Origin of the sequence: Glutamicibacter halophytocola (assembly GCF_001302565.1) — a bacterium.
GTDB lineage: Bacteria > Actinomycetota > Actinomycetes > Actinomycetales > Micrococcaceae > Glutamicibacter > Glutamicibacter halophytocola.
The window spans coordinates 1,602,385-1,717,727 of sequence record NZ_CP012750.1 but is presented as its reverse complement, the minus strand read 5'-3'; the positions used below and the strand labels follow the sequence as shown (position 1 = coordinate 1,717,727).

The 115,343-nt window shown below is 57.7% G+C and carries 96 protein-coding genes, 2 tRNA genes and 2 pseudogenes (2 of these 100 only partly in view); 31 read left to right on the top strand and 69 right to left on the bottom strand.

What is annotated here, in order from left to right:
- The 7 genes from AOZ07_RS18540 to rpsP all read right to left on the bottom strand — a co-directional run.
- Window positions 1-541: the 5' end (the start) of an LPXTG cell wall anchor domain-containing protein gene (locus AOZ07_RS18540; RefSeq protein WP_060701498.1), read on the bottom strand. The gene continues 1,745 nt to the left of window position 1, outside the view; only the first 541 of its 2,286 coding nucleotides appear in the window; the start codon lies at window positions 539-541; its stop codon lies off the left edge, out of view.
- A 422-nt stretch (window positions 542-963) separates the two neighbouring features.
- Window positions 964-1,611 (bottom strand): signal peptidase I, encoded by a 648-nt coding sequence (lepB, locus tag AOZ07_RS07850; protein WP_060701497.1) that lies wholly within the window; start codon window positions 1,609-1,611, stop codon window positions 964-966.
- 13 nt (window positions 1,612-1,624) lie between these two features.
- On the bottom strand, window positions 1,625-1,984 hold the full coding sequence (gene rplS, locus AOZ07_RS07845; RefSeq protein ID WP_060701496.1) for a 50S ribosomal protein L19: 360 nt from the start codon (window positions 1,982-1,984) through the stop codon (window positions 1,625-1,627).
- Between the two features lie 276 nt (window positions 1,985-2,260).
- Complete coding sequence (gene trmD, locus AOZ07_RS07840; protein ID WP_060701495.1) at window positions 2,261-3,094, bottom strand: tRNA (guanosine(37)-N1)-methyltransferase TrmD; 834 nt, start codon at window positions 3,092-3,094, stop codon at window positions 2,261-2,263.
- Between the two features lie 3 nt (window positions 3,095-3,097).
- Window positions 3,098-3,631, bottom strand: a complete 534-nt coding sequence (gene rimM, locus AOZ07_RS07835; protein ID WP_060703369.1) for a ribosome maturation factor RimM — start codon at window positions 3,629-3,631, stop codon at window positions 3,098-3,100.
- Between the two features lie 114 nt (window positions 3,632-3,745).
- Window positions 3,746-3,988, bottom strand: a complete 243-nt coding sequence (locus AOZ07_RS07830; protein WP_060701494.1) for an RNA-binding protein — start codon at window positions 3,986-3,988, stop codon at window positions 3,746-3,748.
- Window positions 3,989-3,990: 2 nt separating this feature from the next.
- On the bottom strand, window positions 3,991-4,401 hold the full coding sequence (rpsP, locus tag AOZ07_RS07825; RefSeq protein WP_060701493.1) for a 30S ribosomal protein S16: 411 nt from the start codon (window positions 4,399-4,401) through the stop codon (window positions 3,991-3,993).
- Window positions 4,402-5,059: 658 nt separating this feature from the next.
- On the opposite strand from rpsP, the gene efeU reads away from it, so the two are divergent.
- From efeU to AOZ07_RS07805, 4 genes are all read left to right on the top strand, one after another.
- Window positions 5,060-5,899 carry an iron uptake transporter permease EfeU gene (efeU, locus tag AOZ07_RS07820; RefSeq protein ID WP_060703368.1) on the top strand — a complete coding sequence of 280 codons (840 nt, stop codon included), beginning with the start codon at window positions 5,060-5,062 and terminating at the stop codon, window positions 5,897-5,899.
- A gap of 78 nt (window positions 5,900-5,977) precedes the next feature.
- On the top strand, window positions 5,978-7,129 hold the full coding sequence (gene efeO, locus AOZ07_RS07815; RefSeq protein WP_060701492.1) for an iron uptake system protein EfeO: 1,152 nt from the start codon (window positions 5,978-5,980) through the stop codon (window positions 7,127-7,129).
- 38 nt (window positions 7,130-7,167) lie between these two features.
- Window positions 7,168-8,493: an iron uptake transporter deferrochelatase/peroxidase subunit gene (gene efeB, locus AOZ07_RS07810; RefSeq protein ID WP_075972447.1), complete on the top strand. Its 1,326-nt coding sequence runs from the start codon at window positions 7,168-7,170 to the stop codon at window positions 8,491-8,493.
- Window positions 8,494-8,829: 336 nt separating this feature from the next.
- Window positions 8,830-9,825 carry a TIR domain-containing protein gene (locus tag AOZ07_RS07805; RefSeq protein WP_060701490.1) on the top strand — a complete coding sequence of 332 codons (996 nt, stop codon included), beginning with the start codon at window positions 8,830-8,832 and terminating at the stop codon, window positions 9,823-9,825.
- A gap of 613 nt (window positions 9,826-10,438) precedes the next feature.
- Here AOZ07_RS07805 and AOZ07_RS07800 read toward each other — a convergent pair.
- The 5 genes from AOZ07_RS07800 to AOZ07_RS07780 all read right to left on the bottom strand — a co-directional run bounded on the left by AOZ07_RS07800 (window position 10,439) and on the right by AOZ07_RS07780 (window position 15,315).
- Complete coding sequence (locus tag AOZ07_RS07800; RefSeq protein WP_060701489.1) at window positions 10,439-10,765, bottom strand: hypothetical protein; 327 nt, start codon at window positions 10,763-10,765, stop codon at window positions 10,439-10,441.
- A 69-nt stretch (window positions 10,766-10,834) separates the two neighbouring features.
- Window positions 10,835-11,014 carry a hypothetical protein gene (locus AOZ07_RS07795; RefSeq protein WP_194943837.1) on the bottom strand — a complete coding sequence of 60 codons (180 nt, stop codon included), beginning with the start codon at window positions 11,012-11,014 and terminating at the stop codon, window positions 10,835-10,837.
- 339 nt (window positions 11,015-11,353) lie between these two features.
- Entirely contained in the window at window positions 11,354-13,102 is a 1,749-nt protein-coding gene (locus AOZ07_RS07790; protein WP_060701487.1) for an HNH endonuclease signature motif containing protein, read from the bottom strand.
- Between the two features lie 78 nt (window positions 13,103-13,180).
- Window positions 13,181-14,245, bottom strand: a complete 1,065-nt coding sequence (locus tag AOZ07_RS07785) for a FecCD family ABC transporter permease (RefSeq protein WP_060701486.1) — start codon at window positions 14,243-14,245, stop codon at window positions 13,181-13,183.
- Complete coding sequence (locus tag AOZ07_RS07780; RefSeq protein WP_084793177.1) at window positions 14,242-15,315, bottom strand: FecCD family ABC transporter permease; 1,074 nt, start codon at window positions 15,313-15,315, stop codon at window positions 14,242-14,244. Before AOZ07_RS07780 ends, AOZ07_RS07785 begins: the two co-directional genes overlap by 4 nt.
- A 102-nt stretch (window positions 15,316-15,417) precedes the next feature.
- Here AOZ07_RS07780 and AOZ07_RS07775 point away from each other — a divergent pair, with 102 nt between their 5' ends.
- Window positions 15,418-16,419, top strand: a complete 1,002-nt coding sequence (locus tag AOZ07_RS07775) for an ABC transporter substrate-binding protein (protein ID WP_060701485.1) — start codon at window positions 15,418-15,420, stop codon at window positions 16,417-16,419.
- Window positions 16,420-16,760: 341 nt separating this feature from the next.
- A pseudogene (locus AOZ07_RS19070) lies at window positions 16,761-16,895 on the top strand (CatB-related O-acetyltransferase); the annotation flags it as partial.
- Between the two features lie 193 nt (window positions 16,896-17,088).
- Here the strand turns inward: AOZ07_RS19070 and AOZ07_RS07765 are convergent.
- Entirely contained in the window at window positions 17,089-17,958 is an 870-nt protein-coding gene (locus AOZ07_RS07765; RefSeq protein WP_060701483.1) for a VOC family protein, read from the bottom strand.
- Window positions 17,959-18,085: 127 nt separating this feature from the next.
- A complete protein-coding gene (locus tag AOZ07_RS07760) occupies window positions 18,086-18,946 on the bottom strand; it encodes a carbohydrate kinase family protein (protein WP_060701482.1) in 861 nt (286 codons plus the stop codon).
- Window positions 18,947-19,093: 147 nt separating this feature from the next.
- Here AOZ07_RS07760 and AOZ07_RS07755 point away from each other — a divergent pair, with 147 nt between their 5' ends.
- The 4 genes from AOZ07_RS07755 (at window position 19,094) to AOZ07_RS07740 (ending at window position 24,662) form a co-directional block, all read left to right on the top strand.
- Window positions 19,094-20,800, top strand: coding sequence for an AMP-binding protein (locus AOZ07_RS07755; protein WP_060701481.1), 1,707 nt, complete (start codon window positions 19,094-19,096; stop codon window positions 20,798-20,800).
- A gap of 195 nt (window positions 20,801-20,995) precedes the next feature.
- Window positions 20,996-22,414 (top strand): GntP family permease, encoded by a 1,419-nt coding sequence (locus tag AOZ07_RS07750; protein ID WP_060701480.1) that lies wholly within the window; start codon window positions 20,996-20,998, stop codon window positions 22,412-22,414.
- 29 nt (window positions 22,415-22,443) lie between these two features.
- Window positions 22,444-23,703, top strand: a complete 1,260-nt coding sequence (locus AOZ07_RS07745) for a CaiB/BaiF CoA transferase family protein (protein WP_060701479.1) — start codon at window positions 22,444-22,446, stop codon at window positions 23,701-23,703.
- Window positions 23,700-24,662: a beta/alpha barrel domain-containing protein gene (locus tag AOZ07_RS07740; protein WP_060701478.1), complete on the top strand. Its 963-nt coding sequence runs from the start codon at window positions 23,700-23,702 to the stop codon at window positions 24,660-24,662. The genes AOZ07_RS07745 and AOZ07_RS07740 overlap by 4 nt, the downstream gene beginning before the upstream one ends.
- Window positions 24,663-24,694: 32 nt before the next feature.
- Here the strand turns inward: AOZ07_RS07740 and AOZ07_RS07735 are convergent, their stop codons facing one another.
- The gene (locus tag AOZ07_RS07735; RefSeq protein ID WP_060701477.1) at window positions 24,695-25,495 is read right to left on the bottom strand and encodes an IclR family transcriptional regulator; all 801 of its coding nucleotides are present in this window, start codon (window positions 25,493-25,495) and stop codon (window positions 24,695-24,697) included.
- A 230-nt stretch (window positions 25,496-25,725) separates the two neighbouring features.
- On the opposite strand from AOZ07_RS07735, the gene AOZ07_RS07730 reads away from it, so the two are divergent.
- The gene (locus tag AOZ07_RS07730; RefSeq protein WP_060703366.1) at window positions 25,726-27,423 is read left to right on the top strand and encodes an AMP-binding protein; all 1,698 of its coding nucleotides are present in this window, start codon (window positions 25,726-25,728) and stop codon (window positions 27,421-27,423) included.
- 112 nt (window positions 27,424-27,535) lie between these two features.
- Here the strand turns inward: AOZ07_RS07730 and AOZ07_RS07725 are convergent, their stop codons facing one another.
- The 4 genes from AOZ07_RS07725 to AOZ07_RS19065 form a co-directional block, all read right to left on the bottom strand.
- Window positions 27,536-28,729, bottom strand: a complete 1,194-nt coding sequence (locus AOZ07_RS07725) for a hypothetical protein (RefSeq protein WP_060701476.1) — start codon at window positions 28,727-28,729, stop codon at window positions 27,536-27,538.
- Window positions 28,730-28,821: 92 nt separating this feature from the next.
- Window positions 28,822-30,051, bottom strand: a complete 1,230-nt coding sequence (locus AOZ07_RS07720) for a hypothetical protein (protein ID WP_194943836.1) — start codon at window positions 30,049-30,051, stop codon at window positions 28,822-28,824.
- Window positions 30,038-31,603, bottom strand: a complete 1,566-nt coding sequence (gene ffh / locus AOZ07_RS07715) for a signal recognition particle protein (protein WP_060701474.1) — start codon at window positions 31,601-31,603, stop codon at window positions 30,038-30,040. Before ffh ends, AOZ07_RS07720 begins: the two co-directional genes overlap by 14 nt.
- 170 nt (window positions 31,604-31,773) lie before the next feature.
- Window positions 31,774-32,145, bottom strand: a complete 372-nt coding sequence (locus AOZ07_RS19065; RefSeq protein ID WP_236995297.1) for a hypothetical protein — start codon at window positions 32,143-32,145, stop codon at window positions 31,774-31,776.
- Between the two features lie 16 nt (window positions 32,146-32,161).
- On the opposite strand from AOZ07_RS19065, the gene AOZ07_RS19060 reads away from it, so the two are divergent.
- The gene (locus AOZ07_RS19060; protein ID WP_236995296.1) at window positions 32,162-32,782 is read left to right on the top strand and encodes a hypothetical protein; all 621 of its coding nucleotides are present in this window, start codon (window positions 32,162-32,164) and stop codon (window positions 32,780-32,782) included.
- Between the two features lie 344 nt (window positions 32,783-33,126).
- On the opposite strand, the pseudogene AOZ07_RS19240 reads toward AOZ07_RS19060, so the two are convergent.
- Window positions 33,127-33,405: pseudogene (locus AOZ07_RS19240) on the bottom strand (M23 family metallopeptidase); the annotation flags it as partial.
- On the opposite strand from AOZ07_RS19240, the gene AOZ07_RS19050 reads away from it, so the two are divergent.
- Both AOZ07_RS19050 and AOZ07_RS07690 read left to right on the top strand, forming a co-directional pair.
- Window positions 33,404-33,799 (top strand): hypothetical protein, encoded by a 396-nt coding sequence (locus AOZ07_RS19050; protein WP_060701470.1) that lies wholly within the window; start codon window positions 33,404-33,406, stop codon window positions 33,797-33,799. The pseudogene AOZ07_RS19240 and the gene AOZ07_RS19050 sit on opposite strands and share 2 nt — an antisense overlap.
- A 405-nt stretch (window positions 33,800-34,204) precedes the next feature.
- Entirely contained in the window at window positions 34,205-34,735 is a 531-nt protein-coding gene (locus AOZ07_RS07690; protein ID WP_060701469.1) for a hypothetical protein, read from the top strand.
- Window positions 34,736-34,910: 175 nt separating this feature from the next.
- On the opposite strand, the gene AOZ07_RS18765 is transcribed toward AOZ07_RS07690, so the two are convergent.
- Window positions 34,911-35,075 carry a hypothetical protein gene (locus AOZ07_RS18765; RefSeq protein WP_194943834.1) on the bottom strand — a complete coding sequence of 55 codons (165 nt, stop codon included), beginning with the start codon at window positions 35,073-35,075 and terminating at the stop codon, window positions 34,911-34,913.
- Window positions 35,076-35,271: 196 nt separating this feature from the next.
- On the opposite strand from AOZ07_RS18765, the gene AOZ07_RS07685 reads away from it, so the two are divergent.
- Window positions 35,272-35,463 carry a CsbD family protein gene (locus tag AOZ07_RS07685; RefSeq protein WP_060701468.1) on the top strand — a complete coding sequence of 64 codons (192 nt, stop codon included), beginning with the start codon at window positions 35,272-35,274 and terminating at the stop codon, window positions 35,461-35,463.
- 215 nt (window positions 35,464-35,678) lie between these two features.
- On the opposite strand, the gene AOZ07_RS07680 is transcribed toward AOZ07_RS07685, so the two are convergent.
- On the bottom strand, window positions 35,679-37,871 hold the full coding sequence (locus AOZ07_RS07680) for a catalase (protein ID WP_417935214.1): 2,193 nt from the start codon (window positions 37,869-37,871) through the stop codon (window positions 35,679-35,681).
- A 140-nt stretch (window positions 37,872-38,011) separates the two neighbouring features.
- Window positions 38,012-39,232, bottom strand: a complete 1,221-nt coding sequence (locus AOZ07_RS07675) for an ammonium transporter (protein ID WP_060703365.1) — start codon at window positions 39,230-39,232, stop codon at window positions 38,012-38,014.
- A 277-nt stretch (window positions 39,233-39,509) separates the two neighbouring features.
- Here AOZ07_RS07675 and AOZ07_RS07670 point away from each other — a divergent pair, with 277 nt between their 5' ends.
- Window positions 39,510-40,178, top strand: coding sequence for a DNA-3-methyladenine glycosylase (locus tag AOZ07_RS07670; protein ID WP_236995294.1), 669 nt, complete (start codon window positions 39,510-39,512; stop codon window positions 40,176-40,178).
- Window positions 40,179-40,242: 64 nt separating this feature from the next.
- Here AOZ07_RS07670 and AOZ07_RS07665 read toward each other — a convergent pair whose 3' ends face one another.
- On the bottom strand, window positions 40,243-42,381 hold the full coding sequence (locus AOZ07_RS07665; protein ID WP_060701465.1) for an acyltransferase family protein: 2,139 nt from the start codon (window positions 42,379-42,381) through the stop codon (window positions 40,243-40,245).
- A gap of 361 nt (window positions 42,382-42,742) precedes the next feature.
- Window positions 42,743-43,924, bottom strand: coding sequence for a signal recognition particle-docking protein FtsY (gene ftsY, locus AOZ07_RS07660; protein ID WP_060701464.1), 1,182 nt, complete (start codon window positions 43,922-43,924; stop codon window positions 42,743-42,745).
- A gap of 475 nt (window positions 43,925-44,399) precedes the next feature.
- Between ftsY and AOZ07_RS07655 the strand changes: the two genes are divergently transcribed.
- Window positions 44,400-45,329: a GT-D fold domain-containing glycosyltransferase gene (locus AOZ07_RS07655; RefSeq protein ID WP_060701463.1), complete on the top strand. Its 930-nt coding sequence runs from the start codon at window positions 44,400-44,402 to the stop codon at window positions 45,327-45,329.
- A 92-nt stretch (window positions 45,330-45,421) separates the two neighbouring features.
- Here the strand turns inward: AOZ07_RS07655 and AOZ07_RS07650 are convergent, their stop codons facing one another.
- On the bottom strand, window positions 45,422-46,645 hold the full coding sequence (locus AOZ07_RS07650) for a polysaccharide pyruvyl transferase family protein (protein ID WP_060701462.1): 1,224 nt from the start codon (window positions 46,643-46,645) through the stop codon (window positions 45,422-45,424).
- A gap of 328 nt (window positions 46,646-46,973) precedes the next feature.
- On the opposite strand from AOZ07_RS07650, the gene AOZ07_RS07645 reads away from it, so the two are divergent.
- Window positions 46,974-48,242, top strand: a complete 1,269-nt coding sequence (locus AOZ07_RS07645) for an MFS transporter (RefSeq protein WP_060701461.1) — start codon at window positions 46,974-46,976, stop codon at window positions 48,240-48,242.
- Window positions 48,243-48,343: 101 nt separating this feature from the next.
- Here the strand turns inward: AOZ07_RS07645 and AOZ07_RS07640 are convergent, their stop codons facing one another.
- A complete protein-coding gene (locus AOZ07_RS07640) occupies window positions 48,344-49,804 on the bottom strand; it encodes a glycosyltransferase family 2 protein (RefSeq protein WP_060701460.1) in 1,461 nt (486 codons plus the stop codon).
- Between the two features lie 346 nt (window positions 49,805-50,150).
- Here AOZ07_RS07640 and AOZ07_RS07635 point away from each other — a divergent pair, with 346 nt between their 5' ends.
- Window positions 50,151-51,752, top strand: a complete 1,602-nt coding sequence (locus tag AOZ07_RS07635; RefSeq protein ID WP_060701459.1) for a tetratricopeptide repeat protein — start codon at window positions 50,151-50,153, stop codon at window positions 51,750-51,752.
- Between the two features lie 100 nt (window positions 51,753-51,852).
- On the opposite strand, the gene smc is transcribed toward AOZ07_RS07635, so the two are convergent.
- Window positions 51,853-55,422, bottom strand: a complete 3,570-nt coding sequence (gene smc / locus AOZ07_RS07630) for a chromosome segregation protein SMC (protein ID WP_060701458.1) — start codon at window positions 55,420-55,422, stop codon at window positions 51,853-51,855.
- A gap of 149 nt (window positions 55,423-55,571) precedes the next feature.
- On the opposite strand from smc, the gene AOZ07_RS07625 reads away from it, so the two are divergent.
- Together AOZ07_RS07625 and AOZ07_RS07620 are read left to right on the top strand one after the other, a co-directional pair.
- On the top strand, window positions 55,572-56,387 hold the full coding sequence (locus tag AOZ07_RS07625; protein WP_060701457.1) for a serine hydrolase domain-containing protein: 816 nt from the start codon (window positions 55,572-55,574) through the stop codon (window positions 56,385-56,387).
- 147 nt (window positions 56,388-56,534) lie between these two features.
- Window positions 56,535-57,380, top strand: a complete 846-nt coding sequence (locus AOZ07_RS07620; RefSeq protein WP_060701456.1) for a sulfurtransferase — start codon at window positions 56,535-56,537, stop codon at window positions 57,378-57,380.
- Here the strand turns inward: AOZ07_RS07620 and AOZ07_RS07615 are convergent.
- The 8 genes from AOZ07_RS07615 to AOZ07_RS07580 form a co-directional block, all read right to left on the bottom strand.
- Window positions 57,377-57,679, bottom strand: coding sequence for a hypothetical protein (locus AOZ07_RS07615; RefSeq protein WP_060701455.1), 303 nt, complete (start codon window positions 57,677-57,679; stop codon window positions 57,377-57,379). The genes AOZ07_RS07620 and AOZ07_RS07615 overlap by 4 nt on opposite strands.
- Window positions 57,680-57,742: 63 nt before the next feature.
- Window positions 57,743-57,904: a hypothetical protein gene (locus AOZ07_RS18760; RefSeq protein WP_194943833.1), complete on the bottom strand. Its 162-nt coding sequence runs from the start codon at window positions 57,902-57,904 to the stop codon at window positions 57,743-57,745.
- A gap of 559 nt (window positions 57,905-58,463) precedes the next feature.
- Window positions 58,464-59,330: an alpha/beta fold hydrolase gene (locus AOZ07_RS07610; protein WP_075972445.1), complete on the bottom strand. Its 867-nt coding sequence runs from the start codon at window positions 59,328-59,330 to the stop codon at window positions 58,464-58,466.
- A gap of 379 nt (window positions 59,331-59,709) precedes the next feature.
- The gene (locus AOZ07_RS07605) at window positions 59,710-60,279 is read right to left on the bottom strand and encodes a DUF4190 domain-containing protein (RefSeq protein WP_171920154.1); all 570 of its coding nucleotides are present in this window, start codon (window positions 60,277-60,279) and stop codon (window positions 59,710-59,712) included.
- A 1,269-nt stretch (window positions 60,280-61,548) separates the two neighbouring features.
- Window positions 61,549-62,469 carry a bifunctional DNA-formamidopyrimidine glycosylase/DNA-(apurinic or apyrimidinic site) lyase gene (gene mutM, locus AOZ07_RS07595; RefSeq protein ID WP_060701452.1) on the bottom strand — a complete coding sequence of 307 codons (921 nt, stop codon included), beginning with the start codon at window positions 62,467-62,469 and terminating at the stop codon, window positions 61,549-61,551.
- An 11-nt stretch (window positions 62,470-62,480) separates the two neighbouring features.
- Complete coding sequence (gene rnc / locus AOZ07_RS07590; protein WP_060701451.1) at window positions 62,481-63,158, bottom strand: ribonuclease III; 678 nt, start codon at window positions 63,156-63,158, stop codon at window positions 62,481-62,483.
- Between the two features lie 24 nt (window positions 63,159-63,182).
- Complete coding sequence (gene rpmF / locus AOZ07_RS07585) at window positions 63,183-63,386, bottom strand: 50S ribosomal protein L32 (protein WP_060701450.1); 204 nt, start codon at window positions 63,384-63,386, stop codon at window positions 63,183-63,185.
- Window positions 63,387-63,388: 2 nt separating this feature from the next.
- Window positions 63,389-63,952: a YceD family protein gene (locus tag AOZ07_RS07580; RefSeq protein WP_060703364.1), complete on the bottom strand. Its 564-nt coding sequence runs from the start codon at window positions 63,950-63,952 to the stop codon at window positions 63,389-63,391.
- Window positions 63,953-64,342: 390 nt separating this feature from the next.
- Between AOZ07_RS07580 and AOZ07_RS07575 the strand changes: the two genes are divergently transcribed.
- Together AOZ07_RS07575 and AOZ07_RS07570 are read left to right on the top strand one after the other, a co-directional pair.
- Window positions 64,343-65,578, top strand: coding sequence for a CDP-glycerol glycerophosphotransferase family protein (locus tag AOZ07_RS07575; protein WP_060701449.1), 1,236 nt, complete (start codon window positions 64,343-64,345; stop codon window positions 65,576-65,578).
- A gap of 137 nt (window positions 65,579-65,715) precedes the next feature.
- Window positions 65,716-66,930 carry a CDP-glycerol glycerophosphotransferase family protein gene (locus AOZ07_RS07570; protein ID WP_060701448.1) on the top strand — a complete coding sequence of 405 codons (1,215 nt, stop codon included), beginning with the start codon at window positions 65,716-65,718 and terminating at the stop codon, window positions 66,928-66,930.
- Between the two features lie 76 nt (window positions 66,931-67,006).
- Here AOZ07_RS07570 and AOZ07_RS07565 read toward each other — a convergent pair whose 3' ends face one another.
- The 9 genes from AOZ07_RS07565 to AOZ07_RS07525 form a co-directional block, all read right to left on the bottom strand.
- The gene (locus tag AOZ07_RS07565) at window positions 67,007-70,519 is read right to left on the bottom strand and encodes a CDP-glycerol glycerophosphotransferase family protein (protein WP_194943832.1); all 3,513 of its coding nucleotides are present in this window, start codon (window positions 70,517-70,519) and stop codon (window positions 67,007-67,009) included.
- Between the two features lie 260 nt (window positions 70,520-70,779).
- Window positions 70,780-72,054 (bottom strand): CDP-glycerol glycerophosphotransferase family protein, encoded by a 1,275-nt coding sequence (locus AOZ07_RS07560; protein ID WP_060701446.1) that lies wholly within the window; start codon window positions 72,052-72,054, stop codon window positions 70,780-70,782.
- A gap of 48 nt (window positions 72,055-72,102) precedes the next feature.
- Window positions 72,103-72,564 carry an FAD synthase family protein gene (locus tag AOZ07_RS07555; RefSeq protein WP_060701445.1) on the bottom strand — a complete coding sequence of 154 codons (462 nt, stop codon included), beginning with the start codon at window positions 72,562-72,564 and terminating at the stop codon, window positions 72,103-72,105.
- A gap of 241 nt (window positions 72,565-72,805) precedes the next feature.
- Complete coding sequence (locus AOZ07_RS07550; RefSeq protein ID WP_060701444.1) at window positions 72,806-73,696, bottom strand: glycosyltransferase family 2 protein; 891 nt, start codon at window positions 73,694-73,696, stop codon at window positions 72,806-72,808.
- A gap of 40 nt (window positions 73,697-73,736) precedes the next feature.
- Entirely contained in the window at window positions 73,737-74,558 is an 822-nt protein-coding gene (locus AOZ07_RS07545; RefSeq protein ID WP_060701443.1) for a CDP-alcohol phosphatidyltransferase family protein, read from the bottom strand.
- On the bottom strand, window positions 74,555-75,592 hold the full coding sequence (locus AOZ07_RS07540; protein WP_060701442.1) for a glycosyltransferase family 2 protein: 1,038 nt from the start codon (window positions 75,590-75,592) through the stop codon (window positions 74,555-74,557). The genes AOZ07_RS07545 and AOZ07_RS07540 overlap by 4 nt, the downstream gene beginning before the upstream one ends.
- 7 nt (window positions 75,593-75,599) lie before the next feature.
- Window positions 75,600-76,457 carry an ABC transporter ATP-binding protein gene (locus tag AOZ07_RS07535; protein ID WP_084793388.1) on the bottom strand — a complete coding sequence of 286 codons (858 nt, stop codon included), beginning with the start codon at window positions 76,455-76,457 and terminating at the stop codon, window positions 75,600-75,602.
- A 10-nt stretch (window positions 76,458-76,467) separates the two neighbouring features.
- Entirely contained in the window at window positions 76,468-77,316 is an 849-nt protein-coding gene (locus tag AOZ07_RS07530; protein WP_060701441.1) for an ABC transporter permease, read from the bottom strand.
- 136 nt (window positions 77,317-77,452) lie between these two features.
- On the bottom strand, window positions 77,453-78,523 hold the full coding sequence (locus tag AOZ07_RS07525) for an LCP family protein (RefSeq protein ID WP_060701440.1): 1,071 nt from the start codon (window positions 78,521-78,523) through the stop codon (window positions 77,453-77,455).
- A gap of 615 nt (window positions 78,524-79,138) precedes the next feature.
- Between AOZ07_RS07525 and AOZ07_RS07520 the strand changes: the two genes are divergently transcribed.
- Window positions 79,139-79,858, top strand: a complete 720-nt coding sequence (locus tag AOZ07_RS07520; protein WP_060701439.1) for an SGNH/GDSL hydrolase family protein — start codon at window positions 79,139-79,141, stop codon at window positions 79,856-79,858.
- A gap of 220 nt (window positions 79,859-80,078) precedes the next feature.
- Here AOZ07_RS07520 and galU read toward each other — a convergent pair whose 3' ends face one another.
- Both galU and coaD read right to left on the bottom strand, forming a co-directional pair.
- Window positions 80,079-80,978, bottom strand: coding sequence for a UTP--glucose-1-phosphate uridylyltransferase GalU (galU, locus tag AOZ07_RS07515; protein WP_060701438.1), 900 nt, complete (start codon window positions 80,976-80,978; stop codon window positions 80,079-80,081).
- Window positions 80,979-81,070: 92 nt separating this feature from the next.
- Window positions 81,071-81,538 carry a pantetheine-phosphate adenylyltransferase gene (gene coaD, locus AOZ07_RS07510; RefSeq protein ID WP_060701437.1) on the bottom strand — a complete coding sequence of 156 codons (468 nt, stop codon included), beginning with the start codon at window positions 81,536-81,538 and terminating at the stop codon, window positions 81,071-81,073.
- Between the two features lie 112 nt (window positions 81,539-81,650).
- Between coaD and AOZ07_RS07505 the strand changes: the two genes are divergently transcribed.
- Window positions 81,651-82,862, top strand: coding sequence for an aminotransferase class I/II-fold pyridoxal phosphate-dependent enzyme (locus tag AOZ07_RS07505; RefSeq protein ID WP_060701436.1), 1,212 nt, complete (start codon window positions 81,651-81,653; stop codon window positions 82,860-82,862).
- Window positions 82,859-83,641 carry a spermidine synthase gene (locus tag AOZ07_RS07500; protein ID WP_060701435.1) on the top strand — a complete coding sequence of 261 codons (783 nt, stop codon included), beginning with the start codon at window positions 82,859-82,861 and terminating at the stop codon, window positions 83,639-83,641. Before AOZ07_RS07505 ends, AOZ07_RS07500 begins: the two co-directional genes overlap by 4 nt.
- On the opposite strand, the gene rsmD is transcribed toward AOZ07_RS07500, so the two are convergent.
- From rsmD to AOZ07_RS07480, 4 genes are read right to left on the bottom strand one after another with little or no spacing between them, the layout of a single operon-like run.
- A complete protein-coding gene (gene rsmD / locus AOZ07_RS07495; protein WP_060701434.1) occupies window positions 83,612-84,202 on the bottom strand; it encodes a 16S rRNA (guanine(966)-N(2))-methyltransferase RsmD in 591 nt (196 codons plus the stop codon). The genes AOZ07_RS07500 and rsmD overlap by 30 nt on opposite strands.
- A 14-nt stretch (window positions 84,203-84,216) precedes the next feature.
- Complete coding sequence (locus AOZ07_RS07490; RefSeq protein ID WP_060701433.1) at window positions 84,217-86,403, bottom strand: ATP-dependent DNA helicase RecG; 2,187 nt, start codon at window positions 86,401-86,403, stop codon at window positions 84,217-84,219.
- Entirely contained in the window at window positions 86,396-87,364 is a 969-nt protein-coding gene (locus AOZ07_RS07485; protein ID WP_060701432.1) for a DAK2 domain-containing protein, read from the bottom strand. The genes AOZ07_RS07490 and AOZ07_RS07485 overlap by 8 nt, the downstream gene beginning before the upstream one ends.
- A 23-nt stretch (window positions 87,365-87,387) precedes the next feature.
- On the bottom strand, window positions 87,388-88,359 hold the full coding sequence (locus tag AOZ07_RS07480; protein ID WP_236995293.1) for an LCP family protein: 972 nt from the start codon (window positions 88,357-88,359) through the stop codon (window positions 87,388-87,390).
- A 159-nt stretch (window positions 88,360-88,518) separates the two neighbouring features.
- On the opposite strand from AOZ07_RS07480, the gene AOZ07_RS18140 reads away from it, so the two are divergent.
- Entirely contained in the window at window positions 88,519-89,034 is a 516-nt protein-coding gene (locus tag AOZ07_RS18140) for a DUF3515 family protein (protein ID WP_417935219.1), read from the top strand.
- 83 nt (window positions 89,035-89,117) lie between these two features.
- Here AOZ07_RS18140 and AOZ07_RS07475 read toward each other — a convergent pair whose 3' ends face one another.
- From AOZ07_RS07475 to leuC, 6 genes are all read right to left on the bottom strand, one after another.
- The gene (locus AOZ07_RS07475; RefSeq protein ID WP_060701430.1) at window positions 89,118-90,230 is read right to left on the bottom strand and encodes a D-alanine--D-alanine ligase family protein; all 1,113 of its coding nucleotides are present in this window, start codon (window positions 90,228-90,230) and stop codon (window positions 89,118-89,120) included.
- Entirely contained in the window at window positions 90,230-91,264 is a 1,035-nt protein-coding gene (locus tag AOZ07_RS07470; protein WP_060701429.1) for an NAD(P)H-dependent glycerol-3-phosphate dehydrogenase, read from the bottom strand. The genes AOZ07_RS07475 and AOZ07_RS07470 overlap by 1 nt, the downstream gene beginning before the upstream one ends.
- Window positions 91,265-91,301: 37 nt before the next feature.
- On the bottom strand, window positions 91,302-92,066 hold the full coding sequence (locus AOZ07_RS07465; protein WP_060703362.1) for a lysophospholipid acyltransferase family protein: 765 nt from the start codon (window positions 92,064-92,066) through the stop codon (window positions 91,302-91,304).
- Window positions 92,067-92,083: 17 nt separating this feature from the next.
- Window positions 92,084-93,403, bottom strand: coding sequence for a UDP-N-acetylglucosamine 1-carboxyvinyltransferase (gene murA, locus AOZ07_RS07460; RefSeq protein WP_060701428.1), 1,320 nt, complete (start codon window positions 93,401-93,403; stop codon window positions 92,084-92,086).
- A gap of 258 nt (window positions 93,404-93,661) precedes the next feature.
- On the bottom strand, window positions 93,662-94,267 hold the full coding sequence (leuD, locus tag AOZ07_RS07455; protein WP_060701427.1) for a 3-isopropylmalate dehydratase small subunit: 606 nt from the start codon (window positions 94,265-94,267) through the stop codon (window positions 93,662-93,664).
- A 14-nt stretch (window positions 94,268-94,281) separates the two neighbouring features.
- A complete protein-coding gene (leuC, locus tag AOZ07_RS07450; protein ID WP_060703361.1) occupies window positions 94,282-95,721 on the bottom strand; it encodes a 3-isopropylmalate dehydratase large subunit in 1,440 nt (479 codons plus the stop codon).
- A 123-nt stretch (window positions 95,722-95,844) separates the two neighbouring features.
- On the opposite strand from leuC, the gene AOZ07_RS07445 reads away from it, so the two are divergent.
- On the top strand, window positions 95,845-96,570 hold the full coding sequence (locus AOZ07_RS07445; protein WP_060701426.1) for an IclR family transcriptional regulator: 726 nt from the start codon (window positions 95,845-95,847) through the stop codon (window positions 96,568-96,570).
- A 27-nt stretch (window positions 96,571-96,597) separates the two neighbouring features.
- On the opposite strand, the gene thiL is transcribed toward AOZ07_RS07445, so the two are convergent.
- From thiL to AOZ07_RS07395, 10 genes are all read right to left on the bottom strand, one after another.
- Window positions 96,598-97,608, bottom strand: a complete 1,011-nt coding sequence (thiL, locus tag AOZ07_RS07440) for a thiamine-phosphate kinase (protein WP_236995292.1) — start codon at window positions 97,606-97,608, stop codon at window positions 96,598-96,600.
- A gap of 6 nt (window positions 97,609-97,614) precedes the next feature.
- Entirely contained in the window at window positions 97,615-99,258 is a 1,644-nt protein-coding gene (locus tag AOZ07_RS07435; protein WP_060701425.1) for a GTPase, read from the bottom strand.
- The gene (locus AOZ07_RS07430; RefSeq protein WP_236995291.1) at window positions 99,255-100,991 is read right to left on the bottom strand and encodes a GTPase family protein; all 1,737 of its coding nucleotides are present in this window, start codon (window positions 100,989-100,991) and stop codon (window positions 99,255-99,257) included. Before AOZ07_RS07430 ends, AOZ07_RS07435 begins: the two co-directional genes overlap by 4 nt.
- A gap of 132 nt (window positions 100,992-101,123) precedes the next feature.
- Window positions 101,124-101,199, bottom strand: a tRNA-Glu gene (locus AOZ07_RS07425).
- Window positions 101,200-101,245: 46 nt separating this feature from the next.
- Window positions 101,246-101,317: transfer RNA gene (locus AOZ07_RS07420), tRNA-Gln, on the bottom strand.
- 368 nt (window positions 101,318-101,685) lie between these two features.
- Window positions 101,686-103,191: a glutamate--tRNA ligase gene (gltX, locus tag AOZ07_RS07415; protein ID WP_060701424.1), complete on the bottom strand. Its 1,506-nt coding sequence runs from the start codon at window positions 103,189-103,191 to the stop codon at window positions 101,686-101,688.
- Between the two features lie 158 nt (window positions 103,192-103,349).
- Window positions 103,350-104,114 carry a fumarylacetoacetate hydrolase family protein gene (locus AOZ07_RS07410; RefSeq protein WP_060701423.1) on the bottom strand — a complete coding sequence of 255 codons (765 nt, stop codon included), beginning with the start codon at window positions 104,112-104,114 and terminating at the stop codon, window positions 103,350-103,352.
- 15 nt (window positions 104,115-104,129) lie between these two features.
- Window positions 104,130-105,221 (bottom strand): UDP-glucose 4-epimerase GalE, encoded by a 1,092-nt coding sequence (gene galE, locus AOZ07_RS07405; RefSeq protein WP_075972444.1) that lies wholly within the window; start codon window positions 105,219-105,221, stop codon window positions 104,130-104,132.
- A gap of 74 nt (window positions 105,222-105,295) precedes the next feature.
- Window positions 105,296-106,390: a branched-chain amino acid aminotransferase gene (locus AOZ07_RS07400; RefSeq protein WP_060701422.1), complete on the bottom strand. Its 1,095-nt coding sequence runs from the start codon at window positions 106,388-106,390 to the stop codon at window positions 105,296-105,298.
- Between the two features lie 114 nt (window positions 106,391-106,504).
- Entirely contained in the window at window positions 106,505-107,563 is a 1,059-nt protein-coding gene (locus tag AOZ07_RS07395; protein ID WP_060701421.1) for a 3-isopropylmalate dehydrogenase, read from the bottom strand.
- 181 nt (window positions 107,564-107,744) lie between these two features.
- Between AOZ07_RS07395 and AOZ07_RS07390 the strand changes: the two genes are divergently transcribed.
- Both AOZ07_RS07390 and AOZ07_RS07385 read left to right on the top strand, forming a co-directional pair.
- Window positions 107,745-108,977: a sensor histidine kinase gene (locus tag AOZ07_RS07390; protein WP_060701420.1), complete on the top strand. Its 1,233-nt coding sequence runs from the start codon at window positions 107,745-107,747 to the stop codon at window positions 108,975-108,977.
- Window positions 108,978-108,983: 6 nt separating this feature from the next.
- Window positions 108,984-109,676, top strand: a complete 693-nt coding sequence (locus tag AOZ07_RS07385) for a response regulator (RefSeq protein ID WP_060701419.1) — start codon at window positions 108,984-108,986, stop codon at window positions 109,674-109,676.
- A 100-nt stretch (window positions 109,677-109,776) separates the two neighbouring features.
- Here AOZ07_RS07385 and metG read toward each other — a convergent pair whose 3' ends face one another.
- On the bottom strand, window positions 109,777-111,327 hold the full coding sequence (gene metG, locus AOZ07_RS07380; RefSeq protein ID WP_060701418.1) for a methionine--tRNA ligase: 1,551 nt from the start codon (window positions 111,325-111,327) through the stop codon (window positions 109,777-109,779).
- A gap of 57 nt (window positions 111,328-111,384) precedes the next feature.
- Entirely contained in the window at window positions 111,385-112,392 is a 1,008-nt protein-coding gene (locus tag AOZ07_RS07375; protein WP_060701417.1) for an NYN domain-containing protein, read from the bottom strand.
- 1,006 nt (window positions 112,393-113,398) lie between these two features.
- On the opposite strand from AOZ07_RS07375, the gene AOZ07_RS07370 reads away from it, so the two are divergent.
- Window positions 113,399-115,343 carry the 5' portion of a glycosyltransferase gene (locus AOZ07_RS07370; protein ID WP_075972443.1) on the top strand. 467 nt of this gene lie beyond the right edge of the window, so 1,945 of the gene's 2,412 nt are visible here — the first part of the coding sequence; it begins with the start codon at window positions 113,399-113,401; the stop codon falls past the right edge of the window.

Sequence of the window (115,343 nt, the reverse complement as noted above, 5' to 3'; positions counted from 1 at the left end):
CCTTCTGCCCCTTGACCGTGGTTTCCACGATCGCGGTCAGGCGGCTCAACTCGGTGCTGTCAACATTGTCGACGAGTTCCTTGTAGACGCCCTCAGCGGTAGACAGGTTGTTCTTGTTGATTTCCAGGGAAACAGAAGCCTTGGAGGCTTCGACGATTGCCTTGGCCTTGGCAGCGTCCTTCTTGCTGACCTCGATCTCAACCTTGCCGCCCTCGACAGACGAACGGGCTTCGATACCTTCGTCTTCAAGATTCTTGTCTAATGCGGCAGCGGTCTCGCTGGACTTCGAGTCTTCCAGGTACTCGTCAACCGACTTGTCCAGGTCGCGCTCGATGGCCTCCGGCAGTCCGGTGGTATCCACCGAGTTTTCCGTGGCGGACGAACTTGCGCTGTTGGCCTCGCTTGAGGAGGCCGACGGAGAAGGCGAACCCTTCGTCTCCTGCGCGGCAACGGCCGGCATGAAGCTGCTGCCAACTACCAAAGCGGTAGCGGCTGCAGCAACGAGGCCACGTTGCGCAGTCTTGTTATTTGGATTTGGCATTAATGCTTCTCCCACATTTATGGTGCGAGTGCCCTCGCGGCCCTTACCTCTGGGCGCGCATCTAGGCACAGGTGTTGTTACCAAAATGAAACACTAGCCGCTTGACACTATGGTTTTCAAGTGTCGAATCAAACGAAAATACAAACCTCGCCAGCCAAATCACCTAGTCAATAGGCGTGGTCGAACTTCGACCAGATCACATTCCAACGGAAGGGCCCATTGGTTTAATATTGGAATTATCTTTCTACGCCCTAGTCAGAGTCGCCAATTCTGTGAATACGCGCAAAAGTTGCATACGAAACTCACAGAATCAGCTTGGTGCCAACGACCGACATGAATATTTGCATAATTAAAAAACAACTGTGCCGGATGGGGAGTTCTCCCCATCCGGCACAGTTAATCAAAGGTACATATCCAGCAAATCAATTGATGGCTGCCTTCTGGCTCAGCGGCCAGGCAATGCTCGTTGCCTTGCCGGTGACGCGATCGACGCTGATCATTCCCCCGCCACTGGCCCCGAGCAATGAGCGCGAGTCCTTGGACGTGGAGCGGTGATCGCCCATTACCCACAAGCGTCCTTCGGGGACCTTCACCGAGAATTCCTGGTCGCTCGGTGCGTTGCCGGCAAAGATATAGGGCTCGCTGATGGGCTGGCCATTAACGGTGATCCGGCAGTTGGACCCCTTGCATTCGACGGTGTCTCCCCCAATGCCGATGACGCGTTTGACGTACTTGCTGCCGGCTCCTGCCAGGCTGAAGGCGCCGAGCAGATCGTCGGCGAAACCGGCCCTGGCGTAGGGCAAGAAGGAACCGCGCCCGTCGAAGACGATCACGTCCCCGCGCTGCGGCGGCGCGTCCCGGTAGGCGCGGCGGTCAACGGCGATGCTCTGGCCCGGATTCAGGGTCGGCTGCATGGAGTTGGAGTCGATATGATAGAGGTCGATCACCGTCGCGCGGAAGATGATGGTGCTCAAAAGGCCAAGAATGATGGCGAGTACAGCGAAGCGCCAGACCCATGAAAAGGCCCGGCGCTTCACCATTGCTCGCTCGCTGCGGGCAATCTGGTTCATTGAAGAACGCAGATTACTTCTTTGTGTTGAAGTCACGCTTCTCGCGGATGCGAGCAGCCTTGCCGTGACGATCGCGCATGTAGTACAGCTTTGCACGACGAACGTCGCCCTTGGTCACAACCTCGATCTTTTCGATGATTGGGGAGTGAACCGGGAAGGTACGCTCAACACCGGTGCCGAAGGAAACCTTGCGGACGGTGAAGGTTTCGCCAACGCCCTGGCCCTGGCGGCCCAAAACGTAGCCCTGGAAAACCTGGACGCGCGAGTTCTTGCCTTCGATGATGTTGACGTGCACCTTCAGGGTGTCGCCAGGACCGAAAGCTGGGATGTCTGAACGCAGCGAAGCTGCATCGACGGAGTCAAGAATATGCATGTTGCATCTCCTAGGATCAATGCCGCAGGTCACCGAATCCTCGTAGCGGGGCCCATCGCCGGCCTCAGGCCTGGCGAACTCCCCGGAACGTTTACCACCGACTGGCTCTAGCAGTCGATGCGGCGGTTCTTTTAGATCCGGTCTTCCCCCTGCGGCAGGAGCCAGACAAAAACACGCCAAGAAACAATTATGCCGTATCGCCGGGGTTCGCGCGAGTCCAGCCAAATTCCTGCTGCCGTGATGTTGGCCTCTTGCCCGGCTTTGGCCAGGCATCCTTCAGCTGCCGCCGCTCTCCCCGGTGCCTGCCCCAGTGGCCCAATCCAGTTCGGATTTCGGGGTGATGGCCCCGTCAACCACAGCAAATCCGTTGTGCCACAGGGCATCGCGGTCACGGCGATTCAAGCTTTGGACATCCATCTGGGTGATCAGGTCTGGCCGGCGGGCGGCCGTGCGCTTGATCTGCTCGTCGCGGCGGAACCGGGCCACTCGCTGGTGGTTTCCGCCAAGCAGGACCTCGGGAACTTCGCGGCCGCGCCATGCTGCGGGCTTGGTGTATACCGGGTATTCCAGCAGGAGATCCGAGTGGGATTCCTCCACCAGGGATTCCGGGTTGCCAATGACGCCGGGAATCAGCCGGGCGATGGCCTCGACCATCACCATAACCGCTACTTCTCCCCCATTGAGCACGTAGTCGCCGATGGAAACGGGAATGACGTTGAAGTTCTCGTGCGCGTAGTCGACAACGCGTTCGTCGATGCCTTCGTAGCGTCCGCAGGCGAAGACCAGATGCTCTTCTTCCGCGAGCTCATAGGCCATCTGCTGGTTGAACACCGCACCGGCCGGCGACGGGACGATCAGGGTCGGCTTGGGACCCTGGGCACCGGCAGGGCGCACGGAGTCCAAGGCCCGGCCCCACGGCTCGGGCATCATCACCATGCCGGCGCCGCCGCCGTACGGGGTGTCGTCCACCTTGCGGTGCTTCTCCTCGGTGAAGTCGCGCAGGTTGGTGACCTTCAAATCCAGGATGCCGTCTTCGGCGGCCCGGCCGATCAGCGAGAGCGAGAGCGGCTGCAGATACTCGGGGAAAATCGAGATGACATCTAGGCGCATGGTTTAGTGCTCTTCCTCGGTGGAGTCGTCGCTGTTCAGGGTCAGCAGTCCGGCAGGCGGGGTGATGACCACGATGCCAGCTTCCGGATCGACCTCCGGCACGAATTCGTCGACGAAAGGCAGGTACACCTCGTTGCCATCGGTGTCCTCGAAGACCAGCAGATCCTGTGCGGGGTTGGTGCGCAGTGCAGTGATGACGCCGACCTGCTCGCCCTCGAGCATGACCTTCAGGTCGAGCAGCTCGTGCTCGTACCATTCATCCGAATCGTCTTCGGGCTCGTCGGAAACCTCGATTTCAAGGCGGGCCCCGCGAAGGGTTTCGGCCTGGTTGCGGTCGTTGATCTCCTGGAAGGAAAGCAGCAGGATGGTCTTGTTCCAGCGGGCGTTCTTCACCGTGAGGCTCTTGACCGGACCGTCGATCACGATCAGCTCCTCGCCTGCGCTGAAGCGCTCCTCGGGGGTGTCGGTCTGGACCTGAACGGTAACTTCGCCACGGATACCGTGGGGCTTGCCGATGCGGGCAACCTGCAATCGCATAGTCTGCTGCTCTTTCTGCATTGTGTGGGGGTGAAACACGAAAGGAGTTTCCGTCACCAGTGGGACGGAAACTCCTTTCGAGATGAAGCCAACGAAGTGTTGGGCTGCAGTTGCTTAGCCGCGGCGACGGTCGGTGTCGATAACATCAACACGAACCGATTCCTTGGCCAGCGCTGCCATGACGATACGCAATGCTCGTGCGGTGCGTCCCTGGCGTCCGATCACGCGACCGAGATCCTCAGGGTTGACCCGAACTTCGAGCAGATCGCCGCGGCGGGTGGACTTCAAGGCAACCTTGACGTCTTCCGGCTCCTCGACGATTCCGCGCACCATATGATCCAGCGCATCAACGAGCACTGTTACTCAGCCTCGGTTGCTTCGGCCTCTGCCTCTTCAGCAGCTGGCTTCTCAGCCTTCTTGGTGATGGCCTCAGGGAGGATCACCGAACCCTTTTCAGGAGCAACGAATGCTGGCTTAGGCTCGGCAACCTTGTAGGTGCCTTCCTGGCCATCGATGCCCTTGAACTTCTGCCAGTCACCGGTGATCTTCAGCAGTGCGTGTACCTGCTCGGTTGGCTGAGCGCCAACGGACAGCCAGTACTGTGCACGGTCCGAATCGATCTCGATGATCGAAGGGTTCTCGGTTGGGTGGTACTTACCGATCTCCTCGATGGCACGGCCATCGCGCTTGGCGCGGGAGTCCATGACAACAACGCGGTAGAAAGGTGCGCGCATCTTACCGAAGCGCTTCAGACGAATTTTAACGGCCACTGTAGTGGTCACTCCTGTTTCTCAACATGGTCGAGCACGATTTTTAGCACCTGTGGGGCAGGCCTTACTTCTCGCGCTCTAAAAAGGACAGGATTCGAAGCGGAGAGAGGGGCCACAACAAATCGAGTACCCTGCAATTATGCCAGAGAGCTTAGTTGCTGGCCAACTCTTTTCTGCTGGCGAGTCGACCTGCGCCCATGAGCTTGATCACGTGGCGCGTGATGAGCTGGATCGTGCACGAGTCCGTGGTGAATCAATTCTACTTGCCGCCCCCGAGCGCCGGCTGCCCGGCACAAAGGGCTCCGGCGACTGGGTACCTAATGCCCTTGCCTCCCCACTTGGGTTCGCCGCAACACAGAGGCAGGAAATTTCGCGTAACCGTGTTTCTTCTCCACAAGCTGCTTGTGGGAAAAGATCGCACTTGTCTAGCTGTTTTTTAGTCCTCCGCAGGGAATCTCTGTATGACGAGGCTAACCAAGCCCGAAATACTTAAGCCAATACCGACAGGCCGGTATTGGCACGTGTTGGTTTAGGCTAACCTTATTGAGGTTCGAGTGCGTGCCCGCTGCATCATCAAGGGATGCGCGCGCAGTGCAAGAACTGCCATGAAGGGAATCGCCTCTTCGCGGTCTCCACACTTTCGAGAAAGCACCACACCATGCTCGGAAACTTCCTGATCGGCCTGCGCGAGGGACTTGAAGCCGTCCTCATCGTCGTCCTGCTCATCGCCTACCTGACCAAAACGGATCGGCGCAATCTGCTTCCGCGTATTTGGGCTGGCGTGGCGTTTGCGGTCATCGTGTCATTGGGCTTTGGTGCATTGCTGACGTTCGGGCCTCGCGGACTGACCTTCCAGGCGCAGGAAATCATTGGCGGCGGTTTGTCGATTATCGCCGCCGGCCTGGTGACCTGGATGATCTTCTGGATGGCCGGCGCCTCTAAAACGCTCAATCAGGATCTGAAAAACCAGGTCGACAAGGCGGCGACCGGTTCAGCATGGGGACTGGTCATGGTCGGCGCGCTGTCGGTCGGCCGCGAAGGACTGGAAACAACGCTGTTCATCTGGGCCGCAGCGCGAAGCACCGGAGAAACCTGGCAGCCGCTGCTCGGAGCGGTACTGGGGCTGATTGGCGCCATCGCCATCGGGTTGCTGCTCCACCGCGGCATCGTCAAAATTCAGCTCTCCAAGTTCTTCACCTGGACCGGTGCCTTGCTGGTGGTTGTGGCCGCCGGGGTCTTCTCCTACGGGGTGCATGATCTGCAGGAAGCCGCAGTGCTGCCCGGGATCCACGCACTGGCCTACGATTTCAGCGCCGCAATCCCGCCGTCGGGCTGGTTGGGCACGGTGTTGCAGGGCGTTTTCAACTTCATCCCCGCCACCCCATGGCTGGCGGCCATCGCCTGGTGGGCCTACCTGGTGCCCGTGATGTTCTTCTACCTTCGCAAGACCGCCTCCCCGCCGCGTGCGGCCAAAACCAGAGCAGCTGCGGCCAGCTAAGCCGCGGCAGCGCAATTTTTCACACCCAAGCTCGTGAACTCGACTTCACGCTTCATCACCGACCAAGGAATCACCCACATGAAGAAACTTCTTGCCCCCGCCGCGCTGTTCTCGCTCGGCGCCCTGGTTCTTTCCGGTTGCACCGACAATAACGTCTCAGCCGCCTCCGACGGCTCCATCAACGTGGTGGCCACCGACGATTCGTGCACCGTGTCCACCGACAACGCGCCCGGCGGGACACTGAAGTTCAACGTGAAGAACGACGGAAGCAAGATCAACGAGTTCTACCTGCTGGCCGATGACGGGCTGCGCATCGTGGGAGAGGTCGAAAACGTTGGGCCAGGGGTCAGCCGGGATCTCGTCGTGCTGGCACCGGAAGGCAGCTACTTTGCCGCCTGCAAGCCGGGAATGGTCGGCGACGGCATCCGCTCGGCCTTCACCGTGACTGCGGCGGCCGACGGGCAGCAGGTCTCCGCAGACCGCGCCACATTGCAAAAAACCGCAACAGACCAGTACACCGCCTACGTCAAGGACCAGGCCGAACAGCTGCTGCGCGGCACCAAGGACTTCGCTGAGGCTTTTGCCACTGGCGACGAGAAAACCGCCAAGCAGCTCTACGCGTCAACCCGCATGCATTGGGAACGAATTGAACCAGTGGCAGAGTCTTTCGGCGACCTTGATCCGATCCTGGATGCCCGCGAGGCAGATCTGGCCGAAGGCGACCAGTTCACAGGCTGGCACCGCGCCGAGAAGGATTTGTGGGCACCGGAGAATTACACCAAAATGACCGAAAAGCAGCGCCAGGAAATTGCCGACGGCATGGTGGAAAACACCCAAAAGCTCTACGATCGCACGCTCAAGCTCAGCTTCACCCCAGACCAGCTGGCTAACGGCGCAAAGTCATTGTTGGACGAAGTTGCCACCGGCAAGGTCACCGGCGAGGAGGAGACGTTCTCGCACACCGACCTCTGGGACTTCCAGGCGAATATGGAAGGGGCCAAGATCGCCTACCAGGACTTGAAGCCGCTGCTGGAAGGAACTGACGACAAGCTGGATGCCCAGCTTGAGAAGAACTTCACCTCGTTGCAGGGGCAGCTGGATCAGTACCGCGACGGCGACGGTTTCAAGTACTACGACGAGCTGAGCACCAAGCAGGTGCAGGAACTGGCGGCCGGCGTTGACGCGCTCTCCGAGCCGCTGTCAAAGCTGACCGCCGCTGTCATCAAGTAGCCCCTGCATCAGCACCATCTAGCCCAAGGATCCGCATCGTGCCCAAAAATCCTTCCACGTCCACGTCCGAGCCTTCAGCTGTTGCTCAGACCGGCGCGAAAGAATCGCGCCGCGGGCTGTCCCGGCGCCTGTTGCTCACCAGCGCCGGGGCAGGAACTGCTGGCCTGGCCGTCGGCGCGCTGGCCCATGCCGGGCTGGCCGGACGAAGCCACGCTGCCACGGTGGTGGACACCGTGGAATTTTACGGTGCCCACCAGGCCGGAATCACCACCGCCGCCCAAGACCGGATGCATACCGCGGCATTTGACGTGACCAGCGATGATCGCGAGGCGCTGATCTCCATGCTGCGCTCGTGGACCGATGCCATCGCCGCCATGACGCAGGGCCAGCAGGTGGGTGCCGATGATCCGGCGGCCGGCTCCTACGACGCACCGCCGTCAGATACCGGCGAGGCAGCAGATCTGAGCGCCGCCAACTTGAGCGTGACCATCGGATTCGGGCGCAGCCTGTTTATCGGAAACCACGGCAAGGCCCGCTTCGGCCTGGACGGAAAACTGCCCGACGCGCTGATCGAACTCCCCCACTTTTCCGGGGACCAGATCGAGGAAGGGCGCAGCGACGGGGATATCGTCGTGCAGGCCTGCGCCGATGATCCGCAGGTTGCGGTGCATGCCATCCGCAATCTTTCACGGTTGGGATTTGGCACGGTCCGGGTGCGCTGGAGCCAGACCGGCTTCGGGCGCACCTCGAAAACCACCAGAGCCCAGCAGACTCCGCGCAACCTCTTTGGTTTCAAGGACGGCACTGCCAACCTTTTGGCGGATAACAAGGAGCTGCTCGACCAGCACGTGTGGGTGGGAAAAGATTCCACCGATCAGCCGTGGATGGCGGGCGGAAGCTATATGGTGACCCGGCGGATCCGCATGCATGTGGAGACCTGGGATCGCTCGGCGTTGCGCGAGCAGGAAAACGTGGTCGGACGCGTGAAGTCCACCGGTGCCCCGTTATCCGGCGGCGATGAATTCAGCGAACCCGACTTTGCCATGGCCGGTTCTGCCGGGCCGGTGATTCCGGCGGATTCGCATGTAGCGGTTGTGCATCCATCCCAACACGACGGCGTGCAGATGCTGCGCCGCGGGTTCAACTATGTGGATGGCTCGGACGGTTTGGGGCGCCTGGATGCCGGGCTGTTTTTCATCGCCTTTGTCATCGATGCGCGCACGCATTATGTGCCCTTGCAAGAGGCCATGAGCTCCAAGGATGCCATGAGCGAGTATCTGCGGCATACTTCCTCGGGGCTCTACGCGATCCTGCCCGGCATCAGCCAAGGGCAGTACCTTGGCCAGCAGCTGTTCGATTCCTGACTCCGGGGGTTACATTGGCGCCCGCTTCCGCTGGGCTTTGCCGGCTTAGCGGCGCCTGCCCGCGTTACCGAGCCTCGGCTCGGCGAGTCTCCGGGTCATTGGCGATACTGCCGGTTCAACAACGCCTTGAACTTGTTCTTCACCGTTGGACAAGGGTTGGCGCCACGGTTTCGGCCCGCATTCTGTCGAAGTGCGCTTTTGCCAATCGACCGTGGCAGGACACCAACCACGCCCAGTGGAACAACGCGTTTATCATGGCTATAGAGAAATCATTTCCCTGACATACGCAGTTGGACTTACACCAAGAACACGCAAGACGCACCGTAGGAAGACGGAATGGCCCTAAAAGTTTTCACCCAGTACATGCTCTCGAAAATTGCCCAAGCACTTGGCAGCAACGACTACATTTCACACGATGCCTTGGACAACATTTGGATGGGGTTCGGTGACAACTCAGCTTTATCTGATTCCACCAAAGCTAAAAAAGCTAATGAAATGGTTCAGAAAATATCCAGGAAGCCTCTTGCTGATGCGGAACTAGTGCAGATTCTCAATGAGGCTTTTTATCATGACGCTAAATCAGACTCAAGGAAAGAAAACTCCTCATTCAAACTGCTTAAAAATCAGCTCCTAGAAGTGGGCTTCACAGCTGGCTTGGAGGGTTTTAAACTACCTTCCATTGACCTAGTCACCCAGAATACACATGCCAAGCCTAATTTTTCCGAGCCTAAGCCTTCGGATAAATACGCCTGGGCTGAACCTCAGAAACCCTGGGGCGATATTCTAACGTCCGTGAAACAGCAGACAATGCAGAATAAAGACCCCAGAAAAGTGTTCATCGTGCACGGGCGAGACATGGAAACGAAAAGCACACTAGAACAATTCTTGAGGTATATCGAGGTGTCACCTCTAGATTGGACTGAAGCTCGCGATCTAACTAATCTCTCGGCTCCAACCACCCTGCAAATAGTTCAGTCTGGTTTGAATCATGCACAAGCAGCCATTGTCATCTTTACCCCTGATGATGAGGCACGTCTTAAACCCGAATATAGCGGTCCATACGACGGTCCAGATGAAGTGCAGGTCACGGGTCAGGCAAGGCCAAATGTAATCCTAGAAGCAGGCATGGCCTTGGGCATTGACGCTAACCGGACTGTTTTAGTGCGCAGGGGGAAAACCCGGAACATCTCAGACATTGAAGGTATCAACTGGATCAACCTGAACAACGGTTGGGACGATCGGAAAATGCTGGTTAATTCCCTGAAAGCTGCCGGGGTGACGCTAAATGAAAACCGCAATTTCTTGGATGCCAACGCAGGTTCTTACAGCTAATCTCACTTAGGTGGAGCCGCCGCCCGAAACGTAAACGGGCGGTGACTCAGTTTGCCAGAGTGGAACAATGCCTCTTGGCTTCCACCTAGGGGTATCAGTCCTAGGAATTTTTGCCTTGGGCTTCCATTCCCGAGAGCTTGTAGCTGGTTCAGAAGGAGCTGAGATTCCCGCTCCTCCTCGCAAGACGCTCCCTGCAAGTTTGTGTCCGCGGTTGGCCTGCCAAGCGCGCGTAACCAACCGTGAAGCCTATTTGATGAAGCGTTCAGCGCCTGTCGGCGGTGATACCCTGCGTTCTAGGAACGGTAGCTCCACTTTGCTCCAAGCGTTGCGCCCAATAACCCGGTGCGTCTGTAACGCGTGGTGGATGCTACTTTCCACTTCCACATGCCCTGGCCACCAGGAACCAAGTTTGCTTTGCCGTTCCAGCCCACTCGAAACAGCCTGGTTGCCTTCTTCAACGGCCACACTCTCGCACAGGACTGCTCGATTCTCGGCGAAGGTGTAAAGGTGAAGCAAAGCTGAGTAGGCGTTGTCTCGGGCTGTCTGTAACTCGCTAGCGGACTGTTTCAAGTCACGGCTCCGGCGTGCAGTCTTGGATAAAGTCTTCGGCTACCTACTCGCCTAGTGCTTCATCACCTTGTTCCGGGTAGGGCTTGGTCGCAAGGACAACACCGTCAGGAATCGACTTTGCGCTGCCTTCCACGAAGAACTCTTTAGCTTTGGCCATAATCTTTTCCGGTGCAGTCCGGGGATCGCTGGCTTTGGCTACGGCTGCTGCTTTGCGGTCGTTGTCTAGCTTCGCCTGTCGTGCGTTCTCAGCTTTGGTCACCATGTCGGGTTTCATGTGTGCGAGCTGAGCGATAGCCTGAGCGCGGGTTAGCTTCTTCGCCAGCATGAGCGCCTTCACAGCGTCTTTGAAGTCCTTGGTTGGGTCTGCCATGTCCTGCGCTCCTCCGCTCCGTGCCAGTGCCTGTTGCAGTCGTTCCTTATTCCGGGCTTTGTGTTCTCGCTAGCGTGCTTGGACGGCTTCGGGCGAATGTGGATTGGTTGCTGCTTTCGCTACGATCCACCCCATTTGGCCGTGCGCCGAAACATCTACGCCGGAAGTTTCCAGCACTGTCAGGTTTACTATTTTGCGAGCTTTCGCCAGCTGGTCAAACTTCGCCAGTGTCTTGTCTTTCTCGTCCATGTTCTTAGTGCCCTGCTCGTGGTGGAGGATCAACAAGAGCCGACACTCAGGGGCACTTTTCCACCCTTGCACGGGCACTCATGGAGGGTGGTATTTGGCCTTTTCGACTAGTCAGGAGGGTTCTACCAGGCTGTCATAAGTTATCAAAACAGAACCTTGTGACACCGACTCGCGACGAAAAGCCACCCGGAATCGACCTGCCCGGCTGTCGCGCGACCTATTCAGCAGATCCTTGTCGATCGCCTTCGGCCAGTACGGATCCCTTGAAGGGGTTTTCCAGCGCCGGGTGAATCTGGCGCACCGGTAGACCGGCGCAGCAGCGTGCTTGGAGCCAGCAAGCTAGGCGGCCAGATGGATCCGGTTTCGCTGCGGTCGCTGCAGCGGATCCAAGTGCTTGGGCAGGATGATGTGCGCCAATCCGCCCATCGATACAAGGGTCAGCAACTTGGCGTGAATGGCGTGATGGTGCGCGCGGCACAAACAGCTTCCGTTGCGCGTGCAAGTGCCACCGCCATGCTCCCACCAGGTGTCGTGATGGTACTCGAGCATTTCAGGACCTGCGGTGCACCCCGGAACAATGCAGCCTCGATCGCGGGCAAAAATGGCGCGCTTCATCGCTTCGGTGAAGAAGCGCTCGGATCGGCCCAGATCCAGCGGTTGCCCGTCGGGTCCGAAAATCACCCGGAAGATTTCACCTTGGCAGATCAGCTGGCCGGTGTCCGCCGGCGCCAGCTTGACGCCGTGCTCCGAAATGGAGGTGAGGTTGTCCGGGTTCTTCAGGTCGGCCAGGGAGCCAAGCTTGATATGAATGGCAATTCTGGGGGCCACTGTTTTTCCGGTGCGCGATGATCCACGGTTCTTCAGGGCGGCGATCAACGCGTTCAATCGGCGCTGGGGCACCGGTACCTCCAAATCCGCGAGCGGACCGGCATCGCCAGGCTGCTGCTGCCCGGTATCGGCGGTACCCGGATCAGCGAAGTTTTGCTCTTGCTCCCCGCGCTGCGGCAAGGAGGTTTGCTGGTCTTCCGGGGGTTGCCCCGCAGGTTCCTGGGCCCAGGGCGGCATGGGCTCATCACTGCTGAACAGGTCGTCCCGGGCGGTTGGGTGCTCGCCTGGGCGGTCGTTCGGGCGGTCGGCAGGGCGGTCGGCTGGGTGGTCGCCGGTGTGATCCTCCGGCGCCGCCGACGAGTCCTGGGCGCCGCGAGCCGATTTGCCGGCATCGGTGCGCGGGTTATCGCTTTGCCCTATCACCGACCGTATTTCCTCGCGCTGGGCGCCAGCGACGATAAGCTCGTAGCGGTCGCATTCCCCGATGGTGCCACGCGGATAGAAGCCGGGCTGCGGGGACTTGATGGTTTTGCGGGCCAGGCGTTCAGCGGCGATCAGCTCGGAAACGCGGGACTGGGCGGTGTCCAGGTCCGGCTCCTGGAACAGCTCGACGATGTGCTCCTCCAAGGTGCGGCCGTCGGCGTGGGTGGCGGTGGCATCCAGCGGCAGGCCTTCGAAGGCGGTGTCCGCCGGTTCGAATTTATCCAGGGCGCGGGCGGCGCGGGCCACGGTGCGCGGGTCGAGCACCGGCGAGCCGGTGTAGAGCTGGGCCAGCTTGGCCAGGCGCGGGGCGATCGTGGAGCCGTCGATGGCCCGGCGGGCGATGAGCAGATGCGCGTCGGACACGCGGTGATCGGCTTCGTGGAAGTTCAGCCCCAGCCAGCTGGCAAGGAAATCAGCGGTGCCGCGATAGTGCGCGCGCTGCGAGTGCACTGTGGCCGGACGGCTGAAGTCCGTGGTGCCCTCGCAGGCGGCGGCCAGATCGTCGTCCGCCAGCAGGTGGGCGGCGGTGGATTCCAGGTGGATGGCGCACTGCAGCTGCTCGCGCACGGTGTAGCGGAAGAGGGTTTCGATGAGCCGGGCGTGGGCGGCTGCGGCGCGCGGGTCTTCGCTGGAGCGCAGGGCTTCGGAGAGCTGCCCCAGCAGGGCGCAGCAGGCGGCCATGATTTCCAGGAGCACCGCGCACGCCCCGCGCGGCAGGCCCCCGGTGATCGTGTGGCGCAACGCGGTGAGCGTGCCGGCCAGCTGGTGGATTCCCATGGACCCATGATGGGCGCCGGAGCACAGATCGGGCACAGAAAAATTCCGGCTGTGGGAAAGTGCCGATCCGGCGCCGCGCTAGCTGGCGGTGCGCACCCGGGATTGGCGTAGGACCAGGAAGATCAGATAGGGCGCGCCGATGACCGCGGTGGCCACGCCGGCCGGCAGGACCACCGGGAAGCTGCGGGCGGCGGCCAGATCGGCCAGCAGCACGAAGATCGCGCCGATCAGCGCGCTGTGCAGCACCGTGGGAATGGTGCTGCGCGCGATGAGCCGGGAGGCATGGCCGCTGGCCAGCGCGACGAAGGCCAGCGGCCCGGCGATGACGGTGCCCGCAATCGCCAGCAGCGTCGCCAGTCCCAGCATCAGCACCCTCTCGCGCCCCAGGTTCATGCCCAGCGCCCGGGCGGTGTCGGAATCCAGGGCCAGCACCTGGCGCTGCTGGTGCAGCATCCCGGCCAGTGCCACGCAGAGCACGATGGCCACCGGCGCGAGCAGCAGATCCGACCAGGAGATGGCGTTCACCGTTCCGGCCAGCCAGGTCAGCGCCTGCTGCGCGTTGTAGACCTCGCCCAGGGTCAGCATCCAGGAGGTGGCCGCGGCGCACAATCCGCTGAATCCCAGCCCGACCAGAACCAGCCGGTTGCTCTCCAGGGAACTGTGCCAGACCAGGGCGAACACCAGGGCGGAGACGAGCAGTCCCCCGGCGGTGGCCGCGAGCACCAGCCCGTGGCGCAGGAAGAATTCGGGCAGGCCGGCGACCTGGCTGGTCAGCGCCAGCACGCTGACCGCGCCCAGGGCGGCCCCGTTGGTGACCCCGAGGATGTCGGGGCTGGCCAGCGGATTGCGCGCCACGGTTTGGGTCAGCGCCCCGGCAACCCCGAAGGCCACCCCGGCAAGCACCGCGGCAACCGTGCGCGGCAGGCGGAATTCGAGCACCGCCAGTTCGGTGCGCGGATCGGGGGCCGCGCCCAGCAGGCTGGCGATGACATCGCGGATCGGGATCGGAGTGCCGCCGATGGCCAGGTGCAGGCACAGCGCCCCGAGCGCCACGGCCAGCAGGCCCAGCGCGGTGGACATGGCGCGCCGCGATCGGCGCCGGGCCGCCGGCGCAGCGTGGTGGATGGATGGGCGGATGCTCATACGGACACCGCCTTGCGGCGCCGGGCCACATAGATGAAGAAGGGGGCGCCGATCAGTGCGACCACCACGCCGACCGGCAGTTCGCCGGGGCGGGCCAGCACCCGTCCGATCACATCGGCCAGGCACAGCAGCAGCGCGCCGCAGGCCGCAGAGCCCGGTATCACCCAGCGGTAGTCGGCGCCGAAAATCCGGCGGGCCACGTGCGGGACGAGCAGGCCGAGGAACGCGATCGGCCCGGCCAGGGTGACCGCCAGTCCGGAGAGCGCCACGATGGCGGCCAGGCCAAGGGTGCGGGCGCGCGCGGCGGTGACCCCGAGGCTTCGCGCCGAATCCTCGCCCAGGGTCAGCGCGTTCAGCCCGCGGGCGTTGGCCAGGGCCAGCACGCTGCCCAGAACCAGCAGCGGCCACAGCGCCAGGAAGGAATCGTAGCCCTGGACCACGGAGCCGACCTGCCAGAAGCGCAGGGTTTCCAGCGCCGCCTCGCTGAGCAGCACGATTGCCGAGACCACCGCCGCGCACAGGGCGGTGACCGCGGCCCCAACCAGCACCAGGGTGATCGGCGAGCTGCCCCGCCCGTCCACCCGCCCGATGCCGAAGACGACCAGGGCCGCCAGCAGGGCGCCGCCCAGGGCGAGCACCGCTTGGGTCCACGGGGCCAGCGGGCCGGTGAAGACCGCAACGGCCACGATCGCCAGGGCCGCGCCCTGGTTGATGCCCAGCAGGCCAGGCTCGGCGATCGGGTTCCGGGTGTGCCCCTGGATCAGCGTTCCGGCCATGCCCAGGGCGGCGCCGGCGGCCAGCGCGGTGACGGTGCGCGGCCAGCGGATCTCGCGGATGGCGATGTCGCTGACTGAGCCGTCGGGCGCAAAAAGGGCATGGCCCAGTTCAGCCGGAGTGGACGTGCTGCTTCCGACCCAGAGGCTCACTGAGACGGCGGCGAACAGCCCCAGGGCCAAGGCCAGCAGGCTGGCGGTGCGCAATGTGGTTCGTGGAATGGCTCGGCGCTCTTCGTCATGTGGCAGGGATGCGGGTTTATGTCGTGCGGGGTTGACCGCAGTGGCCTGGGCCATGCTACTGTTCAACCTGCGCATTGAGCTTACCCTTGCCTAACCTTTGGGTGCAAAATTACATAATGCCGCAATCAATAAATCTTCATCACGGAAAGCACTCGCATGCACATTCGACGAATTCTCCCCTTCACCGCCGCCCTGGCCGCCGCTGCCCTGGCCCTGAGTTCTTGCGGCGGCGCCAGCACGAGCGAGGCCTCGGCCACCACCGACGCGGCTGCCGACGGGCAGTTCCCGGCAACCATCAAGCACTTCCGCGGCACGACCGAACTGCCACAACGCCCGCTGCGCGTGGCCGCGCTGGACCCTTCCTATGTTGATGCCACGATGCTGCTGGGCGCCGAATTGGTCGCCTACACCGAATACCGCTCCTCGGGCAGCCCCTTCCCGGAATACCTCGGCGATGTCTCCGAGCTGACCGACGAGGCGGTCAACATCGGAACCACCACCGAGCCGGACCTGGAAAAGCTGCTGGCCGCAGAACCGGATGTCATCATTTCCGCCGATGTCCGCCAGGGCGCGATGTACGACCAGCTGAACAAGATCGCACCGACCATCTTCTCCGAATCCACCGGGCCAACCTGGAAGGAGAACGTGGTCCTGCTCGGCGAGGCCCTGGGCAAGAAGCAGGAAGCTCAGGAGGCCGTGGCCGGCTACGAGGAACGCGCCGCCGCGGTCGGCAAGGAAATCCTCGCCAAGGACGCCGCTGCCACCTACTCCCTGGTGCGATTTGCCGGGGAAGACACCGCCCGCTTGTACTCCAGCGATTCCTTCATCGGCGAGATCATGTCCGATATGGCCATCCCGCGCCCGGAAGGCTCGCCGGATACCACCGAATCCATCTTCGTGCCGCTCTCGCCCGAGGAAATCCTCAAGGCCGACGCGGGTGTCATTTTCCAGTCCACCTGGTCCCCTGAAGGCGCTGAAGGCGATGCCTCGCGCGACCAGGAGAAGAAGTTCACCTCCAACCCGCTGTGGAAGAAGCTGAAGGGCGAAGTGGTTCCGGTCGACGACTCCATCTTCCTGTCCTCGGTATCGATCCAGGGAGCGAATGAAGTGATCACCCAGGTCGCCAAGCACTTCGACGTGGATCCGCAGCTGCCCTAGCCCTCCGGGCGTGCAACCCCTTGGCCCCGGTGCGTCCGCGGACCGTGCCAAGGGGCTTTTGCGGTGGTGCGCGAGCTATGCCGGGGCACCGAAGCCGCTGGCAGCTCGCGGGACAATGCGTGCAAGGTCCCGGCCCGGCACCGCATATTGAGTCCAGCTAAAGGATCGGCCCGTGGCATCGCCCAGCGAACATCTAGACGCCTGGATGGTGACATGGAAGCTCGAACGCGAATTCGGCGGCATGGCCACCGTGTGCACCCAGCGCGCCGGGCTGTTCACCCAGCGCTATGGCCGGGCGTTCGTGGTGACGTTCAACCGCGCGCCGGATCAGCCGCAGGGGTGGCGCGGTGATCGCATCGAACTCGGTGGTGACCAAGGATGTGGCGCCCTATACGGTGGTAGGAGGCGTCCCGGCACGGGTGATCCGCGATCGCTTTGAGCCCGAAACGGTGCAAGCGCTGCAGGCCTCGGGGTGGTGCGAGTAGACTCCCGAGGATCGGACGCGATGCGATGCCAGATCCCCGGACCTGTTTGCGGCGCAGGTGCTGCGCGGCCGCGAGCATGCCCAGTTCCAGCCGCTGGAGACACAGCCGTTGACCGCCGAGGTAATTTCAGCACATCCGGACACCACGGCCGCCGCGGGCTGATTCCCTTCGGCGCAATGCCCGGCTAGGCGACGGCGACGCGCAGCTGGTTGTTCCACGGATCCTTGAAGCGCAGTTCGGCTCCCGTGTGGTGGTGGGCGATTTTGGCGAAGCCCAAGCGCTGTGCCAGCTTGCCGATTTCCTCGGCGGTGGGCACGTTGATCAGCACTTCGCCCAGGCCCAGGGTGTCCTTGCGCGGGCCTGCGCCGCGGGAATTCCAGACGTTCATCGCCATGTGGTGGTGGTAGCCGCCGGCGGAAACGAAGAGTGCCTGGTTGCCCAATGCGGTGGTTTGATCAAAGCCGAGGGTGTTGACGTAGAACTGCCGCGCGGTGCCCACATCGCCAACCTGCAGGTGGACGTGGCCAACTTCGGCGCCAGCCGATTGCAAGGAGGACACGGCCTGCTCGCTCAGGTGCGTTTCGAGGTAGTTGTTCGGATCAAGATAGATGGTGTCCATGCGCACCTCGCCGTTGTTCCAGGTCCACGTGTCGCGGGGCCGGTCGAAGTACAACTCGATGCCGTTGCCCTCGGGGTCGGTGAAGTAGAAGGCCTCGGAGACCAGATGATCCGAGCTTCCGACAAATTTTCCCTGATCGAACTGCGCTGCCGAAAGCACGGTAGCGGCCAGGTCGGCTTGGCTGTTGAAGAGCAATGCCGCATGGAACAGGCCCGCTTCGCTGCGCGCCGGAAGCTTGAGCCCGGGGGCATAGCGCAGGTTGACTAATTCCCGTGTGCCACGACCCAGCCGGGTCCCTTCCGCGGTTTCCTCCAAAACCGCCAACCCCAGGGCCTGCTGGTAGTACGCGCTCATGACCTTCATGTCGCCGACCTTCAACTGCACGGCGTTCATGTGGGTGGTTGCGGCGAGCTTGTCTTCTTTGAGCATGGTCATCTCCAGCGCCTTCTTTCCAATCAGGACTTCCTGTTGGCTATAACCCTACTCCGATTTACTTGATGCTTCAAGTAAATTCCCGTGTTCCGGCGGTCACGCCTTTGAACGCATCGGGTGCACCCCGGCACTAGGCTGGCAACTGGGCGAGCTTCGGGTGCAGATGCCTGCTCGAGAGTGCTACCGCCGCACTGCTGGCAGCCGCCTCCATCGACGCCTGCACTGGCGCGCCGCGCAGGCGGGCAGCCAAGAATCCCGCCATGAAGGCATCTCCGGCGCCATTGGTGTCGACCACCTCGACCTTTGGCGCGGCCACTTCCCAACGCCGGCCCTGGTGATCCATGGCCACCGCACCCTGCTCCCCCAGCGTGCAAATAGCCAGGCTGGGGCCACGGCGCAGGCAACCTGCCAGCAGCTCCCACGGGTTGCTGGTGGCATCATCGTTCATGAAAACCACAGAAGCCGCACCCAGGAAGGGCTGATGGAACGAGGAAAAGCCATCAAAGTCATGCAGGTCGACCCATAGCGGCACGGCCGGCTCCCGTAGTCGCTCAATGACCCGCAGCCCCAACTCGCTCAGGTCAATGACCGCCAGATCGGATTCGCGCACCGCGGCGCAAACGGCATCGACATCCGCATCCGCGGGAGCCGATGGGGCGGCAAGATAGACCGATATCCGCTGGCCGCCAGCCATGAGGTTAATATGCTGCTCGGTGCTCGCGCTGGGCACCACCTGCAGGTTGATGCCAGCGCCCAGGAGCGCACGCCGCAGCACCTGCCCGGATTCATCGCCGGCCACCTGGGTAAAGAGCTCGGTGGCAATATCCAGCGAACTCAAGTGCAGCGCCTTGCCCGCAGACGTGCCGCCCACAGTGTGCCATGCGCCACGCGCGAAGAGTTGCTGGGGGCGGGGTTCGGGCAGGTAGTCAAGCTCAACCAGCTGATTCCAGCTGGATGGACCACAGACAAGCACCTTGGGCTGCTGGCTCATGCACTTATTCAATCCCCCAGCCTCAGGTGATTCAAGACTTCGGCGGGTAACAACGCTTCCAAACCCTTGGACTTCCAAGTATATTGGCAAGTGATCCGCCTCACTCTACCGACGGGGCGCCAATGTCCACTCGAGGGAAGGCTAGTTGTGAGCGTTACCGATGAATTCAGAGCTGCCCGCGATCGACTCCTGGAATTGCGCAACGATTACGAACAGGCGCGGGCCGAGTTCCGCTGGCCCCAGTTCAGCGAGTTCAATTTCGGCTTCGACTGGTTCGACCAGGTGGCCAAGGATCCGCAGCGGGCGGATACCCCGGCGCTGATCATCACCGAACGAGACGGCAGCTCAATCAGGCGCACCTGGGCCGAGCTCTCCGAGCGCTCCACCCAATTGGCCCGCTGGCTCTCCGACCAGGGCGTGAACCGCTCGGATTCCATTGCCGTCATGCTCGGCAACCAGGTTGAGCTCTGGGAGTCGATGCTCGCCGGGATCAAGCTCGGCGCCATCCTGGTCCCGTGCACCACGCAGCTGACGCCCACGGATCTGGCCGACCGGATCGATCGCGGGCACATCCAATGGGTGATCACCAATGAGGCCGAGATCCAGAAGTTCGACACCGTGCCCGGGGACTACACGCTGATCCAGATCGGCGGCAGCGCCCCAGAGGGAATTCTCGACTTCGCCCAGTCCCACCAGGCCGAGGCCAGTTTCCAGCTCGACTCCCCCACGCACGCAGATGAAACGCTCTTGCGCTACTTCACCTCTGGCACCACCTCCAAGGCCAAGCTGGTTGAGCACACCCATACGTCCTACCCGGTGGGCCATTTGAGCACCATGTTCTGGATCGGGCTGGAACCCGGGGATGTGCACCTGAATGTCGCCTCGCCGGGCTGGGCAAAACATGCGTGGTCCAACCTGTTTGCGCCTTGGATCGCCGAGGCGACCGTTTTCCTCTATAACTATGACCGCTTTGACCCGATCGCGCTGATGAACCAGATGGATGCCGAAAAGGTCACCAGCTTCTGCGCGCCGCCCACCGTGTGGCGCCTGCTGATCCAGGCGGATCTGGGCGCCCTGAAGACGGCGCCGCAAAAACTGGTCTCGGCCGGCGAGCCGCTGAATGCGGAAGTCTTCGACCAGGTGCACAAGTCCTGGGGACAGGTCATCCGCGACGGCTTTGGCCAAACCGAAACCACGGTGCAGATCGCCAACCCTCCGGGTGAGCGGATCACCATCGGCGCCATGGGCCGCGCAATGCCCGGCTACAGCATCGTCCTGCGCGACCCGGCCACGGGCGAAGTTGGCGACGTGGGCGAAATCTGCCTGGTGACCGAGCCGCGCCCGCTGGGGCTGATGAAGGGGTACTTCGAAAATCCGGAGAAGACTGCCGAGGTCTTCAGCGACGGCGTCTACCACACCGGGGATATCGCCGAACGCGATGAGCGCGGGGTGCTGACCTATGTCGGGCGCGCGGACGACGTCTTCAAGTCCAGCGACTACAAGATCAGCCCGTTCGAGCTGGAGTCGGTGCTGATCGAGCACCCCGGGGTCGCCGAGGCGGCAGTTGTCCCGGCGCCGGATGAACTGCGCTTGAGCGTGCCGAAGGCCTACATTGTTCCAACCAGCAGCGCGCAGCCCGGTCCAGAGCTTGCCGAGTCGATCCTGGCGCACTGCCGCGAGCACCTGTCGGCCTTCAAGCGGGTGCGGCGCATCGAGTTCGCCCAGCTGCCCAAGACCATCTCGGGCAAGATTCGCCGCGTGGAATTGCGCCAGGCCGAGGAGCGCCGCTTCCAGGGCGGCGATTCGGCCGGCACCGAATACAAGGACACCGATTTCCCTTCGCTGAAGTCCTAGCCCCGGAAATTCCGCGCCCCGGAGGGTCCCGCAGCCATAGGCTGCGGGACCCGTTTTCGTTTAACAAACAGGAGCCAATGGACGTGTGACTCGGGCACGACACGAAGTTTACATTGTGAGTTGTAACCCATACTATGAATCAGAGATTCGTGACCCAGCTCACTTTGTCCCGTATTCAATGAAGATCGGAACCCCATGTCAGATACAGCAATTCTGATAAACACCGCCGTGGCCGTGCTTGCCACGGTGCTGCTGATCGTGAAATTCAAGGTCAATCCCGTCATCGGCCTGATTCTCGGCTCCCTGTATCTGGGGCTGAGCACCCAGCTGGGAATCACCAAAACCATCGAAACCATCACCCAGGGCTTCGGCGACATCATGGTGGAAGTCGGCCTGCTCATCGCCTTCGGCGTGCTCATGGGGTCGATCCTGAACCAGGCCGGAGCGATCCGGCGCCTGGTGGAAAAACTGCTCAGCGTCTTTGGCCCTAAATACCTGCCCTACTCCATGGCATTAGCCATGGGCACCGTGCTGCAGTCGATCTTTGTCGACGTGCTGCTGGTGATTTCCGCCCCGCTGGCACGGCGCATGGCCCCAAAGATCGGCCCCATGGGCACCGCGCGCCTGGCCACCGCCATGGCCATCTCGCTGGAGTGCGGCATCATCTTCATGGTTCCCGGCGTCGGCTCGCTGGCCGTGGCCGGCGTGCTCGGCGTGCCACTGGGCACCATGCTGATCTGCGGCCTGCTGCTGGTCGTGCCCACGGTCCTGCTGGCCACCATGGTGATGTCCTTCGTCTTCCGCCGCGGGTTCTGGAAGCCCGAACGCGACGAACAGCATGTCTTCGAAGAAGACGACTTCCCGCAGGCCAACCCATCTGGCCCCGGGCAGATGTCCCGGACTCCCCTCGCCAGCGAGGACGAACAGGCCAGCGCCGTGAAGCTCGCGGTGGATCAGGAGCGCAAGAGGGAAACCTCGCTGCTGCTGCTTTTTGCGCCACTGCTGCTGTCGCTGCTGCTGATCGCCATCGGCGCGGTGACCGAAATTGCGAAGATCCACAATGGCGTGCTTGAGCTGGTCGGCAACCCGGTGGTCGCGCTGCTCATCGGACTGATCGGCACCACCATTGTGGGACGCGGCGCCATCGGCCAGCAGGGCGTCGAGGAAGCCATCACCACCGGCTTCAAGGAAAGCGGCCAGATCCTGCTGCTCACCGGTGCCGGCGGTTCGCTGGCTGCCACCGTGGCTGCCGCCGGCCTGGGCGATATCCTCGGCGGATTCTTCAGCGCCAGCGCCGTCGCTCCCCTGGTTGTCGTCTGGGTCATCGCCGCGGTCCTGCACATCGCGGTAGGCTCGGTCACCCTCTCGGCCATCACCGCCGCCGGCATGCTCGCCCCGATCGCGCCGGCCCTGGGACTGGATCCGGTGCTCATCGCGCTTGCCGCCGGGGCAGGCTCGCTGTTCATGATCCACGTCACCTCCAACACCTTCTGGCTCCTGCAATCCCTTTTGGGCCAAACCGTCCGGGGCGCCCTGAAGTCCGTGACCGTCGGCGTCTCCGTCGCATCGGTGATCGCACTGGGACTTGTCCTGGTCATGAGCATCTTTATCTAATTCCAGCCAGCTGACCCAAGGAGCTATCCATGAGCCGCTTAGAGGCCAACACCCCGGCTATCGCCCCGCTAGAAGGCATCCGCGTTCTGGAACTGGGCAACTACATTGCCGCACCCACCGCAGGGCGCCTGCTGGCGGACTTCGGTGCCGAAGTCATCAAGGTCGAACGCCCCGAAACCGGCGACGAACTGCGCAACTGGAGGTTGAAAAAGGGCAGCGTGTCGATGCTCTACCGCACCATCAACCGGAACAAGAAATCGGTGGTGCTTGATCTGCGCAGCGATGCCGGACGGGCCGCCGTGCTCGACCTGGTGCGCGAATGCGATGTATTGCTGGAGAATTTCCGGCCCGGCACCCTGGAAAAATGGGGCCTGGGCCCCGAGCAGCTCAGCGCCGCCAACCCCGACCTGGTGATCACCCGGATCTCCGCCTTCGGCCAAACCGGCCCGCTGGCCGAACGCCCCGGCTTTGCCGCGGTGGCCGAAGCCTTCAGCGGATTCCGCAACCTGGTCGGCGACCCGGACCGGGCGCCGGTGCGCGTGGGCGTATCCATCGGAGACTCCATTGCCGGGCTCTATGCCGCCTTCGGGGCAGTCATGGCGCTCTTTGAACGCGACCGCAAGAGCGCCTCTGGCAAGCCCCTGCCGCTCGATCATCGAATCATCGACGTGGCATTGCACGAGGCCATGTTCTCCATGATGGAATCGCTCATCCCAGACCAGGGCGCCTATGGTGAATCGCGCACCCGCACCGGCGGGCGCATGGAAGGCATCGCTCCCTCCAACGCCTATCTCTGTGCCGACGGAGCGAGCATCGTCGTGGCCGGAAATGGCGATGGAATCTACCGCCGGTACATGGAAGCCATCGGGCGCCCCGACCTGGCCGGCGATGAATCCTTGAAATCCAACGCCCAACGGTGGGAACAACGCGAAATGCTCGATGAGGCCATCGGCGCATGGAGCAGCACTGTGGACTCCAAGGCGGCGTTGGAGATCCTCGACGCCGCCGGAGTGCCGGCCGGTCCCATCTACACCGCCGAGGACATCGTGAACGAGCCGCAATACCAGGCCCGCAACATGATCCAGAACTTCAGCGTATCCACCGGCGAGGAAATCCTGCCCGAGGTTGGATTCCCCGGAATAGTGCCGGTGATGGGATCCGCCTCCCTGCCCATCCGCAGCCTCGGCCCGGACCTGGGCGAGCATACCGGAGAAATCCTGGGCACCCTGCTGGGCTACAGCCCAGAAGAAATCATCAAAGCCACCAACAGCGAAACGAGCCAAGCATGAGCTACTCCTTCACCCCGGCAGCGACCCTGCGCGACGTCACCCTGCGCGACGGCCTGCAGCTGACCGGAAAGCTGCTGGACACCGAGCAGAAAATCGCGACCGTCCGGGAACTGCTGCGCCTGGGTGTCCAGGAAATCGAGCTGGGCTCGATGGCCCGCGCCGACCTGGTCCCTCCGATGGCCAATACCCTGGCGGTGGCCGAGGCGCTGACCGCGGAGGAACTGGCCCACTGCTGGATCTGGGTGGCCACGCCCGGACATGTCGCCAAGGCGGCCAAGGCCGGCATCACCAACTTCCAGTACTGCCTCTCGGTGTCCGACGCGCATAACCAGGCCAACATCTCGCGCAGCACCGAAGCGAGCCTGGAGGCCCTGCCCGAGGCCATCGGGTACGCGCACGCGGTCAACGGCAGAATCCAGCTGTGCCTGGCCACCTCATTCACCTGCCCCTTTGACGGCCAGGTTCCCGAGTCTCGGGTGCTGGAGATCGCCAATGACCCCCGGGCCGAAGGAACCTGCGACATCGTCATCTGCGACACCTTGGGCCAGGCGGTCCCCGCCCAGGTGGCCTCGCTGATCAGCAATGTGCGCGCCAATTCGCCGCAGCGGCGCATCGTCTTCCACGGCCACGACACCTGGGGGCTGGGAGTGGCCAATACCTTGGCTGCCATCGCCGCCGGGGCCGACGTGGTGGACGGCGCGTTGGGCGGACTGGGCGGCTGCCCCTTCGCTCCAGGGGCCAGCGGCAATACGTCGAGCGAGGATATCCTCTTCGCTACCCGTCCCCAGTGGCTGACCCCGGAACGCTTTGGCGAACTGGTGCAGCTTTCCGAATCGCTGCTGGCCCAGCTGGGCGAGCCGAACCGGTCGAAGTCGGCCCAGGGAGCCCGGTCCAAGGCCAAGGCCTTCGAATGGGTGATCCCCTCGGGTCCCCGCGCCATGGGCAGCGCCCGGTCCTAGGAACCGCGAACGATCAGCCCATCGCCTCGCCGCTATGCGGGGCGGTGGGTTTCCCCGGGGAAACGCCCGCCTATCAAGCGGGTCATCCGCTCAGCCGTTTCCAGCAAAGGCTCAACCCAGCTCTCGCAGACCGCTTGCGGCATGCGCAGGGTCGGTCCGCTAATGGTCACGGCAGCCACCAATCGGGCCGCCGAGTCGAAAACCGGTGCCGACAAGCCGGAGGCGCCGCTTTCGCGCTCTCCGATGGTGATGGCAAAACCATCAGCGCGGGTCGCCTCCACAGCCGCCTGCAAGTCATCAAGGCCGGTTATCGTCGAGGAGGTCAGGGACTCCAGCGAGCCCTCAACCAGCCGCTGCATCAGCTCCGGCTTCCAGGCCAGCAGCACACGGCCGGCAGAGCCGGCATGCAGCGGCGCCAGCTCTCCCAAGTGCATTTCCCGGCGCAGGACGTGGCGGGTTTCGGCGATGCCAACGCAGACCCGGTACACCGCTTCGGCACGGAAAAGGCAGGCCGTTTCCCCGGTGCCGTCCCGGAGTTCTGCGAGCAGCGGGCTGATCACGTCGAGCACTTCCTTGCCGCGTGTGGCAGGGGCAGCCCAGTAGGCCATCTTCATGCCAATGCGATAGCCATCGCCCTCGCGGTCCAAGAAGCCCTGCTCCACCAGGTTGGCCACCAGCCGCTGGACCGTGGAGGCTGGCATGGAGGTGGCCTCGCGCAAATCAGAGAGGGTCAGAACCGGCTGGCGCAAGGAAAAGGAATCAAGGATGGCGCTGATTTTTCCCAGCACAAGAAGCGGATTCTGTTTCTTGGCGGGACCTTGTTCCTTTGGCATATTTCAGACGCTAGACCATCACAGCCATTACCGTCCAATTCTTTCTCCCACCGCGCCTCCGGGGCCGCACTGCTGGATTGATCAGGGAGGCTTCAAGGGAAAACCGGGCCTCTGGATCCCGCCTCATGCACACGGTCAGGCGGCGCTTTGTCCCGCTGATCGCTACCGTATATTGGGTGGCAATGAACAATGACGGCGCTGGCGATGTCGCCCCGACGCAAAGGACTGCGATGAGCAATACCGAGAAGTTCCGAGCCGCACGCGACCTGCTTTTGGACGCCCGCGATGACTACCACAGGGCCCGGGCCGAGTTCGCCTGGCCGGAATTCACCGACTTCAACTTCGCCTATGACTGGTTCGACGCCATCGCGCAGGATCCGCAGCGCGCCAGCGAACCCGCGCTGATCCTGGCTGAACCAGATGGCAGCACCGCCCGATATAGCTGGTCCGAGCTCTCCGCGCGCTCCACCCAGGTGGCCCGCTGGCTGAGCGATCACGGGCTGCGGCGCGGCGAGGCGATCATTGTGATGCTCGGCAACGAGGTGGCGCTGTGGGAAACGATGCTGGCCGGCATGAAGCTGGGCGCCGTGATCATCCCCACGACCACCCAGGCCACCAGCGAGGATCTGGCTGACCGGTTCGAACGCGGCAACGCTTCATGGGTCATCGCCGGTCACGGCCAGCTGGAAAAGCTCCACGCAGTTCCCGGGTCCCGCACCATCGTGCAGGTGGGCGGAGTCCCCGAGGCTGGAACCTTGCATTTCGAGGATTCGCATCGCGCACCCATCGAGTTCTCGCTGGATGCCCCAACTCGTGCCGACGAGAACTTGCTGCTGTATTTCACCTCCGGAACCACCTCCCAGCCCAAGCTCGTGCAGCACACCCATACCTCGTATCCGGTGGGCCATCTGGCAACCATGTTCTGGATTGGGCTGGAACCCGGCGACGTTCATTTGAACGTCGCCTCCCCCGGCTGGGGCAAGCACGCCTGGTCGAATTTCTTTGGCCCGTGGATCGCCGAGGCCACCGTCTTTGTCTTCAACTATGACCGCTTCGACCCGGTGGCGCTGATGGGCCAGATGGAGAAGGAAAACGTCACGAGCTTCTGCGCGCCGCCGACCGTCTGGCGCTATTTGATCCAGGCGGAACTTGCCATACTGGAAAATCCTCCGCGCAAACTGGTTTCGGCCGGCGAACCGCTGAACTCCGAAGTCATCGACCAGGTGCGCAACGCGTGGGGCCAGGTGATCCGCGACGGCTATGGGCAGACCGAAACCACCGTGCAAATCGCCAATTCACCCGGGGAGCCGCTCAAGGTGGGTGCCATGGGGCGCCCGATGCCTGGATATGATGTCGAACTGCGCAATCCAACCACCGGCCAGCTGGCCGAGGTTGGCGAAATCTGCCTGCGCCTGGATCCACGTCCGGTGGGCCTGATGAAGGGCTATTTTGATGATCAGGAGAAGACCGGCGAAGTCATGCGCGACGGGCTCTACCACACCGGGGATATTGCCGAACGCGATGAAGAAGGGATCCTGACCTACATCGGGCGGGCTGACGATGTCTTCAAATCCAGCGATTACAAGCTCAGCCCATTTGAACTGGAGTCCGTGGTTTTGGAGCATCCCGCCGTGGCCGAAGTTGCTGTCGTCCCTTCACCGGATCCGCTGAAGCTCTCGGTGCCCAAGGCCTTTGTCATCCTGGCTTCCGGCTACGAGCCCAGCGCTGGTACCGCGAAAGATATCCTCGGGTTCTGCCGTGAGCATTTGGCCCCGTACAAGCGGATTCGCCGCTTGGAATTCTCGGATCTGCCCAAGACCATATCCGGGAAGATCCGCCGGGTTGAATTGCGCCTGGCCGAAGAAGAGCAGCATGCGGCCGGCAAAGTCCCGCCCCATGAATTCCGCGATACCGACTTCCAGGACTGAACTATCGCAGCTTAGGATGCTTGGGTGCATTCAACGCAGTAGGGCACCGGCGGGGAGCAGCTCAATCGAGCTGCTCCCCGCCGGTGCCCCATGAAGATCTGCCGGTTATGGCTCAGAAATCTCTTTTGGCCTTGGCGGCATCAGCAATTCCCTTGCCCAGATAGAACGCTCCGTCAGCGTACCAAGCGAGCATCAGCAGCTGGCGGGCTGGCTTGGGAAGCCATGCGAACTTCTCGCTCTTGGCCAATACCGCATGAACGCCCAGCCCAGAGGCCAAGACGAAAGCACCGGAGCCGATCAAGGCCTGCGGGTTCCACCCTGCACGGAAGAGCACCCGCTTGAGGCCGGTGGCTTCGCGTTCCTGCTCGCTCAAGGCGGCGCGCAAGCTCCGGAAAGGCCCGCCGGTGGAAATGACACGGCGGTCCTCCGGAATCGGGCGGCCGGTCAGGTAGTCTACGCTTCGCGGATCGAAGCCCAGCAAGGCGACAAAGCGCTTCATGCCCGCCAAATCAACCGGACGCTGCAACAGACCCATAGCCTCGTCTCGTGCCAATGGGTCGGAGACCAGTTCATCCAGCAGCTGCACGGTCTGCTCATCGATGCCCAAGATCAGCGCATCAAGTTCCTTGAGGCGCTGCTCGGCTGGAGAATCCGCCTCGGGCTCAAGAATGACCTGGCGTTCAAGATCCAGAACCATCGTCAACGAAGGGCCATAGAGCTCGCGCCGCGGGCGCTTGGCCTCAACGGTGGCCATGATGACATTGCCGGTGCGGGACAGGGACAGGAATGGGCGGTTGGAACGAGCGATTCCAGGCGGGAAAATTGACTGGGTCGGCATTGCCATGAGTCCAGAATCAGTGTTCCATACGGTGATCTGGTTATCGTCAAAGCCGGCGGCGAGCACCAGTTCCGAGGCCTTCAGCGTTGCCCCGTGAAGCAGCTCATTGGTGGTCCCGAGATCCCCGAGAATGTCATCATCGGGGGTTGGCCCGTCGATCTCATCTCCGTCAACCAGCACGTAGTCGGCCTCGGTCGAGTTCTTCAATTCGTGCACCAGCTTGGTGACCCGGGAACCTTCGCGCAATTTGCCCTTGGCATCGATGCGGTAGAGCACCGCATCCCGGGCTTCGCTGACAGTTGCAACCTCGGCGAGTACCTCGGTGGAGTTCTCTCGCTCGACGGCTCCCCCAACGAATCCCAGCAATCGGCGGTCGGCCAATGCGGTGCGCACGACTTCGGCAGCGTCTGGCTTGTCGCCCATGAAAATGAACTCTAGGTTGAGGTAGTTGAACTCGGTTGAATCCACGAAGAGTAGCCCCTTTGGTCAATTGAAGATGGCAATATGTCAATCATAGGCGCTAACCGGTACCCACTTGGAAGAGAACGTACGGGCCAACGCTAGCGGTAGCGTCGGCCCCGGGAACGCCACCAGCGCAGCGCGCCGAAGGCCGTGTTCCCGGCAGCATCCGCATAGCCAAGCACCAGTAGCAGCACGATGGCCCAGAGCGGCATCCAAGGCTCTTGCCAATTGGTTCCTGCCAGCATCAGCGAGAACACCAATGCCTCCGCAAGGCCTAGCACCAGCTGCGCCACAGGCTTCCACGACGACGCGTTGTACCACCGCGGCCGGGCATTGATCTTTCGGGATTCGGCAATCATGGCTCGGCCCACGGCCTTTGCCATGCCCACCGGCTCGATCTGCCGCGCGCCCTCGGGAAGAACTGCATCCTCCAGGTAGCGGGCCAGCGCCGGTTCGTGCCCAAAGGCTTCCAGCACCCGCTCCACCGATTCCAGGCTGCCGGTGCCGACCAGTACCTGCTTGAGCCTTTCGATCTCTTGGGCGCCCACCGATAGCCCAGCGAGCTCATCAAGCTCCTGCTCATCGATGCTGTCCTGGTTGGCTATCAACCAGTCCAATTCCCTTCTGGCGGGACTTTGTTCCGCCGGCCAGAAAGCGGGGCTGGCCGCGACTGGCCAGATATGAACCCAGGCTGGAAGCCCGCCGAGCTTAACCGCTTGCTTGCGGAACCAGAAGCTCGCGGTGAATCGCGCTCCGGTGCGGCTGAGCATAATCGCCGGATGCTGGCTCGACGAAATAACCCCGCCCACCAAAAAGCCCTCGTGCACGGCCACGGCTGCGGCCCCGGGCTCCGGCGGCAAAAGCTGCCAGCTGGTTTTGCTCGCGGACGCCCACATCCCCATGTCCGGCTCGTTCAGCGCGCCGATGACCAGGGAACGCCCCGAAGGCATGGCCTCCAGCCGCGGATCGTCGATGGGTTCCCCGCTTTGCACCTCGATGTCGTCCTGGTCGACATATAGCGCACCGGTGCCCAGCTTCAACGCCAGCGCGAAATCCTCGACCTGCTGGCCCAGCCTCAGGCTGCCTCCCGCGTTGGCCAAAAACAACAGGCCTTCGGGATTTACCGCGATGCTGATCTCGATAATGGACAGTCCATTCCAGGGCACCGGGATGGAGACCACAGAGATGACCTCACGAGCGGCCAGCAGTTCGCGGACCTTGGCTTCGGCCTGCCCGGCGTTCGGTTCTTCGAAGATAAGAGTCAGGGCGGCGACCAGCGTTTGCGCCTGGTCGCCGCCCTGCAAGGACTCGTGACTACTTGTTGCCAAGGTACTTTTCGAAGCCGGCTGGCAAGTTCAGGCTCGATGGATCGAAGTCCTGGTTGGCGCCCTGTCCGAAGGAGGCCCCGGCTGGTGCCGAAGACTTCTTGTTCTTGGCCTCCAGCTCGGCCTGCGCGGCCTTGGCCGGGTTGCCGAACTTCTGCTGCTTCTTGCCCTTGCCCTTGGCCTTCGCCTTGCGGGCAGCGCCCTTGCCAGCGCCTGGCATGCCCGGGATGCCGCCGCCAGCGGCCATCTTCTTCATCATCTTCTGCGCTTCGGTGAAGCGCTCAAGCATCTGGTTGACCTCGGAGACCGAGACGCCCGAACCCTTGGCGATACGCGCGCGGCGCGAGCCGTTGATGATCTTCGGCGCGACACGCTCATGCGGGGTCATCGAGCGGACGATGGCTTCCACGCGGTCGATCTGGCGCTCGTCGAACTGCTCCAGCTGCTGTCGGGAAATCTGCGCGCCGGGCATCATGCCCAGCAGCTTCTTCATCGAGCCCATCTTCTTGATCTGGGCCATCTGGGCGAGGAAGTCGTCCAGGGTGAAGTCTTCCTGGTCGGCGAACTTTTTCGCCATCCGCTCGGCTTCGCCCTTGTCCCAGTTCTTCTCGGCCTGCTCGATGAGCGTCATGACGTCGCCCATGTCCAGGATGCGCGAAGCCATGCGGTCCGGGTGGAAGATCTCGAAGTCGTCCAGGTTTTCGCCGGTGGAGGCGAACATGACCGGCTTGCCGGTCACCGAGGCTACCGACAGGGCGGCGCCACCGCGGGCATCGCCATCGAGCTTGGAAAGCACCACGCCGGTGAAGTCGACGCCCTCGTGGAAGGCCTGGGCGGTGTTGACCGCGTCCTGGCCGATCATGGCATCGATGACAAAGAGCACTTCGTCCGGGTTGATGGCGGCGCGGATGTTCGCGGCTTGGGCCATCATCTCGGTGTCCACGCCCAGGCGGCCGGCGGTATCGACGATCACCACATCGTGCAGCTTGGACTTGGCTTCGGCGATGCCGTCGCGGGCAACGGCGACCGGGTCGCCGGTTGGGGTGTCGAACTCCGAGGAGACGCCCGGGTGCGGCGCGTAGACCGGAACGCCAGCACGCTCACCGTTGATCTGCAGCTGCTTGACTGCATTGGGGCGCTGCAGGTCGCAGGCCACCAGCATCGGGGTGTGGCCCTCGGACTTCAGGTGCTTGGCCAGCTTACCGGCCAGGGTGGTCTTGCCGGCACCCTGCAAACCGGCGAGCATGATCACCGTTGGAGGGTTCTTGGCCAGGTTCAGGCGGCGGGTTTCGCCACCGAGGATGCCAACAAGCTCCTCATTGACGATCTTGACGACCTGCTGGCCCGGGTTCAGGGACTCGGAAACCTCGGCACCCAGTGCGCGTTCTTTCACCTGGGCCACGAAGGCGCGGACCACCGAGACGGCAACGTCAGCGTCGAGCAGGGCACGGCGGATTTCGCGGACGGTACCGTCGATGTCTGCTTCAGTCAGGCGGCCCTTGCCGCGCAGGTTCTTGAAGGTTGCTGTCAGGCGATCGGAAAGTGAATTAAACACGTGCCGGGCACTTCTTTCGATAGGTCTTGTGGTGCGCGTCAAAAACGCACAGGACTCGACTTATAAGAATATCAAGAATCACGGCACGATCTAACCAGTTCCATATCACTTCGCGGTGCGCGCCCGTAGCCAAGGGGTGTCCTGGGCTGCGGGCGCGCAGCTGGCAGTTGCTACGGAGCGCTCGCTTCCGGCTTGGCGGCCACGGCTGCGCTGCGCGGTTCTGCGGAAGCTGGCTTCGGCGGGGCCTTGCTGGCGGCCTGCCTGACCGGTGGTACAGCTCCCACAAGCTTCTTGGGCGGGATCGGAGCCGGGGCGGCCTTCTTCGCTACCGGCACCTGGGCCTTGGCAATAGGAGCCTTGGGCTTGGCTACTGTCGCTATGGGCTTGGCAACGGAAGCCTTGGGCTTAGCGACCGGCACCTTGGGCTTAGCAACTGGTGCTTTGGCCTTAGCGATCTGCACCGTGGACTTGGCGACTGAAGCCTTAGCAATGGGCTTCTTTGCCGGCGCGGCGGTGGCCGCTTGAGCAGGCTTCCTCTTCACGGGCTTCGTGGCAGGCTTGGCTTCCTGCACAGCAGGGCGGGCCGGCGCCTCGGATTCCATGGCCTTCCCGGCGCTCACCTTGGTTGCCGGCGGCGTTTTCTTGGCTGGGGCCTTTGATGACGGCTCGGCCTTGGGCACGATTCCTGTTGGAGCCTTCTCCGGAACTTTGAGGTTCACTTCCAAAGCGGTTGTTGGCTCAGGCGATGGCTCCCCTGCTGGTCCTTCGGTTGGCTGGGAATCAGCGATGGGTGCCTGGCTGGCATCGGCGGGCGGCACGCTGGGCGATGTGCTCGGTGTGGGCTTCGGCGATTCAGGCGATGATGATGGCTGCACCGACGGCGATGGCGAAGGCGCGATGCTCGGCTTGGATTCTTGCGTCGGCTTTGGAGCCAGCGAAGGCTTTGCACTTGCCGAAGCGGTTGGCGTGGCAGTCGGGCTGGATGTCGCGTCGAGGCTCGGAGATGCGGTGGGCTTGGCCGTGCTCGGTTTTGGCGTGGGCACCGGTGTAATTGTCTGTGCGCGCTCCGTCGGCGACGGCGAAGCGCTCGGTAATGCAGGCCTTGTTGGCGTTGCTGGCGGCGTGCCTGCCGGGCGTGGCTTCTCGGCCTGCTTGGTTGGCGCCGTGCGCCGCGGCTGAAGAACCTTTGGAGCCGTGGTTTTCGCCGTGTCCGTCCGGTGCTTTGCGGCCGGCGATGCCGCGGGCTTCGAGCTTGATGATCCCTGGGCGCGAACCGGCTTCTTTGCTGCGTTCTTCGCTTCGTGCAGCGGTGCTTTTGCGGGGTGCTGCGCTGCAGCCTGCAAGCTGCGAGCTGGTGGACGCTGGGGACTTTGGCCGGCGAGGAATCGGCTGGCCGTCACCGCTGGAGCATCCGGGAGAAACATCGAAGCGAATTGCCCTGGGCCCATGGCCAGATATTTGCTCGGGTTCTGCCACTGGCCATCGACGATGACCTCGAAGTGGACGTGGCAGCCAGTGGAATTGCCGGTGGTGCCCGCCAAGGCAATGACTTGGCCTTGGCTTACCCTTTGCCCTACACCAACGAGGATCAGGGAATTGTGGCTGTATCCGGTCTGGATCCGATTGCCGTGGTCAATGGTGACGCGATTTCCCGAATGGCCGGCCCATGAGGCGACCACAACAATACCGTCCTCGCTAGCTCTCACCGGCGAGCCGCAAGCTATGGGATAGTCCTGGCCGATGTGGATTTGCCGGCCAGGACCTGTCGGATTTCCGCGCCATCCGAAGGGGCTGGAAATCATGCTCGTAGACACAGGACGCATGAGCTGGAAAGACAGCAGGTTTGGCCTGATCAGCGCGTTGCTTGCGGCTGCCCGATACGCCGGCTGCGCCTGCGCTGCCGCAGCGGGCTGGTTGGCTATAGCTTGCGGGTGGATGGCACCGTGGGCTGATCGGGAGTCGGCCTGCCCAATCGCAGCGCTCTTCGGAACCGAGCTGAGCGTGCCGACCACGCCGAGCAGTGGCTCCTGCGACTCGGGTGCCGTCACCAGCACGAGGCCCGGCGGTGCGATAGCCGATTGTTCAATGGCCATGTCGCTGGAGGCCACGCGAACTGGCGGCGGAACTGGCCACGCCGTCGCGCTGCTCAGTCCCACAACCGCTGCGATCCCCAAAGCGAAATATGCAAATCCATGAGTGGTTGCCGGTGCCTGTGAAGGCACAGAAATATCCAAATCGTGATGACGTCGCTTCATAACTTGCCAGTCCCCCAAAACCGCAAATCAACAACAGGCTCTCAGGATAGTCCCAGAAGCATGCAATGACCATAGTTCGTCTTGACTCATAAAAACCTCCGCGATGCCAACTCTTGGTTTCCAAGCTTTGCGGGCATCCGCTGAGCACGACGGATAGATTCGGCAGCCTGGGCAAGCTGGCCCGTTGAACTGCTTAGATGCGAAGAACAACAGGCCCAGGCAAGGCCACCGTTGCTAGCTGGACGCCACCTGCAGATCCGTTGACGTGGATTGGTTGCGTGGCGGCGGTGCCCTAGGGTTTCGAAGCGAACAAGGAATTCCCCGAACCAATTGGAGAATCGAAGCCATGGCGCCATCGACGATCGACCAGGACACTTTGCATCGCTACCTCGACCGGCATCTGCTGGGCTCCGAATCCGGGCTTGATCATTTCAAGGCTGCACACGGCACTTGGGCCGGAACTGCCTTCGAAGAACGCTTTGAATCCCTGCACCAGCAAGTGAAGGCGGACCAAGAGGATCTGAAGAAGATCATGGCTGCGCTCGGCTGCAGCCCGCGCCCAATCGGAAAGCTCCTGGCTCCTGTGGCCCGGCTTGCCGGGAAGGCCAACCCGTTCAACCCGTTGCGGCAGCACACGCAAGCCGCTGCACAGGTCCAACTGGATGTTCTCACCGGATTGCTCAATGCCAAGCTGCGCATGTGGCAGACGCTGCTGCTCATGCTCCCCCACGAGCAGCGCCTGGATCGGGCACTGCTGCAGGATCTTTCACGCCGGGCCGATTCGCAGATCAAGCAGCTCGTGGCATTGAGCGACGAGACCTGGGCCGATCGCTTTGCGCCGCAAGAACATCATGATGGCGATGGGCACAGCCGCTGAGGGACCGTTGAAATGCGGCCTGCGCAGATCCCGCTGCCTGGCAGGAAGGGAAACCGGCGCGTGGGGGTTCGTCTCAGCCTGTTTGCCCTGTCCTGCGCTGGCTCTGCCACCAGCCTGTTCCCCTGCTGGGATCAGGAACTGGACCAGCATAAGCAGCCGCCATCGGTGGTTGTAATCAAATTTTCTGCCCCTGGTCGCAACCGCGGTTGCTTCCTGGTTGCATTACTGCTAGGCGGCGAAGATTTCGCAGGATTGCCCGCCCGGAGCTGGGCCAGGCCACGGTGGCCCGCTCCGAGGCAAGGCAGAGTGCATTGGCCAGATCCAGCGGCGTGCGCGCCATCCGGGATCCTCGCGGCGACACAGATGCTCCGCCGGCAGTTTCCACTGCGTTGAAGGGGCACCCCGCCAAATCCGGGACGAGATTCATATGCTGCGCCATGCAACCACTCAGCAATCGTTCAGCCAAAATAACCCGTGGCGAGATCCGTTCTATAGTTCAAATTGTCAGTATCAGATCAATTCAGAAAGCAGGAACCATGGGTATTGGAGACAAGATCAAGAACAAGGCCCAGGAAGCATCTGGAAAGGCCAAGGAAGCCTTGGGAGATGCCACCGACAACGAGCGTCTGCAGGCCGAAGGCGCCAAGGACCAAGCCGCAGCCAAGGCCAAGCAGGCTGGGGAACATGTCAAGGATGCTGCCAAGGACATCAAGGATGATCTCTCCTAAGATTCGCTGACCCAGTTGCGTCCCATGGAATGATTTCCATGGGACGCAACTTTGTGTTCAGCGAGTTTTCACGGGCGCTATCCCCTCGTTCCCCTCCTGCAAGACAGCACGACCGATGCGCGGTTATTCAGCGGTTGAATAGCCTAGCCGGAACATCCAGGATTCCTCGATGGGGGCAGGCAAGCTGCAGCAACCCGGTTCCCGGCAATCGGAGCCTAGCGCGCAGCCGGGAACCGTTCCCACGCACGATGCGTGGATAGCAGCCGCGCGGCGCTGTCGGCCACCGCGGAGACCTCGACCACGCTGACTCCCGGAGCCTCATCTGGCAGGCCCACGGCACGGAGCAGGCCGGAGGACTCTCCCGGCAGGCAGATGATGGCCTTGCAATGGCGGTAGGCCTCGTTGATCAGCAAACCCGCCCGCGGATCGACAAGATCCCCAGCGCTGCCAGCATCCCCGGCCTTGGCATCCAGCGGAGCCTCGGCATCCGGGGCCGGAGGCAGCGGCCCGACCAGCACCAGCGCGTCGAATTCAATGGACCGCGCCGTCAGGTAGGTCCGGTCGATTGCCACTCCCCCAGCGATTTCTCCGCCCCTGGCCGAAACCAGCAGTGGGGCCATGCCGCGCTCGCTCAGCGCCGAACGGATGGCCAGCGCATCATCGTGGTTGTTCCGGTCGAACACGACCCCGATCTTGCGCCCATCCACCGGCCAGCTCTTGCCGATCTGGGATAGCGCGGGGCTTCGCTCAGGTTCGCCAAGCTCCTGTGCCGCCGGTGCCGGCAGGCCCAGAGCCCTGGCCACGCCGGCAGCCAGCCCGGTGTCGATGTTGGCCAGGCAATCCACCTGCCGCTGGCGCACCTGGACATCGGTGCATTTGCCCAGCTCAAAGGTGTAGGACTGTTGCACGTGCGCCCGCTCAACGCCCGAAAGGCTGAGGTAGAACAAACGGGCCTGGCTGTAGTGATCCGAGAAGCTGGCCGGTTCGGAGCGTTCTTTCCTGCCGGCATCGATTGGCTGCGGGAACTCCAGTGGCGGCAGCTGCCCGGATCCGAGCTGAGCCATGTAGGGACAGCCGCCATCCAGCGAGTTCGGCTTATAGGGAGCTATTCCCTCGGGCACCCGGTGCTGGTGCAACCCATCGCGGAACATGTCGTTGACCGGTGCCTGCGGCTGGTTGACAGGGATCTGCGCGAAGTTCGGGCCGCCCAGGCGCGTGAGCTGGGTGTCCTGGTAGGAGAAGAGCCGCGCCTGCAGCAACGGATCATCGGTAATGTCGATGCCCGGCACCAGGTGCCCGGGATGGAAGGCGACCTGCTCGGTCTGCGCGAAGTAGTTCTCCGGATTGCGGTCGAGCACCATCTTGCCCAGCGGCTGGACTGGAGCCAGTTCCTCGGGGACGAACTTCGTGGGATCCAGCAGGTCGATCCCCTCGAAGCTCGAGGTGCCGTCATCCTCGAAGATCTGCACGCCCAGTTCCCATTCGGGCAAAGCGCCGGCATCAATCGCTTCGGCCAGATCGCGGCGGTGGAAATCCGGATCTGCACCGCCGGCCAACTGCGATTCCTCCCAAACCAGCGAATGGACGCCGAGCTTCGGCTTCCAATGGAACTTCACCAGGGAAGACTTGCCCAGCGCGTTGACCATGCGGAAGGTGTGCACGCCAAAGCCTTCCATCATCCGGTAGGAGCGCGGGATCGCCCGGTCGCTCATTTGCCACATCACATGCGCCTGGGCCGGGGTGTGCAGCGAGACGAAATCCCAGAAGGTATCGTGGGCCGATTGCGCCTGCGGGATTTCCCGATCGGGATGCGGCTTCGCAGCGTGCACCAGGTCGGGGAATTTGATTCCGTCCTGGATGAAGAACACCGGCATGTTGTTCCCCACCAGGTCGAAGATCCCCTCGTCCGTGTAGAACTTCGTGGCGAAGCCGCGGGTATCGCGGGCGGTATCCATGGAACCGCGGGAGCCGACCACGGTGGAGAACCGCACGAAAACGCGGGTGGTGCGTCCGGGTTTCAGGAAGTTGGCACGGGTCAGCTCCTCGGCGTTGCCATAGCTGGTGAAGAAGCCATGGGCTCCGGCACCGCGGGCATGGACCACGCGTTCTGGAATGCGTTCATGGTCGAAGTGCATGATCTTTTCGCGCAGGTGGTGGTCTTGCAGCAAGGTCGGACCGCGTTCGCCGGTCTTCAGGGAATGGTCGGTATCGCTGACCGGCGCACCTTGCGATGTGGTCAGGATGTCGCTGTCCTGGCCCGGCGCCGATTCCGGCTGCTGCCCTTGATCAGTTGGATGCATCGGCTCATTGGCCATGGCGTTCTCCTGGCTTCTCGGGAATACTGGCTGGATGCTCTCCACGCTAGAGGCCATCGGCTCGCGGTCTCCAGCCGTTCCAGCGATTCCCATGGTTTACACATCTGCCCCTGGATACGCCGGTTAAAAGCGGAAACCGCCGGTGGCTGCATGGCCCACCGGCGGTTTCCTGGACACCGAAATCGTGTCCTACCCCTTGATGATGTATTTGTTATTTTTCAGCTCCCACCCCTTTACTTGGATGCCAGCTGGTATCCGGCCTCGTTGTGCTCAGCTTCGTCAATACCGGCGATTTCGATATCGGCCGATACACGCCATGGGCTGAACTTGCCGATGACCGTGGCGATAATCCACGTCATGCCAGCGGAGAAGACGATGACCACGAGAAGCGTCATGAACTGTGCGAAGAGCTGTGCGAGACCGCCGCCGTAGAACAGGCCGCCTGCGCTTTCCTCGTTTGGCAGTGCAAAGAATCCAAGGAAGAGGGTGCCAATGATGCCGGCGACCAGGTGGACGCCCACTACGTCAAGCGAGTCGTCGTAGCCGAGCTTCCACTTCAGGTTCACTGCCCAGGCTGCACCGGCACCGGCCAGGACACCCAGCAGCAGTGCTGCCCATGGTGCTACGTCTGCACAAGAAGGGGTGATGGCTACCAGGCCGGCGACGAGACCGGATGCTACGCCTACCGAGCTTGCACGCTCGCCGCGCAGCTTCTCAACAAGGATCCAGCCAAGCACTGCGGCGCCTGGCGCGGCCAGAGTGTTGACCCAGATCAAGCCGGCCTGTTCCACGGTGGTCGCTGCGCCGGCGTTGAAGCCGAACCAGCCGAACCACAGGAGTCCTGCACCAAGCATGACCAGCGGGGTGTTGTGCGGCTGCGGGCGGTCGTGGAAGTTATGGCGCTGGCCGAGCTTGAGCGCAAGCACCAGGGCCGCGATACCGGCGTTGGTGTGGACCACAGCGCCACCGGCGAAGTCGATGGCTTCGCCGAAGAGCTTGCCGAGGAAGCCGTCTGCGGACAGCAGGCCTCCGCCCCATACCCAGAAGGCAACCGGCGCATAGACCAGGGTGACCCACAGCGGGATGAAGAACAGCCATGGGGCGAAGCGTGCGCGGTCGGCGATGGCGCCGGAGATGATGGCCACCGAAATCATGGCGAAGGTGCCAGCGAACCCTGCCGAAAGCAGGTCAGCCTGTTCGGTGTTGTGCATGGCGAAATCGCTGATTGGATTTCCGATGATTCCGGCGATGGTTGGCTCACCGGCGGAGAACGAGTACCCCCATAGCACCCAGACAACGGCGGTGATTGCTGCGGCGGAGAAGCTCATCAGCATCATGTTCACGACGCCGGTAGCGCGCGTCATGCCGCCGTAGAAAAGTCCCAGTGCCGGCGTCATCATCAGTACGAGTGCGGCTGCTATCAGGATCCATAAGCTGGCTACGTCCAACTCCATCTGGATCACTTCCCCTCAAGGTGTTTGGTGTATCGGTGGCGAGTCGGGCCCTGCTGCAGTTTGCGGTGTTATTGGCCCGGTGTTGAAACTATTCTTCGCTAACGATGTTTCGGTTCCCTCGCTGCCGCATTTCAAGAATGTATCCAAGAGCGCTTGGGGGTAACGTTTGGTTCTCGTACCGGTTTCCGGCATGTTTCAAAGCCTTCACGAATGGCCGGTGTCCGTGTGAATGCAGGGCGAAAAAGCCTGGAAGGGGACGCGCTGGCATACTGGGGTCGTGGACCGATCCTTCTTCATGCCTGATGCGCTCAGCGTGGCCCCTCGCCTGCTGGGCTCGATCCTCAGCGTCGATTCTCCGCAGGGACTGGTAGGCCTGCGGATCACGGAGACCGAAGCCTATCTGGGGGTCGGGTCCACCGGCCCCTACGATCCGGGTAGCCATTCCAAGGATCGGAAGACCGCTCGCAACGCCTCGATGTTCCTGCCACCGGGCCACGCCTATGTGTATTTCACCTATGGGATGCACTTCGCGTTGAATCTGGTGTGCTCACAGGAACACGTGGCTTCCGGTGTTTTGATACGTTCAGGACAGATTGTCCAGGGGCTCGACCTGGCGCGGGAACGAAGACATGCCAAGCAGAGTACGCGCTCTGCATCGAATTACGTCAAGGATGCTCAGTTGGCCCGCGGCCCTGGCAATCTCGCGGCGGCTATGGGTATTACTCGTGAATCTCATGACGGCTTGGATTTGCTGGCTGAGCCATTTCATATTGTCCAAAGCGGAGTGGCAGAGAGTGATATTGCCAGAGGACCTCGTGTCGGGGTGGCAGGAGTCGCCGGTGGGCCTGCTTATCCTTGGCGATTCTGGCTGAAAGGCGACCCGACGGTTTCTGCCTTCCGTCCAGGGAGGGACGCTCCGGTACCCCCAGCAAAGCCACGTGGATAAACAGAGCTGGCGCTGAACCAGGAATGGTTCAGCGCCAGCTCTGTTTTGCTATTAACTTGCAGTATCAGCTGGAGGATCCAGGAAAGAGTTCTTTCGAATCAATGGCTTTCTGCAGGCGGGAGTCGACGGTCTTGGCCAGCATTTGCACATAGGTCTCGCTCAAATGAGAGTGGTCCCAATAGGCCATGACGCCTCCGACAACTGGATAGCACGTGGTGTCATCGCACAGCTGATCATTCATGTCGATGTTCACGACGTCCGGATCATCCAGCGCCTTGACCGCTTCGGCCTGCGGGTCCATGGGAATCCATTCGTCAGCAGCTGCGGAGCAATCCTTGTAGTCCGAGGAATTCGCTGCCACGCAGTCCGGAATATTCCCTACTGTTGACCCGGGCCACGGAGTGTCTCGGATCACCGCGACCTCTGCCCCGGTATCGCTCCAGTCCTGGAGCATTTCTTCATAGGCATCGCGCCCCGGAGCCTCGCTCTCCGCCAAGGTACGTCCCGCAAGAGGCTGGGCGAATCTGTTGGAGCTGATGATCAGGTCGTAGTCCTCTTTTTCAAACTGCTTCGTAGCCCAGCGGGCATAGTCATTACAGCCTTGAACGTCTTCTTCCGACTCGAACTCCTGCGGGGCATCGAGTACTGCACACCGGCTGGCCAGATAGGTATCCAGGCTCCAGCCATGTGCCTTGGCGACCTTGTCAATGGCAGGGAACCACTGTCCCGCATGGGAATTGCCCACCAGTGCCACCTTGATTTTCCCATGTACGTAGTTGCATACGGGGCGAGTCGCGAAATCTGTCCCCGCGCCCGAGAAGCAGTCGTCCGCATAAACCCGCGGCTTGTCTTCTTTCGCAACGACAGGCGCAGGCGCAGCGCTCTCGTAGGAGGTTTGAAGCGTCTGCGGATCATCACAACTATCCGACAAGCCTTCTGGCCCGAAGCAGTCCTCGCCCAGTTCTTTTTGCACCGACGCAAGGGCGGCGTCGACATTTTCTGCATTCCGGATGATGCGTGTGCTGGTCAGATAGAAGCTGCCTGCCACAAGGGCGAGGACCAGGCTTCCAGCTGCCAAGAAGCGCGGGGCGGAGAGGAGGACGGAAGTATCGATGAATTTCCGGAAACGGACTTCCACCAGCTTCTGCGTCAGGACAGCAAGAACCAAGGTCAGGGCCAAGGCGATGATCTTCTGCGGCCATCCAAAGTCATCGACCAGGTACGGCATGAGGATCAGCAGCGGCCAGTGCCAAAGGTAGATCGCATAAGAGTTGTCACCGAAGAATTGGAAAATCCTGGTGTTCAGGAAGATGTTGGGCGAATACTTGTGCGTGGAATGCGAAAGCAGCAGCAGGGCCGTGCCCAATACCGGGACGGCGGCAATATAGCCGGGGAACGGCATCTCGCCGCTGAAGGCCAGCGCGCTGAAGGCGAGGGCCAATACGCCTCCCCATGCGCCTACCAGGCTGACCCAGTCCTTCTTCGCTGCGTGGATCTTGGTTCCCAAGGCAGCTACCAGCGCCCCGGCGGAGAACTCCCACGCACGGGTGAAGGTGGAGAAATAAGCGCTGCCCGGATCCGTGGCCGTGGCGTAGATGGAATACCCCAGGGACACAGCAAAGACTGTGCCTACTCCAGCTAGCGCCATGGTCCCAGGCTTCCGCTGGAACCGCAGCGCCACAATGACCAGAGCGCCAATCAGGATTGGCCACACGAAGTAAAACTGCTCTTCTGCGGACAGCGACCAGAAATGCTGGAACGGGCTTACGGCATCGCCTTCGGCCAGATAATCGACCTTGGTGAGGGCGAGGAACCAATTCTGGAAATAAAAGGTCGCAGCTATGGCCTGCAAGCCCCAGTCTTGCCACACCGTAGTGGGGGCTATGAGCCAAATTCCCACGACGCTGCAAAGAATCACGACGAAGGACGCCGGGATAAGCCGCTTGACTCGGCGCATCCAGAAACGCCCGACATCTGCCACATTCTTTGGCGGTTTGGAAATGAGGTGCGAGGTGATCAGGAATCCCGAGATGACAAAGAAGACGTCAACGCCGACGAATCCACCTGGAAGATAATGTCCCCAGAAATGATAGAGCACCACAATGCCAACGGCAATGGCGCGAAGTCCCTGGATGTCAGCGCGGAAGGCCCTGGGCCTCGGGTCGCGTTGAATGGGCAAGGGCAGGTCTTGGTTCGACAACACGTCCTAAGAGATCCTTTGCGGGTGGAGACCGAACGATCCAGACAATTGGTCGTGCCAACGTCATCTGATGTTCAGGTGTAGTAATTTCACGTTAAACTTCCAGCCTTCATTTCTACCGAAGGTAACTGGCATGTTTCTGGGAATACTGGGCATCCACAAGCGGCTGCTTGGATGCCCTGGCTGCGGCTATACGCATCATTTTTGGCATTGACAAGGCGCAACGAAGCGTTCAGGCCGGCAATGTCCCTGCCGGTCCAGATTTTCATCAACTGATCGGCATCGGCGTGGCGCATCGAATTTGGCGCATAAACAGGCCGGGTGGGACCGCCATAGCGGGGCCCACCCGGCCTGTCGTTGCCTACTACCCTTCGAGCAAAGCGTCCACGAAATCCTCTGGGCTGAACGGCGCCAGATCATCCGGGCCCTCGCCCAGGCCAACCAGCTTCACTGGTACGCCCAGCTGCCGCTGGATCGCGACAACAATGCCGCCTTTGGCGGTGCCGTCGAGCTTGGTCAGCACGATGCCGGTCACGTTGACCACCTCCGAGAAGACCTTGGCCTGCTGCAGGCCATTCTGGCCGGTGGTGGCATCCAAGACGAGCAGCACCTCGTCAATGGTGGCCTTCTTTTCGACGACGCGCTTGATCTTTCCCAGCTCGTCCATCAAACCGACCTTGTTCTGCAAACGGCCAGCGGTGTCGATCATGACGATGTCGACTTCCTGGTCGATGCCGGCAGAAACTGCTTCGAATGCCACCGAGGCAGGGTCGGCACCGTCGATGTCGGAGCGGACCGTTGGGACACCCACGCGGTCGCCCCAGGTGGCCAACTGCTCCGCGGCTGCAGCGCGGAATGTGTCCGCAGCGCCCAACAGCACGTCCTTGTCCTCGGCGACGAGGACACGGGCCATTTTGCCGATGGTGGTGGTTTTGCCAACGCCGTTGACGCCCACGACCATGATGATGCTTGGACGATCCGGGTGCGGCTCAGGCAGGTAGCTGCGGTCCAGGCTTGGATCCACGAGCTTGAGCAGTTCCTCGCGGAGCATGGCCTTCACGCGGGCAGGATCCTTGCTGCCTTCGATCTTCACGCGTTCGCGCAGGGCATCGACGAGCTCCATGGCTGGTTCGGTGCCGAGGTCTGCCATCAGCAGATTCTCTTCGATTTCTTCCCAGACATCCTCGTCAATGGTGTCCTGGCTGAGCAGTGCCAGCAGTCCCTTGGAGAACATGTTGTTGGACTTGGTCAGGCGGGCACGCAGTCGCGCCAATCGGCCCTGGACCGGTTCGGGAACATCGAACTGCGGCGTTACCGGTACGACGGGCTCTTCAACAGCGACGGCCGCATCGGTTGCACCGGCGGCGTCAGCAACAACCTCGGTCGTGCCTTCCGCGGATTGACCGGCTGGCAGGTCGTCAGCATCGCGCTCGGAAGTATATGGAGTCTTGGGCTTGCGGCCCTTGGTGACAAAGGCAACGACGCCAATGCCCACCACGGCAACAACCGCGACAATGATGATGGTTAATGTAAGCGAATCAGACACGTGTTAAATCGTCTCACACCTCCTCGCCTTTGGGGACGATGCCCCGTACTGCACCATGTAAGAAGAGCCTTGTTTCTCGATATTTCTTGGAGCTCGACCGGCGAGGCCCGCTGGCAGTGCCGCTGCTGCTGAATCTCGGCTGCAAATCGTCAAGCAAGGAGCCCCTCCTTGGAGCACGGGCCCGACAAGCTGGTCCTGCCCGGCAGGCCCGCAGATTATCATCGAAATGATGTCGCCATTGGACGATATGAAGCACGAGCGCGCCACGCTGGATCAGCGGCTTCAAATACGGCCCACTGTTCGACGATTATCCTTTCAAAGCCTGCGGGTTGATCCGGGATCACTGATTGACCCCATTGATGATTTTCCTAGTCAGAACCTGCTGTATATGTGTCTGCAGCGCCAATTGAAGTGGAAATGACGCAAGAGGAGAATGATAAGCTCAACAAGAGCTGAAGTGAAAGAGGATTTCCGCATGTTAGATCGCATTCGAAAAGTCGCCAACAGAATTTTCAGCGTCAAAGTAGTCAATAGCAAGCCAATCGCAGTAACGCTGGACCCGCCAATTACTGCCGACCCGGATCAGAAGACCCTGCTGCGCCAGATTCACAATGAGCTGAAGACACATCGACGGGAGCTCGAAACTATCCGGCTTGCGGCAACCTCTGAAGTCATGCAGGAGGTATCAAAGTTCCACCGCAATCAAGTCAAAACGCTGCTGGAAACTCTGGAACTGCTAGCCACAACGGATGTGTCCATGTCCCGTTTCGGTGACGGCGAGTTCCGGCTCATGCTGCTCAATGATTTCAATCTTCGCTTTCAGAAGAACTCCCCCGAACTCCAAGAAGACCTTCGGAATGTTTTCACCAGCAATGATGCCAATTTGGCAGTTGGTTTTCCCCAGCTGTTCCGTGATGCACATTGGTCCGGCGTGTATCAGGAACTATGGCCGCGCTTAGTGCAGCTTACAGCTTCTGACCGCGCCTACGCCTGCGCCCACGTTACTCGCCCCCAAGCCTTCTCGACCTTGGGACAGCGTGCCGTTGATCTGTGGCGTCAAGTATGGGATGGCAAAAAGGTGGCTATCGTGACCGGTGAAGGGTCACGATTTGATCTGATTCCTGAGCTGTTCGACAACCTTGCGAGCCACGAGTTCATTTATTCGAAACCAGTGGGAGCGTACGACGATTTGGATCGCGTTCAAGCTCTCGTTGCCGACAGCGACTGTGAACTCGTGCTCATCGCCTTAGGGCCCGCCGGAGGGATCCTTGCCCATCGCCTTGCTGGGGCCGGAAAACGAGCGCTGGATATCGGCCATCTCTCAAACAGCTATGAGAATGTCTTCAAGGGCGCACCGCGCCCCGAAGCCACCGCAGTGACTACTGATGGCGAGAAAAATTCGTAGCGTCAGGCGGCAAGCCTTGCGGCAATAGACAAAGCACCTGCCAGACACTTCCGCATCTGACCAGGTGGGCTTTGTCGATGGGCAATTCCGGGCTAGCGGAGTACTTCTACACGGGCACGAAAATCTTCGTGTAGCGGGCCAGACACAGGATCGATCGGAAACGCGTCGCTTAGCAGGGACAAGTCAATCTGAAGCGCCGGCAGCGTCGCTTTGGCTCCCAGTGCCGCTAGATCGATACTTGCGAGCTCGCTTGCGCTGACCTGTATCCGGCTTACGGCCTCGCGGTCCAGACAGCTGAAGAAGTCCTCGAACTTGAAGTCCTTGCCCCCCAGCTGGTGGTCAATGACGTCAAGCCATACCCAGGGCACGCCATATGCCTGGGCAACAATCAAACCATGCAAGGAGCTGGACACCACAGCTTGGGCCCCGGCGATCTCCTCGACGACCGTCTTGACATCATTGCGCACATCTACCACTCGTCCGCTCACAGCATTGTGGTCAATTCTTGGCAAATGAACGTAGTGCGGAACGACTGCGACTTGGCCATGACCTTGGTCCTGGGGCGGGATTACATCTGGCAAAAGTAGCGCTGGGTCGCCATAGACCTCGGGAACTTCCCAACCGAGTGAATCTTGCAGTTCGCGACGGGTCAGCTTGCCGCGCACTGCGTGGACCTTAATCCCTTTGAGCCGCTTGCGCACTTCAACTTCCTTGATCGTCAATGGACGCATCAAGCCACTGCCCCAGACATCAACATTGTGCCGGTTGATCTTGCCTGCAATCGAACCAACGCTGAACAAGGCGCGGGCATTGGTTCCGGGGCGGTTGAACTGAATTGGTTGGCGACCCGAGTATGCCTGGACCATTTGTGGACCCACCCAGTCGCCAAAATTGAGTTTGGCCGAGTACCAATGCATGGGAATGTGGGTTCCCGGGTCGAAAGCCCCAACTTCCTCTTGCCTGCGCAATGCCAATAATTTTTGTCCCGCGCGGATCATCTCTGCCGGGACATTTCCGGTTGGCACGCGGGTGGCTAGCGCATGCATTGGATTGCCATGCACATCGAATTCCACCGATGCCTGCGTAATCAGCACGTCGTTAAGCCATTGGAGGGCAGCGGCATTAGTTCCGACGCATCCGACAATATATCCCTCGCTCGAAGGCACGCATCGGACTGCAACGGTCGACCCCAGGACAGGTACCGCGGCACGAATCTCCGTGTCGTCACTGGACAACTTCGTAAAAATTGCGCTGCCGATGGGGTCATTAGCCAATTCGGCAATAGCACAATGATGGGCGTTGGCCAGCTCTGCCAAGTTCTTCCTCCATGTAGTTCGACTTCGAATACCAGCGAATTGGTCGTAGCTTCATCACGCGGTATAAGACAGGGCATCGTCTCGCCTGAGGGATGCATGCCCGAATTTCACTCTAGCCAATCATACGCGTGCCGACTTTGCTCAATATCCCGGCCCATTGTGAACTGACAGGTGAATGGACTGGTCCAGCCTAGGGGTATCCATACCGAGCCATCATCATGTAGCCAAAATATGAAAGACCAGGAAGACATAGACTTAGTTTGGCCCTATCGCCCTTATCTGTCCCGTAGAAAGGCTGGAAGGCCTGTTTAGCCCCAGGCCATCGGCAATGATCAAGTTATTCAACCGCACAGCGGCTTCACGCGCGCCGATCCCCCGCGAAATTGGCGTCCTTCTGGTGGCGGCCTTCATTATCGCTCTGGGATTTGGGCTCATTGCCCCGATCCTGCCGCAGTATGCAGTGAGTTTTGATGTCGGCGCGGCCGCGGCCAGTGTTATCGTGAGCATCTTTGCCTTTACCCGTTTGATTTTCGCTCCGGTGGCCGGTGCGTTGGTGGGCAAGCTCGGGGAACCGCGCATTTATGTCACAGGTGTCTTGCTGGTGGCCGTCTCGACGCTGTTGTGCGGAATTGTCCAGGATTACACCCAGTTGCTGATCGCTCGCGGACTCGGCGGCTTCGGATCCACCATGTTCACCATTTCCGCGATGGCCTTGATTGCGCGGCTTTCACCCGAAGAGTCCCGCGGCCGCATTTCCGGGCTGTACGCCGGCGCCTTCTTGCTGGGCAACGTGGCCGGTCCGGTGCTCGGAAGCTTCTTGGCGCCGCTGGGCATGCGCCTGCCGTTCTTCATTTACGGCACCGCCCTGGTGATCGCTGCAGCCGTGGTCTACTTCGCGCTGGGCCGCCGCCGCGACCTGGATCGGGATGCCGAGGATTCTGCCACGACCCGCCAAGCGATCGAAGTGGTCACGACCCGGGAGGCGCTGAGCTCCCCCGCCTATCGCGCGGCGCTGTTCTCCGGTTTCAGCTACGGATGGCTGGCCTTCGGCATCCGCAACAGCATGATTCCGCTCTTTGCCTTATCCGTTTTCGGTCAGGGCTTGGGCACCACGATTGCCGGATTGTCGATGGCGCTGTTTGCCATTGGCAATGGCTGCGCACTGCTATTCTCCGGGAAGCTGACCGATAAGGTGGGCCGCAAGATGCCAGTCATGATTGGCTTGGCCCTCTTGCTGCTGTCCATCGGATCCATGGGGATTTTCACCTCGGGGGCCGGGTTTGTCATTTGCTCGATTTTCGCCGGTTTCGGCGGCGGCATCCTCGGGCCGGCGCAGCAGGCGTCGGTTTCCGATGTCATCGGCACCGGACGCAACGGCGGCAAGGCTTTGGCCGGTTTCCAGATGTGCCAGGATTTCGGAGCGATTATCGGCCCGCTGCTTGCAGGCTTCCTGGCTGACACGCTGAACTATGAAATTGCCTTTGGAATCTCGGCCCTGGTTGCCCTGGTGGGCTTGATTGGCTGGTCCCTGGTTCCCCGCACGATCCGCCCTGTGGCGTTGGACGAGGAATCCCCGGCTCCCAAGAACCCGCGCTAGTCACCGGCGGCCCGCAGCACCGCTCGGCGCCGGAACCTGGTTTTAAAATGATGGAGTGGATGCCAACTATGGCATCCACTCCATCATTTTCTTGTGCGCGTTCAGGCGAGCTTCGCCTTGCGCAGATCGATGCTCAACGCACCGGTGACTGTCCGGAACACAATGGCACCGGCATGTGTTGTTTCCTTGACGTTGGCCGGCATGCGAATACGCCGGGTTTCTGCATGGTCGTAATTGACGTGTATGTCTGCTTTGCCCTTGAAGCTGGCGCCCAACGTTGCGTAGGAAATCTTGGCAATGTACTGCCCGGAGTCTTGCTCCACGATGGGGAACTGAAGACGACGATCGGTTTCGCGTTCGTCAACATATACTCCACGAGGAGCCGGCCCGATGGCAGGGCTGGAGAAGCGCAATTCAAAATGATCGCTCTTGCTGGTGGCCTTGATCAGCTCCGGGCGCCCAGCAACGTCATCATCCTTCGCCGCCAGCCGCTTCAGTTCCTCGTAGTCCCCGGCAATAATTGCCGCGGCCTTGGCAGCATCGTGCTCGCTGAGCACTTCGCCGGTGCGCTCGGCCAGGAACTCCTGGACGTATGGGCCGAATGCCGCCGTCCACAGCTTGGCGCGGGCTTCACGGTATTTCAAGAATCGCTCTCCGGCGAAGAACTTCAAGCCCTTGCGCTTGAATAGGCCTGCAATCAGGCGGCGGCCCAGCTCTGGATCGTCAAGGGTGTTGGCGCGGATCGTATTGCTGATGTGCGTCATGGATTCGACGTAGCCCATTGGCTCAAAAGGCTGGGCACTGATGTTGTTCCCGTCCCCGCGTTCCCGAATGTAGTAGTAGTCGTAATCGCCAAGGACGCTTACGCGCTTGGCATGCAGGTAGCATCCTGCCAGCACCATTCCATCTTCGAGACGGACTTTTTCCTCCGCAAAGCGCAGGTCGTGATCGAGGATCATCTGGCGGCGAATGAGCTTCTGCGGCATCAAAGTCGCAAAGATCTGTTCGAGTGGCACATCGATCTGGGTTGAAGAGAACAGTGAAGTGCGGATCACTCGACCGCCAACGGGAACGAGTTTTGGGGCGAGGACATCTACATCATGCTCCAAGGCGAAGTCGCGCATGCGGCGCAGCGCTTCGGTTCCCAAGGTGTCATCAGAATCCGCATAGAAAACATACTCGCCCTTGGCCAGTGCAGTTCCGACATTGCGCGGTTTGCCCGGCCACCCGCTGTTTTCCTGATGCACGACGGTGAAGTTGTCGTTGCGCTTGGCATAGACATCCAGGATCTCCCCGCCAAAATCAGTGGATCCGTCGTTGACTGCAATGACCTCGTAAAGGCTCTTGTCCAAGTCCTGCAGTTCCAGGGAGTTGAGCAATTCAGTCAAGTAGGGCATTGAGTTGTAAACAGGAATGATGACGCTGACAAAAACTCCGGCCGGTTGCGGCTCAGCGGCCTCTGCCACCGTTTCGGGATCACCGGAAATTTGCGGAGCCGTGGCCTTGGCGCGCGCCGCGGGGATCACTGGCGCTGCGGGCTCGCCCTGATCTGGCGGGGACACCGCATGCGAAACGTTGCCACTTGAAGCTTTACTGCGCCTTCTAAACAGAGCCATCAATTTCCCAAATTCCAGAACCCTTCCGGGTTCGATGTATGTCTACCCTAATTATATACAGAGAAGCGACACTAGAAGCGACCATTGGGAAGGTGCTATTTGCCACCTGATTAGTAATGTTACAAATTCATAACGATAGTTCCGATTGGGCTTTGACCACTCTAATCATGTCGATTGAAGATCGCGAACTCTCGCGTGCCGGCCACCATGGACCACTTCACCTCGATGGTAAGCGACACGGTACCTCGGTAATGTATTGAACCCGCCATCGTCGCGAAGCTAGGGTTTACCCGTGCTAAAGAATTCCGTTATCCACGAAGAGCTGTTTGTCGGCCGCGACCTTGCCCTCGACTATCACGACGGCGGTTTTCCCATATCAATCGTCACTTTCGAGGCGAGGAACAAGTACATTGACGCCGTTGAGCCCAGCCCCTTCGAGGGCGGCTACGGACGTGGCATCTTTGCACAACTCGGATTGAATGAATTCCTGGTTAAGCGCAGCAGAAACCACTGGTACCAAACAGATGAAATCGAACAAGTCGTCGACATCATCAAGGAACGTGCCAAGGGGACCACTTTGATCACCTACGGCGGGAGCATGGGTGGCATGGCCGCCATCAGCCTCGCGACGAAACTTGGCGCGAAAACGTTCATTGCCCTATCACCGCTGTACGATATCGCCGCTGACGGCGAGGTCAAGGACGATCGATGGGGCGACGAAGGACATCTTTTTGACTTCAAGCACAATTACATCCGCTCAGGAGACTGCAAGGACGCCCAAGGCTACGTGTTCTATTGCCCGGATACGGTAGACGTGGAACACGCCCAAGCCATCGAGCGCATGACCAAGGGAACACTGGTTCCATTGGAATATGGAGGGCATCCGGTTTCGTTCTTCTTGAATGACACCTACAAGCTCAAGCGCCTCGTCAGCGAGATTGCCCACGGCGAATTCGATCTGGACAACTTCTATAACGTGGTGAGAACCAATACGGAGCTCACGCACTATCCGCACGAAAAGCAGGCTGCTGAGTTTTCCCGGCATGGAGATAGTGCCGCCGCTATTAAGGCCATGCGCACCGCTGAGTCCATGAATCCAAAAATCGCGCGGCTGCCCTATCGGCTGGGCGAAATGCTGCTCGCCGCCGGCGAATTCGACGAAGCCAAATTGGCATTTCAAAGGGCCATAGCCATTGATCCGTCATTGGCCCGTGCACATGCGCGCCTCAGCCGGATTCACGAAAAACACGGGAACCTGTCCGATGCCATCCGGGCCATTCGCCAGGCAGTCAAAGCGGCGCCGTCAAAAGCAGATGCCCGCTTGCGCCTAGGCGAGCTGCTGCTGAAAGCAGGCAGATCAAAGGAGGCAGAAGCCTCCATTAGCCGATCCCTGCAGATCAATGCCAACCAGCCGGCGGCGCACGTCCGCCTGAGCTATGCGTACGCTGACCAGAACCGCTGGTCCGATGCCATTGATGCAATGCAGCACGCCGTCGCGCTGGCACCCGAGAAACCGGAATACCATCTTCGCCTGGGTGAATGGCAGCTGAAAGCACAGGACTATCGCACTGCTCAAGTCTCGATGCAACGGGCCATCGATCTGGCCCCCGGGAATTCGCACTACTACGTTCGCATCAGCTACGCCTTTGCCGGGCAAAAGGACTACCAGCAAGCGGCCAGCGCCATGGAACAGGCCTGCCGCATTTCACCGGACAAGCCAGCCTCGCACCTGCGCTTGGGCGAATGCCTGATCAAGGCCGGTGACCTCTCCGGAGCGGAAGCCGCCATGGGTGGAGCCGTTCGGCTGGACCCGCAATGGCTGCGAGCCCAGGAACGCTTGGCAGCTGTGCAGTCGGCCATCGCACGGCGCCATCTGGCCAGCGCCAGCCAGTAGGCGCGGGGCAGTTCGCCCGTATCCGCAATGAGCAATTCCCTGCAGGAACCCTTCTCCCCCTTGGCCATGTGATGGCTGGGGACGAAGGGCGGCATCCCCGCTAGGTCAGGGTTCGTTCCATTTTCTGGCTGATGACCGTGGTGACACCGTCGCCGCGCATGGTAACGCCATAAAGCGCGTCGGCCACTTCCATGGTCTTCTTCTGGTGGGTAATGACGATCAGCTGGGAGGACTCGCGAAGCTCCTCGAAAATCGTGATCAGGCGGCCCAGGTTCATGTCATCAAGTGCAGCCTCGACCTCGTCCATGACGTAGAAGGGCGAAGGGCGCGCCTTGAAGATGGCAACGAGCAGAGCCACTGCCGTCAATGAGCGCTCGCCACCGGAGAGCAGCGACAGGCGCTTGATCTTCTTCCCGGCGGGACGCGCTTCCACTTCGATGCCCGTGGTCAGCATGTGTTCTGGATCGGTGAGCACGAGTTGGCCCTCGCCGCCGGGGAACAGCCGGTCAAAGATCCGCTTGAACTGAACCGCAGTGTCGTTAAAAGCCTCGGTGAAGACCCGCTCCACGTGGGCATCCACATCGGCAATGATCTGTTCCAGGTCTCCCCGCGACTTCTTCAGGTCTTCAAGCTGGCCCGAGAGGAACTTGTGCCGTTCTTCGAGAGCCGCAAATTCCTCGAGCGCAAGCGGATTGACCTTGCCCAAGGCCGATAGGTCCCGCTCCGCTTTCTTCAGGCGCTTTTCCTGTTCAACGCGGTCAAAGGGCTTGGTTCCAATGAGGTTGCCGTCTTCGTCGACATTTTGTCGCAGGCTCCCCCATTTATCATCTTCATCGATGGCTTCAGGGATCAGTTGATCCGGGCCATAGATGGCAATCAGGTGATCGGGAGTGAATCCCAGTTCTTCCAGGGCCTTGGTTTCCAGGTTTTCGATGCGCAGGCGCAATTCTGCGCGGGCCATCTCATCACGGTGCACCGCGTCGGCCAGCCTGGCCAGTTCGGCGCTGAGCTGCTCGGCCTCGGTGCGCTGGTTGCCGAGCATCTGGTCGAGTTCGGCCTTTTTGGAAGCGAGTTCTTCGCGTTCCTGCCCGGCCATGGACACCGAGACTTCAATGAAGCGCAAAACCCGTTCGGCGGCCTGTTCGACTCGGCTCGCATTGGCAGCCTGCGCCTTGCGCTGTTCGGCCCGGCGGGCTGCGACTTCGCGGTGGTTGCGTTCAGCAGCTGCGGTGCGGCGAAGACCCTCGATCCGCGAGCGCAACGCCGATACCCGCTCCTCGCTGCTGCGCAACGCCAGGCGGGCTTCTAGTTCCTGCTGGCGCGCGGCAGCGGCGGCATCGGCGAGCGCGGCACGCGCTGCGTCATCGATGGTTTCTTCTTCCTGGTCCGTGGAGGCAAGCTCCATGCGCTCGGTGATCTCTTCAAGGGATTCCTGCTCGATTTCAAGCTTCTCGTTCGAGGTTTCCAGGCGCTCGATGAGCTGGAGCTTGTCAGCCTGCGCGCTGCGCAGCTTTTGTCCCAGTCGCGCCAAATATGAACTGAGCTCATCGATGGTGGCATCCGATTCGGTCAGCGCCGAGAGCGCGTCTTCCCGTTGCTGCCCGGCGACGGAAAGCTGCGGTGCGCGTGCGGCAATGCGCTCCTCGACCACCCCGAGTTCGTCCTGGCATTCGTTCAGTTCGGCCTCGGTTTGCTCCACCATGGCCTGTTGGGCAATCAGCGACGCTCCAGCGGCATCACCCACTGAGCTGCGCAGCGACGAGAATGTGGTCCCGTCCAAGGTGGTTACCTTCGCCTGTGGATATTCAGCCAGCACGCTGCGTGCTTGGCCGAGTTCTTCAACGACGTAGTGGCCTTCGAACAGCTGGTCCAGCAGGGCGGAGACCTTGTTCTCTGAACTGACGACTTCGCGGGCGATAATAGCGTTGCCCAGCTTTGGCGATGGCGTGGCGGTTTGGCCGATATCCGCGTGCAGGAAGACGGCGCTGGACTCCTTGGACTGGAGCTGCTCAAGCAGGCCGGCTGCCGACTGGGCATCAACTGCCACGAGCGATTCCGCGTTGTCCCGGAGGATCGCTGCGACGGCTTGCTCGTAGCCGGGGTTCACGGTCATCAGCTCGCCAAGGCGCCCGAGCAGCGCAGTCGAGGCCGACTGCAGCAGGTGCGAGGACTGGTCATCGGGCGTGGTGTTGAGCTTCAGCGCTTCAAGCCTTGACCGCAGGCCGGAGACGCGCACCGATAGTTCGCGTTCCCGTTGGGTGTCGGCCTGCTGGGCTTGGGCCAGTGCGGAGAATTCCTTGTCCGCCAGCTCAAATTCCTCGTTCAGATCCGTTTCGCCGGCAAGCTGGGTTTCCAGCTCGGCAGAGACTTCATCATGGGAACGCTGATCGAGTTGCAGGTCCGAGTCAAAGGATTGAACGCTTTCCTGCAGCCGGATGATCTCTGCCCGGGTGACATCCACCCGGCTGCGCGCCGAGGCGACTTGCGAGGCCAGCCGGGAGATCCCTTCGCGGCGGTCTGCCGCGGCACGGAGCATGGCCGCCATGCGCTGCTGCTCTGCCCGGGACTGTTCTTCAGCCTCTTCCTTGGCCTCCACAGCTTCGGCGAGGATTTCGTGGCGGTCTTCCAGCGCCAGTTCAAGCTCTTCGAGTTCTTCGCCCAGGCGCTCGGCCTGGGATTCGAGCCGTTCAGGATCACGGCTGGAATCAAAGTGGGTTTCATTGCTTTCCAGCAGTTTGCTGCGTTCACGTGCCAAGGCGGCCAAGGAGCGAAACCGTTCGGCCTGGGTGCTCAGTGCCACCCAGGTATCTTGCATTTGCCCCAAGCGCGGGGTGACATTTTCTACCTGGGCGCCAAGTTCTGCGATATGCCTTTTGACCCGTTCAAGCCGATCCGAGGCTTCTTGCTGCTGCGCCTGGACCTTGGACTCGTCATCGATGTCCTGGGCAAGCCGGTTATTGAGGGTCACCAGGTCATCAGCGAGCAAACGCGACTTGGCATCACGCACATCGTGCTGCACGCTCTGGGCGCGGCGCGCGATCTTTGCTTGCCGTCCCAAGGGGGCCAGCTGGCGGCGGACCTCGGCATTGAGGTCTTCAAGGCGGTCGAGGTTGCCCTGCATGGCCTGCAGCTTGCGCAGGGTTTTTTCTTTCCTGCGACGGTGCTTGAGCACCCCGGCGGCCTCTTCGATGAATCCCCGGCGGTCTTCGGCGGTAGCGTGCAGGATGCGGTCCAGCTGCCCCTGGCCGACGATGACGTGCATTTCCCGGCCAAGCCCTGAATCCGAGAGCAGTTCTTGGATATCAAGCAGGCGGCAGGAGTTCCCGTTGATGGCGTATTCCGAACCGCCGGCGCGGAACAGCGTGCGGGAGATGGTCACTTCCGCATAGTCAATGGGAAGCTGTCCATCGGCGTTGTCGATGGTCAGCGAAACGTGGGCACGGCCCAAAGGCGGGCGTCCGGACGTGCCGGCGAAGATGACGTCTTCCATCTTCCCGCCACGCAGCGTCTTGGCCCCCTGCTCCCCCATCACCCAGGCGAGCGCATCAACGACATTGGACTTGCCGGAGCCGTTGGGGCCAACCACCGCGGTGACGCCGGGTTCGAACTCGAACGTTGTTGCCGACGCGAAAGACTTGAATCCGCGAACGGTAAGAGTCTTTAGATGCACGGCGTGAAGTTCCTAAGTTTGGGTCGTATCGCTAAGGTTGGTTTGGGCAGTAGCACTCAATCCTTCACGCAATTCTAGCGAAGCGCGCTCGGGTTTTTCTGATTCTGCTCGCACATACCATCAAGAAATATCGAGGGATAGATCATTCCATGAGCATTCTGAGCCAGATTGACCAGTGGCCTTCCGCGAACGCAGTTTCCGTTGTCATTGATGGCCACGGTGGCGTGGTCGACCAGCACGGTGACGTGGACCGCGTGTATTCTCTGGCATCGGTCACCAAGCTGCTCAGTGCCTATACCTTCCTGGTAGCCCTGGAAGAAGAAGCGATCAGCCTTGACGATCCCGCCGGTCCTGAAGGGTCCACGGTTCACCATCTGCTGGCCCACACCGCCGGCTACGACTTTGATTCCGAGACCATCCGCTTTGCGCCAGGTGCCAAGCGCGGCTACTCAAACACCGGTTTCGAGAAGCTTGCCGCGCACCTTGAGGCGCAGACCTCGATCAGCATGGCCGACTACGCCCAAGAGGCGGTTTTTGCGCCGCTGGGCATGGCCTGCACCAAGATCGCGGGCAGCTGCGCCAAGGATGGCCGGTCCACGGCCGCGGATCTGGCCAAGTTCGCCGCCGAGTTGCTCAACCCCACCATCGTGGCCCGGGAAACACTGGACGATGCCACCCGAGTTCATTTTGAAAACCTGTCCGGCATCCTGCCCGGTTACGGGCGGCAGAATCCCAACGATTGGGGCCTGGGCTTTGAAATTCGTTCCACCAAGAATCCGCACTGGACCGGCAAAGACCATCCGGCCAGCACCTTCGGGCACTTTGGCCAATCCGGCACGTTCCTGTGGGTCGACCCGGAGCATCGCCTGGCGTGCGTGACGCTGACCGATAAGAATTTCGGCCAGTGGGCGGTGGACGCCTGGGCGCCCTTCAATGAGCAGGTCCTGGCTTCGCAGTTGTCCTGACGCGATTCAAGGAAGGCCTTTCCCCTATTGAATTCGAAAGGCCTTCAGTCACCACATGGTGGACATGACTTGGCAGGATACATGAATTGGGTCGAATATGGACAACAGCAGTACCTTCCGTAGTCCTATCGCCATTTGTGAGGCCGCATGGAACCGTTTGTCAGCTGGCAATGGTGCAAAAATCATGTCCAAGAAATCGTCCTGGTTGATGCCCGCTGGTACTGGGACCGCCCGGGTTTTGATGCCTACCGCACGGGTCATGTGCCCGGTGCGGTATTTGTCGATCTCGATGCCGACCTCACCGGAGAAATCACCGAGGACTCCGGCAGAGGCCCCTTCCCGGCGCCGGAGGATTTCGTCCGGGCCATGTCCCGAGCCGGGATTGACGGTTCCAGGCCGGTGGCCGCCTACGATGACGCAGGCGGGGTCATCGCTGCGCGCTTGGTGTGGATGCTGCGGCTGCTCGAGGTTCCTGCGGCCGTGGTATCCGGCGGCATCCAAGCCTATCCAGGCGCTCTGGACTCCTCTCTGGTTCATCCTAGGCCCGCTGTTTTCCCTCCCCGGCCGTGGCCTGCAGGTTCCCTGCTGTCCACCCGGGACGTGGCAGCTCTTTCGGAAGCCGTGCTGATCGATGCCCGGCCGAATAACCGGTACCGCGGCGAGGAACCCGAAACCGATCCGCGGCTGGGCAAGGTTCCCGAAGCCGACCCTCGCCGAGGGCATATCCCCGAGGCGATCAATGTTCCGTGCCGGGATCACCTCGAGGCCGGCGGAATGATCAAGCCGCCCCAAATAATTCGCGACAGGTTCGTAGCCGAGGGCATTGTCGATGCCTCCGGCGTGGTCAGCTACTGCGGGGCCGGGGTGACAGCCTGCCACAACCTGCTGGCGATGGAATATGCCGGGCTTGGACAGGGCAGGCTCTATCCAGGAAGCTGGAGCGCATGGAGCCGGGACCCTGCGCTACCTGCTGCGATCCGGCACCCGTCCTAGGTCGTCCCCCGCATCGGCAAAACTTCATGCCAACGCCAGCAACCTGGTTCACCTCCAGGAACTCTTAGGAAGACAAGCCATCCGCTGCCGAAACCCATGTTGGAGAGCACGCCATAGCAGGTCGCATCCATCCTGGCGAGGCCAGCGAGGTCGTCCGGCATCGTCGGATCCGGGCGGTCGGCGGTGCCGCCCGCGAATCCAGGTTTCAAGGTTGTTCTCGTTTCCTCAAACGCCTGCGCCATTTTTCCACTAGGAGAGAATTGAGGAGCCAATTCGCGTTCGTTGAAGATTCGTGGCATTGAGCCCGGCATTCATTCCGGGCGCTGTCCCCCTGTCTTATATATTTTCGATTCTCCAGCCAGTCAGTGAGAACGGCTGACGAATATCAGGTGCTGAGCTGTAGCCATCAACGCCGCGATGTGTTTCTCGGCAATCCCTTCGGACCCGGCCATTCTGCGCTCCAAGTCCACTTCGGCGATCGCCACGGCGTACATTTCTTCAATGGTCGAAGCATCCTCGATCACGCCCGCGGACTTCAAGCAAGCCCACCGAAGCGACTTCCGTGCTTTTCCCATCGCAGCAGCCAAATGACGTGGTGACCTAGGTGTAATACCCACAGACGTTGAACACACGCGGCGGGTCGCCCCATCCTCGCGCCGAGTGCGGTAGTTAATTCGTTATGTAGGCGACTCTCCAGCATTTGGGATTCCTAGCCGCTCACCAGCACGAATTCATTCTTGGGGGCACGAATTTGCGGATTGACCGGTGATATTTCGCAGTGGCATATTGCCGACCAGCCTTTGTTCTACCTCGTCTAGACACAAAGAAACTTCTCCCCACTCACTCACCGTTCGGGCAAAGGGGCCAATGGCTGCTCACGCCGAAAGAGGACTCACCCGTGTAAAGCGTCGCTGAGTTTGGATACGAGGGGTAGTCTATGTCTAAGTTTCACGCCGGACTTCCATTTTTTTGGGGGAAACGGAGGTTCATGGGAAAAGGAGAAATCCTTCTCTTGGCGCAAAACTCGCAGCCAGCCCTCACCGGATTGATCTTCGGTGAGGGATGGACAAATTTAAGTGACTGCTAGTCGCTTGTTTTCAAGCGAGACAGCATAGTGGGCTTAGTAGAAAGACCATGTTTTTCCGTCGAGTGATAGCGGTGCAGGAAGGCAAGAATCGCCTGCGAGGTTTCGATGGGTTCTTGTTCCAGGGGGTAGTGACCAGAGCTATTGAAAACGAGACCGTTTACATTTGTGGCCAGCAATCGCATGCCTTCGGCAACGGCAGATCCCATCGCATATCTTCCTCCTATGGCGAGTACCGGGGTCTTCATCAAAGGGCCGGTCAGCAGCCCTCGGACGTCGGCGACATCACCGCTCCGGGTGCGGTAGTAGCTGAGCCCCGCTTCCAAGACGCCCGATCGAGAATAGGCCTGGATGTATGAATTAACTGCTTCGTCATCTAGCCTCGGTGGCCCTGCGCTTTGCGCAAGAAACTCTCCGTAAAAGACAGCTTCGTTTGTGGGCACAAGGTGGTCGGCAAGTCCAGGCACACTGTTGAATGAGCCGTGCCAAGTCGGGTAGTAGTCTCGCCCTGGGGCGGGGATGTCGATGTCGATTCCCGGTAGGATTTCTTCTTCTACGACGAGCGCGGTCACCGCGGATCCCAGTTCCGCAGCTAGTAGGGCGGCCACTGTGGCACCCCAGTCGTGCCCAATCAGGGCGAATCGTGTAATTCCTTGTCGTGCCAGTTCGTTACGAACCCACATGGCGAGGTCTGTTTTTCGGAAGCTCTGAGATCCTTCTGGTGCAGCTCCGAGTCCAGGCAAAGTGATTGGGATGATGCTGTACCCTGCTTTGCCGAGAACTGGCACCAAGTGCCGCCAGTGATTCTCCGTGACTGGCCAGCCATGCAACAGGACAACGGGCGAGGAATCGGGTATAACGGTCATTTTTAAATGCTAGCATCCGTCCCATTTGCACAAGGAGATTGGCGCGCTTTCCTGTCTGAATGCCATTCCGCGCTGACGCCGATAATAATCCTGACTGCGCCTGGTAATAGCAATACCAGCATTGGCGGCAGCATTAGCATTGATTCTTTGAGGACACATAAATAGCCCAGTTACAGGCCGATAATTGCAGCAAGCATTCCTACCAACGCTAATCCAACGGGTCCTGCATTTTCGCTTTCCTGGATTCCCCAAGCAAGTGATGCACTGGAATTATGCTTCGAATACCGAAGTTCTACGCAACAAAGACGAGGCAGAAATAAGCAGCCCGATCCTATTCGGGAAGTCCTGAATGGGATCGGGCTGCTTTTCGTTGGTGCTGCTACTTGGAGATGGTATCCGCCGTGCAGCTGACATTGTCGGTTCCGGACTGCTTGGCCACGCTCTCCCCATCAATGATGATCTCGCAGGAAACCTTCTGCGATGTAGTGTAATCGCCACTGGTTACAATGAGGGAAGTTGCGTCCCACCCGGTGACGGTGGTTTCTTGCTCCCATTTACCCTTGAAATCCTCGTTGGACGTACCGCTTGTCGCCCCGAACATGACTGTCGCATTATTTTCTGAAGTTGCCTTGTATACGACTGTGGCTTCTTTGTTCATTTCCTCATCAACGCTGCTGACAAATGCAGCAGTTGTCGCAGTGACAATTCCAGCAATGATGATTCCTACAGCCCCGAGGATTAGACCTGCAACAGACAGACCTTTTGCCCGATTCTTTCGCGTGAGACCAATAATACCGAAGATTACGGCTAGTCCGCCAACGAAGAAGGAGACTATTCCCACGAGAGGAATGAATGAGAAAATAACGGCGATGATTCCGAGGACAAGAGCTGTAACGCCGAATCCATTACGCGGATCTAATGGCGCAGAGCCAGATGGTGACATGGTCAAGTGAACTCCTTGAATGAGTGATGAATGTAGACGAAGAAATGTATCTACAGAGCTGCAGTTTATTTGAAATGCCAATAAAAATCTAATCTTTAGAAGAACGATCTGCGTCGAATATTCATGCTGGGCTAAAATTGTCAGCAAGAAATCAAAGCGGTGTGTTTAGCTCGACTCGATTTCCATGGCGAAGAAGAAGATCAATAGAAAATCTTTGGTTAGCTTTTCTGTAATCACGTAAACCTCTACGCACGCTTCGGCCAGGATAGTTATTCTAGGAGACTGGACGAACGCACATAGTGCTAAACCCGCTAAACAAGGCGATGAGGCTAGGCGTTCGAGTCTGATCAGATGAAGTCGAGCGGACATATCCGGTCCCATCAACCTTGCCCTAATGGTTGCCTTCCGGTGCCGTTGCTCAGCCATGAGTAGGTGCTCGGCTGAGAAGAAATTTCTCCTGGCAGTAAAGAAGGACAGGGCTTCTCCAAGAAGCACTGCCCCAGTGGGATGTCGCTGAGCGGAAAACGAGGTTTGCCGCTTCCATGCCGCTAGTCCCTGCAGGAGGACAACCAGCACGATTCGCATCTGAATAGTTCCATGTCACTTCCTGCAGGTGGAATCTAGAGTTCTTTTTGCAGCTGCATTTGGAGCACATAAAACTGGGTCGCTTCACGGTCCTATACCGCGGCCTGTGGCAACGGGGCAAGGTACAGATCCCATTTGCATTCGGCGCCCGGTCAAAATGTTCATGACGAGCTGGCTGGCCAGCCTTAACTGCATCCGCGATGTCGCCGCTCAACGCTTTCGTCTGTTCAACAGTAAGCTTCAGAACGACCCCAGTAAGGCCAAAAAATCGGGCAAATCACTACCATCGACCACTTGCGGGAAGATGAAAGCGCGAAAGTTTTCTTCGGTTCTTGGAACGTTCTGGCAATTATTGCCTATGTTCTGCAGTCCATCGATTCTGGAACGGATTGGTCTGAACAATTGGCCGCGCTCTTGCAAGAGTTCCCAGCCTCACGCACTTATCTATCGAAGCAATGGGAACACCCGGAAATTGGGAAACGCACGACCTCTGGCATGGCTGAAGCACACGGAAACCGTTCGTCAACAATACGCCCAGTCCTGCCTGACACGTACCTAACATACATGCGAACGGCCCGAGCAGCAATAAACAGAACAGCCCTACTCCTTGACGTGATAAGCGGTACCACCATTTGTTGAGACCACCTCTAGCTGGGTGAGGTTCAAACCACGCGTCCGAAAGATTGACTTCTAGCGCCGCGGACGTGGCTGGCACACCGGGCAAGTGTAGGACGAGCGCCCCATGAACGCGTCCCGGCGGATCACCGAGGCCACCCCGTTTTCGGCGCAGCGCAGGCAGGGTTTGCCCTCGCGTCCGTACGCGTTGAGCGAGCGGGCAAAATAGCCGCTGGCTCCGTTGACATTCACGTACAAGGAATCAAAGCTGGTGCCGCCGGCCGCCAGCGCGCGGGTCATGACATCGATCAGTGCATCGTTGAGCCGTTGTACTTCAGGACGCCTGATCGTGGCAGTTTTCCGGGATCCCGACAGCTTGGCCTGCCATAACGCCTCATCAGCGTAGATGTTGCCCACCCCGGAAATGACTGCCTGGTCCAGGATGGCGCGCTTGAGGTCGGTAGTACGGCGGCGCAGGGCAAGATAGAGGTCCTCGGCACTGCGATTCGGGTCAAGGACATCGCGGGCAATGTGCGCGGCAGCCTGGGGTATGGCAGGTTCTGGGGACCCCAGCCCGGCCGGCAGCCCGTCGGAGGTTGCTACCAGCGGCGAGAGGAACATCCCGCCGAATATCCGCTGATCAACAAATCTGAGTTCATCTGGATAGTCCAGCTGCTCTTCCAGAGACAACCTGACTTTAAGGTGTTTTTCGTCCGCCGCTTCTGGCTGCTCAACTAGTAGTTGGCCGCTCATCCCCAGGTGCGCGACGAGGACCGCCGGCACATCCAGCCCATCGAGTCCTAGCCAGAGAAATTTTCCTCGGCGCACTACCGAGGAGATGGTGCAGCCTGTCAAAGTTTGCTCGAAATCGAGCGGGCCATCCAGGTGGCGCCTGACCGAACGCGGATCCAGCACCTGTACGGCTTCGATCCGTCGCGTGCGCACCCATTTTTCCAGCCCTCGACGGACTACTTCCACTTCTGGCAGTTCAGGCATCTGGGTGGCGCTTAGCTTTTGGGTACTTGCTCGCCAGGATTGAACTGCAACCACGTTTGGTGGGCAGCTTCCTGCTCAGCTTCTTTTTTCGAGGGACCATGTCCCTGCCCGTATCCCTCGTCGCCAATTTGCAGTACAGCAATGTAGGTGCGGGCGTGGTCCGGGCCGGATCCGGTGACCTGGTAACGAAGCTCGCCAAGTTTGCGGGAGGCAACGACTTCCTGGATAACAGTCTTCCAGTCGGTTGTGGCTCCAATCAGCCGGGGATCCTCTAGCAGCGGGGTGACAAAGCGCAGCACAAAGGCTCGTGCGGCGTCCATCCCCTGTACCAGGTAGGTGGCACCAAGAATCGACTCCATGGTGTCAGCCAAAATGGAGGACTTGTTGGCACCGTTGGATTGGGCTTCCCCGCGTCCAAGCAGCAAGTGCTCTCCGACTTCCAGATCGCGAGCGATCATCGCCAGGGCACGGGTGCTGACAATGGCAGCACGGCGCTTTGCGAGATCGCCTTCGGGCAGATCCGGGAATTTTGCGTAGAGGTATTCCGCAACGCAGAAGCCAAGGATCGAGTCGCCGAGGAATTCAAGGCGTTCGTTCGTTGGAATGCCACCGTTCTCGTATGAATACGAGCGATGGGTGAATGCAAGACGAAACGTCTCGGAATCAATATCGATTCCGAGACGTTTCATAAGTTCTTCTTTAGAAGACATGTCTTAGACGTCTGCGACCTTGCGACCCTTGTACTCAAGGAACAATTCGGTACCAGCCGAGTCGGTGACAACCTTAGCCTGGTGAGGCAGGCTGTAGGTTACGCGACCGTTTTCAACGGTCTTCACCAAGCTCGGTGCGGTAGCCTTCCACTGAGAACGGCGGGCACGAGTATTCGCACGGGACATCTTCCGCTTTGGAACAGCCACGACTACTTCTCTTCTCTCTTGTCTGACGTTTTATTTGTTGCCGCATCCTCTGCGACATTGTCGGACAGCTGCGCTAGCGCTGCCCAACGTGGATCCAGAATCTCATGGTGATGCTCAGGGTCTTCGTTGAGGTTGATTCCGCATTCATTGCAGAGCCCCAAGCAATCTTCCCGGCAAACCGGCTGGAACGGCAGGGCGGTAACCACTGCGCTCCGTAATACCGGATCGATGTCAATCAAGTCACCGATTACCCAATACTGATCCACATCATCATCGTCTTCGAATTCTTCGCTCTCTTCATAGTAGAAGAGCTCCTGAATATCAGCCTCGTAGTCGTACTCGATGGAATCCAGGCATCGTCCACATTCCCCAGCAATTTGCGCTGTAGCGGTACCCGATACCAAAATTCCTTCATGCACGGCTTCAAGGCGAAGATCTAAGTCAAGCTCAGATCCTCCACGAATGCCGATGAGTGCATTTCCCACATCTGCGGGTGCCGGAACCTGCTCGTTGAGAATCTCCATTGAGCCCGGCGAACGGCCGAGATCCCTGGTTGAAAAAACCAGAGGCGAGTTGCGATCGAGTGCGCCATGTGGCGATCGATCAGAACGCTTTTCGCTAATGATGACTCCTACTAAAACATAGTCCGACATTTCATCTTAGCTTGCCACAACCCAAGATCCCAAACTGAAACCAGTTATAGAACCCTCCCGTTGGTGTTGCACTCACCACAACATATCGTAGCGCGATTCAAAATGAAGTCCATGCGCATCTGGCTCGAAGGGCCGAAAAGCTGTTTTTGACCGCCTGCCAGTGGGCTTACCTGTGCGAATTTAGGTCATAACCTTAAAATTACCTAGGTTCATGGGCGTTTCAAGGCATGTAAACAGCCCTTAACTAGATCTTGATCTTATGCTTGTGAGAACGGTGCAGTTACTATCGGCAAAGGATCTGAGATGAAGCTATTGAATACCCTGCAAAGGGTGGCAAAGCGTGCCCGTCAAAGTCTTGCTGATAAGCAGCAGCGTCAATTCATCGAGCGTCATGCCACAGATCTACTCCACGCTCCGGTTGGCGAAGACCGCTATAAGGCCGCCTTGTATTTCGCAGACGAGATGGTCAACGCGTATCAAATCCGCCAGTGGTACGAACCTATGAAGCAACTGGCCGATTTCATGCCAATAGCTGTCATCACTCGTCGCCCGGATACCGCTTTGGCTTTGCGCGATGAATGCCCGTTGCCTGTGTACTACGCCCCAACGGTTGAAGACCTTGAGCGCCTCGTTGGTTCTCAAGACTTGCGCCTGATGTTCTATGTAAACCAGAACATTCAAAATTTCCAGATGTTGCGTTTCAATGAACCTAAGCATGTCTTTATCTGCCACGGTGAGAGTGAAAAGTCCTACATGTGGTCCAACCAGTTGAAGGCGTACGACTTCGTATTTTCCGCTGGTCAGGCTGCACGTGACCGCCTCACCTCGCAATTGCACAATTTCGATGTCCATGAACGAACTCGCCTCATTGGACGCCCGCAGATTGACGTTTCATACGTGGCTCCTTTTTCCCCAAACCCAGCCTTACCCACGGTGCTCTATGCGCCAACGTGGGAGGGCGACCGCCCGTCAATGCAGTACGGGTCTGTAGTTTCACATGGCGAGCAACTGGTCGATGCACTCATCAGTGACGGCGGGTTCAATTTGATCTTCCGCCCGCACCCTCGGTCTGGCAAGAACTCTGCAGCCTATGGAAAGGCTGTAGAAAGAATTCGCCGTAAGCTGGCAGAGGCCAATGCCGCTTCGAGCGCACAGCTGTTCTTTGACGACACCACTGATTGGGGTTGGCAATGGAGCACATCGGATTTTTGCGTCACCGACATCTCGGCAGTCGCTTACGACTTTTTGGCAACGGGCAAGCCAATGTATGTCACCCGACCAGCTTCTAGCGAAGCCACGGTTCAGAATTCACCGGCCTTGGCCAGGGTGCCCTCTCTGAGCGCAGACGCCTCAGAAAATGCGCCAACGCTCATTCGTTCCGCTCTCACGGAAAATAATATGGACTTGCACGAAGTCGTTGAATACTACTTTGGAGATGTGGCTGCAGGCGCCAGCATGCGCCGGTTCATCACCGAGTCCCTCAAGCTAGTTGTAGGGGATGTACAGGCAGAACAGCTACCGCTGAAAAAAGCCGCTTGATCCTAAGATCTCATTGGCGATTAGAAATTTTGACAAGACTGCACCCGACGCAAGTACTGAGAACATGGGCCCCGAGAAATAAGATCCGGCAAATTATGCTTAACTCTTGCGTCAGTTTTCGTGGTGAAGGAACTTTTATGAACATAGATCGAACCGTCAATAGGATCATCAATAAAATCCATACGAGTCTTGCTACTCGAAAACAACTAGAATTCATTCGCGATCACGCTGCAGAGCTGCGCAAACTACCTGGCGGTGCGGACAGGTACAAAGTCGCGTTGCACTTTCCCGATGCGATGGTCAATGCATATCAGATCAGGCAATGGTACGAGCCGCTTCTCGCCTTAGCCGAGTTTGTTCCTGTAGTACTCATCGTGCGAAATCCTGACGCCGCCATGCATTTATTCAAAGAATGCCCTCTGCCGATTCACTTTGCGCCAAAAATTGAGGATGTTGAGCGACTAGTACAGTCCCAGGATCTGCGTGTGGTGTTCTATGTGAATCAAAATATCCGCAACTTCCAAATCATGCGTTTCAATTCTCCTGACCATGTATTCATTTGCCATGGTGAAAGCGAAAAAGCGTACATGTGGTCCAACCAGCTCAAGGCCTACGATTACGTTTTTTCAGCTGGCCAGGCTGCCCATGACCGCCTGCAAAAGCACTTGCGAAATTTCGACGCGTCAACGCGCTGCCGCTTAGTTGGCCGTCCACAAATTGATGTTCACTATGAGTCACCAATAGATTTAAACAACGAACTGCCGACGATACTCTACGCTCCAACGTGGGAAGGCGACAGGCCGTCCATGAATTACGGATCGGTGCTTTCTCATGGCGAACAGCTGATTGACGAGCTGACCAGAGACGGCGGATTCAACATTATTTTTCGTCCGCACCCACGTTCGGGCCAGAACTCAAAAGCTTACCGGCAAGCTCTAGAACGAATAAAAATGCAACTGAGCACAACTAACGAAGACTCGGAAGCTCAGTTCTTTTTCGACGATTCGGCCCATTGGGGTTGGCAATGGTCGGTTGCCGATGCCTGCGTCACTGATATATCGGCCATTGCTTATGACTTTTTGGCCACCGGAAAACTACTGTACGTAACGAAACCCGTGTCGGAAGATGCCAGCCTCGTTGACTCTCCGGCGCTCGCACAAGTCCCAACGTTGAAGGCGAATGAAATAAAAGATTTCGCCAGCTCGGCACGTGATGCCTTAGCCGATCAAAGCTTCCGGCAACAGGAGTTGGTCAACTATTACTTTGGCGACATTACTCCAGGTTCCAGCATGCAAAGATTCATTTCCGAATCTCTTGCATTAGTCGAAAAGCATAGCGAAGCTGGCCGCTAGTCGGCTTTAACACGACGTGGTGCCGGACCTTTGAGAGGTCCGGCACCACGTCGTTTTGGCAGTTGGCCAAGCCTTCCTATTTAAAGAAACGCTCCACGACACGCTGTGATGCAAACCCGTCATCATGAGGAGCAAATTTCTTTATGAACTCCTCACGGTCCACACCGGCTAGGGGTTCACCGGCCAAGGCCGAGGCTAGTGTCCTCCAAAGGTCACTTTCGTTTTCAACGATTGGCCCCGGCAGAGCACTTTCGTAATCCAAATAGAAACCGCGAAGGTTGTCCCGGTAGTTCTCCAAATCGTATGCGTAGAAGATTATTGGTCGACGCAACAACGAATAATCAAAAAACACCGATGAATAATCCGTTATGAGCACATCGGATGCCAAGTACAGTTCCTGGATATCTGGATGCCGCGAAACATCGATGATGCGATGCCTCAGGTGTTCCGGAATACTAACTGCGTTCGATACCAACACATGCATACGCAGCAAGAGGATCGTGTCTTCGCCGAAGCGCATATCAAACTCATCCAAGTCCATTGGCAAATCAAACCTGAATTTGCCACGGCCTGAGGCAGCGTCGTCGCGGAACGTCGGAGCATATAGGACGGTTTTGACCCCGGGCGGTATAGCGAGCTCATCGCGAATATTTCTCTCACGGTCCACAACGTCTTGGCTTGTCAAGATATCGTTTCGAGGATACCCAACCTCCACAGCTTCACCTGAGAAAGCATATGCAGATCGCATGATGTCGCTGGTGTATCTTGAGGGCGAAATGAGATGCGTCCATTGACGCGTTGCCCTTGTAACTCGCTCCAGGTACCCCTCGTCGCGACCATGAACTTCTCGAATGTCGAGGGCCATCTGCTTGAGTGGAGTTCCATGCCAAGTTTGCAAGAACACTCCCTTGGAACGACGCTGCACATAATGCGGGAAGCTCTGGTTATTCACCCAGTACTTTGCCCTGGCTAGGTACCAGAAGTATTCGGGAGACAGTCGCTTGACTGTGGTGGTCAAGGGATCCGTGAATCGGTGTCTTCCTGAATAAACCCAGACCTTACGACGAGTATCGCCTTGTCGAATCAATTCCTCGTAAATGTATCGCGGTGAATCCCCATATTGTCGCCCAAGTCCTGACTCAAATACGATCAGGTCGTCATCCATGGGAGCAAGCTTGTAGAGCTTGAATAGCCTGCGCATGACGTCGAAATAGCGCTTGTTTCGTCGGAACCTGTTTTTCAACTTCACCGGTAATTCGGCGCGCCAGCCGATGCCAGAGTTTTTCCGCAACTCTGCTTTCTCAATTTCCTCTGTTACCCGTTGCGAATTATTTTGATCCCGATACGTCATAAAGACGTCTGCACGATTGCGGTATTTTTCCTCCATGCTCTTGCCGCGTTCCAAGGTTTGCGCAAGATCCTTCAACAACGTCTCAGCGTCAAAGGCAATACGCCCCGGCAATTCTTCATCAAGATTCAAGTGGGAACCTTTTGGACCGAGGAAGCGCGCGCGATCAAATTGGAAGTAGTGAACCGGCCTATGCAGGAAACTGAAGTCAAAATTCACCGATGAATAATCGGTAACCATAATCGCAGAAGTCTTGATAAGCTCCTGAACGTCAATCTCACCCTGGACTATCAATCGAGCCGGGGCGCCATCGAAGTGTTCCCTGAATTGCATCATATTAGGGTGCAAGCAAAAGACGACTTCTAATCCGTGCTTTTCAACAAGTGCCTGAAGCTCCGGCGAATTCAGCAAGTTTTTCCATTGATCTAGATACTCTGATTCAAGAAAAACTTCTTCATTCTGCAACCAGTCTCGCCACGTCGGAATTATCAGCAGCATGTTTTCGTTGACCGCAAGGTCGTCGGCAAGCAACGCGTCAAAGCGGGACAGCCCCGTAACTTTGACTTCGTCCGGCGAGTACTGGAAATCATTGACAATGTATTGCTTTTCGCGTTCTGACGAGACCATGAAGAGGTCCGTGGCAAAACCAGGAGAGTTCTTTCCGTAGTTGGGAACCATCCACTTAGTCCCCATGACGCCATGCTGCAAAAATACTCGTGTGGCCCTGCAACGTGAGGAGAAGCTATGGTGCCTGGTTGGGAACAGGTAATCCGCGTGATGAGTCCCAATAAAACGCTGGCAACGAATAGCTAGTTCAAAATGCTCCTTGCTGCCATGAAATACGACGTGGTCCAAGGAGTCAAAATTCCGCAGATCCGGAGCATTTTCATCGATCACGTAGTAAGCATCAATGTCTTTACGCTCGCTTCGCAGATACTTAAACAAGTGCAGCCCGTTATCCTGCGCTTTATAGGACAGTTCGCCAACGATCCATATTGGCTTGGAGCCTAGGCTCTGGTCATCTGGGAAACTGCGTTGCTTGGTCTCGGCAAGCACGGCGAACGCATCCTTGTCGAAAACTTCCAGAATGAGTGATGTCGATTTGGCCTTGAAGGTGAAATATGGAGATATGGCTAGTGTCTTGTCGCCTACCGTCAAAGTATCGGCACGCGTTGTAGACCGAACGCCAAAGGGAGTTCGTGTCACGCGTATTCGCGAGACTTCACTGCTTGAATTGGATGACGCCAAAAGATAGAGATCGTAGTTATCTCCGCGGTCGATCTTGCTCCAGTCGACTGACTTGAAATCCACAGATGCAGACCAATTATAGATAGCACGTCCAAAGCGTTTTGCTGCAAGCTTTTCGTCAAAAGACAGCATAACTGGCGACTCAACGGAGAAGTCCGACTTACGCCCCACAAGGTGCAGAGTCACCTCAGTAAGGCGATCGCTCTGGGTTTCCAAAACGCCGCCCAATGACAACTTGCCATCTCGAACCTGGGTGATGTCAGTGCGAATGCGGTGATTAAACCTTAGTGGACGGTTCAGGCCCAAAGCCACTTCGGCCTTCTTGTTGATATATAGCCCTACGCTGCGTTCACCCGAAATGTATACCGGGTCGTCACCAAGCGTGGTTGATGCGAATCGCCCCAATATTCGATGAGCAATTACCGGGCCGCTGAGAGTGACCTCGCCGGCTTCAATTTGCCTCCGAACTTCTCTTCGGCGAACTAGTTCTCCGCCTTCAGACAGCTGCAACCACGCAATGCCAGATGGCAAAGCATCAAAATCCGCACTGAAAGTAAGAGCAAGGCGAACCGTACCGGAATACCGGTCATCTTCTAATGTGACCGAGTTGTCTTCGGCTTCGTCGGCATCAGTTTCAGTGAATTCAGGCTCTTCGTCCGCAGATGAACGCTCGCGATACTCATGCCATTGCTCAAGAAGCGAGGTCAGATCCATTTCTGCGTGGATTTGGCGCAATTCACCGTCCGCTTTGTTGGCTAAAGCCGATGAAAGTGGCTCAACAGAAGAGACAATGTGGTTGCCGTGGAGTACGGATACCGATCGCACTCGATGCTCCACGCGCGCGTCGATATGAAGTGTTTCCCCACGAACAGAGAGATCCAGTTGCTGGTATCCCGGGTAATAGCGGTACTTCTTGTGCTTCAACCGGCGGGTACGCAAACTTTGCATTGCAGACTGCGCTAGATCTTGCACAGATCGAATCTCAACTGGCACGAATAAATCCTTCATTATTTTAGCCGTTCTTGCCCTAATAGCATGGGAAAGTCACCAACAACCTAGTGCGTTGGCTACCGGCCATGTGATCCACTGAACAAGGTTACCCCTCGTCATCACTCAAACAGCGTTGAAATGCCACTGCTAACCTGAAAATAGTCTTGGAGTCGACTCCAGGGATACTTGATTAAACGGAGTAGCGATCCAATGGCTGCGGAAGTGAAATCATCAGCAGCCTGGGCGGTAGTACAAGGGGCGAACTAGCTATGCCAGCCCCGGAAGCTCTGCAGCTTGCCCTGGCGTTCACTGATTAATTCTTGAATCACGTTTTGGAAGCGCGTCGTTGAATCGCCTCGATTAAGATCTCCAAAATAGAACTGCCGCATCTCAAGGCGCTGCTCCTTATGCACGTCATGCGTCAGCGCACTGGTTAGCAAGTCCTGAATATTTTTTACACTATCCGCGTCTACAATATGGCACGACTGCGCGACAGGAGCATCGCGGTGAAGAATTTCCCGGTTGGTACGACGATCGGAAATGACCAAGGGGTTGTCCGGGTGAAGATAAAGATAATCCAGGCCAACGCTTGAAACATCAGTAATCAGAGCATCAGTCGAGTCGAACATGGCCAAGATATTGCCCTGCTCAGAAATTACGTGTTTCGCCCCGGCATCATTCGCAGTCTTGAGCAGCTCCAGAACGCGTGCATGCGCTTGAGCAATACCTGGAGTAGTACTGGACTGAATGCGAGGGTGCGGTTTGTAAATGACCCGCCACAGTGGGTTTTCAAGCAGCGCCTCGACTATAGCGACACCATATTTATCCAACGAAGTATAGTTATTATCTTCGTTTTCGCCTTCCCACGTCGGCGCATACATTACATCCAATTTATCGCTTGGCGATAGCTCCAACTTGAAGTCAATATCAAGTTGGGGGCGCCCTGTCACAAGCAACTTGTTGTAATCAAAATCAATCAGCATGGTCTGATGCCGTTTGATAGCTGCCGGGCCAGCGACAAATACTTTGTCATAAGCCTTGGCCTTATTGGAGACCATCGAAAGCTTGTCGCTCTCGCCATGGTTCACGTGTACATGCACCAGTCGCGGGTGATCCAAGGACTGGAAATTACTGCGAGAGTTGTTAACGTAAATAACAAGTTTTAATTCATTGTCATCATAAACGTCCATGAGGTCCGAGAATCGTCGAACGAAAACCTTGGGAAGGGCAGTCAGCTTTCCGGCAGCCTTAAAGGCGCCGAGCGTGCGGAACACCAGTAGAACTTCTTCTTTTTGATGCAGCTCTTCAAGAACGGGCAGCCACTGGGCAACCTGATAAATCTTGTCGGCACCGTCTCCAAAGTACACGGCAACAGATCCAGGAAGCTGGATATTGGACACGCCAACGTTTGCTCCAACGGGTCGGTTGACAAAGCCCATGGCCCGATTAAGTCGCTTAGCTCCGGGCTGACGCCCAACCATGCGCAATAGGGACTTAATGCTGCCTTTGATTGAACTGCTGAAGTACTCGTTGGACATGAGATCTTTCAATAAGGTATTACAAATGCTTGCAGTCAGAAACTTCGCTTAGCTAAGTTCCTTGACAATCTGGCTCAGCGTATCCAAAGTGCTCTTCAAGGACTGGACATGGCGTTCATCAAATTCGCTCAGCACGCGCTTCATCTCAGTGGTTGAGATTCCCGAAGTACGCGGAAGGTAGACCACCTCTACTTCGTCACCGAGGTCATCGAATTTGCCCTTCCAGTCTTCACCAATTCCGAAGACCTTGGCATCATACTTCTTGATATCAAGGCGCTTCTGCTCCCAGTTCTCTTCCGGGATAGCAAGGTCAACGTACTCGATGGCCTGGACGATTTCAAGACGCTGTTCGAAAGGCACTACCGGCTTTTTACCCTTGATCGCGTTGAATTCGTCGGTGGAGACACCGACGATCAAGCGGTCACCCTTGGCTTTCAAACGCTTCAAGATGTTCAGGTGCCCAATGTGGAACAAGTCGAAGGTTCCATAGGTCAACACGGTCTTAGTCATTTGAATTTCCTTCTGCAAAGTCTATTTCTGGCAATTGAATGGCCGCTCTAGCTGGTGTACTGGAAGAACAGTGCAATCGCTGTTCTTTGTGGGTACACACTAATTATCGCGCCAGTAGTCCGATAAGCGTTAATCTTCTGTTTACCTACCAGCTAGCCTAGCGGTAGTCCACTCGATCGGCTAAACCGATTCTGACCGACCGATATTCCGGCGATCATCCTTTCCGCTTGAACAGCAGCGGTCAAATAATCGGTGGACGTCCCGAAAGAGTCATTCGAAGCACCGTTATCCAACGCAGCTTCGAGCGTGGTTCCCGATACCACGGGCTTCCCTTCCAACCCGCCTTCCAACCAGCCAAGTACTGGTTGACTGCGTTGGGTTTCTTGCGCATTCGCAGGCATTCAATGAGCATCCACGTTGTCGGGTAGATCCAGGTGAACGGTGCAGGCAAATTCCTGCGAGCAAGCCAAACACGATTGCGGGCGTTAAGCCGATAGAACTCTTCATGCCGACGCGGGTCCACTACAGGGTGTCCGATACGCATGTCGCCGGCATACCAGACGTACGTTCCAGTGTCCCAAATACGCCAGGCAAGTTCGATGCCTTCGTGCGCATACCAGAACCCACCGGCCCAACCGCCGGTGAGGTCAAAGAGCTCGCGGGTTGTCACGAGGCAGGTCTCTCCGACGTGGAAGACGCGGCTTGGTTCTTCCGCGGTGCGCTTCTTCAACCGGGGAATCCAGCGAGTCGGATTCTGATCACTGTGTTCAGGATCGGTGATGCGAGGCTGGAGCAGCCCCATCCTCGGGTACTTCTTAAAACGGTTTACGGCAGTAATTAAGAAATCGTCGTCCAGAAACCACGAATCGTCATCGAGGAAGCAAAGGTACTCCCCCTCGACTTGAGCCACGCCGGCATTTCTTCCGGCAGGAATGCCGAGGTTTTCAGGCAGGAAATGGGTCTTGATACCTTCAGGGATATCGGTTGGATCCCAACCGTTGCCAACAACTACCGCATTGATGACGACGTCCCGTTGCGCGAGCAGCGAATCCAACGCACGACGCAGTTCTACCGGGCGATTGCCCATGGTCAATACGACAACGCCGATTGTTGGAGCGAGTCGATTATCCATGCTCTGCCCTTTCCGTTTGTTTAGTTGCGATAGCGAAGCTTTACGCTTTCAACCGCGAAGACACCATATTTGATAAGAAGTGCCCGATATTCACCAATACGCAGGCGGGAAGCAGAATCCATATCATCCACTTTTCCGCCAGCCCTGGCGTCCCTGCAATGGCCGAAATGATGGAGCACAGGAGAATGAGCAAGCTCAGCTCCACAGCATGCAGCAAACGGTGGAATGGAAGGAATCGCGCCATCGCGCGTAAACGTCCAATAGCAGTCGCGGTAGAGACAGCTCGCGCGGCAGCAGTATCCGGAAGCTTCGGCAAACCAGCCATGCCCCGAGCAGCGTGGACCATCAGGGACTGCGAACGATTGAGGACCAGCAGGACAGACAAGCAAGCACCCATGAACAGGACAGGCCATGCCTGTGCACTCATCGCGCCGTCGACCGAGAGTTCTTTGAACACCCGGTAACCCAGCGCAATGGGAATCAAGGCTTCCGTCGTATGGTGCCCCACCATATCGATGAAGATTCCACGTGGCGACTGGGAGGCGCGCCACCGCGCCACCTCGCCATCAGAGCAATCTAAATACAGCTGGACTTGCGACAAGACAACCGCGAGAACAGGACCCCAAATACCCGGTATGAGTAGCGCAAGCGACATGCACCAGCCGGCAAGGATCATCAAACCGGTGACTCCATTAGCCGTGATGCGTGTTCTGACCAAAACTGCCGTCAGGTAAATGGAAATATGCCGAAGATAGAGTTCGGCGGTCCAGTGTTCAGCGTTCTTCCGAGCTTTCACCTCAGGTGGCTGGCAGACAGCTCGGAGCTGGTCCAGCGTCGGATTCTTTGGGCGGTCGACAGTCACTTGACCCGGCCTTTATCCAAAGTTCCGCCGGCGCCAAAGATGCGCCCCTTGAGGTACCCGGCGGCCCACGGAAGATGAATTGATTGGAACGCGCCAGCGGTAAGGAGTTTCTCCTTGAGCCCTTCGCCCTTGGAAGCAAAGCCAGCAGCCATCGTTGCCGCCACATAGACGAGCGGCGCCGAAGCGGCAACATTGATCAGGGACTGAAGGGCACGGGGTGCGCGATCCTTGGTCAAGGGCGCAACGATCAAGGCAATCGACCCGAGACCCACTCCGGCAAGAAGCAGGGGCGGAATATCATGCCGCAGCGATTTTCCTTCCGGGAATCGACGTGCGATTTCACCGCGCCACGTGCCAGAAGCATAGGACTGCCGTGCCAAGGCCTTGAAGTTCTCGCGCGGGTAGTAACCGACCTTCAGTTCAGGGTCGAACCACACCTTGTGGCCAGCCTGGCGAATTCGAAGGCAGAGCTCCCAGTCCTGGGCACGCCACATGTTCTCGTCGTAAAAGCCGACCTCGTCAAACACTTCGCGGCGAAAGATTCCTAGATAAGCGGACTCAGCTTCGCCCTCGGGAGCACCAGAATGATACGCGGGGCCACCAAAACCGAATTTGGAGTGGTAGGCCGCTGCGATGGCCCGTTGTACTGTTGTACGGCCCCGAGCGTCCATCAGCCCGCCAACATCGTGGGCTCCGACGCGATACAGCGTCTCTACCCCACGACGGGTGTAGTTGGATGGAAGCTCGCTGTGCGCATCTACGCGCATGATGATCGGATGTATTGACTCCTTGATTGCCAAATTCAGCGCAATCGGCGTACGGCCTTTGGGGTTGTCAACCAGGGTGATGCGGGAGTCCGCTTCAGCCAGGCGGCGCGCAACAGCATCGGTGTCGTCGGTACTCGGACCGAGCGCAATAACCAGCTCCTTTTCTCCGTCATAGTCCTGGGTGAGAATCGAGTTGACAGCCTCTTCCAGGTAGTCGGCCTCGTTCAGCACTGGCATGACGTAGGATACGCCGGGGAATTCAGTCATTCGTCTCTTACTTCTTGTGCTTCTGGTAGGCCTTGATCACGGTGTCCGGGTCGCCGTCCATTTTCTGGACACCCTTTTCAATCCAGATGCACCGATTGCAGGTTTCCTTGATTGAATTCATTGAGTGCGAAACCAGGAACACGGTGCCGGCATTCTCGCGAATTTCACGGATCTTGGCTTCACTGCGCTTGCGGAACTTCGCGTCGCCCACTGCCAAGGCTTCATCGACAATAAGGATGTCGTGTTCCTTGGAAGCTGCGATGGCGAATTTCAGACGTGCAGCCATTCCTGAGGAGTAAGTCCGCATGGGCAGGTCGATAAATTCTTCCAGCTCGGCAAACTTGGTGATTTCCTCACGCATATGTTCGACCTGCTCACGGTTGTATCCCAAGGCCAGACCGCCCAAGGTGATGTTCTTGTCGCCAGAGAGGTCCGGAATCAGGGCAGCGCCGACGCCCAGAAGGCTCGGGCGCGAACGCGCATAGACCGATCCAGCCGCAGGAGGCGTCAGTCCGGTGATTGCACGCAATAGCGTCGACTTACCCGAGCCGTTGGAACCGATGATGCCAATGGATTCATTTTCGTAGGCAACGAAGGAAATACCCTTGAGCGCATGTACCGTACGCACGCCACGCATCTTTGGCTGCAGTAGCCTCCGCGCACCTGCATTGCCCAACGCTTTGCCACTGGAGAACACCTGGTATTTAACATGCAGGTTGTCCACCATGACTACCGGCGTACGGGATTCATCAACGGTCAGCGTGGAAGACTTGATGTCTTCCGGCTTAACGACATCGATGAAGGACGTATCGTCAGAAAAAATCGGTGCGGGTTCATATTCAGGGTGCAACCCGGGGTTGATCAGATCATCAAAACTAATTGGCACGGCCGTAACGCTCCTCAGCCTTCCAGAAGAAAATAAGTCCCACGACAAGAATCAGAAGAGACCAGACAATTACAACGACCCAGCCCATCGGATCGTATTCAGCATTGTCCATGATCATCCCTCGCGCTAGCTGCAGTGTCTGATACAGCGGGTGGAAATCAAAGACGGTTACCAGCCACGGCCAGTGGCTGAGAATTCGATCGACGCTGAAGAGGACGCCGGAGGTGTAGAAAAGCATGCGTGTGACCAGCGGAAGAATCTGCGTGAAGTCCCGCACGTGGACCGTGATCCTGGCACAAATGAGGGCAACACCCATGTTGAAAACACTGAATATTGCAATGAGCGGAATGATCCCGAACCATGACCACTTTGGCGTTGTGCCCAGAATCATCGAATATATGAACATGACGGCAACCATTGGCATCAGAGTCAGCAAGTTCTGGGTGATCTGAGCAACCGGCAAGCTGAGGCGCGGAAATGAAAGGGATTGAACCAAGGCGGAGTTGCCTGTGATCGACTTTGCCCCGCCATTCATCGAGCTGGTGAAGAACTCAAAGAGGAAGACACCGATAATCACGAAAACCGGGAAATCTGCAGCTTTTTTGTCGCCTTGCAAGACACCAAAAATCACGCCATACATGATTGCAATCATGGTTGGCTTGAGAACTACCCAGAGCATTCCCAAACGGTTTTGTTGATTCTGCTTCTGAACTCGAGCTTTCGCTAATTCATAAATGAACTCACGACGCTCCCAAGTTTGCCTCAGATAGTCGCCCAACGAAGGACGCGCACCTACACGGTGCAAGCCGAACTTGTCGGCCTCCTCTGCAACTGTCATGCTCAAAAGTCCTCATTCTCGAATGCCAACTGTCGCTTGGTTAGTAAGCACAGATGTTCAAAGTCTAGTAGATAGGATCCGTCATCCACGTGATTCGACAGGTGCATCCACGCATTTGTCACACCGATCACAGTGTTTACTCTGTTTCGGGAGGATTCTCTTCCAGATACTCTTGCATCGTGTCTGTCCGCAGCGCTTCACCAATTTGGGCAATCGCCAATTCGCTAGCTAATTCAATGGACTGACCGTCAGCAGTCATCGATGTTCCGGCGGTGGGCATGGTGAACATTGCCATGTTCTGAGTATCGACATTTTTGAGCTGCAATCCGAGCCCGACGAGGGTGGCCGCATCGAAGTCTTCGTCGAATGTCAGATACGGCGACACGGTGTCGACAATGTCGTACAGCTTCACCGGGTTGGTGAGGGTGTCAGACGAAAGAAGTTTATTTGCAGCTGCGGCGATGAACTTACGCTGGTTGGCTACTCGCTGGTAATCGCCATTGGTAAAAGATTTGCGTTCGCGAACGAAGCGCAGTGCGCGGTCGCCTTCGAGCTCAATGCTTCCAACTGGGTAGAAATAGTCGGTGTCGTTAGCAGTGAACGGGATGTCATTGTCTACAGTGACTCCCCCGAGTGCAGTTGATAGTTCCTTGAATCCCTCAAAATCAACCATGGCGACATGATCGATTTTGGTGTCAAAGAGGCCTTCAACCGTCCGCATTAACAACGGAACCCCACCCAGCGATACGGCAGCGTTCAACTTGTTGCTCCCGTATCCAGGAATATCCACGTACATGTCGCGAACCATGGACATGACGTAGACCTGTGAGCGGTCTTCTGGGATATGCACCAGCATCATCGAATCGCTGCGCTGTTCCACGGCTCCGCTCAGTGCGGCAGAACCGTCACTGTCATCCGCTGCATGGTCAACACCGAGCATCAGAATGTTCATCGACTTATCGTCGGGGTCTTTCACTGGGCGCGCTTCCTGATCAGCGTCAGAAAATCCAAGGGCCAGCGAGTTGGATTTGGAATTGAACTGCCGCTGGAGGTCAAAGACGAAATACCCAGCGCCAAGTACGCAAACCAGCATTGCCGCCACCACGGCGACAACTATGTTTCTCGTTCGCTTCTTCCTCTTTCGCTCAACTTCATTACGCGCGCTTCGAGACGCAAATAAGAATTCTTCAGGTTCTTCGTGTTTCAAATCATCTCCACCCGGGCTACCAAACTGAAGCCAACGGACTATCCGGGAGACTTCACGCAAAGAGCAAGCATACATAGGCTACTTGTGATTATGCTGAGTGCATTGACCGGAAACCAGAGTGATAAGCGCCACGCGATTAGAGGCATAGAAAATTAGGTTAGATGGTGCCGCTAAATTCGGTGAATATATTCAGAAATCTATTCCCTCGTAAAATACGCAATTGAATCAGAATCGATAAGTGGGAGCACATTTTCTCCGGAGCCATGCGAGGGGCAACCACCCGGCTTTCTAACCCGGATCTGCAGCTTCCACTTCGCGCGGTCCGCAAAGAGGAGCATCTACTGCGGCCGACAGTGGCGAGTATAGTAACCGGAGCATGCCTTCAGAGATCCACGTCGCAGATTCTTGGTCTGCTTGGTCAGTCGCCATTTTCAAACTTCGATGAGTTGGATTCAAGAATATGCAGTCTGACTCTTCAGCGATGGGACTCACACCTAGGACTTCACAGCCGGCCACGGATTAGCAGGTCCACCCGTTAAACTTTGAGCAATCGACAAACACCCATGCATCTTGAAGCGAGATCCGAACGTGCCTGACGTAAATAGGGATAGAAAAATGTCAATCCGACAAAAAGCAGCATTTGCACTTGTGCTGTTCGTTGTATTGGCTGTCACCCTTGTTCCCGCTATCCAAGGCATCGTCTCGGCTAACAGCCACGCTGTCGATGCAACTCCGAGCGCATCACCCACACATCCTTCCGGGGCAAATAATTTTGACCGGGTGCTGTTTGCAGGGGACTCGATCAGTGTTGGCCGCGACGCACGGCTACTACCTCAAAGCTTCCGCGCCATCACGTCACGGAGGCTCAGGACGACCGGAACCCAGTCCATCACAACCGTGGCCAAATCTGGAGCGAAGTTGAATTACATCGCCCATAGCAAAACCATGCCCAAGAACCTTGATCTCGCAATCATCGAGCTGGGCACCAATGACGCCGGTGGCAATACACCGACCGTTGCCTTTCGCAAGGAGTACCAGAATTATCTGAAAAGGATCAAGGCCCACTCCCCTTCAGTAGAATTCGTCTGCTTGGGAGTCTGGTACCGTCCAGAAACTAAAATCGCGCAGGATCTGGATACCATCATCAAAGAAACCTGCGCACAAAACAGTGGAATCTTCATTCCGCTGTCAGACCTTTACACAAATACCCATAATCGCGGGCCGCGAGGAACGAAGACGTGGAAGGGGAAGTCCGACTTGTTCCACCCCAACACGCAAGGGCATCTGGCTATAGCCAAAAAAATCATCAAGGGATTATCCCTGCCCGCATCCTAAATTAGGGGCGGGCACAATTCTGATGTCACCAGAGGGCATCCCGCTCGCATAGGACCCGACACCGATTCTTGAAGATGATCTCAATCCAGAGCAGAACGTCTCGTTTCGAGACAACAATGGCGACCTAGTTCTAGAACTAGGTCGCCATCACTTTATAAAAACCGCAAAAAGCTTGGGGACAAAGGCTGCCAGAATTTCTGTCGAAGCAGTCCGTGCCTAATTAATCGTCGATCTTAGCAACGAAATCTTTCAGCCAAGCCTTCAGGCCGGCGCCAAGATCCTCGTGATCTACTGCGAGGGTGATGTTGGCCTGCAGGTAGCTGAGCTTGTCGCCCGTGTCGTAGCGGCGACCGCGGAATACAACTGCGTGAACGCCGGAGCCTTCGCCTTCAGCGGAAGCCAATACTTGCAAAGCGTCAGTGAGCTGAATTTCGTTGCCACGACCTGGGGCGGTGTGCTCCAGGACTTCAAAGACGCGCGGGTGAAGCAAGTAGCGGCCGATAATTGCCAAATTGCTAGGCGCCTCGTCTACGGCAGGCTTTTCTACCAGACCATTGACCTTGACGAATTCTTCGCCTTCGACAGCTGAAACATCAGCGCAACCATAGGCGCTGATCTGCTGCGGCTCCACCTCCATCAATGCGATGACCGAGCCACCCGTCTTCCGCTGCACGTCGGCCATGATTGAAAGAAGCTCATCGCGCTCGTCTATCAGGTCGTCACCGAGCAACACTGCAAATGGCTCGTTTCCGACGTGCTGCTTGGCGCAAAGGACTGCGTGACCGAGCCCCTTGGGATCTCCCTGGCGAACGTAGTGAATATCGCCGAGGTGGGTAGCTTCGTGGATTGCGTCCAGTTTCTTCTTGTCACCCTTGGCTTCCAGCGAGTACTCCAGCGAAGGAACACGGTCAAAGTGGTCTTCCAATGCTCGCTTGCTACGACCCGTAACCATCAGCAAGTCAGTGAATCCTGCCTTTACTGCCTCGGACACGACGTACTGAATTGCAGGTTTATCGACTACCGGCAGCATTTCCTTCGGCATTGCCTTGGTTGCTGGCAGGAATCGAGTTCCGAGTCCTGCGGCTGGAATGACTGCCTTGGTGATGGCCCGTTGATTCATATTAGGAAAACCGTCCGAGTTGGTTTGAGGGAACTTTCAAGGGTCTCATCTTATATCTACCCTGTGTAATTACAAATTATATTGAGATGCGGTCAGCGCATCAGCCTTTTCATGACGGCGCGCGGAAAGTATTCCGCGACGTCTCCGCCCAGCGATTGCACTTCCTTGAGAAGCGACGACGACAAGTGCGTATACCGGGAATCAGCCTGCAGAAATACGGTTTCGACACCGGTCAAGTGCCGGTTCATCGTGGCCATTGGGATTTCGTAGGCATAGTCGACCGTGCTTCGAAGCCCCTTCACGATTGCCTCGGCTCCGTGCTCTTTGCAAAACTCGGCCAATAGTCCTTGGTCCATCGGAATTGCGCTGACGCCGCGCAGTCCGCCCACGGTTTCCTCGACCATGGCCACTCTCTCATCTTCGCTAAAGCGGTATTTCTTCGAGTAGTTGGTGGATACCGCTACGATCACCTCGTCAAAAAGGCTGGCCGCGCGCGCGATGATTTCGACATGACCATTGTGAATCGGGTCAAAGGAACCGGGACATACTGCTCTTCGCATGAATTGAACTTATCAAGGATTGGCGCCGATTGTTGGAACTTCGGTGAATGTCCCGTAACGATTCGTCGACTCAATGAATAACATTTAACTGTGGCACGTCCATAATGAACCTATGAGCATTTCCATGACTCCTTGGCAGAGAACAGCACACGGCGCGAATTTGCTAGACGCATCCGGCCAGCCCGGGGTGACCATCTTTGAAGAGATTACCGCTCTTGCCAATCAGCATGAAGCCATCAACCTGGGTCAAGGATTTCCGGATACGGAGGGCCCAGCCGAGATTCGGCAAATCGCCGTTGACGCAATACTTTCCGGCGCAAATCAATATGCGCCCGGTTCCGGAATCCTCCAACTGCGCCAAGCCATCTCGGAGCACCAGAACCGTTTCTACTCATTGGATATTGATCCCGAGACCGAAGTAGTCGTCTCCACCGGCGCAACCGAAGCCATCGCGGCGGCGTTGCTGGCCTTCTTGGAACCCGGCGATGAAGTGGTGACCTTCGAACCGTACTATGACTCTTATGCAGCAATGATCGGCTTGGCCAATGCGCAACACAAAGTCGTTCAGTTGAAAGCTCCGGCTTTTGAGCCGAGCATAGAGGGACTGCGTCAAGCCGTCACAGACAAAACGCGGGTCATACTCATCAACAATCCGCATAACCCAACAGGAACGGTGTTCTCAACACAGGTCCTCAATGAAGTCATTGCCCTGGCGCACAGGCATGACTGCATCATTGTTGCCGACGAAGTCTATGAACATCTGACGTTCGGTACCAAACATGTGCCAATCGCCAGCTTGCCCGGCGGCTTCGAACGCACAATTACAATATCTTCCGCCGGCAAGTCGTTTTCATTTACCGGCTGGAAAGTCGGTTGGGCAACCGGTCCAAAGAACTTGATCACCGCGGTTCGCACCGTAAAGCAATTCCTCACGTATTCTTCAGGCCCGGCTTTTCAACCTGCTGTCGCCAAGGCCCTGGACCTGCCGGTGGCCTTCTTCGAAGGTTTCGCCTCTGAACTGGCAGATGGCGCGCAAATTCTTGCCGACGGGCTTGAAAACGCGGGTATTCCGGTGATCAGGCCCAAAGGCACTTACTTTCTTGTGGCAGATATCAATAGCTTCAGGCATAGCGACGCCATTGAGGTCGCTCGCAAAATGCCGGCATCGGTGGGAGTTGCTGCTATTCCGTTGTCAGTTTTCGTGCATCCGGAAAACGTATCCAGCTACCAGGGGTTGCTGCGCTTCGCATTCTGCAAGAAACCCGAGGTCCTCTCCGCTGCGGTTAAGAAACTGCAGCTGCTCCCCGAGGTCCTGAACCGATGAGCAATAAGACACCAAAACGCTGGCTGGGATTCGTGCAGGTACATGCCACGATCTACGATGACGACCTGATTCCTGGTTCCAAAATCCTGGCCATTGGCGATGCCCCGCAATCACACGTCAATTTGGTGCACCCTGAGGATGTCTTCTACGAATATTTGGCACGCATTGCCAATCACCTGCAGGTATTGCGCAGTCCCGATAAGCCATTGAGGATGCTTCATCTTGGTGCAGGAGCACTAACTTTGGCGCGCTGGGCCAGCATTGCCTACCCATCGAGCAGCCACGTGGCGGTCGATATTGAACGAGAACTTCTCGATTTTGTCCTCACGCAATTGCCCCTGCCTGCCAACTGCAAGCTCACACCCCTCGTGGCCGATGCCCGATCGGTTTTGGCTGAGGAACTTGCCGGAGAAAAATTCGATGTAATCGTCCTCGACATCTTTTCCGGTCCGGAGGCGCCCGAGCATCTGACAGTCCCCGAGTACTACACCGAGCTCAGGGAATCACTGGCTTCCGACGGGTTGCTCTTCGTCAACGTCGGCGACGATCCCCCCTTGCGATTCACAAAATCACAAGTTGCAGCGGCACGCTCTGCTTTTAACTTCGTGATGCTCAGCTCAACCCCGGAGATGTTTACGCAGAGATACCCGGGCAATCTCATCCTCACCGCTTCAAGGCAAGAGATTTCCGAGGATCTGGTCCAGCGTTGCCAAGACGCCGGACCCTATCCTGCAGAAGTTCGCTCTGGCCTAGACCTCGACAGGTTCAGCAAACCATAGGTGAGTTTCTCCGTACTTCTTGTCGGAGAAATTCACCAACTGGCTTGGCCATTGCGGTTCTGGCGAACGGCTCGACCGTTCAATAACGATGGTCGCGTCTTCGGCCAGGATTTTTGAGATTTTCTGCAAAGTTACCGCGAGCTCAGGTTCGGTCAGCGGATACGGCGGATCCAGCAGGACCAAGTCGAAGGTTCGGCTGGGCAGACCAGAAGCCGCATTCACATAGCTGTCCAATACGGCATCAACCGAGCCTCGTTGAACAGAAACCGTTGTCGATTTCAGCACCTTATTGACTAGTGCCGCGTTTTGCTGGCAGACGCTGGCCGCTTTGGGCGCCTTCTCAACGAGAACTACCTGTCGTGCTCCCCGGCTAGCGGATTCAATTCCCAATGCGCCCGAACCCGCGAAGAGGTCCAGAACCCGTGCCCCGGCAAGAAGGTCCCAGCTTTCAAGGCGGGAAAAAAGCGCCTCCTTGACCCGATCCGTTGTTGGTCGAGTCGCGTCCCCGGGAACCGATTTCAGCGGCTGACCTCCAGCTGCACCAGCAATAATTCGGCTCATTCCACTCTCTCCTGCTAATTCTTGTTCAAGAATTCTTTGGTTGACTCGTCGGCCCAAGCGCCGGCTATTTCCACAAGACGCGGATACTTTTCTTCCCACAACGGCATCTTCATCAGCGCATCGACATGGTTGCGCGCTTGTTCGATAACCGTACGGTCCTTGATGATGCTCAGCTCCTTCAGGGACGATTGGCTGCCTGACTGCTGGACACCCAGGATGTTCCCTTCACGCCGTTCGGCCAAGTCTGCCTCGGCCAGTTCAAAACCATCCATCGTGGACTCAATCGTTTTCAACCGCGAGACGGAAGCATGGTCAGCATCAAGCCAGGTCGTCATCAGACAGGTCCCCGGCAACCCGCCTCGTCCTACACGACCGCGCAGCTGATGAAGCTGCGAGATCCCGAATCTCTCTGCATCCATGATGACCATCAGTGTCGCGTTGTGCACGTCAACGCCAACCTCAATCACCGTTGTCGAAACGAGTATGTCAATTTCGCCTCGAGCAAAGGAATCCATGACTTGTTGTTTCTGCACGGATTCAAGTTGCGAATGCAAGGCCTCTATGCGGATACCAGCAAACTCAGGCATGCCAGCCAACTGCTCTGTCATCGCCTCGACGCTCATGGTTTGGCCAGATGGCTCATCATAGGTTGAAAGAAGCACGCCTTGCTCTGCAGCAGTATCCGTAATCCGCGGGCACACCACATAGACCTGATGTCCCTTGGAGACTTCTTCGGTCATCCGCGAATATAACCGCTGGCGATACCCGGAAAGCTGCATGGGAACAATATGCGTTTGAATCGGTGCACGGCCAGCGGGCAGGCGCTTGATAGTTGATGTATCCAAATCGCCGAAGACCGTCATGGCGACCGTTCGAGGGATCGGGGTCGCGGTCATCACCAGCGTATGCGGGAGGGCATCGCCTGATTTTGCCCGCAAGGCATCGCGCTGTTCCACCCCGAATCGGTGCTGTTCGTCAACAACGACCAGCCCAAGTTCGGCAAATTGGACTTGGTCGCCCAATAGGGCATGCGTACCGATAATGAGGCCGGTTTCCCCACTGGCTATGCCCAGCAGTGCCTCGCGTCGTTGAGCTGTTTTTGCCGAACCCGTCAGCAGAGCAACTCCGGTGCCTTCGCCTTCGCCGAATAGGCCTGGCTCCGCCAGCGCACCGAGCATTTTCTTGATGGATGCAAAGTGCTGTGCGGCGAGCACTTCGGTGGGGGCCAAGAGGGCTGCCTGGCCGCCGGCATCAATGACCTGGAGTATGGCTCGCAACGCAACGATGGTCTTTCCCGAACCCACTTCGCCTTGCAGCAGGCGATGCATCGGGTGGGCCTGTGACAAATCAGCAGCGATTTGATCCCCGACTTGGAGCTGATCCACGGTCAGGTCGAAGGGCAGCTGGCTTTCGAATCTCTCGGCCAGCCTCCCGGCAACCCGGGGACGGGCAATCGCTGGCTGTGTGCCCAGCTGGCGGCTGCGCTCAGCCAGTGAAAGCTGGAGAATGAATGCTTCTTCAAAAGCAAATCGCTGCCTCGCGATGTAGGCGTGCTTGATCTCACGAGGTGCATGGCGTTCTAAAAAGGCCCTGTGGCGTTCGGGATAACGATGGGAGCCCAGGACTTCCTCGGGAAGGAACTCAGGCAGGTTGTCTTCTGAAAGGTGTGGGAGCAACAGACCCATCAAATCGCGGATCCGCTTATTCGGCATCTTCGCTGAAGCCGGATAAATCGGGATTGGACGAGGATCAGCTTGCGAGGCTTCGTCAAGAACAGCATAGTCCGGCTGGCTCAACTGGAGGTGGTCCTGGTACCAGCCCACTTTTCCGCTGAACATGGCGATCGTTCCAACGGTCAAGTCCGTGCGTGCCTGGTAGCCGTTGAAGAACGTCATTTTCAGTTCTTGCCCGCCTGAGCTGAGCTCATCGCTGACCGTCACCTCGAAAATGAATCCGCGGCGGGAGTGCATCTGTCGCTGGCTGACGTCGACTACTTGCGCGACGACGGTGACATGTTCATCGAAAGGCAGCTCCGCTATGGGGGTAAGTTCGCCCACCTCAACGTAGCGACGCGGAAAGTGCCAGAGGAAATCCCCCACCGTTGTGTAGCCAAAAACCTTTTCCAAGGCCTGGGCATTCTTGCTGCCCAGGTAGCTGGCAAGCTCTGAATCCTCGAATTGCACAGAAGACTGATTAGTCATCGTGAGTGCAGAGGTCGGTTACGCTGACATTCACCGGTTCACCATACTTGCCAATGAGTTCAAGCGCGGGCTGGGCTTCATCGACATGCACGTGCACACGCCATCGATATGTATCTTCTTCCAGCTGATTCACCGGAGACATGATCACCGAGTTGCCCATGGCATCCAGCTGGCCGCGCAAGGTCGCTGCGCCCAGCGCGTCCAGCGAAACGGTACACATTACTTCTACGCCCGATTCTGCCTCGCGATTCAGATGCACATGGGGGTCTTGGATCTTATAGCCGTGGAAATCCTCATAAGAGGTAAAGTCGGTGTCCGCGTTGCGGATTGCAGCGCATAATTCATCAATGATGATCAGCATGCCCACGGCACCGGCGTCTACAACGCCTGCTTCAAGCAACGGCGCAAGCTCAGTTTCGGTACCTTTGACGGCAAGCTGCGCGGCCTGCTTCATCTGAACCAATAGCGTGTCCAGCGCGGCACGGCTTTCATGGTCGGTTTTGATATGGGCCAGCGTAGACCCAGCGGCCAAGGCGATCGCATTGATCACCGAAAGCATGGTGCCCTCCACCGGTTCACTCAGCGCGGACCAGGATCGGACTTTTGCCCGCTCCAGGCCGAGGGCAAGCAATGGAGCCGTCAAGCGCTCGTGCCCAATCCACGGTTCGCTCAGGCCACTGAGGAATACGGCGAAAAGGGTGCCGGAGTTGCCGCGCGCTGATTCCATTGAGGCTCGCGCGGCAACTTCGAGAAAACCACCGATATCGTCACTTTCCAATTCGCTGACAGCATCATGGCCAGCCCGCGCGGTGAGGTAGAGATTGCTCCCTGTATCGCCGTCGGCCACCGGGAAAACATTGATGGCATTGAGCCGGTCAGAATGGTTCCCGAGACTCTTGACGCTCCGCGCAAGCCATTCGTTGATGGCACGCACGGAAGTATCGAGCTTCTGGGGGGTCATGGAAAGTCGGTCCTTAAGTGGTATTACTGTGACAGGTCTGTTGACGCTACGAACTCGTCCACAGTGTCATTCTGAAGTGCTTCGCCGAACTTGTTGATGGTTTCCATATCTGGAATTACAATCGACTGGCCATCAGCGGAACGCCCCGGGCCATTGTTCGGAAGGGTGAAGAACGTCATGTCGTCAGAGCGGATATTAAGCATTGACGAGGCGATTCCCGCAATCTTAGCCGAATCCAAGGTGTCATCAACTGCGACATACGGCGCGATCTCGCTAACAACATTCTGGATCTTTGACGGGCTCGTCAAAGTTTCCTTCGACAGGATTTGACCGATCAGGGCCTTGACGAACAGCTGCTGGTTTTTCACGCGGCGGTAATCGCTGCCGCCGGCGCCGGTGAAGGCCTTGCGCTCGCGAACAAAGGCCAGGGCGTTATCGCCATCGAGCTTTTGAACGCCCTCTGGGAAGTAATATCCCTTGGCGTGTACCGGAGTGAAGGCGATCGGGTTATCGATCGTCACTCCGCCAACGGCGTCAGTCAGTCCCTTGAATCCTTCGAAGTCAATCGAAGCCACATGGTTGATGCGGATGCCAAAAAGCCCTTCGAGGGTCTCTACGGCCTTGGGCACGCCACCACTGGCAAATGCACGGTTGATCTTGGCCGTTCCAACGCCCGGAATGTCCAGCCAGGTGTCACGCATGATCGAAGTGACAAAAACGTTCTTTCGATCTGACGGGATGTGAACCAGCATCATCGTGTCGGAGCGGCCGCCGTTGGGAAGCGTTGCAAAATCATCGCCTTGTTCATCTTCGGAGCGCTCTTCACGAGTGTCCGTTCCGAGCAAAAGAATATTGATAGCGTCTTTGGATTCGTCCTTGACCTCAGGACGAGTTTCCTCAGCCGGGAAAGCATCAGCAAGCTTGTTGCTGTTTTCATCAAAGGTGCGTGCCAGGTTCCAGGCGTAAAGCCCGGCAACCAGCGCTGCGATCACCATTACGGATAGAACACTTAAAAGTACTACACGCCCAGTGCGCTTCTTCTTTGCATGCTGCCTTGCTGGCTGCTCTTCGAAGGACATATGCTACCTTTCACAGTTTCAACTCAATACATCTTATCTTTCAGATAGCCGATGTACGCTTATAACGTGTCTAAAATCAGTGTCACAGCCCGACTGTCACCAAAACTTAATCCAAAAGCAGGCCAATTAGTCCGCAGCGCCATAGTTGGAGCGCTATTTTTGCCTCTTCTCACCGCATGCTCATCTGTGGCAGCTGTGGATGCGGCTCCGGATGCTTCCAATCCACTCTGCGCAGACATGATGGTAGTTCTTCCAGACATTATCGGTGATGCTGATCGCCGCACCACTACATCGCAGTCGACCTCCGCGTGGGGCGATCCATCCAAAGTGGTTTTGCGTTGTGGTGTTCAAGTGCCGACGCCCACCTCTGACCCGTGTGTTTCGGTCAATGATGTTGATTGGGTTGCCCACGAAGACGACAAGACCGGAATATGGACGCTGACGACGTACGGCCGTACCCCGGCGACCGAAGTAGTACTTGATCCGAATGTCATTCCTTCAAGCACAGTGCTCGCGTCACTCGCTGATGCCGCAGCAAAAATTCCAGCACAGAAGGCCTGTGTCAGCGTGGATAAATCAGAGCAGCTGTAGTCAACAGGCTGTACACGCAACTAATAATGGTGTGGTGCTCCGAATTCGGAGCACCACACCATTATTAGTTGGTTATCGAAGACTTACCGCAGCCCGACGTTTCGTTCAGTTGCCAGGGCAATGAGCTCATTGATCAGCTCACGGTAGTCAATTCCGGTCTTGCCCCACATCTGCGGGTACATGCTTGAGGGCGTAAAGCCTGGCATGGTGTTGATTTCGTTGATGATCCATTGGCCATCCGGCGTGTAGAAGAAATCAACACGTGAAAGGCCCTCGGCATCCAAGGAGTCAAAAGCCTTGACTGCAAGCTCGCGGATTTCCGCGGTGGCCTCTTCGCTGAGTTCTGCAGGACAGCTCAATTGTGCCGCGGCGCCATCTACATATTTGGCTTCAAAATCATAGAATGTGTGGCCGTTATCAGCTACGACAATCTCGCCTGGCAATGAGGCTCGCGCAGCAGAACTACCACGGCCTTCCAGCACTCCGCATTCGATTTCACGACCAGCAATTCCCTGCTCGACAATCACCTTGGGATCTTCGGCGCGTGCAAGCTCCACTGCAGCTCGAAGCCCAGAAGGAACGTCGACCTTGGTGATGCCGACAGACGAACCGGCACGGGCTGGCTTCACGAACAGCGGGTATTCCAAATGCTGGCAACGGGCCAGGGCCGCCTCGCTGTCCCGTAGCCACTGCTTGTTGGTGATAACTTCATACGGGCCGACGTTGAATCCGGCTTGTTCAAAAATCACCTTCATGAAGTGCTTGTCCATGCCCATGGCGCTGGCGGCGATGCCGGAGCCGACATAAGGCACTCCGGCGGTTTCCAACATGCCCTGGATGGAGCCGTCCTCGCCGAAGGGACCATGTAGCAGCGGGAAGACAACATCCACTTCTGAAATCTCAGAAATCTTTGCGTTGCCGAAGGCCTGGAGCGATGTCTTATTTGGTTCAGGAGACAGCTGTACAGGGTGGTCGATGGAAGAGATCTCGGGCAGCTGCCCGGAGTCCAGTGCCCATCCTTCCGGATCCTTGTCCAACAGGGTCCATCCTCCATCGCGGGTGATACCCACGGGAATGACGTCAAAGCGTTCACGATCAATGGCGTGCATAACGCCGGCCGCGGTGACGCAGGATACCGAGTGCTCAGAAGAGCGTCCTCCAAAGAGGAGCAGGACACGAGGCTTGCGATCGGTCATCAGTTCAGTTCCCCTTCGGATTTCAGTTCACGTGACAGCAGGCGCGCTGCCATGTTTTCAACGCTCAATGAGCCTTCAAGCACCATGACAACTGCTTCCGTAATTGGCATTTCGACTTCATGGGCACGAGCCAGATCGAAGACTGCACGGGCAGACTTGATGCCTTCGGCAGTTTGGGACATGCGGTCGTTGACTTCATCGAGGAAGAGTCCCTGCCCCAGCAACCGTCCAGCGGTGTTGTTGCGCGAGAGCGAAGAAGAGCAAGTTGCCACCAAGTCACCGAGGCCCGACAGGCCAGCCAAGGTATCCAAGCGACCGCCAAGCGAGAGCACGAGCCTGGTGGTCTCGGCCAAGCCACGGGTGATCACCGTGGACTTGGTGTTGTCTCCCATGCCCATGCCATCGCACATGCCGACAGCGAGGGCGATGATGTTCTTGACGATGCCGCCAAGCTCCACGCCCAACACGTCATCGTTGGTGTAAGGGCGGAAATATGGTGCAGAGCAAAGCTCAGCGATCCACTGTGCAGTTTCCGGATCGGTGCAGGCAACCACCGAAGCCGTTGGCTGCTCGCGGGCGATTTCCATGGCGAGGTTCGGTCCGGACAGCACCGCTACGCGTTCCTCGGGGAACTGGGTAACTTCGGCGATCACTTCACTCATGCGCTGATCGGTACCGCGTTCAAGGCCCTTCATCAGCGAGAGCAGCACGGCTTCTGGCTCAAAGTATTTCTTGAAAACGGCCAGTTCGCGGCGCAGCGACTGAGATGGGATAGCCAGCACGACCAGGTCCGCGCCCTCCAGGACTTCGCGCTGGTTTGAGGAAGCCGAAATGTTGGCCGGAAGCTTGGTCTCGCGAAGGTACCGGGAATTGGTGTGGCGTTCATTGATCTCGTGGGCTGCGTCATCCCGGCGCGCCCAGATCTGCACTGGGATGCCTTGGTCGGCAACGGAGTCTGCCAATACCTTGGCAAAGGTGGTACCCCAGCTGCCGGCACCCATCACGGCGATCTTACGTGGAAGCGGCTTTGTCATTATCAGTCCTCTAGAAAGTGATGATGTGGAGTAATGATTAATTATCCGGTTTTTCGAAGCTGCGGCCAGTTTGCGCCTGACCGTGTTCGCTGGGGTCCCAGCGCTTGGCTGGCGGTTCTTCTTCACGCAATTCAGCCTGCAAAACAGTGATCGCATCCATGATGCGGTTGGTGGCCTCCTGGAGCACGGTGCGAGTTCGAGGTCCTTCCCGCAAGTCATCCAAGTTTACCGGCGCCCCAACAGATACGGTCACGTGCTTGCGCGGGAAGAGATACATCTTCTTGGAATATCTCGGCAATAGCTCCTGATCGCCCCAATGGGCCATGGGCACAACCGGTGCGCCAGTCTGCAAGGCAAGACGTGCGGCACCGGTGCGGCCAATCATTGGCCAAAGGTTTGGATCCCTGGTGAGCGTGCCTTCAGGATAGATCACGATTACTCCACCGGCATCCAGGACCTTCTGGGCCTGCTTCAGGGATTCAGCAGCGCTAGCTGAGCTCCGGGAAACCGGAACCTGCCCGGTGGTGCGCAAGAACCAGCCGAGTACCGGCGGCTTGAAGAGCGACTCCTTGGCAAGCCAACGGGGAAGCCTGCCATTGCTGTAAATCGCGTGTCCAACTACCAGCGGATCAATTTCAGTCAGGTGATTGGGGCAGACGATGTAGCCACCTTGCGGAAGGTTTTCAAAACCCTTCCATGACCTGCCAATCAGCCCGTTCATCACTGGCCGGACAATTCCTGCCAGGACTGAAAAGACTCGCTTGGTTTTTGCAGACTCCCCCGGAGCCAGGATCTTAACCACGGACAAGATCCCCTTTTTTAGTTGCTCAACTCAACATTGGCGCCCAAGCTCTGCAGCTTGTCCATGAAGTGCTCGTATCCGCGGTTGATGATTTCAATACCGGTGACACGGCTGGTTCCCTCGGCAGCTAGTGCTGCAATCAGGTGGGAGAATCCGCCACGGAGGTCTGGAACGTCAATGTCAGCGCCGGTGAGCTTGGCAGGGCCTACGACAACAGCGGAGTGCTTGAAGTTGCGCTGGCCAAAACGGCAAGGAGTGGAACCGAGGCAGTCGGTGTGCACCTGGACCGTGGAGCCCATGCGCACCAGTGCGTCAGTGAATCCGAACCGGTTCTCGTAGACGGTTTCGTGGATCACGGATACACCCTTGGCCTGGGTCAATGCGACAACCAGCGGCTGCTGCCAGTCAGTCATGAAGCCCGGGTGAACGTCGGTTTCCAGGATCAGCGGGTTGAGGTCTCCGCCTGGGTGGTAGAAGCGAATGCCGTTGGACTTGACCTCGAATTCGCCACCGATCTGGCGGTAGACGTGAAGGAACGCGGTCAGGTCGCGCTGCTGCGCATCCTGCACGAAGATATCTCCCTTGGTGACCAGTGCCGCTGAAGCCCACGACGCGGCCTCATTGCGGTCTGGCAGGGCGGTGTGGTCAAAACCGGTGAGCTGGTCAACGCCCTGAATGCGGATGACGCGGTCACGGTGCACGGAGATGATGGCGCCCATCTTCTGCAGCAGCGAGATGAGATCCAGGATTTCCGGCTCAATGGCTGCGTTGCTGACTTCCGTGACGCCCTTGGCACGAACGGCCGAGAGCAGTACCTGTTCGGTGGTGCCGACGCTTGGGTACTGCAAGGAGAGCTTGGCACCGGTCAATCCGTTGGGAGCCGAGATGCGGATGCCGTCTGGAGCCTTGTCCACCACTGCGCCAAATTCGCGCAGGACCTCCAGGTGGAAGTCGATTGGACGGTCGCCAATGCGGCAGCCGCCAAGATCAGGGATGAACGCTTCGCCCAACGAGTGGATCAGCGGCCCGCAGAAAAGAATGGGAATGCGAGAGTCGCCTGCATGGGCATCAATGGCCTGGTTGGAGGCCGTCTTGACTTCGGTTGGATCCATGGTGAGATCACCGGTGGTTGGGTCCTGGTCAACCTTGACACCATGTATTTCAAGCAGGCTTCGTACTACGACGACGTCTTTGATTTCCGGCACATTGCGCAGAACCGAAGGAGTGCCACCAAGCAGAGCTGCGACCATGGCTTTTGGCACTAGGTTCTTTGCTCCACCGACTCGTACGGTGCCCTCAAGTGGAACACCACCATGGATCGTCAAGATCTTACCCATGTATGAATTACCTCATCGCGTAGTCGTTATCGCCCGCCGAAGCTTCTGAGCTTTCGAACTGGCAGGACTAAGCAAGCATACCGCTTATATACCCGCTGGTATGTTCAGTTCATCCCGTGGCGCACACATTGTGAGCATGCTTTCAGCCACGTCACGACACTGAGCGGCGCGTGCGTCCCAAGAAGAGCAGAAGGCCCGCTCTCCCGCTATAACAACGGAGAAGAGCGGGCCTATTATTCCAGCTTGGAGAAGAAGCTCTCAATCAGCAGTCAGCGCAGGCAGTGTCTGGGGCTTGTGTGCCGGACGCCGGGCTTCGTAGGCCGTGATGGCCTCCTCCTGCTGCAGGGTCAGGCCAATATCATCCAGGCCCTCCATCAAGCGCCAGCGGGTGTAGTCGTCGATCTGGAAGGGTGCCGAAATCGAACCGCAGGCAACGGTGCGGGATTCAAGATCCACGGTCACGGTAGTGCCCGGATTGTTTTCCAGCTCTTTCCAGATCAATTCGATGTCGCTTTGCGCAACCTCGGCTGCCACCAATCCCTGCTTGCCGGAGTTGCCGCGGAAGATGTCGGCAAATCGGGCTGAAATCACGGCTTTGAAGCCGTAATCCTTCAATGCCCAGACAGCGTGTTCGCGCGATGAGCCAGTGCCGAAGTCAGGTCCGGCGACCAGCACGGATCCGGCATTGAACGGCTCCTTGTTGAGGATGAAGTTCTCGTCGCGGCGCCAGCCGGCAAACAAGGCGTCCTCGAAGCCGGTGCGGGTGATGCGCTTGAGGTACACGGCAGGAATGATCTGATCCGTGTCCACGTTGCTCTGCCGCAGCGGAACACCAATGCCGGTGTGGGTAATAATCTTTTCCATCGTGGTAATCCTTTCTAGACTGCGGCCGGAGTGTTGGCCAGGTCGCTTGGCGAGGACAGGGTTCCACGCACTGCGGTTGCTGCCGCGACCAGCGGTGAAACCAGGTGGGTGCGCCCGCCCTTGCCCTGTCGGCCTTCAAAGTTGCGGTTGGAGGTCGATGCGCAACGCTCCCCCTCGTCCAGCTGGTCGGGATTCATTCCCAGGCACATGGAGCAACCGGCGAATCGCCATTCGGCCCCGAAGTCCTTGAACACCTGGTCCAGCCCTTCAGCTTCCGCTTCCAGGCGGACCCGCGCGGATCCTGGCACAACAATCATCCGGATCGCCGGATCCTTGACCTTGCCCTTGATGACTTCCGCTGCGGCGCGCAGGTCTTCCATTCGGGAGTTGGTGCAAGAACCCAAGAAGACCGTATCCACGCGGATATCCTTCATCGGGGTACCGCCGGTCAGCCCCATGTAGTTCAGCGCACGCTCACAGGCCTTGCGGTCATTCTCGTCTTCGAAGTCTTCGGGCGAAGGAACGCTCTGGGACAGCGAGACTCCCTGGCCCGGGTTGGTCCCCCAGGTGACAAATGGCTCGAGTTCATCAGCGTTCAAGAACACTTCTGCGTCAAACTGGGCACCTTCATCGGAGTGCAGCTGTTTCCAGTCTTCGACTGCCGTGTCCCAATCCTCGCCCTTTGGCGCGTGCGGGCGGCCCTTGACATACTCGAAGGTCGTCTCATCCGGGGCGATCATTCCGGCGCGGGCGCCTGCCTCAATGGACATGTTGCAGATGGTCATGCGCGCGTCCATGGACAGCGAGCGGATTGCCGAACCCCGGTATTCCAGCACATAGCCCTGGCCGCCGCCGGTGCCGATCTTGGCGATGACGGCCAGGATGATGTCCTTGGACGTCACCCCCGGCTTCAGCGTGCCTTCGACATTGATGGCCATGGTCTTGAATGGCTTCAGGCTCAAGGACTGGGTGGCCATGACGTGCTCAACCTCTGAGGTGCCAATGCCGAAGGCCAAGGCGCCGAAGGCTCCGTGTGTTGAGGTGTGCGAGTCGCCGCAGACCACGGTCATGCCCGGCTGGGTCAGGCCCAGCTGCGGACCGACCACGTGAACGATGCCCTGTTCCTTGTCGCCCAGGGAGTGCAGGCGAACACCGAATTCCTTGCAGTTCTCACGCAGGGTATTAATCTGGGTGCGGCTGGTCAAGTCGGCAATGGGCTTGTCGATTTCGAGCGTGGGAGTGTTGTGGTCTTCCGTCGCAATGGTCAGGTCTGGTCGGCGCAACTGTCGACCGGCCAGGCGAAGGCCTTCGAAGGCCTGCGGGGAGGTCACCTCGTGTAGGAGGTGAAGGTCAATGTAAATCAAGTCCGGCTGGCGGGACTCTCCATTTCCTTCACCTTGGCGCACAACATGTGCGCTCCAAACTTTTTCTGCCAATGTCTGGGGCGACTGCATGGCGGACATGCGACACACTCCTCAAGCTACGTAAATTGTGGTAGTTCAACTTTGACACTTCACAGATAGTCATTTCCAGTATGCGGACTTGAATCTCAAATAATGAGACGTGATACTGGAACCATGACAATAGGTAGCGGTGTAGGTGTTCTCGATAAAGCGGCAGCCATTCTCAATGCACTGGAAAACGGTCCAACATCCCTGTCACAGCTGGTGGAGTTGACCGATATTTCGCGCCCTACGGTGCACCGCATCGCGCAGTCCCTTGTTCACCACGGGCTGGTAGGCAGGGATATGCATGGCCGCTTTGAACTCGGAAACCGCCTCGTGGAATTGGCAAGCGCTGCCGGCGAAGACCGGTTGGTCAGCGCGGCTGGACCGATCCTCATCAAGCTGCGCGACCTCACCGGCGAGAGCACCCAGATTTTCCGCAAGCAGGGCGACTTCCGCGTCTGCATTGCCAGCGCCGAGCGCCCCATTGGCTTGCGCGACACCATTCCTGTTGGGACCCAGCTGTCAATGAAGGCAGGTTCCGCTGCTCAGGTCCTTCTGGCATGGGAAGACAATGAGCGGATGGTCGAAGGGCTACACCACGCACGCTTCACGCCAACGATCTTGGCCGGCGTGCGCCGTCGTGGATGGGCCCAGTCCCTGGGAGAACGTGAACCTGGCGTCGCTTCTGTCTCCGCTCCAGTACGTGGACAGTCTGGCCGCGTCATCGCAGCGCTCTCATTATCCGGACCCATAGAACGCCTCACCCGGCAGCCCGGAAAGATCCATCATGAAGCGGTCACCAGCGCAGCCCATGAACTATCCGAGCTGCTTCGGGTCCAGAACGATCACGCCTAGAAAGCGCGCTGCAACCTCAGCAATAGGCTAGCTGAAGTGGTCAAAGCCGGCGTTTGCCGTCACGGTTTTCCCATCAACGGTGACCAGGGAGCGTCGGCCGCTGCGTGCCTTGGCGACACCGAGAACGGTGAATTCTTCAGGTACCTCGGCATCTGCCGGGAAAGCAGCAAGAAGTCCGAAGTCTTCACCGCCATGGAGCACCCAATCCATCGGATCGGTCTTGGTCAGCTGTGCGGCGGGGGCTAGCCGCGCTGCAAATTTCTGCAATACCTGGCGCTCGAAATCGATGCTGACACCGCTGCTCTTGGCCAGTCGCGCTGTATCGCGCACGAGGCCATCAGAGAGGTCCATCATGGCGTGGGCACCTGCTTCTGCGGCACGGGGGCCAGAACCAAGAGGCGGGACCGGCTTGCATTGCGCTTCAGCTATGCGGCGCACCGCCCTGCTCCACGTGCTTGCACTGCTGCCATGCTCCAAAACCGACAGGCCAGCTCCGGCATCACCCAGACGCCCCGCCACCGCGATCACGTCGCCTGGCTTGGCACCGCTGCGCAGAATCTTTCCATGCGCGGTTTCTCCCAGTACGGTAGTCGTCACCGAGATTTCCGTTGATTTTCCGAGATCTCCGCCGAGAATAGTCAGCTCTTTGGCCCCCAGCGCATTGATTGCGTCGGCAATCCCCTGGGCGAAATCCTTGACCCATTCAAGAGACGTTGTTGGAGGCAGCGACAAGGAAATCACCGCACCGGTGGAACGGCCACCCATCGCGTTGATGTCCGAAACGTTCTGCGCAATGGATTTCCAGCCAATGTCGTAGGCACGGTGTTCAAGACCGCTTGGCCAGATCAACTTGAAGTCCTGGTTTTCGACAAGAGTATCGACTGAAACCAGGATCTCTGTTCCTTGGACATTCAGTGCGCCAGCATCATCGCCTGGACCGAGGTTTGCCGTGCGCGAGTCAAGGAGCGGAAGAATAGTATCAAGTATTCCTTGTTCGCCAAGGTCTCCGACGGTTGCTTCAGGCTGATTAATAGTCACAGAGTTCTATTCGGCTTTCTTTGCTGCTGAGGTAATAATGGCGGCATAGCTGTTGTAGGTATTCAGATAGTGGTCGACGGGTTCAACCACCGCAGCGCGAACCTGCCCAGATACTGAACGTTCTATATTTCTTAATGCCTTCCTACGCTTAACTTTAGCCACTATTCGATTGACGAATGAACAAGCAATTCCCAGCACGATACCCAGCAACACGCCGATGGCAAAAACAAGCGTGGGAGCAGCTATGCCTTCGACACGAGGGGCTGCGGGAAGGTCGAATTGGAAGTAGCCGGCCACAGGGTAGGCAGCCAGCCACAGTGCCCCGGCCAGCGCTGCCAGCAAAGAGACCCACTGGACAAATTTGACTGCCGGCCACCACCAGGACGGCTTTTCCACGCCCAAGGGCGTGCCAGCGATGGCGGCATCCACGGCACTGTCCAGGTGCTGCACGTTGCTGCCAACTTCTTCCCGGACCGGTTCTATCCAGCTGTCGGGCAGTTCCTGCGTGGCTTCCTGCACGTAGTTGTCGATGGCATGGTCGATGGCCGCGGATTCGGCAACAGAAAGTTCAGGGCGCGAGGTGATGGACAGTTCGGCTGCCTCCCGCTTTCTTCCCAAGTTCATTCGCTGTAGCGGATCGTTGCGCAATCGAATCAGCCAGGTAGTCACGGGCCAGCCCGTGCGTCGCGCGGCGCGGAGCTTGTAGGAAGTCTCTACGGCCTCTGCAATATATTGCGCCCCATGGGCATTGGCTATAGCCCGCTCCAGCTCGGACTGCTGCATCTGATCCGGCAGACGCACTTTTTCAGCACTCAGCTCGGCTTTGAGATGGTGAACCACTTGATCAACGTCTGCTCGCAACCTGCGGGTAGATATCGCCTTGTTTTTCGCGGCCGCAGCAATCTGCCGTTGGACTTCCTCCAGCCCTTCTCCCGTGGAAGCCGACGCGCACACCACCGGAAGTCGTTCCAGCCCCGAGGAAGCCAGGATCTCGCGCAAGGAACTAACGATGCTATTCCTATCGGAGGCGGCCACTCGATCTATCTGATTCAGAACGATCAATATATTTCCCTGCTGGCTGCGCAAGGAGTTCAAATATCCATGATGAATAGACGCGTCAGCATATTTTTGAGGATCAAGAACCCAGACGAGGAAATCAACTTGGCCAACTAGCCGGGTAGCAATCTGGTGGTGTTCCACCCTCGTCGAGTCCATGTCCGGCAAATCCAAGAGCAGCAAACCAGAATCGAAGTCCTTTTTCGAAGACCCCCGCTTCGGTTCCGCTGATGCCTCGATGACATGGCGGTCGTTGACTTCGAGCCAATCCAGAAGTTCATTGGCTCCCGCTGTATCCCAGATCGCAGCCACAGTGTTCGTGGTCGTTGGTCGTATCACCCCTGTGGATGCCAGTTCACGCCCAACCAAGGCATTGAATAGCGTCGACTTTCCGCTTCCCGTAGCGCCAAAAAGCCCGACGACCACGTGTTCCGAAGACAGATTTCGCCGTGATTCGGATTTCCTGATGACCGATGCTGCCAAGTCGATGCTTTCTGAATCCAAATACGGCTCAGCAAGCTGCATGGCTTCAACAACACAGTCAATCTGCTGGTTCAGGCCATTAACAGCACGGACGACTTTTCGTTCTGTCACTTCTTGGCCCCTTTGCTGTTCAGTCCTTCGGTGACGCGGCTCAATGCCTGAGCAACCTCGGGTTGAGCCGCACGGCCAATTCCGTTGGCATAGGGCTCGGAGGTCTTGGCAATCAAACCCTGGGCACGCGCATCCAGCATTTTCCGGGCTCTCATCGCCATCCTGCGCACTGCGTCCTCGCCGAATATCGCTTCCAAAAGCTTCTGCCCAACGACCGCGGATCCACCAGCGATGCCAATTTCCAGACCAGTTAGCCCTGCGGTAGAGGCGAAGACGACAACCATCAGGATGACCGCGACTCCGTTGATTCCGAAGGCAGCCATGCGGGCGGTTTTGCGTTTGCCAGCACCTTCTTCGCGAATCATCTCAAGAATATCTTTCTGCCACAGACGGATACTCTCTGCAGCTTGCTCGCTGAGATCATTGGAAGGCCGCGGTGCCTCTAGCCCGTCTCGGAGCACCTGCCCGAGCGGAGTATTCTTCCACGACCTGTCCACGTCATGGCAAGCCTTGGTGATCTCTGCGATAAAGACTGTATGCAATCCGGACTCGATTGCCTGTTCCACGCGATGCGTGGCTGGCGGCCGCCCTGAGAAGAACGCTCCGACTCGATCTCTCACCCGGCCGATTGCGCCCTCAATGCCCCGAAGGAGTTCTCCAGCACCAACAAAATCCTGCCAACGCGACAAGATTTCCCCACGGAGCAAGGAGCCATCATTGAGTGCGGCATTAATCCGTTCCTGGGCTTGTGCAAACCTCTCATTGGTCAGCCGTCGCAAGTCGTCGAGTTGTGCTTCTTGATCTTGCAATTCAGCCAGTAGCTCGCCTACGTCGGCAGTAGTGCGCTTCAATGCTCCTGCAAGAGTTTGCGCTGCCACCTGCTGGCGCTTGGATGAATCCGCGGCCAAGGCATTAAGCCAGGCCATGAGCGGCTCGAGGTGCTCCCCCGGCAATAAGTCTTGTTCATTGAGCTGTGTCTCATTGACGACATGCAATAAAGCGGGATCCAAGTTCTTTTCAATCAGTAAACGGCGCAGATCTGGGACTATGTCGCGCTCGGCACCTGGCGGAACCCGATTGAGGACTACGCATACCGTAATGTCCCGAACGCCCGCGTCCGTGAGCAGCTCCCATGGCAGAGCATCTGCGTAGCGATTGGCTGTTGTCACGAAAATCCATAAATCGGCGGCGTTGAGCAGTTGTCCTGCTAGTGCCCTGTTATCGTCTGAAACAGAATCGATATCGGGCGCATCAAGAATTGCCAGCCCTTGGGGAACGTTCCCGTGTGGCTTCATGACCAGAGCATCGTGACGGGAAGAATCTCCGGCTACTGCAAACCCGCCGCCGGAAACGCGAGTGAGTTCGGGCAGTACGCGGTCGGATTCAAAGAATGGTTGGTCCATGGGATTAAAGGCGAGAACCGGCGTTCTGGTTGTCGGCCTGACAGCACCCGAAATGCTGATTTGCTCACCCACCAACGAGTTAACGAGAGTGGACTTGCCGGATCCAGTTGATCCGCCTATCACCGCTAGCAGCGGTGCGCCGAGGTTGGAGACTCTTGGTATCAGATAGTCTGATATTTGATGCACTGTCTTCTCACGCAACTGATCACTTTCAGAGGTTGCGGAAGACGAGTTGCCGACAAAAACTAGATCACTGAGAATGCCACGCAATTCGATGAGGCTCTTGATGGTGGTGTTGCTGATTTGCCCGTCACCAGCAGCCTCGCTCAATGCAGGCCTGATCTGATCTGAGTTCGACTCCATGTGCACCATCTTGCCTTATGGCGACGGTGATTGCTGAGAGATAGAGGCACATTTTCCATGCAAAAGAAAAAACCACGGATCTCTCCGTGGTTTTTCATATGGTGACCCCAACGGGATTCGAACCCGTGTTGCCGCCGTGAGAGGGCGGAGTACTAGGCCGCTATACGATGGGGCCGTACGCCAAGTTTTACCTTGGCTCACCGGACGAATCCGATGAAGCGCTGGGATACCAGGACTCGAACCTAGAATGACGGAACCAGAAACCGTTGTGTTGCCAATTACACCATATCCCATTGTGACTTGGGAGTTTAGGAATTCTGTCAAGCATTATTCCAGGCCACTTCCGTAGCACGAGATAAAACTATACCGTCCAGCCAAGAACTACACAAATCGAGGAGTCGGCACATGGCTGCTCCCAATTTCCGCGCAGAATCGCTGAAAAATAGCTTTTTGGGCTTGCCGGGATTCCGCTTCCGCCGCAAATTGCCACTGTGAATTGACGCACCCCAGCATTCAGCCTGAATCGCGGTAGCTTCACTTGGACTCCCCCGCACAAACGCTCACTAGCCGGCAAAAGCAAGAGCACCTTGGATGCCAACATCATTCAATGTTGCAAACATCCAAGGTGCTCTGCATGTACCGCTAGTGCTAGGGAATGACCCTACCGGGATTCGCCAAAAGCACGAAGACGGTTCAAGCTCGACTCGCGGCCCAGGATTTCCATGGACTCGAAGAGCGGTGGCGATACGCGCTTACCCGAAATTGCTACACGGGCAGGGCCGAAAGCCTGGCGCGGCTTGAGCTCCAACTCGTCAACCAATTTGCCACGAAGCGCTGCCTGGATGGTCTCTGCGTTCCAGTCCGACAAGCCTTCCAGCGCCTGAACCGATGCATCAACCACCTCTGCGAGGTTCGCCGGCATGCCCTTCAGGGCGTTGTCAGCGATGACAATCTCATCGTCCGACTTGAAGAGGAACTCCAGCATGTCGGTAGCTTCGCCCAAGAGCGCGATACGCTCCTGTACCAGTGGAGCAGCCTGATCAAGGATTTCGTTTTCGCGAGCGGTCAGCTCGGCACCAACAAGTTCAGCGGCCTGGAGATATGGAACCAAGCGATCCCGGAAGTCCTTGGGTTCCAGCATGCGCACATGCGTACCGTTGATGGCTTCGGCCTTTTTGACATCGAATCGTGCCGGGTTGGACAGGACATCGGTAACGTCGAAGGCTTCAACGAGTTGCTCGCTGGTGAAGATGTCTTCATCGGCGCTCAATGACCAGCCGAGCAATGCCAGATAGTTGAGCAGGCCCTCTGGGATGAACCCGTTGTCGCGGTGCAGGAACAAGCTTGATTCTGGATCGCGCTTGGAAAGCTTCTTGTTTCCCTGGCCCATCACGTATGGCAAGTGCCCGAAGCGCGGCATGTACTTTGCAACGCCGATATCGTGCAGGAGTGCATACAAGACAACCTGGCGTGGCGTTGAAGACAGCAGGTCTTCACCGCGAAGCACATGGGTGATGCCCATCAAGGCGTCGTCAACCGGGTTGACCAGCGTGTACAGGGGCTGTCCGTTGGCGCGAACGACGACATAGTCCGGCACGCTGCCTGCCTTGAACGTGATCTCGCCACGGACCAGGTCATTGAACGTGACGTCGTGATCCGGCATGCGAACACGCAGCACAGGCTCGCGGCCTTCTGCCTTGAACGCTGCCTTCTGCTCGTCGGTGAGCTCGCGGTCAAAGTTGTCATAGCCAAGTTTTGGATCCCGGCCGGCAGCCTTGTGGCGCGCTTCGATTTCCTCGGGGGTGGAATATGACTCGTACAGGTGCCCGGCCGCGCGGAGCTTGGCGATGACATCTTGGTAGATCTCGCCTCGCTGAGACTGGCGGTAAGGCTCGTGCGGCCCACCGACGTTAACGCCTTCATCCCAGTCGATACCCAACCAGTTCAAGGCGTCCAGCACCTGGTTGTAGCTTTCCTCCGAGTCGCGCTTCGCATCCGTATCTTCGATGCGGAAAATCATCTTGCCGCCCGTGTGACGAGCGTAAGCCCAGTTGAACAGGGCCGTACGGATCAATCCAACGTGTGGAGTTCCAGTGGGTGATGGGCAAAAGCGAACGCGTACCGGGGTATCTTCGGTTACTTCGGGAATCAGCGATAGATCAGTCATGATGACTTCATTCTATGCCTTTCGCGCCGAAAGTCGCATTTAAACCGCAAGGCTCCCGATCACATAAATGATCGAGAGCCAGTGCGGTTCCACCAAAATGATGATGGCAAGTTGGTGTTAATAACTATTGTACCCAGATAAAGATTAGTTAAACTAACTCAGCGCCGGAATACGCTTCGCAATGAACCGATTCCTTCAACGTCGATTTCAACGACATCCCCCGCATTGACCAGTCCCACACCTGCAGGTGTTCCAGTCATGATCACATCGCCTGGCAAGAGCGTAAAGGCTTCCGAAGCTCGCGCCACCAGTTCATTGACCGGCCAAATCATTTCGTTGGTGGAGCCATCTTGCTTAACTTCACCGTTGACTCGGGTAATAATGCCGACGTCGTCTGGATCCGGCAATTCAGTTTCAATCCAGGGGCCCAGCGGGCAAGAACCGTCGAACCCCTTGGCGCGGGCCCACTGCAGATCGCTGCGTTGCGCATCGCGCGCGGTGAGGTCATTGGCTACGGTGTAGCCGAAGATGACGTCTTGGGCCTTGTCGGCAGGGACGTCCTTGCAAATACGCCCAATGACGACAGCTAGTTCGCCCTCGAAGGAAACCTCATCAGAGAACGCTGGCAGGGTGACAGGATCCCCATGTCCAACCACCGAGGTATTGGGCTTCAAGAACATGATGGGTTCCTGCGGAACTTCATTGCCCAGTTCCTTGGCGTGTTCACGGTAGGTGCGCCCGAACCCGACCACTTTTGAACGTGGAATGATTGGCGCCACCAGGCGAACATCATCCAGGCTGTGGGTTGCCCCTGTGGTTTTGATTCCCTGGAAGAACGGGTCTCCTGCCAGGACGTGGATGTCGTTGCCATCAACGACTCCGTACAGCGGATCACCGTCTACTACAAATCTTGCAATTTTCATTCGGTTTTCTCTTGTCTAGTCTTGTTTAGCGATCGTGGCGCGGCTTCCACGGATAAACTCGTTGATTTCTTCTTCAGAAATTCCGTCAAGATCATAATCCGGATATCCAGCGGGGTTCTTCGACTGCCATTCCCACATATCCCGAGCCATTTCCTCGACTCCTCGTTCGGCCTTCCAGCCGAGCTCCAAGCGGGCTGTTGTCGGATCACCGTAGTACTCGGCGATATCGCCCGGGCGACGCTCTACCAACTTGTATGGAAGCTGCCGGCCACAGGCCCGCGAGAACGCGCCAATGACATCCAGGACGCTCGTTCCGCTTCCGGTTCCGAGATTCCAGACGTACTGGCCGGTGTGGGTGTTCAAGAAGTCCAATGCATCCAGGTGGCCCTGGGCAAGGTCCATGACGTGAATGTAGTCCCGCACGCCAGTTCCATCGTAGGTTGGGTAATCATTGCCGAAGACCTGGACTTCGCTGCGGCGGCCGACCGCTACCTGTGCAATAAACGGCATGAGGTTGTTCGGGATACCCTGCGGATCTTCGCCGATGTTTCCCGAAGGATGAGCGCCAACTGGATTGAAGTAGCGCAAGGTGGCGATGGACCAGGAGGAGTCGGAAACCGCAAGGTCCTCGAGGATTTGTTCGATATGCAGTTTGGTTCGCCCGTAGGGGTTTGATGCGGCACGCTGTGCATCTTCAACCAGTGGCAACTGAGTGGACTCGGCGTAGACCGTTGCGGATGAGCTGAAAACCAGTCGCTTAACGCCAGCTTTTTCCATCGCTGACACCAGATTCAAGGTGCCAACAACATTGTTCTGGTAGTAGGAAATCGGCTTTTCAACGGACTCTCCTACGGCCTTCAAACCGCCAAAGTGGATGACTGCGTCCGGCTTGGTCTGGCTCAAGACGGAATCCAGGCGGTCGCTATCCAGCAAGTCGCCAATGAAAAGCTCGGGAGCCGAATTGGACATGTCGCGTACGCGCCTCAGGGATTCGGGCGATGAATTGCTCAGATTGTCGAAGACGGAAACCTTGTGGCCAGCTTCGAGCAGCAAGAGCACGGCGTGAGATCCTATGTAGCCTGCACCGCCAGTTACCAGTACGTGCATTTCATTCCTTTTCGCATACAACAATGGCCCCGGGGCTTATGCCCCGAGACCATCGTAGTCGTTTGGATTGGCGTCTAGGCCAAACGCTCCAGCCAGCCGTGTCGATCTTCGACGGTGCCCAGCTGGATGCCCAGCAGTTCCTCGCGGATGGACATCGTCACTTCACCGGCAGGAGCGTTCTCGTCTCCGATGAGTTCATCGTCATTCTTGAGCAGGCCGATTGGAGTGATTACCGCAGCGGTACCGCAGGCAAATACTTCCGTGATATCACCGGAAGCAACGCCATCACGCCATTCGTCGAGGGTGATCTTTCGTTCTTCCACTGTGATGCCACGGTCCTTGGCCAGCTGGATCACCGATGAACGGGTAACACCTTCAAGGATGGTTCCGGTCAGTGCAGGTGTAACCAGCTTGCTGTCCTTGGTGACAAAGAAAACATTCATGCCGCCCAGTTCTTCAACAGCATTGTCATTGAAGGCGTCGAGGAAGAGCACCTGCTTGCAACCGTTCTCCTCGGCTTCCAGCTGCGCTACCAGTGACGCTGCGTAGTTGCCACCGCACTTGGCAGAACCGGTGCCGCCGCGGCCGGCGCGGGCATAGTTCTTCGATACCCAAATGGCTACCGGCTTGAGCTCTCCACCGAAGTAGTTACCCGCTGGCGAGGCGATGACGCGATAGGAAACTTCGCGCGCCGCACGCACTCCGAGGAAAGCTTCGGTGGCAATCATGAATGGCCGCAGGTACAGCGCTTCACCTTCGCCGCTGGGAACCCAATCGATGTCGGTGGCTACCAGCTTCTTCAGTGACTCGACAAAAACATCTTCGTCCAGCTGGGGCAGGGCCAGACGCTGGGCGGACTTGTTCAAGCGGGCTGCGTTTGCGCGCGGACGGAAAGTCCACACCGAGCCGTCCTCATGGCGGTAGGCCTTGAGGCCTTCAAAGATTTCCTGGCCATAGTGCAGCACCGAGGCAGCTGGATCCATCGCGATGGGACCATAAGGCTCAATGCGGGCATCATGCCATTCCCCGCCATGGCCGCCCTCATTGGCGCTCCAGTCAACGACGGAGGTGTGGTCAGTAAAGAAGTCCCCGAAACCAGGGTTGGCCAAAACGCTGGCGCGCTCTTGATCGCTCTTGCGACTCGTTGAAAGATTTTCGGTGAATTCCATCTACCTTGGACTTCCTAGCTCAATAAACAAAGAACGGGTGCTCCACGCCAAAGCGGAACACCCGTTCGTGGAATTGCTGCCGATTAGAAGCTAATCGGAAACGTCACTTTCAGCTTATGCCAGTAAAGCGACAATTGCATCGCCGATTTCACTGGTGGTGCGATTATCGGTCAATTCTTGACGTGAAGTGATCTCTTTTTCAACAGCTTGCTCAACAGCGCGTGCTTCTTCTGACATTCCGAGATGATCCAGCATCAGCGCTACCGAGAGGATGGCCGCCGTTGGGTCTGCCTTCTGCTGCCCGGCAATATCGGGGGCAGAACCATGTACCGGCTCAAACATCGATGGGTAGGTGCGGTCCATGTTGATGTTGCCGCTCGCTGCCAAGCCGATGCCACCGGTAATTGCTCCAGCCTGGTCGGTCAGGATGTCGCCGAAGAGGTTGTCCGTAACGATGACATCAAAGCGGGATGGATCAGTGGTCAAGAAGATCGTGGCCGCGTCTACGTGCAGGTAATCGTGGGTCACTTCTGGGAACTCGACTGCGACAGCTTCGACAGTGCGCTTCCACAGGTGTCCGGCATGCACCAGGACGTTGTGCTTGTGAACCAATGTCACGTGCTTGCGTTCGCGCTCGGAGGCCCGGCGGAAAGCATCTCGCACCACGCGTTCTACTCCATAGGCCGTGTTGACTGATACCTCGGTCGCGATTTCATGCGCGGTTCCGGTTCGGACCGAACCGCCGTTGCCAACGTATGGGCCTTCAGTGCCTTCGCGCACCACAATGAAATCAATAGCCCCGGGGTTGGACAGAGGGCTTTCAATGCCGGCGTAGAGCTTGGACGGGCGCAAATTCACGAAATGGTCCAAGGAGAAACGCAACTTCAAAAGCATTTCACGCTCAATGATCCCTGACGGAATTCGGGTATCCCCTGGCGCTGCTCCGACTGCGCCAAAAAGAATCGCGTCGTGCTGCTTGATAGCCGAGAGGGTCTCCTCCGGCAACGTCTCGCCAGTTTCCAACCAGTGTTCAGCGCCAAGCTTGTAGTAAGTGAGCTTGAGTTCTTGCTTGCCACCATTGGTGACGAACTTCAGTACCTTGACCGCTTCAGTTACAACTTCAGGGCCAATACCGTCGCCTGGAATGACCGCAATATCAATTTCATTTACCATGCTTCAACTTTAGCGATCTTAGTCCAATATGTGAGAGTTCGTCTCATATATTGGACGTGAAATTAAGCGTCTCTCAGATCTCAATCCCAGGCATGAGGTAAACGTGCTGTTGGAGTCGATATTCTAGACTTACCGGCCGAGGCTAACTCTGCTTCACGAGCCTGCAGCACACACCATTGAATTGAAGGAAGCATTGATTTTTGCCAACCCCCACCGTCGAATTGACGGTTGGATCCGAGCGAATCCGCGACGAATAGACTTCATCACCGGTCTGATCTACACCTTATTCTGTGTCCCGGGAACCATCGGTCTGGCTGGCGCCATGTCCGCTCCCGCCATGTTGTCTATTATGGCGATCGCCACGCTGCAATCGGCTCCGCTGATGGTTCGTCGGCGATACCCGTGGGCCGTCACCTTGGTTGTCGCTTTTGGGCATCTCATGCAGCTTGGATTCGACGGCCTTTTGCTCCCTTCGCAGTTCTCGGTCCCCATCATGGTTTACACCATGGCTGTTTATGGGAAACGGTGGCAGTCCTTCGGCACGCTCTCACTCGGCTTGGCAGGAGCGGTGCTGGCGACATTCAGCATGTTCAACCCGTTCCGCTACGCCACAGACCCGAGTCCGTCCATGTCGTTCAACATGCTGGTCTCGTTTGTCGGCTTGGCACTCGTGGTCACTGTCGCGTGGACGTTCGGCGATTTGGCGCGCACACGCCGGCTGGCCATGAAGTCGTTGAAGGAACATGCAGAACGCCTTGAGAAAGAGCGCATTATGGAAAGGGCACTGGCCGCGTCCGATGAACGAAACCATATTGCCCGCGAAATGCATGACATTGTTGCCCACTCTCTATCAGTGATCATTACGCAGGCAAACGGTGCACGCTATGCAGCAGTCAATGATCCGCAAATTGCCATCGATACGCTCAAGACGGTTTCTGATACCGGGCGTGCTTCGCTCAAGGAAATGCGCCGCCTTCTCGGAGTCCTCCGGAAGGACGAAGAACTGCAAAACAGGCCGCTGCCTGCTCTGGGAGATATCCCCAATTTGGTAGAGATCGCCACGAACTCAGGATTGGCTGTACAACTTCAAACCCTTGGAACGCCACGCAAGGAACTACCCGCTGGCGCGGAACTGACGGCTTACCGGTGTGTTCAAGAATCGCTGACTAATGTGCTCAAGCACGCCGGCTCCAACGCGGTGGCAGAAGTCCTCCTCAATTGGACTTACCGGGGACTGGAGTTGCGGATCAAAGATGACGGACGCGGGGCAGGGGCAATCAAGCTTGAGGGCGCCGGCCAAGGGCTGCAAGGCATGAAAGAACGCGTAGCGTTATATGAAGGCGCATGCACCGCCGGCCCCCAATCTTCCGGCGGATTCGCCGTCGCAGTTTTCATTCCATACTCCGAGGACTAAATTCACATGGAAAATAACAACGTCATCAAGGTCGCCCTGGTGGATGATCAGCTGCTGGTACGAAGTGGCTTCCGAATGCTGATTAATTCACAAGAAGACATGGATGTTATTGCTGAGGCCGGCAATGGCCGTGAAGCCGTTGCCACTCCCCTGATGAGCCAAGCCGATGTCATCCTCATGGACGTGCGCATGCCGGAAATGGATGGCATCGAAGCAACAGAGCGTTTGCTCGATCCCTCCAAGTCTGCAGCCGAAGGGCCTAAAGTCATCGTTCTGACAACTTTTGACATGGATGAATACGCTTTGAGCGCGATTCAAGCTGGCGCCAGTGGTTTCTTATTGAAAGATGCACCACCCGAGGAATTGCTGGAGTCCATTCGCACTGTAAACAAGGGCGATGCGGTCATTGCCCCCTCGACCACTCGCCGACTCCTGGATCATATGGCTCCTTTGCTGAAGAAAGAGAGCACCCAGGGAAACAAGGAACTATCAGAGCTCGTGGATTCCCTGACGCGACGCGAGAGGGAAGTTTTCGGACTGATTGCGCTGGGACGATCCAATCCAGAAATTGCAGAGGATTTGTTCCTCTCAGAGGCAACGGTGAAAACCCATGTTGGCCACATCCTGGCGAAGCTGGAAGCGCGGGACCGAGTTCAGGCAGTGGTCATTGCCTACCAGACCGGAGTCGTCAGCCCCTAAGACTCACTTAGGTGAATCAACATTTAGGTACAAATTTGCCTGCCACACTGAGAACTCAGGTTCTCGGCGCGGCAGGCTAATTTGGCTTAAGCAGCCTCTGCTATTTTTCTTCCTCGAACCGAGGGAATACTGGCGACGGTGCCGGCAACTCGGTGCCAGGTACTAATGCCGTATCAAAGTATTCGAAGGTCCGTGCTGATCCTTCGCCGATTGCCAGCGAGTTGAGCATGGCGGTCATGGCCTGAGGCAGAACTGGCTGCAGAAGCAGAGCGACCTTGCGGACGATTTCAATGGTCACATACAACACCGTAGCCATGCGTTCCGGATCAGTCTTCTTCAGTTTCCATGGCTCTTGTTCCGCGAAGTAAGCATTGGTATCGCCCAATACATGCCACACAGCTTCGAGAGCCTTGCTAAATTCCTGACGCGAGTAGGCATCCCGATTAAGCTCAAGAAGTTGTCCAGCGGCATTGAGAATCTGCTGGTCTGCTTCTAGCAATTCACCCGGCGTTGGCACTACACCGCCGCAGTTCTTTGCGACCATCGACAACGATCGCTGAGCAAGGTTGCCGAAGTTGTTGGCGAGGTCACCATTAATGCGAGCGACGATGGTCTCGTGGTTGTAGCTACCGTCAGCTCCGAAAGGTACCTCTCGCAGGAAGAAGTAACGGACCTGGTCCAAGCCGTATCGATTCACAAAGTCATCAGGCGAAACAGTATTCCCCAAGGACTTGGACATCTTTACGCCGTTGTTGTGCAGGAATCCATGGATCATGACGCGCTTTGGCAGCGGAAGCTTGGCAGACATCAGGAATGCCGGCCAGTAGATGGCGTGGAAGCGCGAAATGTCCTTGCCGATAACGTGAACGTCGGCTGGCCAGTATTTCTGGAAAGATTCGGACTCTACGTCTGGGAAGCCGACTCCAGTGAGGTAGTTAGTCAAGGCATCCACCCAGACGTACATGACGTGCTTTTCGTTGCCTGGTACCGGGATTCCCCAGTCAAAGGTTGTGCGGGAAATCGACAAGTCGGTGAGTCCGCCTTCAACGAATCGCACGACCTCATTGAAACGGGAACGTGGCGCGCCAAATTCAGGATTGTCCTGATAGTACGCAAGCAGCTTGTCTTGGTACTTGGACAGGCGGAAGAAATACGATTCTTCTTCAGTCCAGGTCACTTCGGTGTCAGTTTCGGTCGCGTAGCGGATACCGTCTTCGCGAACTTCAGTCTGCTCCTCGGTGTAGAACGCTTCATCGCGCACTGAATACCAACCGGCGTACTTATCAAGGTAAATATCGTCGTTGGCTTCCATGCGGCGCCACAGTTCTTGGGCAGCTGCATGGTGATCCGCGTCGGTGGTGCGGATGAAACGGTCATAGCTCGTGCCCAGCTCATCATTCATCGCCTGGAATGCATCCGAGTTGCGCTGAGCTAGTTGAGCTGGCGTGATTTCCAGCTTTTCAGCCGTCTGCATCATCTTCTGACCATGCTCGTCGGTGCCGGTCATGAAGAAGACGTCATGTCCGTCAAGCCGCTTGAACCGCGCCATGACGTCCGTGGCCACGACTTCATATGCGTGGCCGATGTGCGGAGTGCCGTTCGGGTAGGAAATGGCAGTGGTGATGTAAAAAGGTTTCTGCTGAGAAGTCACGTTACAAATTTACCTTAGCTCGCGCCCGTTGGAGTTCTTCAAGTCGTTGCTAACTCGTCACATGATCTTTGCTAGATACTCCCAGAAGGCGCTTCGCAAGGTTCTGCGGATTGTCTGCTGATCAGTTTTCCACTCCCCCAAGACTTGAGCGCAGTCCTTGAGCAACGTCCTATCGATTTCAGGTGGGAGTTGGGGCTTATCTGCCATCAGCTCGACAACTTCTGATTGAGTGGTGAACGCGAGCCATGATTCTGCAACCTTGGCGCCGATTTCTTCAGCCACCGTGAGTTCTTGCTGTTCGTAGGCGGCGTTGCCTTTGAATCCTGGGCGCTCGCCACCACTGGAATATACAACTTCTGCATTTGACTCGGTCACTGTCATCGCCTTGGCAGTCGTCTTTTGAGCCATCACCGCTGGTGTTGGGGCAAAGGTCTTCGCTGCAGTTGGGGCTGGCGCTTCCGCGGGCGCATTGGCAATAGTCGACGTTTTCTCCGAGTGGTACTGATCCCACTCCAAGACCTTGGTAAAGGCGCTGTCCAACAGTTGATTAGGTATGGTTTCAATGTAGTCCGCGGTCAAAGCCAAATGTTCCGCAACCGAGGCAACACCAAGCCTGCTGTCAGCTTTAGCGACACCCAGAAGTACAACTTTCATGCCAAGGTCTTGCGCTTCTTCTACTGCTTCCGCAAGATCGTCGTCGCCGGAGACAAGATAAGCAATTGACGCGGAACGGTTCCTAGCCACTCCGACAAGATCTAATGCAAGACGAAGATCAACGCCTTTTTGCTCACCGTTGTAAGAAATTCGGCCTAAACGCACCTTTACGCCTGGTATCAGTCCAATACGCTTATGCTGCTCGGTAAACAGGCCGTCTTTAGATGCGTCGTACCAGTAAACGCGTAAGTTATTAAGACCGGTATTCTTCTTGACCGTTTGAACTATGCCCCGAACCAAGGACTCATAGTGAGTCGTGAAGGCTGACCGCAATGTTGTACCAGCAGCACGATGACCACCTAGTGAAAGTAAGAATCCGGCATCGATAAATATAGCAGTATGGTTCATCATGACTACAGCCTAACCGTAAATTTTTATAGTGAGCTCATGAGCAATACTAAATAGAACACGGACGCCGGGCTCAGCTTAGATATTGACAACGAATTACAGACTGGCCTGGAACTTCAGGAGTGGATCAACCCCCTAAGCCAATTCACGCCAACCTATTGAAAGAGCCTTTGCGAACCAGGACCAATTGGGAGGTCTCTCCTAAAATGGCAGATAGGTAGTGGCTTGTTCACGCTTCTCCTATATGCCAACGAGAAAAATGAATTCGGAATCACCAGGCAAGGAAAGAAAGGTGAAGCCGTTCATTAGCCGGCCAGTTTTGTTTAGAAGTGAGACGACGGATCGCCCTTGCTACAACAAATCTTGAAATCTTTGAGGTTGTCCTAATGAACTAGATGAGGGCAAATCATGGGGCGGATATGCTCACAACGGAAATAGAATCAGTGCGCAGTCCTTCGCTGACTACGCACATTCCGTTCCAATTCAAACGACTCAGCTTCGGCTTGACCGTGAAATCTGACGTTGCGCACACTATAAATGAGACTCGCCAAGGAAGCACACGCTCTACAACCAGTTGTAGTCAAATGATCTGGATTCCAGAGGTACTCAAATCTAGGCTGTGTTTCCTGCGACATCTCGCTTGCTGAGCGTAACCTCATAATATTCATAGACGCCTTACGCAGACAAAGGCTTAATGGTTGAAGAAGTGAGCGGCGTATCCCTCGATAACTTCATGCCAAACGGCACAGCCGTTGCACATGTTGTTAACGAACCGATGCATTTTGATGGCCCTGTTTCACGATGTGCTGCCTTGAATCGTAGGGTATCCAACCTATGCGCGCGCTACTGAGCGACACAATCATTTGCTAGACTAGTTTGGCAACTAAAGTGAATATTGAGTGAATTTGCCCTTAAGTCCTACGGTCAGGCAGGTAAACTTCACGCAATAATTGTCTAGGCTACATGCCGTACTTGACCTGCCGCATTAATCGCATACCTAGAGGAAAACGTGCAAAAACGAATCGCAAGGATTAAAAAACGCGCCAAGCGGTACCTCAAGGACGATTTTAACTACAGGTCAAATGATTCTCGGATTCATTCTAAAACAGTTTTCTTCGAATCTTTTGACGGTACGAGCCAGACCTGCCACCCTCTAGCCATTTTCGAATACCTGGTTAATCATACAGACTACAAGAATTTTAGATTCGTCTGGGCATTTCGCGGAGAAGTACCGACTGGGTATACGTGGGAAAAATATTCACATAATAAAAACGTTCAATGGGTTAAACACGGTACTCACGCTTACTACAAGAAACTTGCATCCTCCAAGTACTTGGTGAGTAATTCCACCTTTCCACACCAATTCACAAAGAGTGCAAACCAAGTTTACCTAAACACTTGGCATGGAACACCGATCAAAAGAATGGGATATGACATCCCACTCGGGGTGCCGAGTACACGAAACGTTATCCGCAATTTGATGTCTGCCGATTTCGTCCTTTCGTCCAGTAATTTTATGACTCAAGAAATATGGAAACGCGCATTTAAGCTTGAGGGGCTCTTTCGCGGAAAAATTCTGGAAACAGGTTCGCCACGTCTTGATGCACAAATTTTGGAGGTAAACGATCTTGAGCAGCTTCGATCGATACATGGCATCGAAGCAGGCGATGATCGCAAGGTCGTTCTTTACGCGCCAACGTGGCGCGGAACTTCGCCCACTAATATACTTGATTCCAGTCAATCACTCGTCACAAATTATCAGTCTCTCGTAGAACTCTTAGATCCCCATAAGTACGTTGTTCTGCTCAAGGTTCACCAACTTGCACTGCGAGGAATCAAACGAGAAAAACTGTCGCAAATAAGACTCGTCGACAACTCCATCCCCACAAACCGCCTGCTGCCCATCGTAGCCCACTTAGTAACAGACGAATCCAGCATCGTCTTCGACCAATTGGTACATGATCGACCAATCCACTTTTTCTTCAATGAGGACGCATTGAATGATGAGCGCGGCCTTTATTTCCAGAAGGATTCGCTTCCGGGAACTATCAACTCAGACGTAAAGTCGGTAGCTGATGCCATTCGCTTAAGTGAGCATAGTGACCAATTCGTCGACATACGACGCAGTTGGCGAGACAAATTCTTACCGCACGAAAGCGGCACCGCTACTCGACAAGTAGTTGATGCAGTATTCAAGAATAACTTTGACTCTGTCCAGAAAATCGAAAGTTGCCTGGATTCGGATAAGAAGAAAATTCTCATACACGTTGGATCCCTAATTGCCAACGGAATCACAACTGCTGCTATCAATGTAGCTAATCAATTAGCTGCAGATGGTCATGACGTTAGTATTTTGTACCCATACTCAAAGAATGAAAACCAGGTGGCGAAGGTTTATGGTTTCGATCCATCAGTTCGACATTTCCCTCGCGTTGGGACGATCGCTTTGCCCTTGTCGTCGCGTCGATCGTACAGGAGATACCTAAGCGAGGGGGGGCGCAAGGCAAAAAAGGTTAATCTGCAGCGGATCCAAGCAATTTTCTCGCGCGAGTGGACCCGTTGTTTCGGTAATGCTGAGTTTGACACCATCCTCGCCTTTGACGGATATTCGGTATTTTGGGCCGAATTGTTACTAGCCGCGAAGTCCTCCAAGAAATTTATTTGGATGCACAACGACCTAATGCTTGACTCCCGTCGTACGATTAACGGGGTTATGCCGCATTACAAAAACCTAAGCTCCTTATTTTCGCTCTACGATGATTTCGATAAGGTCGTTTCAGTTTCACCTAAGTTGACTGAAATAAATAAACACAAAATGTCACAATACGCTGACGAATCAAAATTCACCACGGTGCAGAATTTCATTAATTTTGAAGAAGTGTTGCGTGAATCTCGTGAATATCGAGATTTCAAACCGGATTTATCAAATATTAACTTCGTTACGGTTGGCCGGT

Bases quoted from the DNA above. Each gene is read 5' to 3' on its own strand.
- lepB (WP_060701497.1), bottom strand. From the start codon at position 1,611: ATGAACCAGATTGCCCGCAGCGAGCGAGCAATGGTGAAGCGCCGGGCC.
- rplS (WP_060701496.1), bottom strand. From the start codon at position 1,984: ATGCATATTCTTGACTCCGTCGATGCAGCTTCGCTGCGTTCAGACATC.
- trmD (WP_060701495.1), bottom strand. From the start codon at position 3,094: ATGCGCCTAGATGTCATCTCGATTTTCCCCGAGTATCTGCAGCCGCTC.
- rimM (WP_060703369.1), bottom strand. From the start codon at position 3,631: ATGCGATTGCAGGTTGCCCGCATCGGCAAGCCCCACGGTATCCGTGGC.
- efeU (WP_060703368.1), top strand. From the start codon at position 5,060: ATGCTCGGAAACTTCCTGATCGGCCTGCGCGAGGGACTTGAAGCCGTC.
- efeO (WP_060701492.1), top strand. From the start codon at position 5,978: ATGAAGAAACTTCTTGCCCCCGCCGCGCTGTTCTCGCTCGGCGCCCTG.
- AOZ07_RS07805 (WP_060701490.1), top strand. From the start codon at position 8,830: ATGGCCCTAAAAGTTTTCACCCAGTACATGCTCTCGAAAATTGCCCAA.
- AOZ07_RS07800 (WP_060701489.1), bottom strand. From the start codon at position 10,765: ATGGCAGACCCAACCAAGGACTTCAAAGACGCTGTGAAGGCGCTCATG.
- AOZ07_RS07795 (WP_194943837.1), bottom strand. From the start codon at position 11,014: ATGGACGAGAAAGACAAGACACTGGCGAAGTTTGACCAGCTGGCGAAA.
- AOZ07_RS07790 (WP_060701487.1), bottom strand. From the start codon at position 13,102: ATGGGAATCCACCAGCTGGCCGGCACGCTCACCGCGTTGCGCCACACG.
- AOZ07_RS07785 (WP_060701486.1), bottom strand. From the start codon at position 14,245: ATGAGCATCCGCCCATCCATCCACCACGCTGCGCCGGCGGCCCGGCGC.
- AOZ07_RS07780 (WP_084793177.1), bottom strand. From the start codon at position 15,315: ATGGCCCAGGCCACTGCGGTCAACCCCGCACGACATAAACCCGCATCC.
- AOZ07_RS07775 (WP_060701485.1), top strand. From the start codon at position 15,418: ATGCACATTCGACGAATTCTCCCCTTCACCGCCGCCCTGGCCGCCGCT.
- AOZ07_RS07765 (WP_060701483.1), bottom strand. From the start codon at position 17,958: ATGACCATGCTCAAAGAAGACAAGCTCGCCGCAACCACCCACATGAAC.
- AOZ07_RS07760 (WP_060701482.1), bottom strand. From the start codon at position 18,946: ATGAGCCAGCAGCCCAAGGTGCTTGTCTGTGGTCCATCCAGCTGGAAT.
- AOZ07_RS07750 (WP_060701480.1), top strand. From the start codon at position 20,996: ATGTCAGATACAGCAATTCTGATAAACACCGCCGTGGCCGTGCTTGCC.
- AOZ07_RS07745 (WP_060701479.1), top strand. From the start codon at position 22,444: ATGAGCCGCTTAGAGGCCAACACCCCGGCTATCGCCCCGCTAGAAGGC.
- AOZ07_RS07740 (WP_060701478.1), top strand. From the start codon at position 23,700: ATGAGCTACTCCTTCACCCCGGCAGCGACCCTGCGCGACGTCACCCTG.
- AOZ07_RS07735 (WP_060701477.1), bottom strand. From the start codon at position 25,495: ATGCCAAAGGAACAAGGTCCCGCCAAGAAACAGAATCCGCTTCTTGTG.
- AOZ07_RS07730 (WP_060703366.1), top strand. From the start codon at position 25,726: ATGAGCAATACCGAGAAGTTCCGAGCCGCACGCGACCTGCTTTTGGAC.
- AOZ07_RS19050 (WP_060701470.1), top strand. From the start codon at position 33,404: ATGCTCGTAGACACAGGACGCATGAGCTGGAAAGACAGCAGGTTTGGC.
- AOZ07_RS07690 (WP_060701469.1), top strand. From the start codon at position 34,205: ATGGCGCCATCGACGATCGACCAGGACACTTTGCATCGCTACCTCGAC.
- AOZ07_RS18765 (WP_194943834.1), bottom strand. From the start codon at position 35,075: ATGGCGCGCACGCCGCTGGATCTGGCCAATGCACTCTGCCTTGCCTCG.
- AOZ07_RS07685 (WP_060701468.1), top strand. From the start codon at position 35,272: ATGGGTATTGGAGACAAGATCAAGAACAAGGCCCAGGAAGCATCTGGA.
- AOZ07_RS07680 (WP_417935214.1), bottom strand. From the start codon at position 37,871: ATGGGAATCGCTGGAACGGCTGGAGACCGCGAGCCGATGGCCTCTAGC.
- AOZ07_RS07675 (WP_060703365.1), bottom strand. From the start codon at position 39,232: ATGGAGTTGGACGTAGCCAGCTTATGGATCCTGATAGCAGCCGCACTC.
- AOZ07_RS07655 (WP_060701463.1), top strand. From the start codon at position 44,400: ATGTTAGATCGCATTCGAAAAGTCGCCAACAGAATTTTCAGCGTCAAA.
- AOZ07_RS07645 (WP_060701461.1), top strand. From the start codon at position 46,974: ATGATCAAGTTATTCAACCGCACAGCGGCTTCACGCGCGCCGATCCCC.
- AOZ07_RS07625 (WP_060701457.1), top strand. From the start codon at position 55,572: ATGAGCATTCTGAGCCAGATTGACCAGTGGCCTTCCGCGAACGCAGTT.
- AOZ07_RS07620 (WP_060701456.1), top strand. From the start codon at position 56,535: ATGGAACCGTTTGTCAGCTGGCAATGGTGCAAAAATCATGTCCAAGAA.
- AOZ07_RS07615 (WP_060701455.1), bottom strand. From the start codon at position 57,679: ATGCCACGAATCTTCAACGAACGCGAATTGGCTCCTCAATTCTCTCCT.
- AOZ07_RS07610 (WP_075972445.1), bottom strand. From the start codon at position 59,330: ATGACCGTTATACCCGATTCCTCGCCCGTTGTCCTGTTGCATGGCTGG.
- mutM (WP_060701452.1), bottom strand. From the start codon at position 62,469: ATGCCTGAACTGCCAGAAGTGGAAGTAGTCCGTCGAGGGCTGGAAAAA.
- rnc (WP_060701451.1), bottom strand. From the start codon at position 63,158: ATGAAACGTCTCGGAATCGATATTGATTCCGAGACGTTTCGTCTTGCA.
- AOZ07_RS07575 (WP_060701449.1), top strand. From the start codon at position 64,343: ATGAAGCTATTGAATACCCTGCAAAGGGTGGCAAAGCGTGCCCGTCAA.
- AOZ07_RS07570 (WP_060701448.1), top strand. From the start codon at position 65,716: ATGAACATAGATCGAACCGTCAATAGGATCATCAATAAAATCCATACG.
- AOZ07_RS07560 (WP_060701446.1), bottom strand. From the start codon at position 72,054: ATGTCCAACGAGTACTTCAGCAGTTCAATCAAAGGCAGCATTAAGTCC.
- AOZ07_RS07555 (WP_060701445.1), bottom strand. From the start codon at position 72,564: ATGACTAAGACCGTGTTGACCTATGGAACCTTCGACTTGTTCCACATT.
- AOZ07_RS07550 (WP_060701444.1), bottom strand. From the start codon at position 73,696: ATGGATAATCGACTCGCTCCAACAATCGGCGTTGTCGTATTGACCATG.
- AOZ07_RS07540 (WP_060701442.1), bottom strand. From the start codon at position 75,592: ATGACTGAATTCCCCGGCGTATCCTACGTCATGCCAGTGCTGAACGAG.
- AOZ07_RS07530 (WP_060701441.1), bottom strand. From the start codon at position 77,316: ATGACAGTTGCAGAGGAGGCCGACAAGTTCGGCTTGCACCGTGTAGGT.
- AOZ07_RS07520 (WP_060701439.1), top strand. From the start codon at position 79,139: ATGTCAATCCGACAAAAAGCAGCATTTGCACTTGTGCTGTTCGTTGTA.
- galU (WP_060701438.1), bottom strand. From the start codon at position 80,978: ATGAATCAACGGGCCATCACCAAGGCAGTCATTCCAGCCGCAGGACTC.
- coaD (WP_060701437.1), bottom strand. From the start codon at position 81,538: ATGCGAAGAGCAGTATGTCCCGGTTCCTTTGACCCGATTCACAATGGT.
- AOZ07_RS07505 (WP_060701436.1), top strand. From the start codon at position 81,651: ATGAGCATTTCCATGACTCCTTGGCAGAGAACAGCACACGGCGCGAAT.
- AOZ07_RS07500 (WP_060701435.1), top strand. From the start codon at position 82,859: ATGAGCAATAAGACACCAAAACGCTGGCTGGGATTCGTGCAGGTACAT.
- rsmD (WP_060701434.1), bottom strand. From the start codon at position 84,202: ATGAGCCGAATTATTGCTGGTGCAGCTGGAGGTCAGCCGCTGAAATCG.
- AOZ07_RS07490 (WP_060701433.1), bottom strand. From the start codon at position 86,403: ATGACTAATCAGTCTTCTGTGCAATTCGAGGATTCAGAGCTTGCCAGC.
- AOZ07_RS07485 (WP_060701432.1), bottom strand. From the start codon at position 87,364: ATGACCCCCCAGAAGCTCGATACTTCCGTGCGTGCCATCAACGAATGG.
- AOZ07_RS07480 (WP_236995293.1), bottom strand. From the start codon at position 88,359: ATGGTGATCGCAGCGCTGGTTGCCGGGCTTTACGCCTGGAACCTGGCA.
- AOZ07_RS07475 (WP_060701430.1), bottom strand. From the start codon at position 90,230: ATGACCGATCGCAAGCCTCGTGTCCTGCTCCTCTTTGGAGGACGCTCT.
- AOZ07_RS07470 (WP_060701429.1), bottom strand. From the start codon at position 91,264: ATGACAAAGCCGCTTCCACGTAAGATCGCCGTGATGGGTGCCGGCAGC.
- murA (WP_060701428.1), bottom strand. From the start codon at position 93,403: ATGGGTAAGATCTTGACGATCCATGGTGGTGTTCCACTTGAGGGCACC.
- leuD (WP_060701427.1), bottom strand. From the start codon at position 94,267: ATGGAAAAGATTATTACCCACACCGGCATTGGTGTTCCGCTGCGGCAG.
- leuC (WP_060703361.1), bottom strand. From the start codon at position 95,721: ATGCAGTCGCCCCAGACATTGGCAGAAAAAGTTTGGAGCGCACATGTT.
- AOZ07_RS07445 (WP_060701426.1), top strand. From the start codon at position 95,845: ATGACAATAGGTAGCGGTGTAGGTGTTCTCGATAAAGCGGCAGCCATT.
- gltX (WP_060701424.1), bottom strand. From the start codon at position 103,191: ATGACTGATCTATCGCTGATTCCCGAAGTAACCGAAGATACCCCGGTA.
- AOZ07_RS07410 (WP_060701423.1), bottom strand. From the start codon at position 104,114: ATGAAAATTGCAAGATTTGTAGTAGACGGTGATCCGCTGTACGGAGTC.
- galE (WP_075972444.1), bottom strand. From the start codon at position 105,221: ATGCACGTACTGGTAACTGGCGGTGCAGGCTACATAGGATCTCACGCC.
- AOZ07_RS07400 (WP_060701422.1), bottom strand. From the start codon at position 106,390: ATGGAATTCACCGAAAATCTTTCAACGAGTCGCAAGAGCGATCAAGAG.
- AOZ07_RS07395 (WP_060701421.1), bottom strand. From the start codon at position 107,563: ATGGTAAATGAAATTGATATTGCGGTCATTCCAGGCGACGGTATTGGC.
- AOZ07_RS07385 (WP_060701419.1), top strand. From the start codon at position 108,984: ATGGAAAATAACAACGTCATCAAGGTCGCCCTGGTGGATGATCAGCTG.
- AOZ07_RS07375 (WP_060701417.1), bottom strand. From the start codon at position 112,392: ATGATGAACCATACTGCTATATTTATCGATGCCGGATTCTTACTTTCA.